98 protein-coding genes (2 of these 98 running past the window's edge) are annotated in these 115,343 nt (G+C 64.9%); 57 read left to right on the forward strand and 41 right to left on the reverse strand.

From position 1 onward, the window contains the following. From JQ573_RS06240 to JQ573_RS06295, 12 genes are all read right to left on the reverse strand, one after another. A protein-coding gene (locus JQ573_RS06240) for an ABC transporter permease (RefSeq protein ID WP_212311236.1) crosses the window boundary here: on the reverse strand, positions 1–185 show its 5' end (the start). 706 nt of this gene lie to the left of the window's left edge; 185 of the gene's 891 nt are visible here — the first part of the coding sequence; its start codon is at positions 183–185; its stop codon lies off the left edge, out of view. A gap of 4 nt (positions 186–189) precedes the next feature. After that, on the reverse strand, positions 190–1,131 hold the full coding sequence (locus tag JQ573_RS06245; RefSeq protein ID WP_212311235.1) for an ABC transporter permease: 942 nt from the start codon (positions 1,129–1,131) through the stop codon (positions 190–192). A gap of 31 nt (positions 1,132–1,162) precedes the next feature. Continuing rightward, positions 1,163–2,674, reverse strand: a complete 1,512-nt coding sequence (locus tag JQ573_RS06250) for an ABC transporter substrate-binding protein (protein WP_212311234.1) — start codon at positions 2,672–2,674, stop codon at positions 1,163–1,165. Between the two features lie 34 nt (positions 2,675–2,708). After that, positions 2,709–3,791: an ABC transporter ATP-binding protein gene (locus tag JQ573_RS06255; RefSeq protein ID WP_212311233.1), complete on the reverse strand. Its 1,083-nt coding sequence runs from the start codon at positions 3,789–3,791 to the stop codon at positions 2,709–2,711. After that, positions 3,788–4,777, reverse strand: a complete 990-nt coding sequence (locus JQ573_RS06260) for an ABC transporter ATP-binding protein (RefSeq protein ID WP_212311232.1) — start codon at positions 4,775–4,777, stop codon at positions 3,788–3,790. Before JQ573_RS06260 ends, JQ573_RS06255 begins: the two co-directional genes overlap by 4 nt. Continuing rightward, a complete protein-coding gene (locus JQ573_RS06265) occupies positions 4,774–5,484 on the reverse strand; it encodes a DUF1028 domain-containing protein (RefSeq protein ID WP_212311231.1) in 711 nt (236 codons plus the stop codon). The genes JQ573_RS06260 and JQ573_RS06265 overlap by 4 nt, the downstream gene beginning before the upstream one ends. Positions 5,485–5,493: 9 nt before the next feature. Then, a complete protein-coding gene (locus JQ573_RS06270; protein ID WP_212311230.1) occupies positions 5,494–7,299 on the reverse strand; it encodes a gamma-glutamyltransferase family protein in 1,806 nt (601 codons plus the stop codon). Positions 7,300–7,399: 100 nt separating this feature from the next. After that, positions 7,400–8,395 carry an ABC transporter ATP-binding protein gene (locus tag JQ573_RS06275; RefSeq protein ID WP_212311229.1) on the reverse strand — a complete coding sequence of 332 codons (996 nt, stop codon included), beginning with the start codon at positions 8,393–8,395 and terminating at the stop codon, positions 7,400–7,402. After that, on the reverse strand, positions 8,392–9,375 hold the full coding sequence (locus tag JQ573_RS06280) for an ABC transporter ATP-binding protein (protein ID WP_212311228.1): 984 nt from the start codon (positions 9,373–9,375) through the stop codon (positions 8,392–8,394). Before JQ573_RS06280 ends, JQ573_RS06275 begins: the two co-directional genes overlap by 4 nt. After that, a complete protein-coding gene (locus tag JQ573_RS06285; protein ID WP_212311227.1) occupies positions 9,372–10,334 on the reverse strand; it encodes an ABC transporter permease in 963 nt (320 codons plus the stop codon). The genes JQ573_RS06280 and JQ573_RS06285 overlap by 4 nt, the downstream gene beginning before the upstream one ends. Positions 10,335–10,345: 11 nt before the next feature. Then, positions 10,346–11,326: an ABC transporter permease gene (locus JQ573_RS06290; protein ID WP_212311226.1), complete on the reverse strand. Its 981-nt coding sequence runs from the start codon at positions 11,324–11,326 to the stop codon at positions 10,346–10,348. A 105-nt stretch (positions 11,327–11,431) separates the two neighbouring features. Continuing rightward, positions 11,432–13,030 (reverse strand): ABC transporter substrate-binding protein, encoded by a 1,599-nt coding sequence (locus JQ573_RS06295; protein ID WP_212311225.1) that lies wholly within the window; start codon positions 13,028–13,030, stop codon positions 11,432–11,434. Positions 13,031–13,451: 421 nt separating this feature from the next. Here JQ573_RS06295 and JQ573_RS06300 point away from each other — a divergent pair, with 421 nt between their 5' ends. The 15 genes from JQ573_RS06300 (at position 13,452) to JQ573_RS06370 (ending at position 31,247) form a co-directional block, all read left to right on the forward strand. Then, a complete protein-coding gene (locus JQ573_RS06300) occupies positions 13,452–13,706 on the forward strand; it encodes a DUF6489 family protein (protein ID WP_038383850.1) in 255 nt (84 codons plus the stop codon). A 65-nt stretch (positions 13,707–13,771) separates the two neighbouring features. After that, a complete protein-coding gene (locus tag JQ573_RS06305) occupies positions 13,772–14,506 on the forward strand; it encodes a triacylglycerol lipase (protein ID WP_249131381.1) in 735 nt (244 codons plus the stop codon). A 58-nt stretch (positions 14,507–14,564) separates the two neighbouring features. Continuing rightward, complete coding sequence (locus tag JQ573_RS06310; protein WP_212311223.1) at positions 14,565–16,115, forward strand: wax ester/triacylglycerol synthase family O-acyltransferase; 1,551 nt, start codon at positions 14,565–14,567, stop codon at positions 16,113–16,115. Between the two features lie 11 nt (positions 16,116–16,126). Continuing rightward, the gene (locus JQ573_RS06315; protein ID WP_212311222.1) at positions 16,127–17,122 is read left to right on the forward strand and encodes an alpha/beta fold hydrolase; all 996 of its coding nucleotides are present in this window, start codon (positions 16,127–16,129) and stop codon (positions 17,120–17,122) included. A gap of 128 nt (positions 17,123–17,250) precedes the next feature. Further along, positions 17,251–20,484, forward strand: a complete 3,234-nt coding sequence (locus JQ573_RS06320) for a bifunctional cytochrome P450/NADPH--P450 reductase (protein WP_212311221.1) — start codon at positions 17,251–17,253, stop codon at positions 20,482–20,484. A 133-nt stretch (positions 20,485–20,617) separates the two neighbouring features. After that, a complete protein-coding gene (locus JQ573_RS06325; RefSeq protein WP_212311220.1) occupies positions 20,618–21,292 on the forward strand; it encodes a spermidine synthase in 675 nt (224 codons plus the stop codon). 122 nt (positions 21,293–21,414) lie between these two features. Continuing rightward, complete coding sequence (locus JQ573_RS06330) at positions 21,415–22,302, forward strand: helix-turn-helix domain-containing protein (protein WP_212311219.1); 888 nt, start codon at positions 21,415–21,417, stop codon at positions 22,300–22,302. 184 nt (positions 22,303–22,486) lie between these two features. After that, positions 22,487–23,608, forward strand: coding sequence for a maleylacetate reductase (locus tag JQ573_RS06335; RefSeq protein ID WP_212311687.1), 1,122 nt, complete (start codon positions 22,487–22,489; stop codon positions 23,606–23,608). A 24-nt stretch (positions 23,609–23,632) separates the two neighbouring features. Next, the gene (locus JQ573_RS06340) at positions 23,633–24,535 is read left to right on the forward strand and encodes an intradiol ring-cleavage dioxygenase (protein WP_212311218.1); all 903 of its coding nucleotides are present in this window, start codon (positions 23,633–23,635) and stop codon (positions 24,533–24,535) included. Between the two features lie 35 nt (positions 24,536–24,570). Continuing rightward, complete coding sequence (locus JQ573_RS06345; RefSeq protein ID WP_212311217.1) at positions 24,571–26,361, forward strand: FAD-dependent monooxygenase; 1,791 nt, start codon at positions 24,571–24,573, stop codon at positions 26,359–26,361. An 83-nt stretch (positions 26,362–26,444) separates the two neighbouring features. After that, a complete protein-coding gene (locus JQ573_RS06350) occupies positions 26,445–27,770 on the forward strand; it encodes an ABC transporter substrate-binding protein (RefSeq protein ID WP_409334635.1) in 1,326 nt (441 codons plus the stop codon). A 43-nt stretch (positions 27,771–27,813) separates the two neighbouring features. Beyond that, a complete protein-coding gene (locus tag JQ573_RS06355; protein ID WP_249131237.1) occupies positions 27,814–28,581 on the forward strand; it encodes an ABC transporter ATP-binding protein in 768 nt (255 codons plus the stop codon). Beyond that, complete coding sequence (locus JQ573_RS06360; protein WP_212311216.1) at positions 28,578–29,282, forward strand: ABC transporter ATP-binding protein; 705 nt, start codon at positions 28,578–28,580, stop codon at positions 29,280–29,282. Before JQ573_RS06355 ends, JQ573_RS06360 begins: the two co-directional genes overlap by 4 nt. Before the next feature lie 7 nt (positions 29,283–29,289). Then, a complete protein-coding gene (locus JQ573_RS06365; RefSeq protein WP_212311215.1) occupies positions 29,290–30,156 on the forward strand; it encodes a branched-chain amino acid ABC transporter permease in 867 nt (288 codons plus the stop codon). Further along, positions 30,153–31,247: a branched-chain amino acid ABC transporter permease gene (locus JQ573_RS06370; protein ID WP_212311214.1), complete on the forward strand. Its 1,095-nt coding sequence runs from the start codon at positions 30,153–30,155 to the stop codon at positions 31,245–31,247. The genes JQ573_RS06365 and JQ573_RS06370 overlap by 4 nt, the downstream gene beginning before the upstream one ends. 215 nt (positions 31,248–31,462) lie before the next feature. On the opposite strand, the gene JQ573_RS06375 is transcribed toward JQ573_RS06370, so the two are convergent. Beyond that, the gene (locus tag JQ573_RS06375) at positions 31,463–31,858 is read right to left on the reverse strand and encodes a nuclear transport factor 2 family protein (RefSeq protein ID WP_409334645.1); all 396 of its coding nucleotides are present in this window, start codon (positions 31,856–31,858) and stop codon (positions 31,463–31,465) included. Positions 31,859–32,145: 287 nt separating this feature from the next. Continuing rightward, positions 32,146–33,066 (reverse strand): alpha/beta fold hydrolase, encoded by a 921-nt coding sequence (locus JQ573_RS06380; RefSeq protein ID WP_212311212.1) that lies wholly within the window; start codon positions 33,064–33,066, stop codon positions 32,146–32,148. A 181-nt stretch (positions 33,067–33,247) separates the two neighbouring features. On the opposite strand from JQ573_RS06380, the gene JQ573_RS06385 reads away from it, so the two are divergent. From JQ573_RS06385 to JQ573_RS06460, 16 genes are all read left to right on the forward strand, one after another. After that, positions 33,248–33,631, forward strand: a complete 384-nt coding sequence (locus JQ573_RS06385; RefSeq protein WP_212311211.1) for a hypothetical protein — start codon at positions 33,248–33,250, stop codon at positions 33,629–33,631. Then, a complete protein-coding gene (locus tag JQ573_RS06390; RefSeq protein ID WP_212311210.1) occupies positions 33,628–34,710 on the forward strand; it encodes an alpha/beta hydrolase in 1,083 nt (360 codons plus the stop codon). The genes JQ573_RS06385 and JQ573_RS06390 overlap by 4 nt, the downstream gene beginning before the upstream one ends. A gap of 26 nt (positions 34,711–34,736) precedes the next feature. After that, positions 34,737–35,333 carry a GNAT family N-acetyltransferase gene (locus JQ573_RS06395; protein WP_212311209.1) on the forward strand — a complete coding sequence of 199 codons (597 nt, stop codon included), beginning with the start codon at positions 34,737–34,739 and terminating at the stop codon, positions 35,331–35,333. 181 nt (positions 35,334–35,514) lie between these two features. After that, the gene (locus JQ573_RS06400; protein WP_176532682.1) at positions 35,515–35,991 is read left to right on the forward strand and encodes a phasin; all 477 of its coding nucleotides are present in this window, start codon (positions 35,515–35,517) and stop codon (positions 35,989–35,991) included. A gap of 274 nt (positions 35,992–36,265) precedes the next feature. Then, positions 36,266–37,549, forward strand: a complete 1,284-nt coding sequence (locus JQ573_RS06405) for a DUF445 domain-containing protein (RefSeq protein WP_212311208.1) — start codon at positions 36,266–36,268, stop codon at positions 37,547–37,549. Between the two features lie 204 nt (positions 37,550–37,753). Further along, positions 37,754–38,524, forward strand: coding sequence for a triacylglycerol lipase (locus JQ573_RS06410; RefSeq protein WP_212311207.1), 771 nt, complete (start codon positions 37,754–37,756; stop codon positions 38,522–38,524). A 142-nt stretch (positions 38,525–38,666) separates the two neighbouring features. After that, positions 38,667–39,536: a phenylacetic acid degradation operon negative regulatory protein PaaX gene (gene paaX / locus JQ573_RS06415; RefSeq protein ID WP_212311206.1), complete on the forward strand. Its 870-nt coding sequence runs from the start codon at positions 38,667–38,669 to the stop codon at positions 39,534–39,536. 76 nt (positions 39,537–39,612) lie between these two features. Beyond that, positions 39,613–40,605: a 1,2-phenylacetyl-CoA epoxidase subunit PaaA gene (gene paaA, locus JQ573_RS06420; RefSeq protein WP_212311205.1), complete on the forward strand. Its 993-nt coding sequence runs from the start codon at positions 39,613–39,615 to the stop codon at positions 40,603–40,605. A gap of 13 nt (positions 40,606–40,618) precedes the next feature. Continuing rightward, positions 40,619–40,906 carry a 1,2-phenylacetyl-CoA epoxidase subunit PaaB gene (paaB, locus tag JQ573_RS06425; RefSeq protein WP_024579339.1) on the forward strand — a complete coding sequence of 96 codons (288 nt, stop codon included), beginning with the start codon at positions 40,619–40,621 and terminating at the stop codon, positions 40,904–40,906. A 144-nt stretch (positions 40,907–41,050) separates the two neighbouring features. Further along, on the forward strand, positions 41,051–41,827 hold the full coding sequence (gene paaC / locus JQ573_RS06430) for a 1,2-phenylacetyl-CoA epoxidase subunit PaaC (RefSeq protein ID WP_212311204.1): 777 nt from the start codon (positions 41,051–41,053) through the stop codon (positions 41,825–41,827). Then, positions 41,821–42,324: a 1,2-phenylacetyl-CoA epoxidase subunit PaaD gene (gene paaD, locus JQ573_RS06435; protein ID WP_207836269.1), complete on the forward strand. Its 504-nt coding sequence runs from the start codon at positions 41,821–41,823 to the stop codon at positions 42,322–42,324. Before paaC ends, paaD begins: the two co-directional genes overlap by 7 nt. 2 nt (positions 42,325–42,326) lie before the next feature. Next, the gene (paaE, locus tag JQ573_RS06440) at positions 42,327–43,403 is read left to right on the forward strand and encodes a 1,2-phenylacetyl-CoA epoxidase subunit PaaE (protein ID WP_212311203.1); all 1,077 of its coding nucleotides are present in this window, start codon (positions 42,327–42,329) and stop codon (positions 43,401–43,403) included. Between the two features lie 90 nt (positions 43,404–43,493). Next, complete coding sequence (gene paaI, locus JQ573_RS06445; RefSeq protein WP_212311202.1) at positions 43,494–43,949, forward strand: hydroxyphenylacetyl-CoA thioesterase PaaI; 456 nt, start codon at positions 43,494–43,496, stop codon at positions 43,947–43,949. Between the two features lie 19 nt (positions 43,950–43,968). Further along, positions 43,969–45,300, forward strand: coding sequence for a phenylacetate--CoA ligase PaaK (gene paaK, locus JQ573_RS06450; protein ID WP_212311201.1), 1,332 nt, complete (start codon positions 43,969–43,971; stop codon positions 45,298–45,300). Positions 45,301–45,336: 36 nt separating this feature from the next. Beyond that, on the forward strand, positions 45,337–46,767 hold the full coding sequence (gene iaaH / locus JQ573_RS06455; RefSeq protein ID WP_212311200.1) for an indoleacetamide hydrolase: 1,431 nt from the start codon (positions 45,337–45,339) through the stop codon (positions 46,765–46,767). Positions 46,768–46,907: 140 nt separating this feature from the next. After that, on the forward strand, positions 46,908–47,963 hold the full coding sequence (locus JQ573_RS06460) for a YeeE/YedE family protein (RefSeq protein WP_212311199.1): 1,056 nt from the start codon (positions 46,908–46,910) through the stop codon (positions 47,961–47,963). Between the two features lie 88 nt (positions 47,964–48,051). On the opposite strand, the gene JQ573_RS06465 is transcribed toward JQ573_RS06460, so the two are convergent. Together JQ573_RS06465 and JQ573_RS06470 are read right to left on the reverse strand one after the other, a co-directional pair. Further along, positions 48,052–49,851 carry an adenylate/guanylate cyclase domain-containing protein gene (locus JQ573_RS06465; RefSeq protein WP_212311198.1) on the reverse strand — a complete coding sequence of 600 codons (1,800 nt, stop codon included), beginning with the start codon at positions 49,849–49,851 and terminating at the stop codon, positions 48,052–48,054. A gap of 160 nt (positions 49,852–50,011) precedes the next feature. After that, positions 50,012–50,920 carry a DMT family transporter gene (locus tag JQ573_RS06470; RefSeq protein ID WP_212408686.1) on the reverse strand — a complete coding sequence of 303 codons (909 nt, stop codon included), beginning with the start codon at positions 50,918–50,920 and terminating at the stop codon, positions 50,012–50,014. Between the two features lie 81 nt (positions 50,921–51,001). Here JQ573_RS06470 and JQ573_RS06475 point away from each other — a divergent pair, with 81 nt between their 5' ends. Then, on the forward strand, positions 51,002–52,459 hold the full coding sequence (locus JQ573_RS06475) for a PLP-dependent aminotransferase family protein (RefSeq protein WP_212311197.1): 1,458 nt from the start codon (positions 51,002–51,004) through the stop codon (positions 52,457–52,459). Between the two features lie 133 nt (positions 52,460–52,592). Here JQ573_RS06475 and JQ573_RS06480 read toward each other — a convergent pair whose 3' ends face one another. The 8 genes from JQ573_RS06480 to JQ573_RS06515 form a co-directional block, all read right to left on the reverse strand. Beyond that, positions 52,593–53,813 (reverse strand): bifunctional alpha/beta hydrolase/OsmC family protein, encoded by a 1,221-nt coding sequence (locus JQ573_RS06480; protein ID WP_212311196.1) that lies wholly within the window; start codon positions 53,811–53,813, stop codon positions 52,593–52,595. A 28-nt stretch (positions 53,814–53,841) separates the two neighbouring features. Continuing rightward, positions 53,842–54,504, reverse strand: a complete 663-nt coding sequence (locus tag JQ573_RS06485; RefSeq protein ID WP_212311195.1) for a sulfite oxidase-like oxidoreductase — start codon at positions 54,502–54,504, stop codon at positions 53,842–53,844. A 13-nt stretch (positions 54,505–54,517) separates the two neighbouring features. Further along, entirely contained in the window at positions 54,518–55,840 is a 1,323-nt protein-coding gene (locus tag JQ573_RS06490; protein WP_212311194.1) for an MFS transporter, read from the reverse strand. Positions 55,841–55,926: 86 nt separating this feature from the next. Further along, positions 55,927–57,153: a cytochrome P450 gene (locus JQ573_RS06495; protein WP_212311193.1), complete on the reverse strand. Its 1,227-nt coding sequence runs from the start codon at positions 57,151–57,153 to the stop codon at positions 55,927–55,929. A 74-nt stretch (positions 57,154–57,227) separates the two neighbouring features. Next, positions 57,228–57,434, reverse strand: coding sequence for a ferredoxin (locus tag JQ573_RS06500; RefSeq protein WP_038387982.1), 207 nt, complete (start codon positions 57,432–57,434; stop codon positions 57,228–57,230). A gap of 457 nt (positions 57,435–57,891) precedes the next feature. Beyond that, the gene (locus JQ573_RS06505) at positions 57,892–59,271 is read right to left on the reverse strand and encodes a caspase family protein (protein WP_212311192.1); all 1,380 of its coding nucleotides are present in this window, start codon (positions 59,269–59,271) and stop codon (positions 57,892–57,894) included. Between the two features lie 12 nt (positions 59,272–59,283). Further along, positions 59,284–62,103 (reverse strand): hypothetical protein, encoded by a 2,820-nt coding sequence (locus JQ573_RS06510; protein WP_212311191.1) that lies wholly within the window; start codon positions 62,101–62,103, stop codon positions 59,284–59,286. 147 nt (positions 62,104–62,250) lie between these two features. After that, positions 62,251–64,539, reverse strand: a complete 2,289-nt coding sequence (locus tag JQ573_RS06515) for a hypothetical protein (protein WP_212311190.1) — start codon at positions 64,537–64,539, stop codon at positions 62,251–62,253. A 736-nt stretch (positions 64,540–65,275) separates the two neighbouring features. Here JQ573_RS06515 and JQ573_RS06520 point away from each other — a divergent pair. After that, the gene (locus JQ573_RS06520; protein ID WP_212311189.1) at positions 65,276–65,908 is read left to right on the forward strand and encodes a TetR/AcrR family transcriptional regulator; all 633 of its coding nucleotides are present in this window, start codon (positions 65,276–65,278) and stop codon (positions 65,906–65,908) included. Positions 65,909–65,914: 6 nt separating this feature from the next. On the opposite strand, the gene JQ573_RS06525 is transcribed toward JQ573_RS06520, so the two are convergent. Next, positions 65,915–67,336, reverse strand: a complete 1,422-nt coding sequence (locus tag JQ573_RS06525) for an amidase (protein ID WP_212311188.1) — start codon at positions 67,334–67,336, stop codon at positions 65,915–65,917. Between the two features lie 88 nt (positions 67,337–67,424). Here JQ573_RS06525 and JQ573_RS06530 point away from each other — a divergent pair, with 88 nt between their 5' ends. Next, positions 67,425–68,276, forward strand: a complete 852-nt coding sequence (locus JQ573_RS06530; RefSeq protein WP_212311187.1) for an alpha/beta hydrolase — start codon at positions 67,425–67,427, stop codon at positions 68,274–68,276. 94 nt (positions 68,277–68,370) lie between these two features. Here JQ573_RS06530 and JQ573_RS06535 read toward each other — a convergent pair whose 3' ends face one another. Then, positions 68,371–69,147: an SDR family oxidoreductase gene (locus tag JQ573_RS06535; RefSeq protein WP_212311186.1), complete on the reverse strand. Its 777-nt coding sequence runs from the start codon at positions 69,145–69,147 to the stop codon at positions 68,371–68,373. 170 nt (positions 69,148–69,317) lie between these two features. Here JQ573_RS06535 and JQ573_RS06540 point away from each other — a divergent pair, with 170 nt between their 5' ends. Next, positions 69,318–70,397, forward strand: a complete 1,080-nt coding sequence (locus JQ573_RS06540) for a tartrate dehydrogenase (protein ID WP_212311185.1) — start codon at positions 69,318–69,320, stop codon at positions 70,395–70,397. A 167-nt stretch (positions 70,398–70,564) separates the two neighbouring features. Here JQ573_RS06540 and JQ573_RS06545 read toward each other — a convergent pair whose 3' ends face one another. The 3 genes from JQ573_RS06545 to JQ573_RS06555 form a co-directional block, all read right to left on the reverse strand. Continuing rightward, the gene (locus JQ573_RS06545; protein ID WP_212311184.1) at positions 70,565–71,476 is read right to left on the reverse strand and encodes an NAD(P)-dependent oxidoreductase; all 912 of its coding nucleotides are present in this window, start codon (positions 71,474–71,476) and stop codon (positions 70,565–70,567) included. A gap of 30 nt (positions 71,477–71,506) precedes the next feature. Next, a complete protein-coding gene (locus tag JQ573_RS06550) occupies positions 71,507–72,757 on the reverse strand; it encodes a Zn-dependent hydrolase (protein WP_212311183.1) in 1,251 nt (416 codons plus the stop codon). Between the two features lie 122 nt (positions 72,758–72,879). Then, a complete protein-coding gene (locus JQ573_RS06555; protein ID WP_212311182.1) occupies positions 72,880–73,797 on the reverse strand; it encodes a LysR family transcriptional regulator in 918 nt (305 codons plus the stop codon). Between the two features lie 120 nt (positions 73,798–73,917). Between JQ573_RS06555 and JQ573_RS06560 the strand changes: the two genes are divergently transcribed. The 6 genes from JQ573_RS06560 to JQ573_RS06585 all read left to right on the forward strand — a co-directional run bounded on the left by JQ573_RS06560 (position 73,918) and on the right by JQ573_RS06585 (position 79,569). Then, complete coding sequence (locus JQ573_RS06560) at positions 73,918–74,736, forward strand: putative hydro-lyase (RefSeq protein WP_212311181.1); 819 nt, start codon at positions 73,918–73,920, stop codon at positions 74,734–74,736. 87 nt (positions 74,737–74,823) lie between these two features. Beyond that, positions 74,824–76,071, forward strand: coding sequence for an ABC transporter substrate-binding protein (locus JQ573_RS06565; RefSeq protein ID WP_176532652.1), 1,248 nt, complete (start codon positions 74,824–74,826; stop codon positions 76,069–76,071). A 202-nt stretch (positions 76,072–76,273) separates the two neighbouring features. Next, positions 76,274–77,152, forward strand: a complete 879-nt coding sequence (locus JQ573_RS06570) for a branched-chain amino acid ABC transporter permease (RefSeq protein WP_212311180.1) — start codon at positions 76,274–76,276, stop codon at positions 77,150–77,152. Next, positions 77,152–78,138 (forward strand): branched-chain amino acid ABC transporter permease, encoded by a 987-nt coding sequence (locus JQ573_RS06575; protein ID WP_176532650.1) that lies wholly within the window; start codon positions 77,152–77,154, stop codon positions 78,136–78,138. Before JQ573_RS06570 ends, JQ573_RS06575 begins: the two co-directional genes overlap by 1 nt. Then, entirely contained in the window at positions 78,135–78,881 is a 747-nt protein-coding gene (locus JQ573_RS06580) for an ABC transporter ATP-binding protein (RefSeq protein ID WP_212311179.1), read from the forward strand. The genes JQ573_RS06575 and JQ573_RS06580 overlap by 4 nt, the downstream gene beginning before the upstream one ends. After that, complete coding sequence (locus JQ573_RS06585) at positions 78,865–79,569, forward strand: ABC transporter ATP-binding protein (RefSeq protein WP_212311178.1); 705 nt, start codon at positions 78,865–78,867, stop codon at positions 79,567–79,569. The genes JQ573_RS06580 and JQ573_RS06585 overlap by 17 nt, the downstream gene beginning before the upstream one ends. Before the next feature lie 182 nt (positions 79,570–79,751). Here the strand turns inward: JQ573_RS06585 and JQ573_RS06590 are convergent, their stop codons facing one another. Further along, positions 79,752–80,408: an aldolase gene (locus JQ573_RS06590; RefSeq protein WP_212311177.1), complete on the reverse strand. Its 657-nt coding sequence runs from the start codon at positions 80,406–80,408 to the stop codon at positions 79,752–79,754. Positions 80,409–80,584: 176 nt separating this feature from the next. Here JQ573_RS06590 and ltnD point away from each other — a divergent pair, with 176 nt between their 5' ends. From ltnD to JQ573_RS06625, 7 genes are all read left to right on the forward strand, one after another. Beyond that, on the forward strand, positions 80,585–81,496 hold the full coding sequence (gene ltnD / locus JQ573_RS06595; protein ID WP_212311176.1) for an L-threonate dehydrogenase: 912 nt from the start codon (positions 80,585–80,587) through the stop codon (positions 81,494–81,496). A 12-nt stretch (positions 81,497–81,508) separates the two neighbouring features. Then, positions 81,509–82,291, forward strand: a complete 783-nt coding sequence (otnI, locus tag JQ573_RS06600) for a 2-oxo-tetronate isomerase (RefSeq protein ID WP_212311175.1) — start codon at positions 81,509–81,511, stop codon at positions 82,289–82,291. Further along, positions 82,288–83,577: a 3-oxo-tetronate kinase gene (gene otnK, locus JQ573_RS06605; protein ID WP_212311174.1), complete on the forward strand. Its 1,290-nt coding sequence runs from the start codon at positions 82,288–82,290 to the stop codon at positions 83,575–83,577. The genes otnI and otnK overlap by 4 nt, the downstream gene beginning before the upstream one ends. Before the next feature lie 178 nt (positions 83,578–83,755). Further along, the gene (locus JQ573_RS06610; RefSeq protein ID WP_212311173.1) at positions 83,756–85,447 is read left to right on the forward strand and encodes a methyl-accepting chemotaxis protein; all 1,692 of its coding nucleotides are present in this window, start codon (positions 83,756–83,758) and stop codon (positions 85,445–85,447) included. 193 nt (positions 85,448–85,640) lie between these two features. Beyond that, complete coding sequence (locus JQ573_RS06615; protein ID WP_212311172.1) at positions 85,641–87,347, forward strand: methyl-accepting chemotaxis protein; 1,707 nt, start codon at positions 85,641–85,643, stop codon at positions 87,345–87,347. Positions 87,348–87,734: 387 nt separating this feature from the next. Beyond that, entirely contained in the window at positions 87,735–90,914 is a 3,180-nt protein-coding gene (locus JQ573_RS06620; RefSeq protein ID WP_212311171.1) for an efflux RND transporter permease subunit, read from the forward strand. Next, complete coding sequence (locus JQ573_RS06625) at positions 90,901–92,103, forward strand: efflux RND transporter periplasmic adaptor subunit (protein WP_212311170.1); 1,203 nt, start codon at positions 90,901–90,903, stop codon at positions 92,101–92,103. Before JQ573_RS06620 ends, JQ573_RS06625 begins: the two co-directional genes overlap by 14 nt. 96 nt (positions 92,104–92,199) lie before the next feature. Here the strand turns inward: JQ573_RS06625 and JQ573_RS06630 are convergent, their stop codons facing one another. Next, complete coding sequence (locus tag JQ573_RS06630; protein WP_212311169.1) at positions 92,200–93,711, reverse strand: acetyl-CoA acetyltransferase; 1,512 nt, start codon at positions 93,709–93,711, stop codon at positions 92,200–92,202. Between the two features lie 144 nt (positions 93,712–93,855). After that, positions 93,856–94,989, reverse strand: a complete 1,134-nt coding sequence (locus JQ573_RS06635; RefSeq protein WP_212311168.1) for a nitronate monooxygenase — start codon at positions 94,987–94,989, stop codon at positions 93,856–93,858. 282 nt (positions 94,990–95,271) lie between these two features. On the opposite strand from JQ573_RS06635, the gene yghU reads away from it, so the two are divergent. Further along, positions 95,272–96,150 carry a glutathione-dependent disulfide-bond oxidoreductase gene (gene yghU / locus JQ573_RS06640; protein WP_212311167.1) on the forward strand — a complete coding sequence of 293 codons (879 nt, stop codon included), beginning with the start codon at positions 95,272–95,274 and terminating at the stop codon, positions 96,148–96,150. Between the two features lie 100 nt (positions 96,151–96,250). Here yghU and JQ573_RS06645 read toward each other — a convergent pair whose 3' ends face one another. The 5 genes from JQ573_RS06645 to JQ573_RS06665 form a co-directional block, all read right to left on the reverse strand. Next, positions 96,251–96,526 (reverse strand): GNAT family N-acetyltransferase, encoded by a 276-nt coding sequence (locus JQ573_RS06645; RefSeq protein WP_212311166.1) that lies wholly within the window; start codon positions 96,524–96,526, stop codon positions 96,251–96,253. Between the two features lie 10 nt (positions 96,527–96,536). Next, positions 96,537–97,157 carry a flavin reductase family protein gene (locus tag JQ573_RS06650; RefSeq protein ID WP_212311165.1) on the reverse strand — a complete coding sequence of 207 codons (621 nt, stop codon included), beginning with the start codon at positions 97,155–97,157 and terminating at the stop codon, positions 96,537–96,539. Positions 97,158–97,304: 147 nt separating this feature from the next. Next, positions 97,305–98,579, reverse strand: coding sequence for an acyl-CoA dehydrogenase family protein (locus JQ573_RS06655; protein WP_212311164.1), 1,275 nt, complete (start codon positions 98,577–98,579; stop codon positions 97,305–97,307). 175 nt (positions 98,580–98,754) lie between these two features. Next, positions 98,755–99,132 (reverse strand): VOC family protein, encoded by a 378-nt coding sequence (locus tag JQ573_RS06660; RefSeq protein WP_212311163.1) that lies wholly within the window; start codon positions 99,130–99,132, stop codon positions 98,755–98,757. 394 nt (positions 99,133–99,526) lie between these two features. Next, on the reverse strand, positions 99,527–100,309 hold the full coding sequence (locus JQ573_RS06665; protein ID WP_212311162.1) for an SDR family NAD(P)-dependent oxidoreductase: 783 nt from the start codon (positions 100,307–100,309) through the stop codon (positions 99,527–99,529). A 151-nt stretch (positions 100,310–100,460) separates the two neighbouring features. Here JQ573_RS06665 and JQ573_RS06670 point away from each other — a divergent pair, with 151 nt between their 5' ends. Genes JQ573_RS06670 through JQ573_RS06680 form a run of 3 tightly spaced genes read left to right on the forward strand, consistent with a single transcriptional unit; the run spans position 100,461 to position 102,614 of the window. Beyond that, complete coding sequence (locus JQ573_RS06670; protein WP_212311161.1) at positions 100,461–101,255, forward strand: enoyl-CoA hydratase/isomerase; 795 nt, start codon at positions 100,461–100,463, stop codon at positions 101,253–101,255. Further along, positions 101,252–102,238: a phosphotransferase family protein gene (locus JQ573_RS06675; RefSeq protein ID WP_212311160.1), complete on the forward strand. Its 987-nt coding sequence runs from the start codon at positions 101,252–101,254 to the stop codon at positions 102,236–102,238. The genes JQ573_RS06670 and JQ573_RS06675 overlap by 4 nt, the downstream gene beginning before the upstream one ends. 1 nt (position 102,239) lies before the next feature. After that, positions 102,240–102,614 (forward strand): DUF6285 domain-containing protein, encoded by a 375-nt coding sequence (locus tag JQ573_RS06680; protein ID WP_212311159.1) that lies wholly within the window; start codon positions 102,240–102,242, stop codon positions 102,612–102,614. Positions 102,615–102,812: 198 nt separating this feature from the next. On the opposite strand, the gene JQ573_RS06685 is transcribed toward JQ573_RS06680, so the two are convergent. Continuing rightward, entirely contained in the window at positions 102,813–103,592 is a 780-nt protein-coding gene (locus JQ573_RS06685; RefSeq protein WP_097670526.1) for an enoyl-CoA hydratase-related protein, read from the reverse strand. A gap of 220 nt (positions 103,593–103,812) precedes the next feature. Between JQ573_RS06685 and JQ573_RS06690 the strand changes: the two genes are divergently transcribed. Together JQ573_RS06690 and JQ573_RS06695 are read left to right on the forward strand one after the other, a co-directional pair. Next, entirely contained in the window at positions 103,813–105,087 is a 1,275-nt protein-coding gene (locus tag JQ573_RS06690; RefSeq protein WP_212311158.1) for an acyl-CoA dehydrogenase family protein, read from the forward strand. A gap of 25 nt (positions 105,088–105,112) precedes the next feature. Further along, positions 105,113–105,586: a GFA family protein gene (locus JQ573_RS06695; protein WP_212311157.1), complete on the forward strand. Its 474-nt coding sequence runs from the start codon at positions 105,113–105,115 to the stop codon at positions 105,584–105,586. Between the two features lie 160 nt (positions 105,587–105,746). Here JQ573_RS06695 and JQ573_RS06700 read toward each other — a convergent pair whose 3' ends face one another. After that, positions 105,747–107,327, reverse strand: a complete 1,581-nt coding sequence (locus tag JQ573_RS06700; RefSeq protein WP_212311156.1) for a fatty acid--CoA ligase — start codon at positions 107,325–107,327, stop codon at positions 105,747–105,749. 243 nt (positions 107,328–107,570) lie between these two features. Then, a complete protein-coding gene (locus tag JQ573_RS06705; RefSeq protein WP_076863067.1) occupies positions 107,571–108,446 on the reverse strand; it encodes an SDR family oxidoreductase in 876 nt (291 codons plus the stop codon). Between the two features lie 100 nt (positions 108,447–108,546). Between JQ573_RS06705 and JQ573_RS06710 the strand changes: the two genes are divergently transcribed. The 3 genes from JQ573_RS06710 to ppc all read left to right on the forward strand — a co-directional run bounded on the left by JQ573_RS06710 (position 108,547) and on the right by ppc (position 114,108). Next, a complete protein-coding gene (locus JQ573_RS06710; protein ID WP_212311155.1) occupies positions 108,547–109,359 on the forward strand; it encodes a crotonase/enoyl-CoA hydratase family protein in 813 nt (270 codons plus the stop codon). A gap of 145 nt (positions 109,360–109,504) precedes the next feature. Continuing rightward, the gene (locus JQ573_RS06715) at positions 109,505–111,049 is read left to right on the forward strand and encodes an acyl-CoA synthetase (RefSeq protein ID WP_212311154.1); all 1,545 of its coding nucleotides are present in this window, start codon (positions 109,505–109,507) and stop codon (positions 111,047–111,049) included. A gap of 251 nt (positions 111,050–111,300) precedes the next feature. Then, positions 111,301–114,108 (forward strand): phosphoenolpyruvate carboxylase, encoded by a 2,808-nt coding sequence (ppc, locus tag JQ573_RS06720; protein WP_212311153.1) that lies wholly within the window; start codon positions 111,301–111,303, stop codon positions 114,106–114,108. 158 nt (positions 114,109–114,266) lie between these two features. Here the strand turns inward: ppc and JQ573_RS06725 are convergent, their stop codons facing one another. Next, on the reverse strand, positions 114,267–115,343 hold the 3' portion of the coding sequence (locus JQ573_RS06725; protein WP_212311152.1) for an SMP-30/gluconolactonase/LRE family protein. 36 nt of this gene lie beyond the right edge of the window; the window shows 1,077 of its 1,113 coding nt (coding positions 37–1,113); its start codon lies beyond the right edge, outside the window; its stop codon occupies positions 114,267–114,269.

Raw genomic sequence — 115,343 nt, forward strand, 5'->3', positions numbered from 1 at the left:
GCGATCGGATCATAGGGCACGATCAGCGGCGCGAAGACGGCGAGCAGAACAAAGAGCGCGATCACGGCGAGCCCGAGCACGGCACCCTTGCGCCGGATCAGCCGCCGCCCGGCGCGCCGTGCCGGGCTCTCCAGCGTCTCGGCGGCGGCAAGCGAAGCTGATGTCCTGAGCACGGCGTCCGTCATCTAGTCAGCCCCTCAGCCGCGGATTGACCAGGATGTAGGCGATGTCGGCGATCAGGTTGAGCGTGATGTAGATCGTCGCTGTCGTCAGCACCACGCCCTGCACGACCGCGTAGTCGCGGTTGAATACGGCATCGACGATCAGCTTGCCGAAGCCCGGGATCGAGAAGATCTGCTCGGTGAGGACTGCGCCCGACAGCAGCGTACCGAGCTCGAGCGCGCCGAGCGTGATGATCGGCGTCAGCGCGTTGCGCATCGCATGCTTGAGGATCACCGTGCGCTCGGACAGGCCCTTCGCCCGCGCGGTGCGGACATAGTCGCTCTCGAGTACCTGCAGCATGGCGCTTCGGGTGTGCCGCATCAGGATCGCGGCGATCGCATTGCCGAGCACGAAGGCCGGCATGACGGATGCGGCGAGGCTCGCGCGCCAGTTTTCGCTCAGCGGCACGTAGCCGGAGGCCGGCAGCCAGCCAAGTTCGACGGAGAACAGGAAGATCAGCATGATGCCGAGCCAGAAATTCGGCGTCGAGATACCCCACAGCGCGAACAGATTGGCGCCGTAATCCCAGGCGGTGCCTTTCTTCACCGCCGAGACGATGCCGGCGGGAATCCCGATCAGGAAGGCGACCACGATCGCCATGCCGGCGATTTGCATCGTAACCGGCAGCTTCTGCGCGATCAGGCTCGACACCGGCATCTTGTTGCGCAGGGACTCGCCGAAGTCGCCCATCAGCACGCCCTTGACCCAATAGGCGTATTGCACCGGGATCGCTCGATCCAGGTGGTACTGCTGGCGGATCTGTTCGATGACGGCCGGATCGCGCTCCTCGCCGGCCATCACGAGTGCCGGATCGCCGGGCAGCAGGTGTTGCAGCGAGAAGATCAGGAGCGAGACGAAGAACAGCGTCGGGATCAGCTGAACCAGCCGCTTGGCGAGGAAGTTCAGCATCGTCGGCCCCGCGTGCCCTGCGCTGTGTTGGTCATTTCAATTTCAGCCCGACCACGCGCACCAATCCATCCGGCATCTGCCGGTAACCCTCGACCTTGATGGTGTGCGCGATCAGGAGTGTGCGGTGATAGATGTAGATGATCGGCTCGTCGTTGAGCACGATCTTGGTCATCTTCTCGTAGATCGCCTTGCGTTGGGCTGGATCGTTGATCAGCCGCGCATCTTCCATCAGCTTGTCGGCTTCCGCGTTGGAATAGCCGCCGTCGTTCTGCGGCGCCTTGGTGTGCAGGAAGACATAGGAATTGCCGTCAGGATCGATCCGGCCGCTCCAGTTGATCTGAAACACCTGAAATTCGCCGGCTTGGGCCTGCTTGAAGGTCGTCGCAAATTCGACCACGCGGATCTTGATGTCGAAGCCGGCTTCGGCCGCCATCGACTGCACGACCTGGGCCACGGCCTCGTTCTCGGCCCCTTTGGGGACCATGTAGTCGATGGCGACGGGCAGCGTGACACCGGCCTCCTTCAGCAGCGCCTTGGCCTTGGCAATGTCGCGTCCCCGAACCGGAAACGCCTTCTGATAGTAAGGATGCACCGGGCTGACCCATTGATTGCCGGGCGTGAACTCGCCGTTGAAGACGACCTGGTTGAGCGCCTCGCGGTCAATCGACAGGTCGAGCGCCTGGCGCACCTTTTCCGACTGGCTGAGCGGCCCCTTGCTCTTGTCGTTGCCGATGTTGATGGTGAGGCCGAGATAGCCGAGTTCGGGGGCGGTCGACAGCACGAGCCGCTTGTCGGCGCGGACGTCCTTGATGTCGGTGGCGAGCACGCGCTCGATCAGATCGAGCCCGCCGGATTTCAGATTGGCGAGCCGCACCGTGGCATCGACGATGGGAAGGAACACGATGCGATCGATGAAGACGTTGTCCTTGTTCCAGTAATCCCCGAACTTCTCGAACACCATGCGGTCCTGCTGCACGCGTTCGACGAACTTGTAGGGTCCGGCGCAGACCGGATGCAGGCCGAATTTGTCGCCCGCTTCCTTCACCGCCTTCGGCGAGACCATCATGCCGGCGCGGTCGGTCAACTGGGCGATCAGCGGCGAGTAGGGCGTCTTGAGCACCAGCTTGATGGTCAGCGGATCGACGACGTCGACATGGTCGAGCGCGGCCAGTTCCGGTTTGCGAAACGAGGTCGGCAGCGTCAGATGGCGCTCCAGCGAGAATTTGGCGGCTTCGGCGTCGAACGGCTCACCGTCGTGGAACTTGACGCCCGGCCGGAGCTTGATCGTCATCTCCTTGCCGTCGGCCGAGTTCTCGTAGGACAGCGCGAGCTGCGGAACGATGTTCAGCTTCTCGTCGATGTCGAACAGCTTGTCGCAGAAGGCCGAAAAGACGATGCGGCCGACATAGGTGCGTCCGATTGAAGGATCGAGGATGTCGGGGTCCTCGGCCAGCCCGATGCGAAGCGTCGTCTCGGCACGCGCGCTCGTTCCGCACCAGGTCACGAGGGCTGCCATCAGGACCGCCAAGCGCCAAAATCTCATCGCCAACCCCTTAATCCCCCTGCGCATTTGTTCCTTACGAAATAACCCCGGGCCGCCCCGAGGCTTCCGCCGCATTGAACGCCGCCACCAGCTTTTCCAGTGTCGGCGAGAACCCGCCATCGGACGGCACGATCGCCTCCGCGCCGGGTAGCTCGCCCGTCCGGTGACAGGCCGTTGCATATCCGGTGCCATCTTCGCGCAACTGCGGCACTTCGTTGCGGCAGCGCGCGATCACATAGGGGCAGCGGGTGTGGAAGCGGCAGCCGGAGGGCGGATTGAGCGCGCTCGGCAGCTCGCCCTCCAGCACGATGCGGCTGCGCCTGGCGCGCGGCTTCGGCACCGGGATCGCCGACAGCAGCGCGCGGCTATAGGGATGGCGCGGGGCGGCGAACAGCGCTTGCGCCTCCGCCGTCTCGACGATGGTGCCGAGATTCATCACGGCGACGCGGTCGGCGATGTGCTTCACCACGGCGAGATCGTGCGAGACGAAGATGTAGGCGAGCTTCAGGCGATCCTGCAGGTCACGCAGCAAATTCAGGATCTGCGAGCGGATCGAGACGTCGAGCGCCGACACCGGCTCGTCGCAGATGATCAGCTTCGGCTCAACCGCAAGCGCGCGCGCAATCGCGATGCGCTGGCGTTGGCCGCCGGAGAATTCATGCGGATAGCGGCGCGCGAAGCGCGGCTCGAGCCCGACCAGACGCAGCAGTTCCTCGACCCGCTCGCGGCGGCCCGCCGCCGGGACAAGATTGTGCAGCGCCAGCGGCTCGGTCAGGATCTGGCTCACCGTCATGCGCGGGTTGAGCGAGGCGTAGGGGTCCTGGAAGATCAGCTGCGCGTCGCGGCGGAACGCGCGCAGCTGCTCGGCATTGAGCGCGCCGAGGTCGCGGCCTTCGAAGCTGACACGTCCGGCGTCCGGCTCGATCAGCCGCAGCACCAGGCGGCTGACGGTGGATTTGCCGCAGCCGGATTCGCCGACCAGCGCCAGCGTCTTGCCGGCCTCGACCGTGAAGCTGACGCCGTCGACCGCCTTCACATAAGCGGTTGGCCGGCCGAACACCGAGCGTTCGGCGACGAAATGCTTCACCAGCCCCTCGACCTCGAGCAGCGCAGTCATGATACCAGCTGCTCCAGGGGCGCGCGGATGCAGCGCGAAGCGTGGGTCGGGCTCAGCAGCGCGAGCGGCGGCGGCGACCGGGTGCAGGCATCTTCCACGAACGGACAGCGCGCGGCAAAGCGGCAGCCCGCCGGCGGGTTCATCATGTTCGGCACCATGCCCTCGATCGTGGCGAGATGGCTGGTGCGGCGGTCGAGCCGCGGGATCGAGCCGAGCAGGCCGACCGTGTAGGGATGCTGCGGATTGGCAAACAGCTCGTCGACCGGCGCGCGCTCGACGATCTCGCCGGCATACATCACCGCGACCTCGTCGCAGACTTCGGCGACCACGCCGAGATCGTGGGTGATCAAGATGATCGCAGCGCCGCTGGCGGCCTTCAGCTCGCGCATCAAATCGAGGATCTGGGCCTGCAACGTAACGTCGAGCGCGGTGGTCGGCTCGTCGGCGATCAAGAGCTGCGGATCGCAGGCCAGCGCCATCGCGATCATCACGCGCTGGCGCATGCCGCCGGAGAGCTTGTGCGGATATTCGTCGATGCGCTTCTCGGGCGAGGAGATATGCACGCGGCGCAGCAGCTCGATGGTGCGCTCGCGCGCCGCGCGCCGGGAACCGCCACGGTGGCGCAAAATGGTCTCGGCGATCTGGTCGCCGATGGTGAAGCTCGGGTTGAGCGAGGTCATCGGCTCCTGAAAGATCATCGCGAGACGATTGCCGCGCAGGTCGCGCAGCGTCGCGTCCGGCACGTCGAGCAGGTCGAAGCCGTCGAAGCGGATCGCGCCGGAGACTGCGGCGGACTGCTTCGGCAACAGCCCCATGATGGCGAGCGAGGTGACGCTCTTGCCGCAGCCGGACTCGCCGACCAGGCCGAGCGTGGCGCCGTTGGCGACGGAAAGGTCGACGCTGTCGACGGCATGCGTCATGCGGCCGTCGTCACCCTGGAAGGTGACGCGCAGGCCCTCGATCTCGATCAGCGGGCCGGCGGTCATTCGCGGCTCTTGGTTGCCGCTGCGGTGCCGGCCTCGATCCTGGCGCGGTCGCTGATTCCGGCCGGATTGTCGCGGGTCGGCATGAAACCCCGGAACGGCACCCAGTGTTCGCGGCTGACCGCTTCCAGCCGTTCCAGCTCGCGCAAGGGATCGGCGTGGTCGTCGACCCGCAGGTCGAGCAACGGCCATTGCTCGGTGCCGTGGATCAGAAGGGCCGCCGATTGCCTACCGCGCTTGTCGCCGCCGGCCGCCTCGCCGGCGAACATCGCCTTGATCAGCCGCTCCGCGAACGGCAGCTTCGCGTTCGCGGCATAGACGCGCGCGGTCTCGTCGAGCACGGCGGGCCCGGCCAGCATATTGCCGGCGATCGAGAAGCCGTCGCCGGCGATATGGCCGAACCAGTCGATGCAATCCTTGCCGGAGTGCGCGGCGATCCGGCCCTTGCTGTCCATGACATGCAGCTGCCGGCTCTCGCGGCCGCCGTCAGGCGTGAGCAGCGCGGCGATCGTCTCATGCGGGCTCTTGCCGCTGCGTAACAGCGCGAGGCCGTCGATGCCGTAATAGGGATTGACCAGCGCCTGCGTCGCAATGGCGCCGATGTCAGGTGCAATGTGCGGCACGAGGGCGCCGACCGCGAAGAACCGCGTCGCGACGGCGATGCCGAGCTGGCCGGTGGCGCTGTCGCGGGCGATGATCGACCAGGTCATCTCAAACCTCTAGCGGCCCGCAGCGTAACCCTGCATGCCGCGCGGGTTGGCGGCGGCGCGGCGGCGGGGGCCGACCTTCGAGGCCGCGGTGAGGCGGCCTTCCGACCAATCCGGGCCAATCTCCACCACATGGCCGCGACGTTTCAACTCGTCGATGGTCGATTTCGGCACGCGATTTTCCAGCACCAGCACACCGGGGCGCGAAGTGCGCGGCCAGAACGAGATCGGGAAATGCTCGGAGTGCCAGGCCGGCGCGTCGATCGCCTCCTGCAAATTGAGCCTGGCGTGGACATGGCGCAGGAAGAACTGCGTGATCCATTGATCCTGCTGGTCACCGCCCGGCGAGCCCCAGGAGAGATACGGTTCGCCGTCGCGCAGCGCCATGGTCGGTGACAGCGTGGTGCGCGGCCGCTTGCCCGGCGCCAGCGAGGCCGGGTGGTTTTCCTCCAGCCAGAACATCTGGGCGCGGCTGCCGAGGCAGAAGCCGATCTCGGGAATCACCGGCGAGGATTGCAGCCAGCCACCGGACGGCGTCGCCGAGATCATGTTGCCGGCCTTGTCGATGATGTCGAAATGTACGGTGTCGCCGCGCACCTCGCCGAACCGGCCGACCGTCGGTTCGCCCGCGCCCATGGCGCCGACCGCCTCGCGATGCCCTTCGGCGTGTCGCAGCTTCACGACGCCGCCGAAGCCTGTGACCGAGCCGGGGCGAAAATCGAGCGAAGCCTTGTCGCGTGAGATCAGCTTGCGCCGTTCGTTGTTATAGGCATCGGACAGCAGCGTTTCGATCGGGATCTCAGTGAACTTGGGATCGCCGTAGAACGTCTCGCGATCGGCATAGGCGAGCTTGGCGGCTTCGATCTGCAAATGGATGAAGTCGGGGCCCGCGGGATCGAGCCCGTCGAGCTCAAAGCCCTTCAGCAGCGCGAGCTGCTGCAGCATCACCGGACCCTGGCTCCAGACGCCGCACTTCTGCACCGTGTAGCGGCCGTAATCGTAGGTCAGCGGCGCCTCGATGGTCGGCTGCCAGCGCGCCATGTCGTCGGCCGACAGCACGCCGCGATGCGGCGAGCCGGAGACGTCCATCACCTCCTGGGTGCGGCAGAATCTGTCGATCGCTTCGGCGACGAAGCCCTTCGACCAGGCCTGCCGCGCGCGCTCGATCTGCGCCACGCGGTCGCCGCCTGCGCTCTCCGCCTCGGTCAGGATGCGTGCGTAGGTCTCGGCGAGCTTCTTGTTGGTGAACATGGTGCCGGGTTTCGGCACCTCGCCATCAGGCAGATAGACCTCGGCCGACGTGGGCCAGTATTTCCGGAACAGCTGCTCGACGGTCTTGATGGTGGCCGAGGCGCGCTCGACCAGCGGATGGCCGTCGCGGGCATAGGCGATCGCGGGCTCCAGCACGTCGCGCAGCTTCATCGTGCCGTAATCGCGCAGCAACAGCATCCAGGTTTCGAACGTGCCGGGCACGCAGGCGGCGAGCAGGCCGGTGCCGGGCACCATTTCGAGGCCTTCGCTGCGATAATGCGCGATCGTCGCCTTGGCCGGCGCTGGTCCCTGGCCGCAGATCACTTCGGTTTTGCCGCGCTTGACGTCGTGCACGATGAGCGGGACGTCGCCGCCGGGGCCGTTCAGATGCGGCTCGACCACCTGCAACGTGAACGCGGCCGCAACGCCGGCGTCGAAGGCGTTGCCGCCTTTCTCCAACGCCGCCATGCCGACGGCGGTCGCGATCCAGTGGGTCGAGGTGACGACGCCGAAGGTGCCTTCGATCTCGGGCCTTGTGGTGAACGGATCGGGATTGACGTTGCTCATGGGGCTGCGCTTCCGGCTAGGTCTTGTGGCGCGCGCACTTGATCACAGGCCGGCTGGTATGCCAACCGCTTGGTGGACATGGCCGCTCCCATCCGCGTGATCATGCCAGAACGGCGGCGGCAGGGCTGTTGACGGCGTGGCAGGCGACGCCGTCGATCAGTTCCGGCGCCTTCTCGCGGCAGAGATCGAAGGCGAGGGGACAGCGCGGATTGAACGCGCAGCCCCGCGGCGGATCGATCGGGTTTGGAATCTCCCCTTTGACCGGGATCCGTTGGCGGCCGGACATCGCAAGGTCCGGAACCGCGCCGAGCAGCATCTTGGTGTAGGGCATCCGCGGGTTCTCGAACAATTTTCGGCCCTCGGCGATCTCGACGATGCGGCCGAGATACATCACGCCGATTCTCGTCGCCATGTGGCGGACAACCGCGAGATTGTGGCTGATGAAGAGATAGGTCAGGCCGAACTTGTCCTGCAGGTCGCGCATCAGATTGAGGATCTGCGCTTGCACCGAGACGTCGAGCGCCGAGGTGGGCTCGTCGCAGACGATGAATTCGGCCTCGGACGCCAGTGCGCGGGCGATCGCGATGCGCTGGCGCTGGCCGCCGGAAAATTCGTGCGGGAATTTTTGGCCGTCGTCGGGGTGCAGGCCGACCAGCGAGAGCAAGTCGCCGACCCGGGCCTTGATGTCGCGTTCACCCTCGATCAGGTCGAAGGCGCGGATCGGCTCGGCGACGATGGCGGCGACCCGGTAGCGCGGATTGAGGCTGGCATAGGGGTCCTGGAAGACCATCTGGATGCGCCGACGCAGCCGGCGGCGCGCCTGCGCCTGCCGCGGATCGGTCATCGAGACGCCGTCGATGACGACTTCGCCCGAGCTCGGCGGCAGCAGGCCGACGACCATGCGCGCAACCGTGGTCTTGCCGGAGCCGGATTCGCCGACCAGCGCAAACGTCTCGCCGCGCTTGATGTCGAAGCTGACGCCGTCGACGGCTTTCAGGAATTCGAGATGGCCGCCCTCGATCACGCGGTTGAGCCACGGCTTGGAGACGTCGAAGACGCGGCGCAGGTTCTTGACCTCGATCAGCGTCCCGCTCATGCCGCCGTCTCCTTCGCCGGCTCGAACAGATGGCAGGCGACCGATTGGGTGCCCTGCCGGATCGGCTCGGGGCGTTCGACGCGGCACCGATCGAAGACAAACGCGCAGCGTGGATTGAACGGGCAGCCGGGCGGGATTGCCGACAGCCGCGGCATCGAGCCCGGGATCTGCACCAGGCGCTTGTCCTCGCCCGCGAGCGTTGGGATCGCGCCCATCAAGCCCCTGGCGTAGGGATGCAGCGGGTTGCGCACCACTTCCTGCACCGGGCCGATCTCGGCGATGCGGCCGGAATACATCACTGCGACGCGGTCGCAGGTCTCGGCGATCACGCCCATGTCGTGGGTGACCAGCATCACGGCAGTGCCGTGGTCGCGGCCGAGCCGTTTGATCAGCGTGATGATCTGCGCCTGCACCGAGACGTCGAGCGCGGTGGTCGGCTCGTCGGCGATGATCAGCTCGGGCTCGGCGCAGATCGCAAGTGCGATGACGACGCGCTGGCGCATCCCGCCGGAGAATTCGTGCGGGTAGCCGTCGATGCGCTTCTCCGGCGCGGGGATGCCGACCTCGGCCAGCAGATCGATGGCGCGCCGGCGCGCGGCGCTTTCGCTCAGATTGGTGTGGGTGCGAATGGTCTCGATGATCTGGTCGCCGATCCGGTAGAGCGGATTGAGGCTGGTCAGCGGATCCTGGAAGATCATGCCGATCCGCTTGCCCCTGATGCGCCGGATCTCCTCCGGCGGAAGATGGTCGATCCGGGTGCCCGACAGCTCGATCTGGCCGCCGGAGATACGGCCGGGCGGATCGATCAGCCCGATCACCGCAAGCCCGGTGACCGATTTGCCGGCGCCGGACTCGCCGACCACACCGAGCACCTCGCCCTTGGCGATGTCGAACGACACACCGTTGATGGCGCGCAGCGTCGCGCGGCGGGTGACGAATTCCACCTCGAGATTGCGCACGGAGAGAACAGGCTGGGTCATCGGAGCCTTGGGTTCAATGCGTCGCGCAGCCAGTCGCCGAGCAGATTGATGGAGAGGATCAGGCCTGCCAGTGCGATGCCCGGGAAGGCGACGATCCACCATTCGCCGGCAAACAGGTAGTTGTTGCCGATCCGGATCAGGGTGCCGAGCGAGGGCATGGTGTCGGGCATGCCGGCGCCGAGGAAAGACAGCGTCGCCTCGGTGATGATCGCGAGCGCGAGGTTGATGGTGGCGATGACCAGGATCGGGCCCATCGTGTTCGGCAGCACGTGCCGCAGCATGATCTTCGGCGCCGGCAGGCCGATCAGCTGCGCCGCCGCCACATAATCCTTGTTCTTCTCGACCATGACCGAGCCGCGCACGGTGCGGGCATATTGCACCCAGAAACTGAGGCCGATCGCGATGATCAGCACGCCGAACGTACTCATTTCGTCGAGCCGGTTGCCGAGCAGCGATTTGGCGACACCGTTGACCAGGAGCGCGATCAGGATCGCCGGGAAGGTGAGCTGCACGTCGGCGATCCGCATGATCACGCTGTCGACCACGCCGCCGAAATAACCGGCGACCAGCCCAAGGGCGATACCGAGCGCGCCGGCGAAGACCACGCCGGCAACGCCGACCGCAAGCGAGATGCGCAGGCCGTAGAGGATCGCTGAGAGCACGTCGCGGCCCTGCTCGTCGGTGCCGAGCAGGAACGGACTCTGGCCGTCGGCGGTCCACAACGGCGCGATCCGCGAGTTGATCAGCTGCAGCTGCGCCGGATCGAACGGGTTCTGCACCGCAAGCCATGACGCAAAGATTGCCAGCAGGAAGAACAACAGCGTGATCACGGCGGCGACCATCGTCAGCCTGGAACGGCGGAACGAATAGAGGATGTCGCTGTCGAGCGTGCGCCCGAACCAGCCGGCAGGTGCCTGTGGGTGATCTTCGGAGCGATGGGGGACGACGGCGTCGGACATCGGTTGCCCCCTCACGCCGCGCGGCCAATGGTCGAGCGCAATCGCGGATCGACCACGGTGTAGAGGATGTCGACCACGAGATTGATGGTGACGAAGATCAGCGAGACCATCAGGAGATACGCGGCCATGATCGGGATATCGACGTTTTGCACGGCCTGCACGAACAGAAGTCCCATGCCCGGCCATTGGAACACGGTTTCGGTGATGATCGAGAAAGCAATAACCGAGCCAAACTGCAGGCCGGCGACCGTGATCACCGGAACCAGGGTGTTCTTCAGCGCATGGCCGAAATGGATCGCGCGCGTGGTCAGCCCGCGGGCGCGGGCGAAGCGGATATAGTCGGTCCGCAGCACTTCCAGCATTTCGGCGCGCACCAGCCGCATGATCAGGGTCATCTGGAACAGTCCGAGCGTGATCGCCGGCATGATCAGCGCCTTCAGGCCGGAGACAGTGAGCAGCCCGGTGGTCCACCAGCCGAGCTTCACCACCTCGCCGCGGCCGAAGGAGGGCAGCCAGCCCAAGGTCACCGCGAACAGATAGATCAGGAGGATGCCGATCAGGAAGGTCGGCAGCGAAATGCCGATCAGCGATACCGCCTGGAATAATTTGGCGAGCACGGTGTCGCGGCGCAGCGCCGAGTAGACCCCCATCAGGATGCCGGCGACCATCGCGAACAGCGTGGCGCAGATCGCAAGCTCCAGCGTCGCCGGCAGGCGCTCGGCCAGCAGCGATGAGACCGGCAGGCGGAACTGGTAGGACACGCCAAACTTGAACTGCAGCGCATTGATGAAGTAGCGGCCGAACTGCACCAGCACCGAATCATCCAGGCCGAGCGAGCGCCGGATTTCAGCGCGTTGCGCGGCCGAGGTGTCGATCGAGACGATCTGGCTCACCGGATCGCCGGCGAAGCGGAACATCGCGAACGCAATGACGCCTACGGCGAGCATCACGCCGATCGCCTGCAGCACGCGGCGAAGAGTGAAAGCGAGCATCTCTACCTTTCACTGCTTTTGACATCCGGCGCGCGCGGCTTTGCGCGGCCGAAAACCGAGAGGTCCCGGAAGCCTGCGCTTCCGGGACCCAATTCGCTGCAACCACTATTCACCTTGCTTGGTCGCCCAGTACAGCAGCACCTGGTTGTCCGCGCGCTGGGTCAATTTGACCTTCTTTGACACGCCCCACACCAGCGGTTGCTGATGCAGCGGAATGTAGCCGTAATCCTTGATGACGATCTCGTAGGCTTGCTTGATCAACTGGTCGCGCTTGGCAGTGTCAGTCTCGACCAGAACCTTGTCGGCGAGCGCGTCGACTTCCTTGTTGCAGTAACCGCCGAGATTGGCTTCGCCTCGGGTGGAGTCCTTCGGGTCGTCGCGGCAGCCGAGGATGTCGTGCAGCACGTTGTGGGAATCCGATGTCGCAGGCGTCCAGCCCAGCATGAACAACGAGGTCTGGTAGCCGCCGGGCTTCAGCACCTTGGCGAAATACTGTGCCTTCGGCTGCGCCAGCAGGTTCACCTTGACGCCGATGCGGGCCAGCATGCCGACCACCGCCTGGCAGATCGCAGCGTCGTTGACGTAGCGGTCGTTCGGGCAATCCATCGTGACTTCGAAGCCGTTCGGATAGCCCGCCTCGGCCAACAGCTTCTTGGCGCCATCGGGATCGAGCTTCGGCCGGGTGAACTCCTTCGACAGCGGATAGAGTTCGGGCGCGATCATCAGCGTCGAGGGCGTCGACATGCCGCGCATGACGCGGGTCTTGATCAGCTCGACGTCGATCGTCTTGTAGAAGGCTTCGCGGACTTTGATGTCCTTGAACGGATTCTTGCCCTTGACGTTGGAGTACAGCAGCTCGTCGCGCGCCATGTCCATGCCGATGAAGATGGTGCGGATCTCCGGCGCGGTCATGACGGTGGCGACGCCGCTGGAATTGACGCGCTGGATGTCCTGCAGCGGAACCGGCTCGATGACATCGACCTCGCCCGAGAGCAGCGCGGCAACGCGGGTGGCGTCGGAGCCGATCGGGGTGAAGATGATCTCCTGGAGATTATGCTCGGGCTTGCGCCAATAGCCTGGAAACGCCTTGAACACGGTCTTCACGCCGGGCTGGTGGCTCTCGATCGTGAAGGGGCCGGTGCCGTTCTCGTGCAGCGCTGCGTAGCTCGGCGTGGTCGCGGAGGCCGGCGTCGGTGCGACGGCGTTGTTCTCCTCGCACCACTTCTTGTCCATGATGTACCAGCTATCCCACTGCGAGGTCAGGATGGGATTGGGCGAATCCAGCGTCACGTCGACCGTGTAGTCGTCGACCTTGGTGAACTTGGCGTCGGCCGGGACATTGCTGAGGAAATTGGAGCCCTTGGCGCGGACGCGGTCGGCGGAGAACAGCACGTCGTCGGCGGTGAAAGGATCACCATTGTGGAATTTCACGCCCTTGCGCAGATGGAAGCGCCATTTGGTCGGGCTCAGCGTCTCCCAGCTTTCCGCCAGTGCCGGAATGATCTTGAGGTCCTTGTCGCGCGCGGTGAGGCCCTCGTAGACGTGGGCGTGGTGCGCGATCGTCGTGGTTTCCTTCAGCGTGTAAGGATCCAGCGACTTCAGCTCGCCCTGATTGGCATATTTCAGTGTCTGGGCCGATGCCGGCAAGGCAAGGGCAACCAGCGCGACGGCAGTCGCCGCAAACAAACTCCAACGTACCGACATGTGATCCCGCGTCCCCGTTTTTGTCCGCCGGCTGCTTTGTCCGGCTGGTATTATTGATGCATGTTGCCAGAGTTTACCGGCCGCGCAAGCGCGATTTCCCAAAGGGTTAATCGGTTCGAGCGGGTGCAGCGCAATGAATGCGCAAGGAGAGTAGGCGGTTGGTGCGGACGCGTGACATTCGACTTTCGGAGTGCTGCTTGCCGATCGCTGGAATGATCGCCGGCGAGCCGGCTGATGCCGGTCCCGCCAAGCGATTTGGAGCGGTCGCTCCAAACGGTTTGGAGCCGTCGTTCCAAACGGTTTGGTTGACCATAACGGATGATTGAGGCCGACTATCCATGGGGGCAGGTACGGCTCGCTTGCGTGACCGGCCCCGTCCCGGCGATACTAAGGCGGGCCAGGCGCATTTGAGGAGGCGGATATGAAGGTCAACGTCGAGATAGATTGTACGCCCCTTGAAGCGCGGCAGTTCTTCGGCCTGCCGGACGTGGCACCGATGCAGAACGCGGTGATGGACAGGCTGCAGCAGCAGATGCTGTCGAACATCGAGAAGGTTTCGCCGGAAGCGTTGCTGCAAAGCTGGTTCACTTTCGATCCCAAGCTCGCCGAGCGCTTCCAGGACATGTTCGTGACGATGGCCGGCCTCGGCGGCATGGGCAAAAAGGACAAGAAATAGTGGCGGCCGCGAAAGGGAGCGTTGATGCGGCCGAACGCCGGTTGCGTCCACCCAGCCTGTTGCTGATGCTGGCGGAAGCGCGCGGCGTGCTCGAGCTGAATTCGAGCCTGCTGCTGTCGCCGCTGCTGATGCAGGCGCCGAAGGGCGACGGTCATCCGGTGCTGGCGCTGCCCGGCTTCCTCGCCAGCGACCTTTCGATGGCGCCGATGCGGCGCTATCTGAAGGAGCTCGGCTATGACGCCTACGCCTGGAACATGGGCCGCAATTTCGGCGGCATCTCCAGCAGGCGGACTGCGCTGCGCGACCTGCTGAAACGCGTCCATGAGGCGTCGGGGCGCAAGGTCTCGATCATCGGCTGGAGCCTCGGCGGCGTCTATGCGCGCGACCTGGCGTCGCAGATGCCTGAGCTGGTGCGCTCCATCATCACGCTGGGCAGCCCGTTCGCCGACGATATCCGCGCCACCAATGCGACCCGGCTGTACGAGCTGCTGTCCGGCGAGGGGGTGGACGATATTCCCGAGATTCGTGCGGCGATCGCCGGCGACATGCCGGTGCCGGCAACCTCGATCTATTCCCGCACCGACGGCATTGTGAACTGGCGGACCTCGCGGGTGCGGCCGTCGGCGACTGCCGAGAACGTCGAGGTGCACTTCGCCAGCCACCTCGGCCTCGGCGTCAACCCCGCGGCGCTGTGGGCGATCGCGGACCGGCTGGCGCAGCCGGAAGGCGAGTTCCGGCATTTTGGCCGCTCGGGCCCCTTTGCCATTGCCTATGGGCCGGCAGAACAGGCACTATCCTGACCGAACGACGAGAAGCGCCGCCAAGGCGCCCGCGTGAGTTGGCTCTCGGGAGGAGATCATGAGCGACGCCAAAAAGCTGTCCTCGCTGGACGCATCGTTTCTGTATCTGGAAACGCCGGAAATGCCGATGCATGTCGGCAGCATGGCGATCTTCCGGCTGCCCGACGGCTACAAGGGCGACTTCTTCGAGGAGTTCAAGGCGATGATCGCCTCGCGGCTGCACATTGCGCCGATCCTCAAGGCGCGTCTGCAGAAGGCGCCGCTCGACATCGATCATCCGTCCTGGGTCGAGGACGACCAGTTCGACATCGACCGCCACATCTTCCGCGCCAGCCTGCCCGCGCCGCACGACCGCGCGACGCTGGAGCGCATCGTCGGCTGGATGCACGCCAAGCTGTTGAACCGCGCCCGCCCGCTCTGGGAGTTCTACGTCTTCGAGGGCATGAAGGACAACGAGATCGGGCTTTATTCCAAGATGCACCACGCCTGCATCGACGGCGGCGCCGGCGCGGCGCTGACCAGCATGATCTACGACCTCACGCCGGTGCCCCGGCAGATCGAGCCGCCAAGCGCGAAAAAGGTCGCGCAGGAGCCGCGCGACATCGCGGCCAATTTGATCGACGCCTATCAGCAGCTCTGGACCCAGCCGTTCGAGGCGGCCGCCACCGCACAGAAGAGCCTGGAGCTGCCGCGCTCCGGCAAGAGCGACCTCGGCTCGATCCTGTTCGACAATGCCATGTTCCAGATCGAGAGCGCGGTGAAGTTCGCCGGCGCCATGCCGACCGTGCTCAAGAGCCTGTCCGACGTCGTCGCCAAGATCGCCGATCCGAGGTCGCGCGAGAGTCTGCAGGCGATGTCCTCGCCGCCGACCATCCTCAACAAGGCGATCTCGTCGGAGCGCAGCTTTGCCGGCACCTCGATCTCGCTGTCGCGCGCCAAGGCGCTGGCGAAGGCCTCGGGCGGCAAGCTCAACGACGTCGTGCTGGCGCTCGCCTCCGGCGTGGTGCGGCGCTATCTGATCAGCCAGGGCGCGCTGCCGAACAAGTCGCTGACGGCCGGCGTGCCGATCTCGCTGCGCGAGGAAGGCAACGCCGAATCCAACAACCAGGTGTTCGGCATGATCTGCTCGATCGCGACCGACGTCGAGGACCCGAAGAAGCGGCTCGAGACCATCATCGCGCAATCCACCAAGTCCAAGGAGATGTCGCATCCGCTGCGCGCCCTGGTGCCGCAGGTCTCCAACATCTCGCTGCTCGGCGCACCGATCCTGGTGCAGGTCATGGCGCTGCTCTACAGCCGCTCCGACCTGTCCAACGTGCTGCCGCCAGCCACCAACATCACGGTGTCCAACGTGCCGGGGCCGCGGCAGACGCTGTACGCGGCTGGCGCAGAGCTGCTGCACATCTTCCCGGTCTCGATCTCGACCCACGGGATCGCGCTCAACATCACCGTGCAGAGCTACCGCGATCAGCTCGATTTCGGCTTCATCGTCGGTGCCAACATCATTCCGCATGTACAGGTGATGTGCGACATGCTGCCGCTGGAATTCGATGCACTCGAGGCGGCGTTCGCGCCGCCGCCTGCCGACATCAAGGGCGCGGCCGAATAGGAATCCTGTCAATGATCGAAATGCCACCGCTGCAGTTCGCCGAGACCAACGGCATCCGCATGGGGTTTTACGAAGCTGGCCCCAAGACCGACACGCCGCCCGTGGTGTTGTGCCACGGCTGGCCAGAACTGGCGTTCTCCTGGCGCCACCAGATCAAGGCGCTGGGCGAGGCCGGCATCCGGGTGATTGCGCCCGATCAGCGCGGCTATGGCGCGACCGACCGGCCGGAACCGGTCGAAGCCTATGATATGGAGCACCTGACCGGCGATCTGGTCGGCCTGCTCGACCATCTCAAGATCGACAAGGCGATCTTCGTCGGCCACGACTGGGGCGGCTTTGTCGTCTGGCAGATGCCGCTCAGGCATCCGTCGCGGGTTGCCGGCGTCGTCGGCGTCAACACGCCGCATTTGAACCGCGCGCCGATGGATCCGATCGCGCTGTTCCGCCAGCGCTTCGGCGACCAGATGTACATCGTCCAGTTCCAGGATCCGGCGCGCGAGCCCGACCGCATCTTCGGCAGCCGCGTGGAGCAGACCTTCGACGCCTTCATGCGCAAGCCGGCGGCCCGCCCCGCAGGCACGCCGGAGGAACAGCCGATCGCCGGCGTCGGCGCCTCGGCGCGGCTGAACCTGGCGTTCCCGCAGATGATCGCGAACTACGACGCCAAGCACGATCCGCGGACGCCGATCTTGTCCGCGGATGAGAAGAAGGTGTTCGTCGACACCTTCACCAGGACCGGCTTCACCGGCGGCATCAACTGGTATCGCAACTTCACCCGCAACTGGGAACGTTCAGCGGAGCTGGACCACAATGTGCGGGTGCCATCGCTGATGATCATGGCCGAGAACGACGCGGTGCTGCCGCCCTCGGCCGCCGATGGCATGGAGAAGCTGGTGCCGGACCTCGAAAAATATCTGGTCCACGACAGCGGCCATTGGACACAGCAGGAAAAGCCGGACGAGGTCAGCGCCAAGCTGATCGAGTGGCGTAAGCGAAAATTCGGGTGAACGAAGAAGTCGTCATTCCGGGGCGATGCGCAGCATCGAACCCGGAATCTCGAGATTCCGGGTCTGGTCCTTCGGACCATCCCGGAATGACGATCGGGGTTCGAGGCTAGAGGGGGGGCACTTCCGAGATGGCGTCCGGCAACAGACTGAGTCCGATTCCGCATCCGCCGACGAAGCCGGTGGTCGGCAACATGCTGTCGCTGGATTCGAACGCGCCGGTGCAGCATCTGGTCAAGCTCTCCAAGGAGCTCGGACCGATCTTCTGGCTCGACATGATGGGCGCGCCGATCGTGATCGTCTCCGGTCACGATCTGGTCGACGAGCTCTCGGACGAGAAGCGCTTCGACAAGGCGGTACGCGGCTCGCTGCGCCGGGTGCGTGCGGTCGGCGGCGACGGGCTGTTCACCGCCGACACCAAGGAGCCGAACTGGAGCAAGGCGCACAACATCCTGATGCAGCCGTTCGGCAACCGCGCCATGCAGTCGTATCACCCGAGCATGGTCGATATCGCCGAGCAGCTCGTCAAGAAATGGGAGCGCCTCAATGCCGACGAGGAGATCGAGGTCGTCCACGACATGACGGCGCTGACCCTCGACACCATCGGGCTCTGCGGCTTCGACTACCGCTTCAATTCGTTCTACCGCCGCGACTACCACCCTTTCGTGGAATCGCTGGTGCGCTCGCTCGAAACCATCATGATGACCCGCGGCCTGCCGCTCGAGGGTCTGTGGATGCAGAAGCGGCGCAAGACACTCGCCGACGACGTCGCCTTCATGAACAAGATGGTCGACGAGATCATCGCCGAGCGGCGCGGCAACACCGACGTGACCAGCGACAAGAAGGACATGCTGGCGGCGATGATGACCGGCGTCGACCGCGCCACCGGCGAGCAGCTCGACGACGTCAACATCCGCTACCAGATCAACACCTTCCTGATCGCCGGCCACGAGACCACCAGCGGCCTGCTGTCGTGCACGATCTATGCGCTCTTGAAGCATCCCGAGGTGCTGAAGAAGGCCTATGAGGAGGTCGATCGCGTCCTCGGTCCCGATGTCGATGCGAGGCCGACCTATCAGCAGGTGACGCAGCTCACCTACATCACCCAATGCCTGAAGGAAGCGCTGCGGCTGTGGCCGCCGGCGCCGGCTTACGGCATTGCGCCGCTGAGCGACGAGACGATCGGCGGCAAGTACAAGCTGAAGAAGAACACCTTCATCACCATTCTGGTGATGGCGCTGCATCGCGATCCCAGCGTCTGGGGACCGAATCCCGACGTGTTCGATCCCGAGAATTTCAGCCGCGAGGCGGAGGCCAGGCGCCCGATCAATGCCTGGAAGCCGTTCGGCAACGGCCAGCGCGCCTGTATCGGCCGCGGCTTTGCCATGCACGAGGCCGCGCTCGCGATCGGGATGATCCTGCAGCGCTTCAGGCTACTCGACGTGCATCGCTACCAGATGCATCTGAAGGAGACGCTGACGGTCAAGCCCGACGGTTTCAGGATCAAGGTGCGGCCGCGCGACGACAGGGATCGCGGTGCGTTCGCCGGCAGCACGGGCGCCGTTGCGGCAGCGCCGAAGGCACCGCGCGCACCAACCACGCGCCCCGGCCACAACACGCCGATGTTGGTGCTGTACGGCTCCAACCTCGGTTCGGCCGAGGAGCTCGCGACCCGCATGGCCGATTTGTCGGAGATCAACGGTTTTGCGACCCGCCTTGGGCCGCTCGACGACTATGTCGGCAAGCTGCCGGAGGAGGGCGGCGTCCTGATCATCTGCGCCTCCTATAATGGCGCGGCGCCCGACAATGCGACGCAATTCGTCAAATGGCTTGCGACCGATCTGCCGAAGGACGCCTTCGCCAAGGTGCGCTATGCGGTGTTCGGCTGCGGCAACAGCGATTGGGCCGCGACCTACCAGTCGGTGCCGCGCTTCATCGACGAGCAATTGACCAAGCATGGCGCGCGCGCCGTCTATCCGCGCGGCGAGGGCGATGCGCGCAGCGATCTCGACGGCCAGTTCCAGAAATGGTTCCCGGAGGCCGCGAAGGTCGCGACCAAGGAATTCGGCATCGACTGGAATTTCACCCGCACCGCCGAGGACGAACCGCTCTATGCGATCGAGCCGGTGGCGCAGGGCGCGGTCAACACCATCGTGACGCAGGGCGGCGCGGTGCCGATGAAGGTGCTCGCCAACAACGAGCTCCAGAACAAGGAAGGTGCCCATCCGTCGGAACGCTCGACCCGGCATATCGAGGTCGAGCTGCCGGCCAGCCTGAAATACCGCGTCGGCGATCATCTCAGCGTGGTGCCGCGCAACGATCCGACCCTGGTCGATTCCGTTGCGCGCCGGTTCGGCTTCCTGCCGGCCGACCAGATCCGCCTGCAAGTCTCGGAAGGCCGCCGCGCGCAACTGCCGGTCGGCAACGCCGTGTCGGTCGGGCGGCTGCTCACCGAGTTCGTCGAGCTGCAGCAGGTCGCGACCCGCAAGCAGATCCAGATCATGGCCGAGCACACGCGCTGCCCGGTGACCAAGCCGAAGCTGATGGCCTATGTCGGCGACGACGAGGCTTCGGCCGGGCGCTATCGCTCCGAGGTGCTGGCCAGGCGCAAATCGGTGTTCGACCTGCTCGAGGAATATCCGGCCTGCGAGCTGCCGTTCCATCTCTACCTCGAAATGCTGTCGCTGCTGGCGCCGCGCTATTACTCGATCTCGTCGTCTCCGGCCGGCGAGGCGCAGCGCTGCAGCGCCACCGTCGGCGTCGTGGAAGCGCCTGCGAGCTCGGGACGCGGCATCTACAAGGGCGTCTGCTCGAACTATCTCGCGCGCCGCCGCGCCGGCGACACCGTCCACGCCACGATCAAGGAGACCAAGGCCGGCTTCCGCCTGCCTGACGACAACGCCGTGCCGATCATCATGATCGGGCCGGGCACCGGGCTCGCGCCGTTCCGCGGTTTCCTGCAGGAGCGCGCCGCGCGCAAGGCAAAGGGCGCGACGCTGGGCCCCGCAATGCTGTTCTTCGGCTGCCGTCATCCGGAGCAGGACTTCATCTATGCGGATGAGCTGAAGGCGTTCGCCGCCGATGGTGTCAGTGAACTCCATACCGCCTTTTCGCGCGCCGACGGGCCCAAGACCTATGTGCAGCACCTCGTCGCCGCGCAGAAGGATCGGGTCTGGGAGCTGATCGAGAAAGGCGCCATCGTCTATGTCTGCGGCGACGGCAGCAAGATGGAGCCCGACGTCAAGGCAACCCTGATGTCGATCTATCGCGAGCGCACCGGAGCCGACACCGATGCCGCCGCGCGCTGGATCGAAGAAATGGGCACCAGGAACCGCTACGTGCTCGACGTTTGGGCCGGCGGGTAGTTTTTCCGCCCTTGTAGCCCGGATGGAGCGAAGCGAAATCCGGGGCCAGTCAATCCGCGTGTGACACCGTCCCGGATTGCGCTGCGCTCCATCCGGGCTACGCAAAGGCGTGGGCCATGCTACAAGCCGCCGCATGATTCCCTGGGAAAAGATCGATACCGCGCGCATTCCCGGCACCGAAGGCGAATTGCGCCTGATGCGGCGCGGCCGCGAGTTCTCGATCATGCTCGGCACCAACGAGCTGATGAACAGCCGCCTGTCGGGCTCGGAAGCGGCACTGGCGACACTCGCGGCGAAGAAGATCGAGAAGGTCGCAAAGCCGCGTTTCCTGATCGGCGGCCTCGGCATGGGCTTTACGCTGCGGGCCGCGCTCGCCGTGCTTGCAGCCGAGGCGGAAATCACAGTGGCCGAGCTGGTGCCGGCTGTGGTCGCCTGGGCGAGAGGCCCGATGGCGGAGATCTTCGGCGACAGCCTGAACGATCCGCGCGTCAGCATCCAGGAGGTGGATGTCGCTGACGTGATCGAGCGCAATCCGCGCACCTACGATGCCATTCTCCTCGACGTCGATAACGGCCCCGAAGGCCTGACCCGCAAGGCCAATGACGCGCTGTATGACATCTCTGGACTGAAGATCGCCCACACGGCGCTGCGGCGCGGCGGCGTGCTCGCCGTCTGGTCGTCCGGTCCGAACGTCAAGTTCCCGAAATCGCTGTCCCGCGCCGGGTTCGCGGTCAATGAGGTCGCCGTCCGCGCCACCGGCCGCGGCCGCGGCGTGCGCCACGTGATCTGGATCGCGGTCAAGGAGTAGCAGGCGCCGCTATTGCGACGCAGCAAGACCTCCAGCAGCGCCATCGGTTCGATTGTGTTGAAAATCGAGGGCCGTTGGGTTTCACTCGATGGCACCGAAGCCTCGAGCCCTTGGTCTGTCGGATGCAGGCGACGTCGAATTTTGGCGTGCAGGAGACGCACGGGATCCTGGACCGTTTCCAGGCCGAATTCCGCGGCTCGAGCGAAGGGCTCGGCTGGTCGACGGCGTATGCCTCGGTCCAGCGCGAGCGGCCGTTTGACGGGCACTTCCACGCGCTATCCGACAATCTGATGGTGCTGCACCGGGGTGGCCCGGTCGACATCACCTATGTGATGGACGGCAAGTCGGTTGCCCGGCAGATCCCGCGCGGCGGGGTGTTCTTCCTGCCGGCTGGGCACGCCTGCAATGTGGTGCTGCGCGAGGCGCTGGAATCCACCCACATCTATCTGCGCTCCGACCTGTTCGCGGGCCGGGACGGGGCGGCGAGCCTGATCGGCGGGCTCGCGCCGATGCTCGGCGATCAGGATGCCGTGCTGGAGCATCTCGCCGCGGCGATCGGCGACACCATCACCAGCGGCCTGCCGGCTTCGTCGCTGTTCGTCGATCCGATCGCGCAGGCGATCGCCAACCGCTTCGTCGCGATCAATTTCCACAAGCCGAGCGTCGAGGCCGGCAAGCATCCGAACCTGCTGAGCGTCAGGCAGATGGCGCGGATCCGCGAGTTCGTCGACACCAATCTCGATAGCGATATCCGGCTCGACCAGCTGGCGGAGCTGTGCGGCCGCAGCACCGAATATTTCGTGCGCCTGTTCAAGGCGACCAGCGGCATCTCGCCCTACCAATACGTGCTCAATCTGCGCATCGAACGCGCCAGGGCGCTGCTCGCCGACGAGACGCAGAGCCTCGCCGACATCGCGCTGGCCTGCGGCTTCTCCCATCAGGAGCATTTTACGCGCATGTTCCGCCGCTTCACCGGCGTGACGCCGGGGCGATATCGGCGCAGCCACTAGCTCCCGATTATCGGCGGCCGGGACAGGCATGGGCGCCGGCCCGAGCCCACGGATGATTTTTCCGGTTTCGTGCAGATTTTCTCCGGTTTCGTGCAGGCCGGCCGGGGCCGCCCGCCGCTAGCTTTCTCCCAACAAGACGAGATTGCCGGTTCGCCGGCTTGGGAGAAATGCCATGAGTGTCGCGATGCCGGATGCCGGAGGCGCATCCATTGCGTCCGTTGCGGCGGCCGGTGATGCGGGCAGCGGCACATTTGCCTATTGCTCGCAGCAATATCGCGTGGTGTTCGGCACCGGCACCTCGGCGCGGCTTGGCGAGGAAAGCGAGCGCCTTGGCATCAAGCGGGCGCTGGTGCTGACCACGAGCGAGCAGCAGGACCTCGGGCGCCGGCTCGGCGCAGGCCTCGGCGACAGGCTCGCCGGGCTGTTTGCCGGCGCGCGCATGCATACGCCGGTCGAGGTCACCAACGAGGCGCTTCGCATCGTCGAGTCCCGCGACATCGACGGGCTGGTCGCAATCGGCGGCGGCTCGACGGTCGGGCTCGGCAAGGCGCTGTCGCTGCGCACCGGGCTGCCGCATATCGCGATGCCGACCACTTATGCCGGCTCGGAGATGACGCCGATCCTTGGCGAAACCAGCAACGGCATCAAGACCACGCAGCAGTCCCAGGATCTGGTGCCGGACACCGTCATCTACGACGTCGATCTCACCGTCAGCCTGCCGCCGCACATCTCCGCCGCCAGCGGCATGAATGCGATCGCCCACGCCGTCGAGGCGCTTTATGCGCCCGACGCCAATCCGCTGACCTCGCTGATGGCGGAGGAGGGCATCGCCGCGCTCGCCCGCGCATTGCCGCGCATCATGACGGCGCCGGCCGATCCCGGCGCTCGCCGCGACGCGCTCTATGGTGCCTGGCTGTGCGGCGTCTGCCTCGGCGCGGTCGGGATGTCGCTGCACCACAAGCTCTGCCACGTGCTGGGCGGCATGTTCAACCTGCCGCATGCCGAAACCCACGCGATCGTGCTGCCCCACGCGGCTGCCTACAACGCCGCCGCGGCGCCGGAGGCGATGATCCGGGTGGCGCGCGCACTGCGCAGCGCCAATGCACCGCAGGGCCTGTTTGACCTTGACCGGCAGCTCGGACTGCCGCGCGCGCTTTCCGGCATCGGAATGCCCGAGGACGGCATCGCGCGCGCTGCCGAGATGGCGGTGCGCAACCCCTACGCCAACCCCAGACCGATCGATCGCGCCCCGATCGAGCAGTTGATTGCGGCAGCCTGGCGCGGCGATGAGCCCGTGCAGCACTGACATCTCAAGATCAAGGACAACACGATGGCCAATTTCAACGAACATGACCTCACCGACGAGGTTCTTCGCAGCTTCGCCAACACGCCGAACAAGCGCCTGAAGTTCCTCATCGAGGAGACGGTCAAGTCGCTGCACGATCTGGTGCGCCGCACCGAGCTCACCTTCGAGGAATGGAATCAGGCGATCGAATTCCTGACCCGCACCGGCCAGACCTGCACGCCGCTGCGCCAGGAGTTCATCCTGCTGTCCGACGTGCTCGGCGTCTCGATGCTGGTCGACGCGGTCAATCACCGCGAGCGCGAGGGCGCGACCGAGACCACCGTGCTCGGCCCGTTCTATGTCGGCGAGCACCGCGTCACGCCGCACGGCGCCAACATCTCGGAGGGGATCGACGGCGAAGTGATGTTCGTGCAGAGCCGCGTCACCGACCTCGCCGGCAAGCCGCTCGCTGGCGCCGAGATCGACGTCTGGCACGCCGACGACGACGGCTTCTACGATTCGCAGAAGGCGGACTACGCGGTTCACGGCCCATCGTTGCGCGCACGCTTCGTCACCGATGCCGACGGCCGTTTCTCGTTCCGCACCATCCTGCCGTGCAGTTATCCGATCCCGACCGACGGCCCGGTCGGCGATCTCATCACCGCGACGAAACGTCATCCGATGCGGCCGGCGCATGTGCATTTCCTGGTCAAGGCCGAGGGCTATGAGCCGCTGATCACCCACGTCTTCCTCGATGGCGACGAATATCTGCGCAGCGACGTGGTGTTCGGCGTCAAGGACGAGCTCATTGCGCGCGTCGAGCCGCGCAACGAGCCGGCGCTGCCGAACGGCGAGCGGGTCTCCGGCCCGTGGCACCTGATGACTTACGATTTCCAGATGAAGCCCGGCGCGGGCCTGGTGCCGAAGCCAATGATGGCCGCGGAATGACGATCACAACCAACAAGACGACCAGGGAGAGGACCATGACCAGCAAATCGATTGAGACCGACGTCCTTGTCGTCGGCAGTGGCCCGGCCGGCGCGACGGCGGCGGCGCTGCTCGGCATGTATGGCGTCAAGCATATCCTGGTGACGAAATATGGCTGGTTGGCCGACACGCCACGCGCCCACATCACCAACCAGCGCGCGATGGAGGTGCTGCGCGATCTCGGCCTCGAGGAGAAGGCCGTGGCGCAGGCCGTGCCGCAGCACCTGATGGCCAACAACGTGTTCTGCGAGAGCCTCGCCGGCGAGGAGTTCGGCCGGCTGTATTCCTGGGGCAATCATCCCTCGCGCAAGGCGGATTACGATCTCGCCAGTCCGGCGCGCATCTGCGACCTGCCGCAGAATTTCCTCGAGCCGATCCTGATCGAAGCCGCCGGCCAGCGCGGCACCTCGCTGTGCTTCAACACCGAGTTCGTCGACCTGGCGCAGGACGCCGACGGCGTCACCGCGACGGTGAAGGATCGCCTGTCCGGCGAGACCTACCAGATCCGCGCCAAATACCTGATCGGCGCCGATGGCGGCCGCAGCCGGGTCGCCGAAGTGATCGGACTGCCGATGGAGGGCCAGATGGGCCGCGCCGGCAGCATGAACATCATCGTACAGGCGGACTTGAGCAAGTACGTCGCGCACCGGCCGAGCGTGCTGTACTGGGTGCTGCAGCCGGGCGCGGAGATCGGCGGCATCGGTGCCGGCCTGATCCGCATGGTGCGGCCGTGGAATGAGTGGCTGATCATCTGGGGCTACGACATCGAGCAGGGCGAGCGCAAGCTCTCTAATGACGAGGCGATCTCGATCGTGCGCAATCTCGTCGGCGACGAGACCCTCGAGGTCAAGGTGCGCTCCACCTCGACCTGGACCGTGAACGAGATGTATGCCGGCCACTATTCGTCGGGCCGCGTGTTCTGCGTCGGCGACGCCGTGCACCGCCATCCGCCGACCAACGGCCTCGGCTCCAATACCTCGATCCAGGATTCCTTCAATCTGTGCTGGAAGTTGAAGCTGGTGCTCGAGGGCCACGCGGCGCCGTCGCTGCTCGAGACCTATTCGGCCGAGCGCCAGCCGGTCGGCAAGCAGATCGTGACCCGCGCCAACAAGAGCATCGGCGACTTCCCGCCGATCTTCGAGGCGGTGGGCCTCGTCGCCTCGACCGATCCGGCTGAAGCGCGCAAGGCGATCGCCGCGCGCAAGGCGCCGACCGCCGAGGGCAAGGCGCGTCGCAAGAAACTCTATGAGGCCATCGCCAACAAGAGCTACGAGTTCAATTGCCACGGCGTCGAGATGAACCAGCGCTACGGGTCGACCGCCGTGGTGTCCGACGGCACGCCGATGCCGGCGTTCACCAGGGATCACGAGCTCTATTATCAGGCCACCACCTGGCCCGGTGCGCATTTGCCGCATGTCTGGGTCGAGCATCAGGGCGAGCGGAAGTCGACGCTCGATCTCACCGGCAAGGGCCGCTTCACGCTGCTCACCGGGATCGGCGGCGACGGCTGGAAGGCGGCTGCCGCCGCGGTCGAGAAGGCCTACGGCTTGCCGGTCGACGTCGTCACCATCGGGCCGCAAGGCTGCGATGCGCTCGACATCTATGCCGACTGGTATCGCCAGAGCGAGGTCGACGAGGACGGCTGCGTGCTGGTGCGCCCCGACATGTACGTCGCCTGGCGCGCCAGGGAGGCGGCGGCTGACGCCTCCGATGTGCTGCTCGACGTGTTCGGCCAGATCCTCGGCCGCAGCGCGAAGGCGCAGACGAAGTCCGTCGCCGCCGCGTGATGCGGCGCGACGCCGGCAATTCTTTTTCAGAATGGAATGAACGGCAGCCGGCCTGAAACCGGCTTGCCTCAAGGGAGGGGAAAATGACCAAAGACCATTTGAACGTCATGTCTTTCGATCGCCGCCGTGTGCTGCAAGGCATCGCCGGTGGTTTCGCTGCCGCAGGCACGACCACAATGTTCGCGCCGGCCGTGCGCGCCGCCAACAAGCCGATCAAGATCGGCTATGTCTCACCGAAGAGCGGACCGCTCGCTGCCTTCGCGGAAGCCGACGATTTTGTGCTCGGCGAATTCCGAAAGTTCATCAAGGATGGCGTCAAGGTTGGATCGCAGACCTATCCGGTCGAGGTGGTGACGAAAGACAGCCAGTCGAATCCGAACCGCGCCGCTGAAGTCGCCAAGGAACTGATCACCCGCGACAATGTCAGCCTGATCGTGGTCGGCGCCACGCCGGAGACCAACAATCCGGTGGCGACGCAGTGCGAGCTCGAGCAGGTGCCGTGCATCTCCACCGTCGCACCGTGGCAGACCAACTTCATCGGCCGGCAGGCCAATCCGGGCGATCCCAAGAGCTGGAAGCCGTTCGACTACACGTTCCACTATTTCTGGGGCCTCGAGGACGTGATCGGCGTCTTCACCAGCATGTGGAGCCAGGTCGCGACCAACAAATCGGTCGGCGCGCTGTTTCCGAACGATGCCGACGGCAACGCCTGGGGCGACACCACGATCGGCTTCCCACCTGTCATGGCCAAGCAGGGATTCAAGCTCACCGATCCCGGCCGCTTCCAGAATCTCACCGATGATTTCAGCTCGCAGATCGCCGCCTTCCGCGGCGCCGATGCCGAGATCATCACCGGCGTGATCATTCCGCCCGACTTCACCACGTTCTGGAACCAGGCGCGGCAGAAGGGGCTGAAGCCGAAGGTCGTATCGGTCGCCAAGGCGTTGCTGTTCCCGGCATCGGTGCAGGCGCTCGGCAAGGGTGGCAACAATATCTCCACCGAGGTGTGGTGGACGCCGACGCATCCCTACAAGTCGAGCCTCAGCGGCGTCAGCGCGGCCGATCTCGCCAAGGGATACGAGCAGGCCTCCGGCAAGCAATGGACCCAGCCGATCGGCTTCGTGCATTCGCTGTTCGAGGTCGCGATCGACGCGATCAGGCGCTCCGGCGATCCGGCCGATGGCGCGGCGCTGGCGAAAGCGATCGGCGCCACCAAGCTCGATACCATCGTGGGCCAGGTCGCGTTCGGCTCCGGCGCGGTGCCGCCGTTCGCGGCGAAGAACGTCGCCAAGACGCCGCTGGTCGGCGGCCAATGGCGGCTGAACGGCGACAAGTACGACATGGTGATCACGGACAACAAGCTGGCGCCGCAGATCCCGCTCGGCGGCGACATGCAGGCGTTGAGCTAGCGCAAGTCGGCGCTTCATCGCAGGCAACAATCGAAGACAGGAGATGCGTGGCATTGCCGCGCATCTTCTCTCTGCCGCAATCAGACAGTGGGCGACCATGCTCGAACTCCATGCCATCTCGAAAAGGTTCGGCGCCATCGTCGTTGCCGACGCGATCGATCTGACGCTTCCGTCTGGCGAGGCGCTGGGCGTGATCGGGCCGAACGGCGCCGGCAAATCGACGCTGTTCAACCTGATCACCGGGCTGCTGCGGCCGGATGCCGGCCGCATCGTCCTCGACGGCGTCGACATCACGGCTCTCTCTCCCGAAGCACGCTGTCGGGCGGGCGTCGGGCGTTCGTTCCAGATCCCGCAGCCGTTCGATCACCTCTCGGTGTTCGAGAACCTTGCGGTCGCGGCCTTGTTCGGCGGCGGGCTCTCGGAGGCGGACGCGGTCCAGCATTGCGGCCGCATGCTTGATCTGACGGGGCTCGAAGCCAAGGCCAATCGGCTCGCCGGCAGCCTGCCGCTGCTCGATCGCAAGCGGCTCGAGCTGGCGCGGGCGCTCGCCACCAAGCCACGCACGCTGCTGCTCGACGAGATCGCAGGCGGTCTCACCGATGCCGAATGTCATGAGCTGGTCGAGACCATCCGCACCATCCACGCCGAAGGTGTCGGCATCATCTGGATCGAGCATGTCGTGCACGCGCTGCTCGCGGTGGTGCAGCGCCTGGTGGTCCTGAACTTCGGCAAGGTGGTCGCGCAAGGCGTACCGGCGGAGGTGATGCGCTCGCGCGAGGTCGAGACCATCTACATGGGAGTGCCGGCATGACCGCGCTGCTCAATGTCACGGCGCTCGATGCGTTCTATGGCGACTTCCAGGCGCTGTTCGGCATCGACTTCGAACTGGCGGAGGGCGAGGCGGTCGCGGTGATCGGCGCCAACGGCGCCGGCAAGTCGACCATGCTGAAGTCGCTGGCCGGGCTCGTGAAGAACCGTTCCGATGCGATCCGCCTCGGCGGGCGGGCGATCGGCGATGCATCCGCCGCCAGCATCGTGCGGCTCGGGCTTGCGCTGGTCCCCGAGGGCCGCCAGCTGTTTCCTTCGCTCAGCGTCGAGGAGAACCTCTTGATCGGCGCCTATGGCGGCGAACGAGCAACTCCGTGGGATCTCGCGGCGGTCTACCGGATGTTTCCGGTGCTGAAGGAGCGGCGGCGCGGCGCGGTCACGGCGCTGTCGGGCGGCCAGCAGCAGATGGTGGCGATCGGCCGTGCGCTGATGTCGAACCCACAGGTCCTGCTGTGCGACGAGATCAGCCTCGGCCTCGCGCCGATCGTGGTGGAGGACATCTACCGCATGCTGCCGCAGATCCGCGCCGGCGGCACCGCGGTCGTGCTGGTCGAGCAGGACATCGCCCGCGCGCTGCGGGCCGCCGATCGGTTCTACTGCCTGCAGGAGGGGCGCGTGACGCTGAGCGGACGGCCCAAGGATGTGGATCAGGACACGATCCGCGCAGCCTATTTCGGAGCATGAGGGAGCCATGAGCGGGTTCGATACCATCATCGAGGGCGTGCTGCTCGGCGGCGTCTATGCGCTGTTCGCGCTCGGCCTGTCGCTGATCTTCGGCATCATGCGTCTGGTCAATCTGGCGCATGGCGATCTGATCCTGCTCGCGGCCTATCTGGTGCTCAGCGCGACCACGGCGCTCGGCCTGCCGCTTGCAGCTGCAGCCCTGCTGGTGGTCGTGACGATGTTCGTGCTCGGCTTCGTGTTGCAGCGGCTGGTGCTGGAGCGCGTGCTCGGCGACGACATCCTGCCGCCGCTGCTCGTCACCTTCGGCCTGTCGATCGTGATCCAGAACGGACTGCTGCTCGGCTATGGTGCCGACAGCCGGCGGCTGCAGGCCGGCGCCTTCGAATCCTCGTCGGTGACGCTGGCCCCCGGCCTGAGCGTTGGCCTCGCGCCGCTGACCGCGCTGGTGACGGCGATCGCCGCCGTCGCGCTGCTGCAACTCATTTTCTATCGCACCTCGCTCGGCCGCGCCTTCCGCGCCACCGCCGACAATCCCGCGATCGCGCAATTGATGGGTGTCAATGAGCGCAATGTCTATGCGATCGCGGTGGGTCTCTCGCTCGCGGTGTCGGTGATCGCCGCTGTCGTGTTCGGCATCCGCGCCAGCTTCGATCCGTCGATCGGCCCGGCGCGGTTGCTCTATGCGTTCGAGGCCGTGATCATCGGCGGCCTCGGCAGCCTGTGGGGGACGCTGGCGGGCGGCATCGTGCTCGGGCTCGCGCAGGCGATCGGAGGGCGGATCAATCCGGAGTGGCAGATCCTGGCCGGCCATCTCACCTTCCTTGCCGTGCTGATGGTGCGGCCGCGTGGGCTCTTCCCGGCGAGGCGGACATGAGCGTCGAAAGCATCCATGTCCCGGCAAGCCGAGGGGAACGCCCGGCAGATTTGCCGGTCTGGCAAATTCGGGTCGGCACACGCCTATCGCGCGGAGCTGCCGTCGTCGGCATCGCGCTGGTCGTGGTGCTCGCCGCGCTGCCGGCGATCGCTTCGCGCAATTTGATCCAGGATCTGATCTTCGTCCTCACCATGCTGACGCTGGCGCAGCTCTGGAACGTGTTGGCCGGCTGGGGCGGACTGGTGTCGGTCGGGCAGCAGGCCTTTGTCGGGCTCGGCGCCTATGCGCTGTTCGCCGGCATCGTGATGGCCGGGCTCGATCCCGTTGCGGCGATCCCGCTGGCCGGGCTGTTCGCGGCGCTGATCGCGGCGGTGCTCGGCCCGTTGCTGTTCCGGCTGGAGGGGCCGTATTTCGCGATCGGTAGCTGGGTTGCCGCCGAAGCGCTGCGGCTGATCTGCGCCCAGTTCAAGTCGCTCGGCGGCGGCACCGGGATGTCGATCTCGCCGGGCGAGCTGTCGCAGATGGTCGGGCTGAAGCCGGTGCAGGCGCTGCTCGGCCTGCGTCCGGCGGCCGCGCGCGACGTGCTGGTCTACTGGCTGGCGCTGCTGCTCGCCGTGCTGGTCACGCTCGGCATCTACGCCTTCATCCGCTCGCGCCATGGCCTCGCGCTCGCCGCAAGCCGGGACAATGCGGCGGCGGCGCGCAGCGTCGGCGTGCGCACCGCGCGGATTCGCCATCTGCTGTGGATCGCAGTCGCCTTCGCCACCGGCATGGTCGGCGCGGTGGTCTATCTGCAGAAGGCGCGCATCTCGCCGGACGCGGCCTTCAGCGTCACCGACTGGACTGCCTATGTGATCTTCATCGTCGTGATCGGCGGCGTGCGCACCATCGAAGGCCCGATGGTCGGCGTGCTCCTGTTGTGGGGGCTCGTCACTTATCTCGCCCAGTATGGCAGCCTCTATCTGGTCGTGCTCGGCACGCTCGCCATCCTGATCATGCTGTTCATGCCGAGGGGCGTATGGGGCGCGGCGGCGCGGCGCTGGCAGGTGCAGCTGTTTCCGACACAGCGCTGGCTCGGCCGCAGTCGGTAGGTCCGGCTGCGCGATCCCGCGTCCTCAACCCGTCACCCTGAGGAGCGCGCCCTTGCGCGCGTCTCGAAGGGTCGACGGCCACCAGCCGGGCCGTTGATCCTTCGAGACGCGCTTCGCGCTCCTCAGGATGACGGGACTAACAGCGGCGCGTCGTTTTTGATTTTGCCAGGGCGACGTCAGACTTTTGTCTCGCTATCGCCTGTGCTCTTGGAGCCTCAGAACATCGTGTTGTTGTTCGCCGGATTCTCCGGAACGGGCTGCACCACGTCCCAATGCTCGACGATCTTGCCATCCTCGAGCTTGAAGATGTCGACGATCGCATTGCCGCGGGTGCCGGGCTCGCGCACGGCGTGGACGTGCAGGATCACGTAGTCGCCGTCGACGAAGGAGCGCTTGATCTCGCTGTGCGAGTTCGGAAACTTCTCGCGCAGGAAGGCGATGAACTTGCGGAAGCCTTCCGCACCGTCGGCCGCGCCGGGATTGTGCTGCACATAGCGGTTGCCGACATAGGCGAGCGCCGCGTCGGCGTCCTTCTGGTTCAGCCCCTTCTCGTAGAAGGCCAGCACCGCCTTGCGGTTGGCTTCCTGCTGCGCGTCGCTGGTGGCGGCCATCGCGGTGGAAGACGCGAGCGCGAGGAGGAGCGCGGCGACGGCTGTTCGCGGCCGGAGAAGGGTCTTCATCTGATGACTCCCGGTGGCTGATGGCGCGCGATCTGCGCGGTGCATGGCGCTGTCTACAGCCTCCATGCCGTCCCCGGAAGAACGCACCCCCGGCTCACATGGTCACCGGAAGATACCAGAGCCCCGTTCCGATTGAACCGGAACGGGGCTCTGGATTCTTGTTTGACGCGTTTTCTTGACGCGAACCGGTATCCACTTCGCTCGAAAACGCTCTGGCCTCACGCCGCCTTCACCGCCGCCCCATGCGCGTGCTTGTCGATGGCGTCGATGATCCGCGGCCACATCGGGATCGGCAGCGCATGGCCCATGCCCTCGACCATCAGGAGCTTTGCGCCGGGGATCGAGACTGCGGTGTCCTTGCCGCCTTCGGGATGCACCAGCGGATCGACGGTGCCGTGGATCACCAGCGTCGGCGCCTTGACGCTGCGCAGCCGCTCCTTGCGGCTGCCCGAGGCGAGGATGGCGCGCAGCTGGCGGCCGACGCCCTCCGGATTGAGACCGCGCTCAAAGGTGCGCCGCGCGCGTTCGGGGTCAAGCGCCTCATCTTCAGGGAACGAGCCGTTGCGCAGCACCTTCCATGTCTGGCCGAAACGCACGAAGTACTCCTCCTTGCTCTTCGGCGGCGGCGCCATCAGCACTGCGGTCGCCTCGCGGGTCGGCCCCGGAATCTTCGGATTGCCTGTGGTCGACATGATCGAGGTCAGTGAGCGCACCCGCTCGGGGAAGGTGATCGCAACCTCCTGCGCGATCATGCCGCCCATCGAGGCGCCGACCAGGTGCGCGGTGCGGATGCCGAGCGCATCCATCAATCCGATCGTGTCCCGCGCCATGTCGGCCAGCCGGTAGGGCGCTGCGACCGGAATCTTCAGGAAGCGCAGCTTGAGCAGCTCGAGGGCGGTCAGCCGCTTGCCGCCGCTCATGCGGGAGGACTTGCCGATATCCCTGTTGTCGAACCGGATCACGCGAAAACCGCGCGCAGCAAGCTGGCGACAGAATTCGTCGTCCCAATGGATCATCTGGGCGCCGAGGCCCATGATCAGAAGCAGCGGCTCCGCATTCGCATCGCCAAAAATCTCGTAGCAGATGTCGATGCCGTTGGCGCGGGTTAGTTGCGGCAACTGATGGGCGAGCGTGGTCACGGGCGTCCTCTCCTGGATTCGCGGTCAGGAGCCTGCATGCTGCCACGGATTGACGCAGCGCAGAAGAGCGTCAACGTCGCCGGGCGCGCCGCACTGTTGACCGATCAGCGGCAACAGTGTCGTATGGCACAAACAAACTGAAGCGCGACAAGCGCTCGGAATTGACGTGGAGGAGGGCCGCATGGCCGACAAGGGCAACGACCCTGCCGTGATCTGGCAGGCGATGATTGGCGAGATGGAGAAGGGGTTCAACTCCTTCGGCAACCAGTTGATGAGCTCGCCTGAATTCTCCAAGGTGATGAATCAGGCCGGCAGCGCCGCGGCGGGCGCGCAGAAGCAGCTCGGCGAGATGATGGAGAAATATCTGCTGGCGATGAACCTGCCGAGCCGCGCCCAGCTCGTCGGCATGGCCGAGCGCCTGCAGTCGATGGAGACCCAGCTCAACGAGATCAAGACGCTGCTGCAGCAGGTGCACCACAATTCGCTGGCGCCGGACGACGGCTACGGCGCAACGCCACGGCCGCCGCGCACCAGGCGCCCGCCATCGGAGGGAGACAGCAAATGAATGCTCCCACCGGGTTTGATTTCGCCTCGATCTCCGAGCGAGTCCAGTCCGAGGTGCAGCGTGCGATCCAGCGCAGCATCAAGGGCGTCGAGTATTTCTCGAGCTCCGGCCCCGAGCTCGGCTCGACGCCGAAGGACGTGCTGTATTCGCGCGGCACCATGAACCTCTATCACTACCGGCCGCAGGCCGACGAAGTCTATCGCGTGCCGGTCCTGATCGTGATGGCGACCACCAACCGCGGCTACATCCTCGACCTGGTGCCGGGGCAGAGCTTCATCGAGTTCCTGCTCAAGCGCGGCTTCGACGTCTACATGCTGGACTGGACCGCGCCGAAGCCCGAGGAGAAATCGCTGCGCATGGAGGACTACGTCCTCGACTTCATTCCGGAATCGGTCCGCCGCGTGCAGCAGGATTCCGGCGAAAAGGAAGTCTCCGTGATCGGCTATTGTTTCGGCGGCGTATTGTCGCTGCTCTATGGCTCGATCTTCAACGACGGGCCGATGAAGAATTTGATCTGCTTCACCACGCCGATCGATTTCCGCGAGATGAAGCTGTTCTCGAATTTCGCCGACCGGCGCTATTTCGACGTCGACCGCCTGATCGACAGCACCGGCAACATGCCGCCCGAACTGATCCTGCAATCGTTCGACATGTTGCGGCCGGCCGCGCGCGTGGTCGGCCAGATTCAGCTCTGGGACAACATCTGGAACGACGAGTTCGTCAAGTCGTACCGGATGTTCGACCGCTGGGCGACCGACACGCTGCCGCTGGCGGGCGAATATTTCCGCGCCATCACCAAGGACCTGATGTGGGACAACAAGCTCTACAACGACACCATGACGGTCGGCGGCCGCGCGGCGAAACTCGCCGACATCAAGGTGCCGATCCTGCACGCGGTCGCCGAGCACGACCACATCGTGCCGTATGATGCGGCAAAGCACCTGATCCCCAAGATCGGCTCCGAGGACAAGGAGGAGGTGATGCTGAAAGGCGGTCACGTCTCGCTGGTCGCCGGCGCCAATGCAATCAAGCGGCTGTGGCCGAAACTGGACTCCTGGTTGAGCAAAAGATCGACCTAAGAAGGGTCGACTTGAGAGAGATCGACATGACCGAACAACGTTCCTATCCGCGCCACGTCAAGACCGAGGCCGGCGACATCGAGTTCCGGCTGATGAAGCGGGCCGACGAGGCCGCGGTGCTGGCCTTCGCGCAGAACCTGCCGACGCATGATCTGCTGTTCCTGCCGCGCAACATCAGCCAGCCGAAGGTGCTGTCGGCCTGGATCAACGAGATCGAGCGCGGCGACATCACGAGCCTGCTAGCGGTCAAGGACGGCAAGGTGGTCGGCTGCGGCACCCTGGTGCGCGATCCGCATTCCTGGTCGCCGCATGTCGGCGAGATCCGGATGGTGGTGTCGCTCGACGTGCGCGGGCAGGGCGTCGGCCGGGCACTGTCGCAGGAGACCTTCGCCATCGCGCTGGGCGCCGGGCTGGAGAAGTTCTCGGTGCAGATGACAGTCGACCAGCGGGCGGCAATCGCGCTGTTCGAAAGCCTCGGCTTCAAGGCGGAGGCCCTGCTGCGCGACCATGTCCGCGACGTCGAGGGCAAGACCCACGACATCGTCGTGCTCGGGCACAATGTGGCGCAGGTCCGGGCGCAGATGGAGGCATATGGGGTATCTGAAGCGGTTGGTGGTATTTAGAAACCTCAATCCGCCGGTTCCTTAGGCAATCTGCCGGTTATTCATCCTGTTCACACGTTCGTGATATCGCGGTGCAACATCGATGTTGCAACGCACCATGGATTGTGACACAACAGCCTTGCCCCGGGCCAATCCGGACGGGGTGAGCCCATAGCTCAAACCTGAGGATGGAGAGACCCCAATGACCACCGAAACCAATTCCGTGCTGAACAGCGTCAAGGAAGCCTTCGCGCCCGTCACCGAGGCGTTCACCAAGCTCCAGAACATGGAAGTTCCGGAAGCCGCCCGTGAGTTCGTGAAGAAGCAGGCCGAGGCCGCCAAGACCCGCGCCGCCGATGCGTATGCCGGCTCCGAGAAGGTGACCAACGTGATCGAGACCGCCGTTGCCGGTTCGGTGACCGAAGCCGCCAAGATCAGCCGCAACATCCAGCAGGCGCTCTACCAGGACGCCGAGGCGTTCTTCGCCGGCATCGACAAGCTCGCTTCCGCCAAGTCGCTGAGCGAAGCCGCCCAGATCCAGTCGGACATGGTCCGTGCGCGTGGCGAACTGTTCGTTTCGCGGGCGAAGGCCACCACCGAGTATCTCGGCAAGCTCGTCACCGACGGTGCGAAGACCGCGCAGGACAACTTCGCCAAGGTCTACAGCAAGACCGCCTGATCGCGCTTGCACTGACCACTGCCCTTTTCGGAGGCCCGCCATTTTGCGGGCCTTCTTTTTTGCTTGTTGTCGTCGCCCGGCTCGACCGGGCGACCCAGTACGCCGCGGCCTATCGGCTCAAGCACGACCGTCTCTGGAATACTGGATCACCCGCATGCGCGGGTGATGACACTGAGCACGCTGAGTAAGCTAATCCGTCACCCCTGCGCAAAGGCTTCGCCTTTGGCGCCGGAGGTGCGAGCGGAGGCAAACTAGCGTACATTCGGAAGCCCCCATGACCCTTCCCGCCGCCCTCATCGCAACGCCCGTCGACGCCGAACGCGCGGCCGAGCTGCGGCGCGTAAAGTGGCTGGCAACCGGCGTGCTGGCGGCCACCCTCGTCATCTTCATCGCCTCGAAGGCGCTGCTTGCGGTGCATCCCGCCTTCGGCTTCATCGCGGCCTTTGCCGAGGCCGCGACCATCGGCGGGCTGGCCGACTGGTATGCCGTCGTCGCCCTGTTCAAGCGGCCGCTGGGGCTGCCGATCCCGCACACCGCGATCATCCAGAGCAATCAGGAGCGCATCGCCGAGAAGCTCGGCGAATTCATCGAGAACAATTTCCTGGAATCCGGGCCCGTCGAGGCCAAGCTGCGCGAGATCGATTTCGGCAGCTTCATCGCCGACTGGCTGCGCGACCGCAAACGTTCGGAAGATCTCGCCCGCTTCGTGCTGCGGATGCTGCCCGAAGCGTTTGCGGCGACCGAGAGTTCGGGCCTCATGCAGTTCATCAGCCGCCGCGTCACGACCCAGGTGCTTTCGATCGACCTCGCGCCGCTTGCGGCCGGCGCGCTGCGCGGCTTCGTGCAGGAGGGCAAGCATGGCGGCCTGCTCGACGACATCCTGCGCGTGCTGCACCAGACGCTGACGCAGCAGGAGACCATGGCCGTGATCCGCGACAAGGTCCGCGCGGAGATGCCGACGCTCTTGAGGCTCTATCGTGCCGACAAGTTCGTGGTGAACCGGATCATCGCCTCGGCCACGAAATTCTTCGAGGAAGTGCGCAACGATCCGCAACATCCGTTCCGCGGCGAGTTCGACCGCATGCTGCTGTCGTTCGTCGATCGGCTCGGCAGCGACAAGGCATTCGCCGATCGCATCGACGGTCTCAAGCGCGATCTGATGGCGCGGCCGGAGCTCGCCAATCTCGGGCGCACCATCTGGGCCAACGTCAAGGATTTCATCGAGCGCAGCGCCTCGGGTGAATCGCAGGTGCTGCAGCATCAGCTGGCACGGATGTTCGTCGAGGCCGGCGACGCGCTCGACGGCGACGCCGAGCTGCGCGCCGAAATCAATCAGGGCCTGGTCGCGATCCTGCGCTCGGTCGTTGCCGAGCAGAAGAGCGGCGTCTCGACGTTCATCGCCGACCAGATGAAGAGCTGGGACATGGAGCAATTGATCTCGCTCATCGAGGTCAATGTCGGCAAGGACCTGCAATACATCCGCTTCAACGGCTCGTTGATCGGCGGGCTTGCTGGGTTGGCACTTTACACGCTGGAATATGTGCTGCGGCTGCTGTGACCGATTGGGCACGGAGATCACTTTAGTTGTGGCAAGTGTGACCTGGACCGCTTGCACCAAAGTGATCGGTTCCCTAGCTTTTCAAGGTTGATTGTTGCGTTGCGGAACGATTCCGCCGGGTTTGCGTCAATCCTGTTGACCCATTTCCGTTGATTCCATTGCCGGCCGCCGAGACGTCAGGGGTCGTGCCGAAGAGGAGTTGAAATGTCCGTTGCTGCGCAGACGCTACGCCCGCCGTCCAGGACACTGATGTTTCTGGAAGGCCGCGCCATTCACGAGCTCGGTGCCTTTCTTGGTGCATTGCCGCTGCTGAGCCTCGCGCCGCGCGGCGATGGGCATCCGGTGCTGGTGCTGCCCGGGCTGATTGCCTCCGACATGTCGACGCGCCCGCTGCGCGACTTCCTCAAGAGCAAGGGCTACGCCGTCAGCGGCTGGCGTCAGGGCCGCAACCTCGGGCTTCGCGCCGGCGTGCAGGACGGGATGGTCGATCTGCTGCAGGAGATGAATGAGACCAGCGGCCGCAAGGTCTCGGTGGTCGGCTGGAGCCTTGGCGGCCTCTATGCGCGCCAGCTCGCCAAGATGATGCCGGAGCGCGTGCGCCAGGTGATCACCCTCGGCAGCCCGTTCGCCGCGGGCCCGAAGGCGACCAACGCCTGGCGCGTCTACGAGATGGCCAGCGGTCGCCGTGCCGACGAAGAGGATGCGCGCTTCGGCGGCTCGCTCGCCAGCGCGCCGCCGGTGCCGACCACCGCGATCTTCAGCCGCACCGACGGCGTCTGCGCCTGGCAGGGTTGCCGCGAGCAGGCTTCGTCGATGACCGACAGCATCGAGGTCGAGAGCAGCCATTGCGGCATGGGCCATCATCCTGCCGTGGTCTACGCGGTGGCCGATCGTCTCGCGCAGAATGACGGCGAGTGGGCGCCGTTCGATCGCAGCGGCTGGCGCAGCTTCGTCTATCCGGATCCGAACCGCTGACTTACTTGCCTCGCCCCGTCTCCGCGAGTCGTCTCTCACCGTATTTGCGGAGACTCCCCCTCCCGACCTTCTCCCCGCACGCGGGGAGAAGGAGAAGACGCCCGCATTGTCGTGAATCGACAAAACGCGCTATGCGTTGGGCATGCCACAGCCGCTTGCCCGCATCGTCGATCAGCTGAAGCGCGAGCCGTCACGCACCGGCTCGATCATCATCACCGTGTTCGGCGATTCCATCGTGCCGCGCGGCGGCTCGGTGTGGCTCGGTACGCTGCTCGAATTCTTCAAGTCGCTCGACATCGACGGCAATGTGGTGCGTACCGCGATGTCGCGGCTCGCCGCCGACGGCTGGCTCGAGCGCAGCAAGGTCGGCCGCAACAGCTTTTATCGCTTGAATGCGAAGGGCCGGCAGACCTTCGACACCGCGACCCGGCACATCTACGATCCGCCGCCGTCGGACTGGACCGGCCGCTTCGAGCTGCTGTTGATCGGCAATGCCGAGGATCGCGACGCCGCGCGCGAGGCGTTGAAGAATGCCGGCTTCGGCAGCCCGCTACCCGGCGTATGGGTTGCGCCATCGGGCGCGCCGATCCCCGATGAAGCGTCGCGCGCGATCCGTCTCGAAGTGTCGGCGGAAGACGACAGCGGGCGCAGGCTGCTCAGCGAGAGCTGGCCGCTCGATCGCACCGCAGACGCCTATCTGAAGTTCATGAAGACGTTCGAGCCGCTGCACGGCTGGATCACCAGGGGCGAGAAGCTGACCGATGGCGACGCCTTCACCGCGCGCATCCTGCTGATCCATCATTATCGCCGGGTCGTGCTGCGCGATCCGCTGCTGCCGTATCAGCTATTGCCGAAGGACTGGCCGGGCAGGGCAGCCCGCAAGCTCTGCGGCGAGATCTATCGCGGGCTGCTTCCGCCGTCGGAACAATGGCTTGACGATCATGCAACCAATGAGGACGGGCAGCTGCCGAAGCCCAACGGGGCCGTGGCGCGCCGTTTCGAGGGCACCTGAACATATTACAGAAATATATTGCATTTGGAAATTTGTGTTATATATTCCTGCCTAACAACACACTGGGAGGTCGGCCATGTACACGCAGGCGCTCAACTCATCCGACGGCGACGATCGCGGCGTCGAGGATGTCGCCCGCGCCAGTCAGTTCCAGGCCCGCATCGATGCCGACGAGCGTATCGAGCCGAACGACTGGATGCCCGCGGCCTACCGCAAGACGCTGACCCGGCAGATTTCCCAGCACGCCCATTCCGAAATCGTCGGCATGCTGCCCGAAGGCAACTGGATCACCCGTGCGCCGTCGCTGCGCCGCAAGGCCGCACTGCTCGCCAAGGTGCAGGATGAATGCGGCCACGGGCTCTATCTCTACGCCGCAGCCGAGACGCTCGGCACCTCGCGCGAAGAACTGGTCGACGGCATGCTCTCGGGCAAGGCGAAATATTCCTCGATCTTCAATTACCCGACCCTGACCTGGGCCGATATCGGCACCATCGGCTGGCTGGTCGACGGCGCCGCGATCATGAACCAGATCCCGCTGTGCCGCTGCTCCTACGGCCCCTATGCGCGCGCAATGATCCGCGTCTGCAAGGAAGAGTCGTTCCACCAGCGCCAGGGCTTCGAGATCATGGTGACGCTGTGCCGCGGCACTGCGGAGCAGAAGGCGATGGCGCAGAACGCGCTCGATCGCTGGTGGTGGCCGGTGCTGATGATGTTCGGCCCGCCGGACCAGGTCAGCCAGCACAGCGACACCTCGACCAAGTGGAAGATCAAGCGCTTCTCCAACGACGAGCTGCGCCAGAAATTCATCGACGCCACCGTACCGCAGGCCGAATTCCTCGGGCTGACGATTCCCGATCCCGGCATGAAGCAGAACGAGAACGGCAATTGGGAACACAGCCCGATCGACTGGGACGAGTTCAAGCAGGTGCTGGCCGGCAACGGCCCCTGCAACCGCGATCGTCTCGCCGCGCGCCGCAAGGCGCATGACGAAGGCGCCTGGGTGCGCGAGGCCGCGATGGCCTATGCCGAGAAGCGCAAGAGCCGCCAGCTCGCGCAAGCCGCAGAATAAGGGAGCGCTCAAGATGGCCACGCCGAACGTTCCGCTCTGGGAAGTCTTCATCCGCAGCCGCAATGGGCTTGCGCACAAGCATGTCGGCTCGCTGCATGCGGCGGACTCGACGCTCGCCCTGCAGGCCGCGCGCGACATCTACACCCGCCGCGGCGAAGGGCTGTCGATCTGGGTGGTGCCCTCGAACGCGATCACCGCGTCCGATCCGTCCGAGAAGGGCATGATGTTCGAGCCGGCGGAGTCCAAGATCTACCGTCACCCGACCTTCTACGACGTGCCCGACGAAGTCGGGCATATGTGAATTTCACCTGTCACGGCGGGGAGGCGCGTAGCGCTCTCTCGGACCATGACGCCCCGATCGTAACCGCGGCCATCCTTCGAGACGCCTGCTGCGCAGGCTCCTCGGGATGACGTCGAGCAAGTGGATGCAGGTGGAATAGAGAACATGGCAACCGCCAACATCGAAGTCTCCGAAACGCCGCTGGTGCTCTATGCGCTGCGCCGCGCCGACGATGCGCTGATCCTCGGACATCGACTGTCCGAATGGTGTGGCCACGCGCCGGCAATGGAAGAGGACATGGCGCTCGCCAATATGGGTCTCGACCTGCTCGGCCAGGCCCGCGAGCTCTACAGCTACGCGGCCAAGGTCGAAGGCAAGGGCAACGACGAAGACAAGTTCGCCTACCTGCGCGACGTCAGGCAGTACCGCAATCTGCTGCTGGTCGAGCAGCCGAACGGCGACTTTGCCCGCACCATGGTGCGGCAGTTCTTCTACGCGGCGTTCGCCGATCTCTATTGGCGCGCGATGATGGCCTCGTCCGATCCGACGCTGGCCGCGATCGCTGCGAAGTCGGAGAAGGAGAGCGCCTATCATGTCAGGCATTCGTCGGAATGGATCGTCCGTCTCGGCGACGGCACCGAAGAGAGCCATCGCCGCGCGCAGTATGCGATCGACGATCTCTGGGCCTATACCGGCGAGATGTTCGTGGTCGACGACAGCGAGCGCGGCCTGATCGAGGCCGGCATCGCGATTGATCCGGCGGCGCTAAAGCCGCGCTGGCTGAAGACGGTCACCGGCATCGTCAACGAGGCGACGCTGTCGCTGCCATCGGGCAACTGGATGCAGCAGGGCGGCCGCACCGGCAGCCACAGCGAGCATCTCGGCCATCTCCTCAGCGAGCTGCAATCGATGCAGCGGACCTTTCCGGGGGCAACATGGTGACGGTCGCGCTCAGCGATGCCGATCTGCGCCGGCGCGCCTGGAGCGCGGCCGCGCAGGTGGTCGATCCCGAAATTCCGGTGCTGACCATCGCCGACCTCGGCGTGCTGCGCGATGTCGCGGTCCACGACGGCCATGTCGAGGTCGCGATCACGCCGACTTATTCGGGCTGTCCGGCGATGAACATGATCGCGCTCGAGATCGAGCTCGCGCTGGAACGCGAGGGGATACATCAGCCGAAGGTCCGCACCGTGCTGTCGCCGGCCTGGACCACCGACTGGATGAGCGAGGACGGCCGGCGCAAGCTCAAAGAGTACGGTATCGCGCCGCCGCTGCCGGGCTCTTCGCGCCGCGCGCTGTTCGGCGAGCAGGCGGTCGCATGCCCGCAATGCGGGTCAGGCGATACCGAACTGCTGTCCGAATTCGGCTCGACCTCCTGCAAGGCGCTGTGGCGTTGCAAGAGCTGCCGTGAACCCTTCGACTACTTCAAGTGTCATTGACCATGTCGACCCCACGATTCCACCGTCTGTCCGTCAGCGATCTGCGCCGCGAGGCGTCGGACGCCATCTCGATGACCTTCGCGATCCCTGATGATCTGCAAGGTGACTACCGCTTCACGCCTGGCCAGTATCTGACGCTGCGCACCACGATGGACGGCGAGGAAGTCCGCCGTTCCTACTCGATCTGCTCCGGTCCCGATGACGGCGAGCTGCGCATCGCCGTGAAGAAGGTCGACGGCGGCGCCTTCTCGAACTGGGCCGCCGAAGAGTTGAAGGCCGGCGACGAGCTCGACGTGATGACGCCGACCGGCCGTTTCGGCGTTGCGCATACGCCCGGCGAGGCGCGAACCTATGTCGGTTTCGCCGCCGGCAGCGGCATCACGCCGATCCTCTCGATCGTCAAGGGCGTGCTGGCGCGCGAGCCGGATAGCCGCTTCTTCCTGTTTTACGGCAACCGCTCCACCGAAGGCGTCATGTTCCGCGAGGAGCTGGAGGAGCTGAAGGACCGCTTCATGCAGCGGCTCTCGGTATTCCACGTCATCTCGGGCGAGGAGCAGGACATCCCGATCCTGCACGGCCGGCTCGACGGCGAGAAGGTGCGGGTGCTGCTGCGCTCGCTGGTGCCGGCTGCGACCGTCGATCACGTCTTCGTCTGCGGCCCGGCCGCCATGAGCGAGACGATCGAGGCGACTTGCCGCGAAATCGGCATCGCCGACGAGCGCATCCATGTCGAGCGCTTCGTGTCGGAATTCGGCGGCAAGCCGCGGGCGAAGGTCGTCGTTCCGGCCGGCGCGCCGCCGAAGGCGATCGCCGGACTGATCATCGACGGCAAGCGCCGCGAGGTGCCGGTGGCCGACGGCGAGTCGATCCTCGATGCCGCGCTGCGCGCCGGCATGGACCTGCCGTTCGCCTGCAAGGGCGGCATGTGCTCGACCTGCCGCGCCAAGCTGGTCGAAGGCGAGGCGCCGATGGATCTGAATTATTCGCTGGAGCCGTGGGAGCTGAAGGCGGGGTTCATCCTCACCTGCCAGGCCAAGCCATGTTCGGGCAAGGTCGTGGTCGATTACGACCACGTCTAATTCTTTCTGCGCGTTGACACCTCGCGCGTCGCGCCCAACACTGACACCAAGAGGCCCGCTGCAAACGGGCCCACGCACAGGGAGTTCGATGTGAACGTGAAGGCCACGCTATCGCCCGAGGATGTCGCACGCGCCTGCGCGGATGCGATGTGGAAGGAAGACGACGCCAGCAAGGGCCTCGGCATGGAGCTCGTCGAGATCAAGCCGGGGCAGGCGGTGATGGCGATGACGGTGCTGCCGCACATGGTCAACGGCCAGCGCATCTGCCATGGCGGCTACATCTTCACGCTCGCTGACTCAGCCTTCGCCTTTGCCTGCAACAGCCGCAACGATCGCGCGGTGGCGGCGCAGGGCAACGTCACATTCATCCGGCCCGGCAAGCTCGGCGACCGTCTGGTGGCGACGGCGCGCGAGATCTCGCGCAGCGGCCGTTCGGGAATCTACGACGTGCGCGTCACCGCCGGCGACGGCGTGATCGCTGAATTTCGCGGACATTCGCGCGTGATACAAGGCACCTGGCTGCCGGACACGGACATCAAGGCATAAGGCTTCAGGGGAAACGTCGATGGCAACGGCAAAGCTCAAGGTCAAGGACGGCGGTTATCACGCCGAGCTCGATGCGGCCGAACGCGCCTCGCGCGACGAGATCATGGCGCTGCAGACCAGGCGGCTCGCCTGGTCGCTCAAGCATGCCTATGACAATGTCGCGCACTACAAGAAGGCGTTCGACGCGGCGGGCGTGCACCCCACAGATTTCAAGCAGCTTGCAGATCTCGCAAAATTTCCCTTCACGGTGAAGACGGATCTGCGCGACAATTATCCCTTCAACATGTTCGCGGTGCCGCGCGAACAGCTGGTGCGGGTCCATGGCTCCTCGGGGACAACAGGCAAACCGATCGTGGTCGGCTACACCAAAGGAGACATCGACACCTGGGCCGACGTGATGGCGCGCTCGATCCGTGCCGCCGGCGGCCGCACCGGCATGCTGATGCACAATGCCTATGGCTATGGCCTGTTCACCGGCGGCCTCGGCGCGCATTACGGCGCCGAGCGGCTCGGCTGCACCGTGATCCCGGTCTCCGGCGGCATGACCGAGCGGCAGGTGCAGCTGATCAACGATTTCCGGCCCGACATCATCACGGTGACGCCGAGCTACATGCTGGCGATCCTCGATGAGTTCAAGCGGCAGGGGCTTGACCCGCGCAAATCGTCGCTGAAGTTCGGCATCTTCGGCGCCGAGCCGTGGACCAACGCGATGCGCGTCGAGATCGAGCAGGCCTTCGACATGGATGCGACAGATATCTACGGCCTCTCCGAGGTGATCGGCCCCGGCGTCGCGCAAGAATGCGTGGAGACCAAGGACGGCCTGCACATCTGGGAAGATCACTTCTATCCCGAGGTGATCGATCCCCTGACCGGCAAGGTGCTGCCCGACGGCGAGAAGGGCGAACTGGTGTTCACCTCGTTGACCAAGGAAGGCTTCCCGATCATCCGTTACCGCACCCGCGACCTGACGCGGCTGTTGCCCGGCACGGCGCGGCCCGGCATGCGCCGGATGGAGAAGGTGACCGGCCGCTCCGACGACATGATCATCCTGCGCGGCGTCAACGTGTTCCCGACCCAGATCGAGGAAGCGCTGCTGGCGACCGACTGGTGCGGCGGCCACTTTGTTATAGAACTGACCCGCGAGGGCCGCATGGACGAGATGACGGTGCTCGCCGAAGCCCGGCCCGAGAGCTGGGACGGTGAAGGGCTGACCGCGCACGCCGAGAAGGTCTCCGCCTTCATCAAGAACACGATCGGCATCTCCACCCGCGTCCGCGTCGTCGCCCCCGAGACGTTGGAGCGTTCGCTCGGCAAGGCGAAACGTGTTTACGACAAGCGGCCGAAAGAATAGCCTCTCGCCCGCAATGCAAGAGGGTGCGGGGTTTCCATGGCCGATAGCAACGAAGCAACCGCGGCGCAGATCGTGGCCGACATCCGCGGCCGGAAGGTGACGGCGGTCAGCGTCGTCGAGGCGGCGCTCGATCGTGCGGAGCGGCTCAAGCACCTCAACGCCTTCATCGTGCTGAACCGCGACGGCGCGCTGGCGGCGGCGCGCCAGGTCGATGCCGGCACGCGCGCCGGCGTGCTGGCCGGGCTTCCGATCGTCGTGAAGGACAACATCAACACATCAGATATGCCGACATCGGGCGGCACCCCGGCGCTGCAACACGCCCGGCCTGCGCGCAATGCGCCGTCGCTGAAAAAGCTGCTCGACGCGGGGGCTGTGGTCATCGGCAAGACCAATCTGCACGAGCTCGCCTTCGGCATCACCAGCACCAATCTCGCGCCATTCGCGGGACCGGTGCGGAATCCATATGACACGGCTCGGATCCCGGGCGGCTCGTCCGGCGGAACGTCGGCGGCGATCGCCGCACGGATCGCCACCTGCGGCCTCGGCTCGGACACCGGCGGCTCGACCCGCGTGCCCGCGGCGCTGACCGGGACCGTGGGCTTGCGGCCTTCGGTCGGCAATGGCGGCGCCGAGCGGCGCTACCACGACGACAACCAGGTGGTTCCGATCAGCCATACCCGCGACACCGTCGGCCCGATGGGACGCACGGTTGCCGATGTCGCGCTGCTCGATGCCGTCATCACCGGCACGTCACAGGCGTCAGCCGTTCCGCTATGCGGCGTGCGCCTCGGCATTCCCGCCTGTTTCTGGAGCGGTCTCGATCGCGATGTCGAGGCCGTTGCCCACTCAGCCTGCGCCCGGCTCACGGCTGCCGGCGCTGTGCTGGTCGATGTCGATATGCCCGATTTGTTCGAGCAGAACGACAAGGTCTCGTTCGTGCTGGCGCTGCATGAACCGATCGCCGATATCCCGGCCTGGCTCGCCGCCTCCGGAATCGAGGGGATCACGCTGTCCGACATCGCGGCCGGCATCGCAAGTCCCGACGTGGTCGGCGCATTCGGCGCCATCACCGCGGACGCCTTCGGCGCCGCCTATGATGATGCGATCAAGGTGCAGCGGCCGGCGCTGCAGGCGATCTATGCCGCCTATCTCAGGGACAACAAACTGGACGCCATCCTGTTTCCGACCACGATCGCGCCTGCACCTGTCATCGACGAGAAGACCGGCTCCGGCGAGATGTCGGTCAATGGCGGCGAACCGGTGCCGACCTTCGGCTCCATGATCCGCAACACCGATCCCGGCAGCAATGCCGGCCTTCCCGGGCTCTCGCTCTATGCCGGCATGACGCCGGATGGCCTGCCGGTTGGGCTCGAACTCGACGGTCCGGTCGGCAGCGATGCCAGTTTGCTCGGGCTCGGCCTGTCGATCGAGGCGATCCTGGGCACGGCCCCACCACCGAAGCTCTGACTCGCCGGCGGTAACAAGCCCCTTGAATTGATCGGTCAGTCGATTAGTCATGGTTTGGGCCGCCTGGCTGCCACGATCCACGCGCCTTGCGGCGCGCTTTTCGCTTCGCCCGCAATGACGAAGGCAATTGAAGGATTGTTATGGACCCCGCCACGATTGTCATCCTCGCCGCCCTGATCATCGGCCTGATCTATGGCTCGGTCGGGCTCGTCAGCGGCTTCTGTATGATGAGCGGCCTGCGCGGCTGGTGGGCGGACGGCGACGGTCGGCTGGTGCGCACCTATGCGCTGGCGATGGGGGTTGCGATCGCGGCCTCGCAGCTGCTGGCGGCGGCCGGTCTCGTCGATCTCGGCAAGTCGATCTATCTGCAGCCGTCGTTCTCGGCGCCGGTGATGTTCCTCGGCGGGCTGTTGTTCGGCTACGGCATGGTGCTGTCGAACGGCTGCGGCTCGCGGGCGCTGGTGCTGCTCGGGCGCGGCAACCTGCGTTCCTTCGTGGTCGTCATCGTGCTCGGCATCTTTGCCGAGATGACGCTGAAGGGCCTGATCGCGCCGCTGCGGATCGCGATGGTGCAGGCCTCGCAGGCCACGGTGTCAGCCAATTCGGTGCCGGCGCTGTTGGCAGGCAGCGGCCTTGGCGCGCTCCCGGCGCGAATGGTAGCCGCCTCGGTGCTCGCGGCGGTCCTGATCATCTTCGCCTTTGTTCATGCGCCGTTCCGCAAGTCGCCGGGCCAGATCGCGGCCGGCCTGATCGTCGGCCTGCTGGTGGCGGGCGGCTGGTACGCGACCGGCTATCTCGGCGCCGATGATTTCAACCCGGTGCCGGTGACGTCGCTCACCTTCATCGCGCCGATCGCCGATGCCCTGCAATACGTGATGCTGTCGACCGGCTCGACGCTCAATTTCGGTATCGTCACCGTGTTCGGCGTGTTTGCCGGCAGCCTGATCACTGCGATTGCCACCAGGCGCTTCCAGCTCGAAGGCTATCGCTCGCCGCAGCACATGCTGCGCTCGGCAAGCGGCGCCGCACTGATGGGCGCCGGCGGCGTGATGGCGTTCGGCTGCTCGGTCGGGCAGGGGCTGACCGGATTGTCGACGCTGTCGCTGTCGTCCTTCATCGCGATCGCCGGCATCATGCTCGGCACCGGCGCCGGGCTGCGCGGAAGCTTGCGGGTCAGGCCGCTCGCGATGGCCTAGGGCGTGTACTCATAACCGGCGGCTTCCAGTCATGAAGCGGAAGTTGCCAGTTCGGTAGTTATCGGCGGCTTATGGCCCATCTCCGACATCACCCCTCCGGCACCCCGGCTATGCGCATGCCCTGGCAGAGGCGCTCTTGTCCAGCGAGATAAATAGGATTGTCGCTTATTTTCGCGGCGCGCAAGCGGCGGATCGTAAAGCCTGGGTTGAGCGCAAATCCCGCTTTCGCAGCTGTTCGCGCCTCATCCAGCGCGCCGAGCAAGCCCAAGGCCGCGGCGAGCAAAAAATGCGCGGGAGCATGAGTGCGGTTGGCCTCAATGCTTCGTCGCAGCCAACTGACGGCTTCGGCATCCGCACCGACCTGTAGCTTTGCCGCGCCCACAAAACGCATCAACCGGTTGGCAACGAGATCGCGGGGGGACAGACGGAGAGCCTCGAGTACGTGGTCTTCAGTCTCGGTAGGGCGACCCATATAGAATTTGGCCAAACCAATAGCGCCATGAGCATAAGCCAAATTGCGATTAAGCGACAATGCCTGCTCGCATTCGGTAATCCCTTGTGCTGCGCGATTTGTACTAATGTACACGAGAGCCAATATCACGCGGGCCATTGCAAGGTTGGGGGATAGTGAAAGTGCTTTGATCGTGTTGGCTTCGGCCGCCGAAAGGAGCGCGGCCCGGTCATCCGTTAACAGGTCGGTTCCCACGGTTAGATCGACGTTTGCCATACCGATCAACGCCCAAATCGCTCCGCCCCCTTGGGGATCGATCGCAAAGGCACGCTCAAAAAAGTCGCGCGCCCGGGTCGCGTGCTCAAGGGTTGGCCCTTTGTAGAAGCAGGCAGTACCCTGAAAGAACAGGTCTAGTGCGTCGGGATGCAGCGACCGCTCCGCTGTTCGTGCCTCGGCCACAATGAGCTGGGCACCTAACGAGTTGGCGAGCCTCGATACGATTTCGTCCTGCATATCGAAAAGATCGGCGACAGGCTTTTCGAAGCGCTCTGCCCAAAGATGTTTGCGGCTTTCGGCATCGATGAGCTGCACGTTCACTCGAAGCCGCTTGCCACTGCGCTGCATGGAACCTTCAAGCACGTACCGGACGTTCAACTCGCGGCCGACTTGCCGTACGTCGATTGGCTTGCCCTTGTACGAGAACGCGCTGTTCCGGGCAATTACGAACAAGCCACCGATGCGCGACAGGTCCGTTGTTAAGTTCTCGGTTACACCATCGACAAAGTAGTCTTGCTCGGGATCGCCGCTGAGGTTGGCGAAAGGCAGCACAACGATGGAAAGACGAGGCGGTGAAAGGGCGCTCGATCCCGCGCGGTGAGACCGCATCGTTAGGCCGTGTTCATCCCAGATCACGGCATAGGTCCGGACTGGGCGGGCGATGTTTTTTAAGTTCTGGTCGCCCAAATCGGCGAACCGAACCCCCACCTTGCCCCTTACTTGATCGTAGGCAGAAGACGCGATGCAGATGCCGCCAGGCTCTGCGATACCCTCGAGCCGCGCCGCGATGTTAACGCCGTCTCCGAATATGTCATGGGCCTCGACGATTACGTCGCCGATGTTGACGCCCACGCGGAAGGAAACGCGCCTGTCTTCTTTCTCGTGGATTGAAAGTTCCTTGATGCGGGTCTGAAACCGTACGGCGGCTCGGACAGCCTCAACTGAGCTTGTAAACTCCGCCAGGAACCCATCGCCGGTGTTCTTCACGATACGCCCGCCGTGTTCAGCGATTGCTGGCACGACAGCGTCCGCCAAGAGCGCTGTCAATTTGGCATGTGTCGCCTCTTCGTCGTCGTGCATGAGCCGCGAATAGCCAGCCACATCGGCGGCCAATATCGCCGACAACCTGCGCTCGACAGGGAATGGCCGCTCCTGCACCATGGCTCTCAACCCAACCGACGAGATATTGTACGACGGATCGGGCGACCGTGCCACATTGCTAATGTCGCCTGATGCCCAACCGACATGCAGCGACGTCGGTTTCGAAGTCGGCTTCGGAGACCGAAGCGGACGTGATAAAATGTATGAGTACAGGCCCTTATTACGCCCGCGACGGCGCGTCCGCGAGCGCGCTCAGCGCGATGCCGCCGACGATCAGCGCCGCGGCGATCGCGAGCGACAGATCGATCGGCTCGCCGAGCAGAAATGCAGCAGTCACGATGCCGACGATCGGCGTCCCCGTCGTGCCGAGCGAGGTCGTCAGCGCTGGCAGGCTCTTGTTGACCATCGACATCGCCCAATAGGCCAGCGCGGTGCCGATGAAGCCGGAATAGAGAAACAGCAGCACGAGGTGCGGCGACCATGTCACCGTGGGCACGCCCTCGGTGACCAGCGCGGTCGTCGTCAGCACCAAGGTCGCGACCAGCACCTGCCACAGCAGGAGCTGCAGCGGCGTCGCGATCCAGCGGTGCGAGCGGATATAGATGATGTTCGCGGCCCAGCAGATCGCGGCGAGGATGATCATGCCGGCGCCGGCGATGACATGCAGATTGCTCCAGTCCAGCGACGCCGGGTTGAGGATCACGCAGAGCCCGGCGAGCCCGGAAGCGACACCGACAAGTTTCAGCGTGCCGAGCCGTTCAGTCCGCGCGGCGCCGGCGGCGAGCGCGACCCAGAGCGGCGTGGTGTAGCCGAGCACGATGCCCTTGCTCGCCGGCAGATAGCGCAGGCCGGCCGCGACCAGGGTCGAGAAGAACGTCATGTGCAGGAGCGCGACGCTGAGCACGACAGGGACATCGGCGATCCGCGGAATGATCAAATTGCCGCTGGCGCGCAGGATCACCAGCAGGGCGACCAGGGCGACCCAGCTGCGGATCGATGCGGTCCACAGCGGCGGCACCGCCTCGACCACCGATTTCGTCACCGACCAGTTGATGCCCCAGGCCAGCACCACGACGATGAACAAACCGGCGGCCTTGGCAGGGGAGAGCGATGGGTTCACGGGCGGCATCCTTGCAGGCGATACCGCTTCTGAATAGGATCGCACTGGCTCTCTCGAAAGAGCCAGATTTGACAGATCAAAGGAGCCAGATTGATCCTCGCCGAACTGCTCGCGCTGAAGCGTGCCGATGATGCCGGCCTGACCGCGCAGCTGACGCAGCAGCTGCGTACCCTGATGGCGGGCGGCCGGATCAGGAGCGGGGCCGTGCTGCCGTCGAGCCGCACGCTTGCGGCCGAGCTCGACGTGTCGCGCAACACGGTGACGCATGCCTATGAGCAGCTCGCGGCCGAAGGGTATCTGCGCGTCGCCGCGCGGCGGCGGCCGGTGGTGTCAGACGATATCGAGGCGCGCTTCGCCAGGGCGGTGCCGGCCCCGCGCCGCGATGCCGCCCGCAAGCCGTTGCTGTCGCCCTGGGCCTTGCAGCTCTCCGACACGGATTGGCCGCTGTCCTACCAGGCCGATTTCCGGCCGCTGCGTCCCGGGCTTGCGGATGCGCGCGAATTTCCGCACGAGATCTGGGCGCGCTGCCTGCGGCGCAGCGCATTGCTGCGTCGCTTCAACGACCAGACCGTGATCAACCGGCCGAGCCTGCGCGAGGCCTTGCGCGACTATCTCGAGATCAGCCGCGGCGTGCGCGCCGAGGCCGATCAGATCCTGATCCTGCCGACCGCGCAGGCGGCGCTGACGCTGATCGCCGCGATCATCATCGTGACCGGTGATGCGGTGTGGACCGAGGATCCCGGCTATCCCGGCGCCGCGGCGGCGTTTCGCGCGGCCGGCGCCGACGTCGTCGGTGTCAGGCTCGATCAATGGGGCATGATGCGGACGCGCGAGGCGCGGGCGCCGAAGCTGATCTTCACGACGCCGTCGCATCAGCACCCGACCGGGCGGGTGATGCCGGTTGCGCGCCGCACCGAGCTGTTGGCGGCGGCCGAGCCTGGCAAGACCTGGATCGTCGAGGATGATTACGACGGCGAGTTTCACTATGACAGCCGCCCGATGCCGGCTTTGCAAGGGCTCGATCGCGAGGGACGCGTGCTCTATCTCGGCACCTTCGCCAAGGCGACGACCGCCGATATCCGCATCGGTTATCTGGTGGTGCCGCCACAACTGGCGCGGACGATGGAGATCGCGCAGCGCCATCTCGGGCTGATGGCTTCCGTGCACGTCCAGGAGGCGCTGGCCGGCTTCATGGCCGACGGGCATTTCCTGGCGCATGTCAGGCGGATGCGGCGGATCTATCGCGCGCGCCGCGATCACCTCGCGGCGGCGCTGGCGCGGCACCTCGAGCCGGTGCTCACGGCCGAGGTCCCGCCGGGCGGCATGCAGCTGATCGCGCGTTTCAGGGATGGCGCCGCGGACCGGAGCGCCGTGGCGCGGCTGGTCGCCGCCGGCGTCGAGGTGCGCGCGCTGTCGAGCCTCGCACTGGAGCGGCCGCACGACCACGGCCTGCTGCTCGGTTTCGCCGCTTGGCGCGAGAACGAGATCGGCGCCGCGGTCCGCATCATGGCGAATTGCCTGACGGGGAAGCGTGCGGCGCGTGGCTGAGAGGCGTTCGCACGATTTCGGAATAATGGAAATGTATCCCTGAGTTGCCCGACGTGTCAAGTCGCCTTGTCGAGCGCCGGCGGCCGCCGGCTACTGTGCATGGGGTTGTTTTCGATTTTTCTCAGCGCGCCCCTCACTCCGCCGCCTTGGTGACGATCCGCACCTCCGACGTCAGCGTCTTGTGCACCGGGCACTTGTCGGCGATCTCCATCAGCCGCTTGCGCTGATCGGCATCGAGGTCGCCCTCGATCTTGATCACCCGGTCGATCTGGTCGAGCATGCCGTCGTGCGTCTCGCACTCCTCGCAATCTTTGGCATAAATCTTGTTGTGCTGGAGCGTTACGGTGATGCGATCGACCGGCAGCGACTTGCGGTCGGCATACATCCGCATCGTCATCGAGGTGCAGGCGCCGAGACCCGTGAGCAGGAAATCGTAAGGCCCGGGGCCGGAATCCTGGCCGCCGACGGCAACCGGCTCGTCGGCCAGCATGCGATGCGGACCCGTCGTGACGGTCTGCTGGAATTTGCTGGCGCGGGTCTCCTGCACCACGACGTTGCGCGGCGCGCTGCCGGTGTCAGCCACCGGCTGCGGTGCAAGATCGACGTAGCGCTCGGCCCATGCGCCGATCACGTCGGCGACATAGGCGGCGTCCTGCTTGCCGCTCAGGAGATGATCCGCGCCCGCAAGCGAGACGAAGCTCTTGGGATGCTTGGCCGCAATGAAGATATTGGTGGCGTTGTCGATGCCGACGGTGTCGTCGGTCGGCGAGTGCATGACCAGCAGCGCCTTGTGCAGCTGCTTTACCTGCGCCATCAGGTTTTGCTCGGCGACGTCGTCGAGGAATTCGCGCTTGATGCGGAAGGGGCGGCCGGCGAGCGACACTTCGCCTTCACCCTGCGCGCGGATGTCCTCGATCCGGTCCCTGAAAAAGTGCGTGACATGGACGGGATCGGACGGCGCGGCGATGGTGGCGACCGCCTTCGCCTCGGGAATCTGGCCGGCGGCCGCGAGGATCGCGGCGCCGCCGAGGCTGTGGCCGATCAGGATCGCGGGCGCCTTGCGCGTCTCGCGCAGATGGTCGGCGGCGCGGACGAGATCGTCGACGTTCGACGAGAATGTCGAATTGGCAAAGTCGCCTTCGCTGGAGCCGAGGCCGGTGAAGTCGAAACGCAACGTGGCGATGCCCTTGGCGGCGAGGGCAACCGCGATGCGCTTGGCCGCCAGCACGTCCTTGCCGCAGGTGAAGCAGTGTGCGAACAGCACATAGGCCTTGATCGGGCCGTCCGGCGTATCAAGCGCGGCGGCAAGCTGATGGCCGCCCACACCGGTGAATTGAAAGCGTTCATGCGGCACGGGCAGGCTCCATCATTGTGTTGATCCGTCAGTCGCTAGAATAGCGCTGTTCGGCCCAGGGATCACCGCGATTGTGATAGCCGCGCATCTCCCAGAAGCCCGGCGCATCTTCGGTTAAGAATTCGATGCGCTGCAGCCACTTCGCGCTCTTCCAGAAATAGAGATGCGGCACCACGAGCCGCACCGGGCCGCCATGCTCGTGCTCCAGCGGCTTGCCCGACCAGCTATGGGCGAGCAGCGCGTCCTCGGCTGCAAAATCCTCGAGCGACAGGTTTGTCGTATAACCGTCATAGCAATGCAGGGCGACGAAGCGTGCCTCCTCGCGCGGCTGGCAGGCGGCGAGCAGGTCGCGGGTCGAAAGCCCCTCCCACTGATTGTCGTAGCGTGACCAGGTGGTGACGCAGTGAATGTCGGAGACGAATTGGGTCTGCGGCTGCGCCGCGAATTGCGACCAGTTCCAGTAGATCGTCTGCTCGACCGCGCCGTAGACGTCGAGCCGCCAGCGCTCCCGCGTCACGTTCGGCATCAGCCCGAGATCGAGCACCGGCCAGTCCGCCGTCAGATGCTGGCCGGGCGGCAGGCGCTGCTCCTCCGGCCGGGTGATCTTGCCGGTGAGGAATTTGCCCTCGCGCGCCCAGCGCTGCTTGCTGCGCGTCAGCTTGCTCTCGGGTGGCTCGGCGTCGTCGGTCATGGGCGTTGCGCCATCATTCGTGGCGATGCATCGCGGAGTCGTGCTTGGTGTCGCGCATGGTCGAGTAGATCAGGAGCGACAGGAAGATCATGCCGCTGAGATAATAGTAGAACCAGTCCTCATGCCCGATGCTCTTGAAATAGAGCGCGACCGCAGGCGCAGTGCCGCCGAAGATCGACACCGTGATGGCGTAGGGCAAGCCGACGCCGAGCGCGCGGACATTGGTCGGGAACAGCTCGGCCTTCACGATCGCATTGATCGAGGTATAGCCGGCGACGAAGATCCAGGCGCCGCAGATCAAGAGGAAAGCGATGAAGGGCGACTTGGTCTCCTTCAGGGCGGTCAGGATCGGGATCGTCGCCAGCGTGCCGACGACGCCGAAAAAGATCAAAAGCGGCTTGCGGCCGATGCGGTCCGACAGCGCGCCATAGATCGGCTGCAGGAAGGTCGCGAAGATCAGCGAGCCGAAGATCACGAAGGTGGTCTGGTCCTCGGTGAGGCCGACCGACAGTTTCACGAAGGTCTGCATGTAGGTGGTGAAGGTATAGAACGCCGCGGTGCCGCCGGCGGTGAGGCCGACCACCAGCAGCAATTCGCGCGGATAGTTCAACAGGCCGACGATCGAGCCGGTCGGCTTGGAGACCTTCTTGGCCTCCTCGAACGCCTCGGTCTCGTGCAGGCCGCGCCGCATCACCGCCGCGAAGATCGCGAGCATGGCGCCGATCACGAACGGAATCCGCCAGCCCCAGGCCTTCAGCTCGTCCGGCGTCAGGAACACCTTTTGCAGCAACAGCAGCACGATGATCGCGGTGAGCTGGCCGCCGATCAGCGTGACGTACTGGAAGCTCGAATAGAAGCCGCGATGCTTGGCGTCGGCGACCTCGCTGAGATAGGTGGCGCTGGCGCCATACTCGCCGCCGAGGCTCAGGCCCTCGATGATGCGGGCGAGCGCCAGGATCGCCGGCGCGGCAATGCCGATCGTCGCATAGGTCGGCGTCACCGCGATGATCAGCGAGCCGAAGCACATGCAGACCACCGAGAGTGTCAGCGACAGCCGCCTGCCATAGCGGTCGGCGATGTAGCCGAACAGCCAGCCGCCGAGCGGGCGCATCAGGAAGGTCGCGGCAAACAGCACGGCCGCATTGAGCTGCTGCACCACCGGATCGCTGTGCGGGAAGAACGCCGGCGCGAAATAAAGCGCGAACGCGGTGTAGGCGTAGAAATCGTACCACTCGACCAGATTGCCGACCGAGCCGATGAAGATCGCCTTGACCCGCCGCTCGACGTCATGGATGTCGAGATGGTCGCTCGCGGATCGAGCGGTTTGTTCGGACATTGGCAGGCCTCCCCGGATTCTCTGGCGCGATTCCGGGGGCAACCTATCTCATTTGCGTGGTGCGATGTAACTGCTGTCCTGTTCCTTTAGGCGTTCTTGCCGAACAGAACGGGCAGTTGACGAGGGCCGCGCACCGTGCCTTCGGACCAGGTGACCTTGCCGGCCGGGTCGAGGCGGAAATCCGGAATCCGCTTCAGCCATTCCTCGATCGCCACCTGCATCTCCATCCGCGCCAGGTTGGAACCGACGCAGCGGTGGATGCCGAGGCCGAAGGCGGCGTGACGGTTCTCCTTGCGGTCGATCACGACCTTGTCCGCATCGGGGAACATGGCGGGGTCGCGGTTGGCCGCGGGGAAGGACAGCAGCACCATGTTGCCCGCTTTGACCGGGCAGCCGGAGATCGTGGTTTCCTTCATCACCTCGCGCGCCATCGTTACCGGCGAATAGGCGCGCAGGAATTCCTCGATCGCGGTCGGGATCAGCGCCGGCTCCGCGACCAGCCGCTCGCGATCGGCGGGCGTCTTGGCGAGGTGCCAGAGCGAGGAGCCGAGCGCGCTCCAGGTGGTGTCGATGCCGGCGATCAGGAGCAGCCGCAGCGAGCCGAGCACGTGCTCGTCGGTCAGCGGCTGGCCGCCGGGGCCCTTGGCCCGCAGCAGCTGCGAGATCAGATCGTCGCCCGGCTCAAGCTTGCGCTGCTCGAGATGGGCCATGAAGTAGCCGGTCATCTCGCGCACGCCGCTCATCATCTCGTTCTCGTCCTTGATGCCGAGCTCGAGGATCTGGTGGATCCACTTGATGAAAAGGTCGCCGTCCTTCTCCGGAATCCCCAGCATGTGCGCGATCGCGCGCACCGGGATGTGCTTGGTGTAGCGCGCCGCGGCGTCGCAATGGCCATCGGCGATGAATTCGTCGATCAGCTCGTTGCAGATCGCGCGCACCCGCGGCTCCAGCCGCTTCATCGCGTCCGGCGTGAAGGGCGGCAGCAGCACCTGCTTGGCGGGCTTGTGCTCCGGCGGATCGGAGGTGATCGGCGGCGCGCGGGCGGTGATCTCGGGGCGGACGTCGCGCACGATGACGCGGCGCGAGGAGAAGTGCTCGGTGTCGTAGGCGATCTCCTTCACCGCCTGATAGGTGGTCGGCATGTAGCAGCCGAGGAAGCGCTCGGTGTGCACGACCGGCGAGGCGGTGCGCAGCGTCTCCCAGATCGGGAACGGGTCGTCGGTCCACACCGGATCGGTATGGTCGAAATCATGGACCCAGTCGGTGACGGGGGGATGTTCGGGCAGATAGGTTGCGGACGGGGAATCGGACATCGGCTCGTTTCCTTCTCGTTCGATCAAAACGCTGGTCGGCTCAACGGGAGGCACCCGGCCATCCCTGCTGGCCGCTATTCCTCGGTGACTTCGATCGCGATTTCCGGGCAGTTGGTCTGCGCGAGCCAGGCCTTGTCCTCGAGCCCGGCCGGAACGGTCCCGTCGCCGACTTCATGGGCGTTGCCGTATTCGTCGAGCTCGAACAGTTCGGGGGCGAGCGATTTGCAGCGGGCGTGACCCTGGCACTTGTCCTGGTCGACGCGGATTTTGAGCTTGGACATGCAAGCACTCTCCCTCGGCTCTGGCGCACAGGTAGGGCGCGCCGGGTTCCTCATTTTAGTTTATGCAAGTTCCAGCTTGCTTGGGCGGCCTCTTACCGGCCGCCAAGTTATAGCATATTACATTACTGTCGCGGTTGTCCGTCAAGCGAAAATTCAGCGGGGGGCAGTCCCGCCACAGGTTACGAAAACCTTCGCAACTACTGATTTTTGGGTGCCCGGAGGCTGATGCCTGGGTCCCCGCCGGTCCCGGCGAGGGAAGCGGTGTCCGCGATCGGGCGTGTTGTCTTCTCAAGGTGAGACTGGTGGCGCGGCAGCCGACAAGACGCCATCGACGTCTGTGGCCATGACCTCGCGCCACGTTGCGCTGGGGATCTCTCGCGATCGACCGGCACAATGCTCGCACCCCCTGCCGCGCGGCGGCGCTCTGTCGCCGCGCGCGGCAGCAGGTCGTCGGCGGCTATGCCGGTACGAGTGGCGGTGATGCGATTGCGCCATTCAAGGCGATCGTCGGCGCGGATGCCGCGTCTGAATCAGCCGTCGAGACCGCGTAATTGTCCCATCGGCCCAGATCAAATGTGCTCGCGGTGAGAATTCGGAAGTAAAGCGCACTGTTATTGCGTAATGCCGCCCAAGCATAGGGTGGCAGGTTATATGTGGCGCCGGTGAAGCGCGACTTGACCTGCGGGTCGTTCCACGAGGCGTAGAAATTGTCGGCGGTTCGTTGTGCCGGATAGCCAAAACAGTTCGGGTCGCTCGTGATCTCAAATGCATAATACGCGTTGGCGCCGGGCGTTACGTTGAAGGCGGGGCCGTTGCTTTTCGAACGATCGTAAGTGTTGGGGCCGGTGACCACAGGACCCTGCTGGGTGGTGGGCGGCTTTGCCGGTTGGCCCGTCGCCGAGGTGCGTTGATCGACCACGATCGTCAGTGGCTTCGAGTTGGTGAAGACGTCATCGTTGACCCCGACCGTAAAGTAGTTCGGTGTCTGTTCGGGTGGCATCAGCGCCAGGATCGCTTGATGGAATTGCGGCAGCGAGCCGGTGAAATTGCCGCTGTTCCAGACTGACAGGAGTTTTTCGGTAAAGAGCCCGTTGCTCTGGCCGTCCTGCGATTCCTGATTGTCTTGACAGCCGGAGATCAGGATCACCGAAGCGGTAATCTCGCCACGCTTGCGGGTCCATTGCGCGGCTTCGTACATCGGCAGGTCGCGCTCGAAGACATCGAGTGCGACGGAGGGAGGAATCGACCGCTTTTGTGTCGCGGCAACGTCAGGGGCGGGGCCGCGCGCACGCGTATTTGCAGCAGGCGCGTAAACCGACTTGAGGTTCTGTAGTCCGCGGCCCTGCGGGAAGATTGGAATTGCTTTGTGTTTCGACTGCGGCCATCGGATGCCGCTCGGGATGAACAGCTCTCGAATGACGGTGCCGCTGTGGCAACTGTCCGAATAGACCTCGATGCGCACGTTGGCCGCAAACTGGCCCCACAGATTGTAGAGCTCGTGTCCGAGGACCATGCGGTCGTAAGCCACCCAGGTGTCGTCAAGACCATTGGGCGAGTCGCCGGTCGTGTCCGGGACCTGGCCGCCGTGACCGGAATAGGAGATGACGCAGGTATCTCCGGACTGCAAATTGTACGCAGCCTGGCCGATGGCTCCGAGAATGGCGTCGGCGGTCGCCTCACCATCAAGAAGCTTCTGCGTCGTGAAACCCTGCGACTGACAAATCGTCTCCATCGCATTGGCATCGTTGATGCAGCCGGCCAGCGTGCCCGCCCAGCCGTTGTACTTCGATGCATCGACGCCGTTCAAACCAACATGTAGCGAAAAGCCCTGACTCATAACATTCTCCTCCTACAGAAGATCAGCGGTAATTCCGATGACGCTGCCCTTGTTAAGGTCCCAATTGCGCCAGGCGGTCGTGAGCGTGCCGCTTGCGCGGGTCTCGACCAGCGCGAACTGCAGTGTCTGATGTGCCAGATAGTCGTTGATCGGCAGCGTAAACGAAGCGTCGGCCGTACTGGCTTCAGCCAGACTGATGGTCTCGATGTGGCTGTTTCCCTCGAGGCGTGCCTGGACGGCAAGTGCAGTCAACTGATGGTTGGAAAAGTTGAGCTGATTGATGAACGTCACGGTGCTGGTGACGTCTTCGACGAACACGTCAAGCTCCTCGATCGACGTCGCAGCGACTGCGGTGGCGTTGGCAAACGCTCGCGTGGTCGCCGGATCAACTTTCGCGGTGACGGTCGTCCCTGGCGCGAGCGTGGTGTTTACGGCCACAACCTGGCTTGTCCCGCTTGCCGTCGACGTGACCAGGTCCGTGACGTTCATGGCCTGCTGTGTGCGATTGGTGAGTGTCGCGGTGTCGCCTTGCAGTGCCACCGTCACCGGGCCGGATTCGGGAGGTCCAACCACATTGCTGTCGACGATCAGCGCGGCGTTGACGCTGCTGCCGTCCGGCAGCGTGAAGGTAACGCCGCCCTGAATGCCGGTGCGATCGAGCACGGCGGTAAGGAGCGCGGCATTGGCCAGCGGCAGGCTGAGAGTAATGGTGATGGCGTCGAGTACGGTGACTGCTTGCGGCGTGCCCAATTCGGCGGTTAACGCCCACGAATAGCCGACCGTGGCCGCGACGAACGGATCCGTCGGATAGACGATCGCCGGCGTGCTGCCCGACGGCGTCAGGGCGACAAGCTTCGCGCCGAGCTGCAGCAACGCCCCGGGAGAGACGTCCGGAATCAGTGTCGTGGTCAAGGCGTACCGATTGTTCGCCGGATCGACATCGAGCAGGCCATACAGCATGATCATCGGTCGGAAGGCCTTGCTGCCGCTTCCGTCGCCGAAACGCCCGACCCGGTACGCGGTCGGCGCGACCATGAAGCGTCCTGGCTGTTGCAGCGAGCGAAACACGCGGAACGCCGGATCACGCAACGTGGTGACTTCATCGAATGCTTTCAGCGCGGTTTCGCCGAGCTTCAGGGAATCCTGGCAGCCGATCGCTGTTGCAACCCCGGCGTCATTGCGCTGGAGATAGAAGTTCCCGTAGCTGCCGCACGGCAGCGAAGCGTCGGTGGTCTCCTCGCGTACCAACGAACGCGTCACCAGCGTCCGGTGCGGAGTGATTGTTGCCGGGATAAGATGCGGCTGAATGTCCGCAGGCGGTATTGGCGTGACCGTGAGGTGCGAGACGGCCGGTGTCGCCGGTGCCCGTCCGGCAATCGAAGGGCTCTCGCGGTCGAACTGCACCGAACCAGACGCACTGACGATCTTCAGGTCCTGCCTGACCAGCGTTGGTCCGCGCACCTGCGCCGGCAGATCGTTGACGGTGGCCACCTTGGCAATCTGGTGGACGAGGCCGCCTCCGATCACGTGGAACGTCTGGGGGCTGTAAAAGATGTACTGGTAGGAGGTGAAAGCGTAGGAGACGACGACGCGCGGCGGCTCACCGGTTCCGGGAAATGCCAGTGACGCATAGGTCAGCCGCACCCAGTCGTCGAGCAACGCAACGGTGATCGTGATCTGGTCGCCGGTCTGGGACACCGTCCCGGGAAATCGCTGGGATTGAATCTCGCTGGTGCCCGCACGGCGATACGGAATCTGCAGCGCGCATGACAGATTTTGCAACGGAACCGCTTGCAGCTTGCGATCCGGATTGGCGGCGGCGGCGGCCGTCTCTGGTGTCATCGCGGCCTTGACGGTGAGCCGCACGGTTGCTGTCAATCCGGTTCTTGCGGTGCCGTCCGAGCCAAGCACCGAGCCGGTTTTTGCCAGCACAAAGGAGAACGCCGCGTTCGCGGCATTGTCGCTGGCCGCCGGCTTCACCAATGTGAAGGTCGGTGCATACCAGCCGGCCTTCGGGTCGAGCGCATCGGGCCACCAATGCGCGGCGACATCGGACACCACCGGGTAGTTCTGGGTGGGAGACTGGGTATCATCGAGGTGCAGCGGCAGCACGTACATATCGTTGCCGATGAACGTATGTGCGTGCGCATTGAGAGCGATGCCCTGGCTCGTGGCGCCGCCCGAGATCAGCGCGGCCGCCGAAGGCTGCACGATGTGGCTTGCTGTCATCGCGAACGGCAGGGAGGTGAGCCGGTTGTTCATTGCAACAAGCGGCACCGCCGCCGGCGCCGCCCGCAATGCCGTTTCACCGCCCGACAGGTTCTTCCGCAACGGCGGCACACGGTTCGCGGTGCCGTCGGCATTCACGACCAGCAGAGACAAATAAAGGTTGCGATCCAGGCCATCGAGAATCCCGCCAAGCACGAGGTCGAGCGACAAATCGTCAATTGGTGGACCGTCGACGATCTCGGTCACAAGTCGAAGCCGCGATGCCCGTCGGTCGAACGCGTAGAGCACGTCGAGCGCGGCTTCCGGCGGCAGGGACGTGGCGATGGTGCCCTCGACCCGCGTTCCGAACAGGTCGGTGCCGGCATAGAATGCGCGACTGTCACGCAGCGAGCACCGGCCGGCACGGACGAACAGCTTCCGGCATGGTGCGTCCAGCCGCGAGGCGAGGGCCGCGATGTCCTGTTCGGGGGTCTCGAACGCAATCACCAGCGACAGCGAACCGCATGTCACCAGCGGTGCGATGGAGGCGTCGTCGAGCGTCGGCATGCGCGACAGCACCAGTGTCAACGCCACCCGCGGGCGGCCGGCGATGTCGCGCGCCACCCGCGGCTTGCCCGAGAGATGGTCGTAACCATCTCTCGTACGCCGCACCTGGACCGATGCTGGACCCGGCAGATCAAGCCTGCTCCAGCCGGATGTCGTGCTCGGCGCGATGTGTGGTCCAAGGGCAGACATGGCTGCTCCGCCCGACTAGGCTGGTTCGAAGCTCGAAAACACAACCTCGTCCTTTGGAGCCGGTGCACCCTTCGATGCGCCGCCATCTCCGGGGGACGCCGCCCAGCCGCCGACTTCGCCATAGCCGCCGGAACCGGGCGCGCCCTTGCCGGTCGGCGGAGGCGCCGTTGGTTTCAACGTACTGGGCGGAGGTACGACGTGACCGGTCGAGGGCGGCGGCGTTGCCGGCGCACCTTGTCCAGTTGTCGTTGAGGCGATCGCAGACAACGGGACATCCTTCTTCGTGACGTTGGGATCATCCGGCGTCGGTACCGTCACCATCAGCCCGCCGCTGCCGCCCGTCGAGATCGGAGTGGTCGTCGACCATTCCTGTCCGTGGGTGAACAGCGTGCCTTTGACCACGACGCGAACCGAATATTGAAACTTCGGCACGAAATTCTTCTGCCCGGTGTAAACCAGCCAGTAGCGCGGCGTGTTTTGATCCGCGAACTTGAAGGTGAACTTGACCGGATCCCGGTCATTGCCGTCGTCGCGCTTGCCCAGCGCCTGCATCGTCACCTCGACGTATTGGGTGTCGTCGGTCAGATTGGCGCCAAGCAGGATCGGCCCGACCGAGAGCGTGCCGGCTTCCTCGACGCGGACTTCAACCGCGATTGTGTTGTCGGGCGTTCCGAGCGGGCTTGGGTCGAGATCGACGATGTCCTTCTCGACCTGCACGCGTGCATATGGATTCTCGAATTCGCTCGGCGGCTCGGTAAAGTGAATCTGCCGCTTCAGGAACATCTTGTCCGGCTCCCAGCCCGCCGGCGGATGGGCAACGTCGCTCTTCTGCTTCATGAACGTCGCGGTATCGAAATGGGCGTCCGGTCCATCGGACGGACTGAATACGTGTCCATCCCATTGCAGGGCGCCGTCGGCGTTGGGATAGCCAACCTGACAGGACAGGAATGCCACGGGTTCACCGACCCACTTCTGCGTCGGATCCGGCCAGTTCACCACCGGCTTGAAGACGCGCGCGACCTTGCGGTCCCAGTCGCCGATATCGACCGTAAGGAAGTAGACCTTGTCCTTGGCGGGATTGGCCCGGATTTCATCCGCCACGCCGTCGAGCGTGCCGCCGACCTGATAGTTCTGCAGGTAGGCGATTTCCTTGGTCTCGTGATACTCCAGATCGAGGTTGGTGCGCTGCTCGCGCAGTTTGAACGCGGCGCCGCCACCGAAGCCGAGGAAGCCGCCACTGGCCTGTGCCGGTTGCTCGTTGAATGGTGCCGGGTCGAAGATCACCTGCTTCGCCAGGTCCATGAACTTCTGGAAGATCAAGTCGCTCCGCTTGTCCATATATTCTTGCAGCTTGTCTGCCCCAGGCAGCGACTGGTCGACGAATGTATGGACCTCGATGTCGCCGGATTCGCGGAGGCTGTCGTATTGGGCTTGAATGTCGGCACTCCAGAACAGACCGCCGGCGTGTCCGGCACCTGAGAAGTGATCCTGGATTCTCGACCAATGACCGGTGATATCGATCGTCATCAGGGGACTGACCACCCGGACCATCATGTTCTGCGTCACGTTCATCACGCCGGTGCCGAGATTATGAAAGCCGTTATAGGCAACCGCCGCCGGGATGCTGCCGAGCAGCGCGCTGTAAGCCTTCTCCGCGCCTGGATCGATGGTGCCGGGGCCTTGCCCTGACAGCTTCACGAACATCGGGTCGATGTTGGTGCCGCGATAGCTCTGCGGCACCGTGCGGGGCATGACTCCCGCCGGCAGATAGGAGCGGTTGAGCCCGATCGTCGGTGGCGCTCCTGCGATTGGGCTCTTGCTCGACATCACGGCCGGAATGCCACGGCTGTCGCCCGGCAGGGTGTTGGAGAGCACGCACTGATTGCTGACGATGGGAATGAAAGTGAACCAGGGCTTCTGATTCGAGGTGTATCGCCACAGCGGATTGTCATGGCTGCGAACCTGATCGATCAGCGCCGCATGGGCATCGGCCAGCACGTTGTCCGGCGGCGCCGCAGTCGTCGCGAAATTGATCAGCCCGCCTGCCACTTCGTTGTCGGAACTGGTTTCGCCGACAGTGGTGCCGCTCGATCGCACGCCGGCGAAGTGGATCATGCTGAACTTGTAGTCGCCGTTGGGCTTCCGCGCGAGATTGACCTGCTCGGGCAGCCAGTAATACACCGGCGCTTGCCCGGCTGCCTGCAGTTGCTGGTTGTGCGCATCGACCCAGTAGCTGATACGCCACCCAGATTTCGTCACGACCTGATTGCCGACTGCGAAAAGCGGTCCAACTGGCGTCACCATAATGATACTCCGCTTGGGTTGCGGCGATCGACGGCGCTCAGAGAATTTGTGAAGCCGCCTCGCCGATGAAAGTTGCGCGGGATCTCTCCAGATGGAGGGATACCGAAAAATCGAGTTCAGCCATTGGTGGCTGCTCATCCGTCAATTCGCGGTCACGCGATACTTCCATTCGAAGGCGCGGGTCGCACGATGAGCAAGTTTGGGAAGTTCCCAGGATTGATAATTGCGGTCGCAGTTTGCGCCGGCATCAAGATGCATTGGAAAAACTAGAAATATTGATCGAACCGTTTGTCTTGCATGCCTTCCTCCTTGCCCAATACTGGCTTCGGAACGGATGCGACCTGTGCAGTGGTATTCTCGATCCTTGCAACCAGCATGCTAGACCCGTTGCGGTCGTTCGTTAGTGAGATCGTTCACAGGCTCAGAGGTGATTTGCGGGAGTGGTAAACATTTTGCGGCCCTATTCGGTTTACTTCGCTAAGTATGCAGCCAACAGTTGAGCTTCATCTTGCGCAAACCGAACTCGGTTCGGCTTCTTGCCGCCGCAGGCGCGGCAAGAAGAAGTGAAGCGCCCGGGCGAACGAGGCAAGCTTCGCGGATATGGCCGGAGGATCCGGCAGGTCGCCGCCACCGGCATTGCGGATATCGCATCCCCCATTCGAAGGGGTGACGTAAGCCTTTGATTTCGCTATCCTGTCCTCTCGATGGGCATCACACTCGAGCAATCATTGCCGCAATGGGACAAATCGTTCGTAAGCCGTTGAAAACCTACCACCATGGCGACCTCCGCGAAGCCCTGATTCAGGCGGCGTTACGCGAGGTCGAGCTCGGTGGCCCCGAAGCGATCAGCATCAAGGCGCTGGCCAGGCAGCTCGGCGTCTCGCAGCCGGCGCCGTACCGGCATTTCGCCGACCGCGAGGCGTTGCTGGAGGCGGTGACCGCGGAAGCGTTCCGGCAGTTCAACGTGATCATGCGCGAGGCGATCGAGCGGCCCGGCAAGGGCTCGAAACTGTCGCGCTTTGCCCAGGCTGCGCTGGCCTTCGGGCTCGAGCGCCACGGCATCTACCGGTTGATGTTCGCGTCCAGAACCATGGCCTGCGCGCCCGTGGGCAGCGAGCTGCACGTCGCAGCGATGGAAACGCTGGCGCTGCTGATCGAGTCGTTCGAGGCACCGGCCGTCGGGCTGTTGCGCGAACGGCAGGCGCTGAAGATCTGGGCCGGGCTCCACGGCATCGTGATGCTCGCCGAGCAGGGCCTGCTCACCGGCGAGGTCGGCCAGATCAGCCGCGAGGAACTGATGGACGAGATCGTCGAGCAGACCAAGCTCGCACTCACTGTCGCGCTGCATGCGACGGAGGAAAAGGCGTAGAACGCCTTATCTCGGAGGCCGCGGATCGATCGGGGTGGTGCCACGCACGCCCAGAATGTCCTCCAGCACTTTCGCGCCGGCGAGAAGCTGCGCCTCGGCGCGCGGCTTGGCGATCATCTGCAGGCCGACCGGCAGGCCAGACACAGTGAAGCCGCAGGGCAGCGACAGCGCCGGGCAGCAGGCCAGCGTGATCGCATAGACGATGCCGAGCCATTCGACGTAATTGTCGAACTTCTTGCCGTCGCATTCGGCGACATAGCGGTTCTCGACCGGGAATGGCGGCACGATGGTCGCGGGCGCCAGCAGCAAATCGTATCTCTCGAAGAATTCGAGCGCACGCGCGGTCATCGCCACACGCTGCGCCTCGGCGCGCTCGAGCTTTTCGACGGTGAGCTTCAGCCCTTCCTCGATGTTCCAGATCACTTCGGGCTTGAGCAGGTCGCGCTTGGTGCGCAGCAATTCGGCCTTGCTGATCGCGAAATCGAACGCGCGCAGCACGTGGAAGCATTCATGGGCCTCGTGGAAGTCGGGATGCGCCTCCTCGACGATCGCACCGGCTTCCGCGAACCGCTCCGCGGCCTTGCGGGTCACGGCCTTGACCTCGGGATCGACGGGCGTGATGCCGAGATCGGGTGAGTAGGCGATGCGCTTCGGCTTGCTGCCGGAACGTGCCGCAGACAGGAACGACGTCGGAAGCACCGGCAGCGACAGCGGATCGGCGGCATGCTCGCCGCTCATCGCATCGAGCAGCAGCGCGAGGTCCTCGACATTGCGCGCCATCGGTCCCTGCACGCCGAGCGTGCGGTCGACCCCGAATTTCGGCGTGTGGGCGACCCGGCCGATCGACGGCCGGAGGCCTACGACGCCGCAGAAGCTCGCCGGGTTGCGCAAGCTGCCGCCCATGTCGGAGCCGTGGGCGAGCCACGCGGTGCCGCTGGCCAGCGCCGCTGCGGCACCGCCGGAGGAGCCGGCGGCCGAGCGCGATGTGTCCCAGGGATTGCGTGTCGGACCGAACACCTCGTTGAAGGTGTTGGCGCCGGCGCCGAATTCCGGCGTGTTCGACTTGGCGTAGATCACGCCGCCGTTCTGTTCGAGGCGCTCGACCAGGATGTCCGACTTCGCGGGGATGTTGTCCTTGAAGATCGGCGAGCCCAGCGTGGTGAGCACGCCGGAGACGGCGGTGAGGTCCTTGATCGGGACCGGAAGACCCGCGAGCAGGCCGCGCTCGCTGGCCGGCTTCTGCATCAGGGCCTTGGCATGGGTGCGGGCGCGGTCGAAGCAGAGCGTCGGCAGCGCGTTGACCTTGCCGTCGACCTCGGCGATGCGCTTTTCCAGCACGTCGAGCAGGTCGAGCGGCGTGACGTCGCCGGCTTTCAGTTTCGCGACGACGGCACACGCCGTTTCCTTCACCAAGCCCTGATCAGCCATGCGCCGTTGCTCCTATGTCTTCCGTTTGCTTGTGCTGTAGAACATTTCCTGCCGTCGTGGCAATGCGACGAGAACCGAAGAGGCAGGGATGGCAGCGTTGTTTTCCGCGCTGGACTGGCGCGCGATGAGCCAGCAGGAGCGGGACCTCGGCTTGAACAATGGCGTTGCGGTCAAGGGCAGCGCCGAAATCGTCGCCGGCTGGGAGCAGCGCTCCGCGGCGCTGCGGCAGAAACATCCCGAGCATCTCGACCTCCGATACGGCCCGCGTGAGCGCAACCGGATCGATTTCCTCAAAGCCCGCGATGGCGCGCCGACGTTGCTGTTCATCCACGGCGGTTATTGGCAGACCCGCGCCAAGGAGGTGTTCACGATTTTCGCGGAGGGGCCGATGGCGCACGGCATCAATGTGGCCCTGATCGGCTACACGCTGGCGCCGGATGCGACGCTCGATGACATCGTCGCCGAGATTCACGCAGGCATCGATTTTCTGGCCGGGCAGTTGCCCGCGCTCGGTGCCGCTGCCGAAGGCATCGTCGTGTCGGGCTGGTCGGCCGGCGGCCATCTGACATCGATGGCGTTGTCGAACGCCCATGTCCGGGCCGGCATGGCGATCTCCGGCATCTATGATCTCGAGCCGATCAGGCAGTCCTACCTCAACGAGAAGCTCAAGCTCGACGAAGCCACGTCGCGGCGCAATTCGCCGATGATGCAGCAAGGTGGCACGGCAAAACCGCTGTCGCTGGTGGTCGGCAGTGCCGAACTGCCGCTGCTGCGCAAGCAGACCGCCGATCTCGCCGGCCATCGCGCCCGCTACGGCTTGCCGGTGACCTATGAGGAGATCGCCGGCGCCGACCACTTCTCGATCATGAACCAGATGCTGGCACCACAAGGCCGCATCACCACGCTGATCCGGCAATTGTGCGAGCGGACAGCCGACTAGGCCGTCATTGCGAGGAGCGAAGCGACGAAGCAATCCATGTTCCCGCTGCGGGACTATGGATTGCTTCGTTTCGCTCGCAATGACGCGGAGAGGGTCAGCCCCACCCCGACGTCAGCCCGCCATCCACCGTGTAGATCACGCCCGACGTATAGCCTGCGCGATCGGAGGCGAGGAACGCCATCAGATCGCCGATCTCGCGCGCATGCGCGGGGCGGCCGAGCGGCAGGCCCTTCTGGAATTCCTTGTAGCGGTTCTCGTCGCCGAACTGGTTCTTGGCGCGGGTCTTGAGCAGCGTGACGTGGCGGTCGGTGCCGACAGGGCCGGGGTTGATGCCGACGACCCGGATGTTGTCGGCGAGGCTCTTGCCGCCGAGCGCACGGGTGAACGACATCAGCGCCGCATTGCCGGCGCTGCCGCAGATGTAGTTGGCGTCGAACTTCTCGCCGGCCGCGCCGATGTCGTTGACGATCACACCGCCGCCGCGTGCCTTCATCTGAGCATAGATCGTGCGCGTCAAATTGACGTAGCCGAACACCTTGAGCTCCCAGGCGTGCCGCCAGGTCGCCTCGTCGATCTTGTCGATTGAGCCGCCCGGGATGTCGCCGGCATTGTTGACGAGGATGTCGATATCGGCCGCTTCCTTGGCCAGCCGCGCGAGATCCTCGGGCTTGCGCAGGTCGACGACGCTGATCGCCGCATCGATTTGATGCGCCGAGCGCAGCCGATCGGCCAGCGCCTTCAATTGCTCGCCGTTGCGAGCGGCGAGCAGCAGATTGGCGCCTTCCTCGGCAAAGGCTTCGGCGGCGGCCGCGCCAATGCCCTTGGAGGCGCCGGTGATCAGGACACGCTTGCCGCGCAGATGCAGATCCATGGGATGTCTCGCTTTGGTATGAGGAGTGGGATGTCCGCGAAATTGGTGGGTCAGGGTCGCGCCGCGGTCAACACTGCACTGCAGCGTTGCGCTCGCGCGAAGTTTGGTCCATTGCAGGACCATCAGGATAGGCGGCATTGCCGGCCGGGCAAATCACAAGGGTGTTCTCGATGAGCAGCGCAAAAAAGCAGTATTGGATTGCGGTCATTCCCGGTGACGGCATCGGCAAGGAAGTGATGCCGGAGGGCCTGCGCGTCATCGAGGCGGCGGCGAAGAAGCACGGCGTCGACGTCAAGTTCGACCATTTCGACTTCGCCTCCTACGACTATTACGAGAAGCACGGCGAGATGATGCCGGCCGACTGGAAGGACCAGATCGGCAAGCACGACGCGATCTATTTCGGCGCGGTCGGCTGGCCGGCCAAGATCCCGGATCATATTTCGCTGTGGGGTTCGCTCATAAAATTCCGCCGCGAGTTCGACCAGTACGTCAATTTGCGCCCGGTGCGGCTGATGCCCGGCGTGCCGTCGCCGCTGGCGGGCCGCAAGCCCGGCGACATCGATTTCTGGGTGGTGCGCGAGAACACCGAGGGTGAATATTCCTCGGTCGGCGGCCGCATGTTCCCGGATACCGACCGCGAATTCGTCACGCAGCAGACCGTGATGACCCGTATTGGCGTCGACCGTATCCTGAAATTCGCATTCGACCTGGCGCAGTCGCGGCCGAAGAAGCATCTGACTTCGGCGACCAAGTCGAACGGCATCTCCATCACCATGCCCTATTGGGACGAGCGCGTGGAGGCGATGGCCAAGAAGTATCCCGGCGTGAAGTGGGACAAGTACCACATCGATATTCTCACCGCGAACTTCGTGCTGCATCCGGACTGGTTCGACGTCGTGGTCGGTTCCAATCTGTTCGGGGACATTCTGTCCGACCTCGGTCCGGCCTGCACCGGCACGATCGGCATCGCGCCGTCGGGCAACATCAATCCGGAAGGCAATTTCCCGTCAGTGTTCGAGCCGGTGCACGGCTCGGCGCCTGATATCGCGGGGCAGGGCATTGCCAACCCGATCGGCATGATCTGGTCGGGCGCGATGATGCTGGAGCACCTCGGCGAGAAGCAGGCAGCTAGCGCCATCGTCGGCGCGATCGAGCGCACGCTCGGCGAACGCACGCTGCGCACCCGCGACCTCGGCGGCAATGCCGACACCACGGCCTGCGGCAAGGCGGTGGCGGAGATGGTGGATTAGGCTGCGCTGTCAACGACGGGGTCGTCCTGGCGAAAGCCAGGACCCATTACCCCGAGTGCTTATTGGCTTGATAGGTCTGACCACCGCCCTGCGCGATGACACAGGCCGGTGGTAATGGGTCCTGGATCGCGCTCGCTACGCTCGCTTGTCCAGGACGACGTCGATGATTATTGCTTCACGATCCGTCGGCAATGCTCCCATGCCGCGTGGATCAGGTTCTCGCTCGCTTCGGGCGTGCGGAACGCCGAATGCGCCGACAGCGTCACGTTCGGGATCTTCGTCAGCGGATGATCCTTCGGCAGCGGCTCGATGTTGTAGACGTCGAGGCCGGCGTGGCGGATGTGGCCGGAGTTGAGCGCATCGATCATCGCCTGCTCATCGACGATCGCGCCGCGGGCGGTGTTGATCAGCACCACGCCCTTCTTCATCTTGGCGATCTTGTCGCGCGTGATCATCCCGCGGGTCTCGTCGTTCAATAGCAGATGGATCGAGACCACGTCGCTGTTCGCCAGCACGGTGTCGAGCTCGGTGAATTCGACGCCCGGATGGCTCTTCGGCGACCGGTTCCAGGCGATCACCTTCATGCCGCTGCCGAGCGCGATGCGGGCGACCTCGGCGGCGATGCCGCCGAAGCCGACCAGGCCGAGCGTCTTGCCGGTGAGCTGCATGCCGTCCTCGCGCAGCCAGTTGCCGGCGCGCATCTCGCGGTCCATCTGCGCAATCACCCGCGCCGACGACCACATCAGCGCGATCGCGGATTCCGCAACCGCGGTGTCGCCATAGCCCTTGATCAGATGCACGGAGATGCCGAGCTCGGCCAGCTCTTCCGGATTCATGTAGCTCCGCGCGCCGGTGCCGAGGAACACGACATGCTTCAGGCCGGCGCATTTTTTCGCGACGTCGGTCGGAAGCGCGGTGTGATCGACGACCGCGATCTCGGCGCCGTCGAGCACCGCAGGATAATCCTCCGGCTTGATGTCCGGGTTGCGGTTGATCCGCATCTGGGGATCGCCTGACTTCTCCAACCGCTCCGTGATGACAGCGAGCGATTCATTGGCGTCGACAAACACTGCGCGCACGAAAGCCTCCATCGAAGGAAGAAGGGATGATCAGGATGCGACGCCGGCGAGCGCCAGCACCGTATGCATCAGGACGTTGGCGCCGGCGGCGCAGTCGGTCTGCGTGGCGTCTTCCAGCTCGTTGTGGCTGATGCCATCCTTGCAGGGCACGAACACCATCGCCGCCGGCATCACCGTGTTGAGGTTGCAGGCGTCGTGGCCGGCGCCGGAGGTGATGCGGCGGTGCGAATAGCCGAGCTGCTGGGCCGCGTTCTCCACCGCGTCGACCAGCTTCGGATCGAAATGCGTCGGCGCCTTGCGCCAGACCAGGTCGAGCTGGACCTCGACCTTGCGCTTTGCTGCGATCTCGGTGACGGCGGCACGGAGGTCGCGATCCAGCGCGTCCATGATCGCGGCGTCGGCGCTGCGGCAATCCACCGTGAAGGCGATCTCGCCGGGGATGACGTTGCGCGAGGGCGCTGCGATCACGGCCTCGCCGATGGTGCCGACCGCCTTCGGCCCGTGCTTCTTGGCGATGCTTTCCATCGCCAGCACGATCTCCGACAGTGTCGCCAGCGCATCGCGGCGCAGCGGCATCGGGGTCGAGCCGGCGTGGCTCTCGAAGCCCGTGATCTTGCCGTCGTACCACAACACGCCCTGGCCGGAATCGACCACGCCGATGGTCTTGCCCTCGGCCTCCAGGATCGGGCCCTGTTCGATATGCAGCTCGACGAAGCTGGTGAACTTCTGGCGGCCGACCGGGGCATCGCCGCGATAACCAATCGAATCCAGCGCCTGCGCCACCGTGACGCCCTCGGCGTCCTTGCGCGACAGAATGTCGTCGGTGGTGAAATCGCCGACGTAAGCGGCCGAGGCCATCATCGCCGGCGCAAAGCGCGAGCCTTCCTCGTTGGTCCAGTTGCAGATGCAGATCGGCAGCTCGGTCTCGATGCCGGCATCGTTGAGCGTGCGCACCATCTCGAGCGCGGCCAGCGTGCCGAGGATGCCGTCATATTTGCCGCCGGTCGGCTGGGTGTCGAGATGCGAGCCGACGCCGATCGGCGGCTTCGACATATCCCGTCCTTTCCGCAACCCGAACATCGAGCCGAGCGCATCGACCTGCACCTCGAGGCCGGCGCTCTCGCACGCCTTGCGGAACCAGTCGCGTACTTGCTTGTCCTCGGCGCTGAGGGTCAGCCGCCGCACGCCGCCCTTTGGCGTTGCACCGAACTGCGCGGTTTCGTGGATAGTGCCCCAGAGGCGGGCGGAATCGATCTGCAGGTTGGTGGCGGCTCGGCTCATGTCGTCAGTCCATTTCAGCTGTCTTTCCGGGGCGATGCGTCAGCATCGAACCCGGAATCTCGAGATCCCGGGTCCGGTCCTTCGGACCATCCCGGAATGACGTTTGATTATCCGGCACTCGTTCAATGGCGCGCCGCTTCCATCGCGTCAACCGCCACGCTCGCCTGCGCGATCTGCCTGGCGAGATGGGCGACACGTTCGATGGCGACCGCATCGGGGGAGGCGAGCCAGCTCGCGGTGAAGGTGAGGGGAGGCAGCTTGAGGTCGGTATCGAGCAATTGCAAGCGGCCGTCTGCGAGTTCGTTCTCGACGATCGCCGACGGAATCACCGCAATGCCAAGGCCTTCATTGGCCATGTGGATCACGGTCGCGAGCGAGGTCGAGGCGTGCAGCCGGATCGGCGGCAGATCGGGGGCATTGAACAGCGCGCGCACGGTCTCATAGGGCTGAGTCTTGCGCGGAAACGTGATGATCGGAAACCGCGCCAGATCCCGCCGCGCCACCGGGCCGGGGCCGAGGCCGAGCGACGGGCTCGCCAGGAAGCCGATCGGGTAATCGCACAGTACATGATTGTGCGCGCCGGACGCCGAGACCGGTCCGAGCACGAAGGCGAGCTCGATCTCCTGCGCCAGCAGTCGCGGGGTCAGGTTCGGCGTGATGTCGACCTCGATCTCCAGCGACAGGTTCGGGTAGATCTCGTTGACGCTCTTGACCAGCCGCGGCAGCCAGGTGTGCACGATGGTCTCCGCGACACCGAGCCGCAGCGCGCCGCGCATCGCCGAACGGTCGCCGACCTCCGCCATCATCTCCGAACGCAGGCCGATCAGCTTCTCGGCGTAGGTCATCATCAGCCGCCCGCTCGGCGTCGGCGAGGCCACCCGGTGATCGCGGTTCAACAGCTTGACCCCCATCTCGCGCTCGAGCTGGGCGATGCGCTGGGAGATCGCCGGCTGGGTGGTGTTGAGCCGCTGGGCGGCGCCGCGGAAGCTGCCGAGCTTGACGACCCAGAGGAAGGTTTCGATCGAGCGGAAGTCCGTCATTGGAAGCATATCCCCGATCGATAAATTCTATTTATCGATTTTGATTAGAAAGGACGATTAGACATTATATCACGCTTGGTGTTGGTTTGTCCTTGTCGAGATTATGGGCAGGAGAATCCCATGACTGTTTTTGCGGCAGTGCAGCGATCTCAGGGGGAGCCGGTGCTGGCGAGCGTCGAAGCGCGGCGCGCCAGCCGCAACGGCATGGCCTCGGCCACCACGGCCGGGCTCGCCAACGGTTTCGTCCAGGGCAATCTGGCGATCCTGCCGGAGAAACTCGCCGGCGCCTTCCACCGCTTCTGCCAGCTCAATCCAAAACCGTGCCCGATCATCGGCATGTCCGACGTTGGCGATCCCAGAATCCCCGCGCTCGGCCTCGACCTCGACATCCGCACCGACGTGCCGCGCTACCGGGTCTGGCGCGACGGCGAGGTGGCGGACGAGCCGACTGACATCACCAAATACTGGCGCGACGATCTCGTCACCTTCGTGCTCGGCTGCTCCTATTCGTTCGAGGAAGCGCTGCTGGAGGACGGGCTGCCGATCCGTCACATCGAACGCAACCTGCGTGTGCCAATGTACCGGACCAACATCGCCTGCCAGCCGTCGGGGCCGTTCGCGGGACCGATGGTGGTGTCGATGCGCCCGTTCAAGCCGGCGGATGCGATCCGCGCGGTGCAGATCACCTCGCGCTTCCCGTCGGTGCATGGCGCACCGGTCCATCTCGGCCACCCGCATGCGATCGGCATCAAGGATATCGCCAAGCCCGACTATGGTGATGCGGTGCCGGTCGCCGATGACGAGATCCCGGTGTTCTGGGCCTGTGGCGTCACGCCGCAATCGGTGATCGCAAATGCGAAGCTGCCGTTCGCAATCACGCATTCGCCGGGCCTGATGCTGGTGACCGATCTCAGGAACAGGCAGCTCGCTGTGCTCTGAATAGGCAATTCGTGCAATTCATTGAGGCTTTACTGCGCGCTACAAGCATCACATCGATAATAACAAGCTGACCTAAGGGGAATTTCGATGACGATCTCTCGCCGTAACGTGTTGCTGGGTGCCACTGCCGCCGCTGCGCTCGGTCCGATGGCCGCGCGCGCGCAGACAAGCGAAGTTGCAATCGGCGTGATCTATCCGCTGTCCGGCTCCAGCGCCGCGATCGGCGTCGACGCGCAGCACGCCTTCAATACCGCGGCCGAGATCATCAACAAGAACTATGATTTCGCGCTGCCGCTCGCCAAGGGCGAGGGCTTGTCCGGCCTCGGCGGCGCCAAGGTCCGCCTCGTGTTCGCCGACCACCAGGCCGATCCGCAGAAGGGCCGCGCCGAGACCGAGCGCCTGATCACCCAGGAGAAGGTCTGTGCCGTCGTCGGCACTTATCAGAGCGCGGTTGCCGTCACCGTCAGCCAGACCTGCGAGCGCTACGGCGTTCCGTTCATCTCGGCCGACAATTCCTCGCCGAGCCTGCATCGCCGCGGCCTGAAGTATTACTTCCGCGCCTCGCCGCATGACGAGATGTTCTCGGCCGCGATGTTCGACTTCTTCGATGCGATGAAGAAGAAGGGCCAGAAGATCGAAACCCTGGCGCTGTTCCACGAGGACACCATCTTCGGCACCGATTCGGCGAACGCCCAGACCAAGCTCGCCGGCGAGCGCGGCTACAAGATCGTGGCCGACATCAAGTACCGCGCCAACTCGCCATCGCTGACCGCTGAGGTGCAGCAGCTCAAGGCGGCGAATGCCGACGTTCTGATGCCGTCGAGCTACACCACCGACTCGATCCTGCTGGTCAAGACCATGGCGGAGCTCGGCTACAAGCCGAAGAACATCATGGCGCAGGATGCCGGCTTCTCGGAGAAGGCGACGTATGACGCGGTCGGCGACAAGCTCGAGGGCGTGATCTCGCGCGGCAGCTTCTCGCTCGACCTGGCGCAGAAGCGGCCGATGGTCGGACTCATCAACGAGATGTACCGCGCCAAGTCCGGCAAGGACTTCAACGACTACTCGTCGCGCCAGTTCATGGGTCTGATCGTGATGGCCGACGCCATCAACCGCGCCAAGTCGACCGACGGCGAGAAGATACGCGAGGCGCTGGTCGCCACCGACATGCCGGGCGACGTGACCATCATGCCGTGGCGGCGCGTCAAGTTCGACGAGATGGGGCAGAACAACTTCGCCGATCCGGTGCTGCTGCAATATACCGCGAAGAACTTCGTGACGATCTTCCCCGAGCAGGCCGCCGTCTCCGAGGCGATCTGGCCGATGAACAGCTGATCGGGCGGACGCGTCCCTACGTCGTCCCGGGCAAGCGAAGCGCGACCCGGGACGCCCCGCGCGAGTGCGTGCACTCATCGCGTAACACAGGCAGGCGTTTTGCGATGATTGGTTGTTGGTCCTTCTACCGATGCATTTGTGGTTATGGGTCCTGGCCTTCGCCAGGACGACGCGGGAGAAACATGTTGACTGGGGCGCAGCGGTGACAGCCGAGACCATTATCCAGAGTTTGGCGAGCGGCCTCTTGATGGGGCTGCTCTACGGACTGATCGCCGCCGGCCTCGCATTGATCTTCGGATTGATGGACGTCGTGAATTTCGCGCACGGCGAATTCCTGATGATCGCGATGTACGTGACCTTCTTTCTGTTCGCGTTCTTCGCGATCGATCCCTTGCTTGCGGCGCCGTTGGTCGCCGCGGCATTGTTCGTGTTCGGCGCGGTGGTCTACCTGCTGGTGGTCCGCTTTGCGATGCGCGCCAAGGCCAATGCCGGCATGGTGCAGATCTTCTCCACCTTCGGTCTTGCGATCGTGATGCGGGGCCTCGCCCAGTTCTTCTTCACGCCCGACTACCGCAGCGTCACCAACTCCTGGGTCGGCGGCAAGACGATCTCGATTGGCGGCATCTATCTGCCGGAGCCGCAGCTGATCGGCGCGATGCTGTCGATCGCGGCTTTCGTCGCGCTCTACTTCTTCATCAATCGCACCGATTTCGGCCGTGCGCTCGAGGCGACGCGCGAAGACGCCGGCGCGGTGGCGCTGGTCGGCATCGACAAGAACCGGGTGTTCGCGCTCGGCTGGGGCCTTGGTGCGGCGCTGGTCGGCCTGGCCGGCGCCATCATGGCGATCTTCTTCTATGTCTATCCCGACGTCGGCGCGTCGTTTGCGCTGATCGCCTACGTCACCGTGGCGCTCGGCGGCTTCGGCAGCGTGTTCGGCGCCTTTGCCGGCGGCATCATCGTCGGCCTGGTCGAGGCGACCACCGCGATGATCCTGCCGCCGTCGCTGAAATCGGTCGGCATCTACGCCGTCTATCTCCTGGTCGTCTTCATCCGCCCGCGTGGCCTGTTCGGATCGATGTGATGGACACCCACTTCGCCCAACGCCGCAGGCGTGACCTGATCGTGGCGGCCTGCCTTGCGGTGATCGCAGCGTTAGTGCCGCTGTTCGTCAAGGACGTCTACATCCAGAACATCATGGTCTTGACCCTGATGTATGCCGCGCTGTCGCAGAGCTGGAACATCCTGTCCGGCTATTGCGGACAGATCTCGCTCGGCCATGCGCTGTATTTCGGGCTCGGCGCCTACACCACCGCACTCTTGTTCACCAAGTTCGGCGTGCTGCCGTGGTTCGGCATGCTGGCGGGCGGGGCGATCTCCGCGGTGATCGCGATGGCGCTCGGCTATCCCTGCTTCCGCCTGCGCGGGCATTATTTCGTGATCGCGACCATCGTGATCGCCGAGATCGCGCTGCTCCTGATCCAGAACTGGGATTGGGCGGGCGCAGCCCTCGGCATCGATATCCCGGTGCGCGGCGACAGCTGGCTGAAATTCCAGTTCACCCGCTCCAAGCTGCCGTACTTCTATTTCGCGCTGGCGCTGGCCTGCGTCGCTTGGCTCGTCACCTGGTGGCTGGAAGATTCCAAATGGGGCTATTGGTGGCGCGCGGTGAAGGATAATCCCGATGCGGCCGAAAGCCTTGGCGTCGTCGTATTCAATTCCAAGATGGGCGCGGCGGCGGTCTCGGCCTTCCTCGTCGCCGTCGGCGGCAGCTTCTACGCCCAGTTCGTCTCCTATATCGACCCCGAAAGCGTGATGGGCTTCCAGTTCTCGCTGCTGATGGCGCTGCCCGCCGTGTTAGGGGGCATCGGCACGCTGTGGGGGCCGGTGCTCGGCGCCGTGATCCTGATCCCGCTGACCGAACTGACGCGGTCCTTTGTCGGCGGTTCCGGCCGCGGCGTCGACCTGATCGTCTATGGCGCGCTGATCGTCGCGATCTCGCTCGCACTGCCGAAGGGGCTCGTCAGCGTGTTCAGCATGCTCTCCGGGCGCAAGGAGGCCGCGCGATGACGGCGCTCTTGGAAACCCCGCTCTTGGAAACCCGCGGCGTCTGGCAGCGCTTCGGCGGCCTCGTCGCCAACAGCGACGTCTCGATCTCGGTCGGCCGCGGCGAGATCGTCGGCCTGATCGGCCCGAACGGCGCCGGCAAATCGACGCTGTTCAATTTGATCGCGGGCGTGCTGCCGCCCACCCAAGGCTCGATCATGTTCGACGGCGAGAACGTGACAAAGCTGCCGGCGGCGGAGCGCTGCCAGCGCGGCGTCGGGCGCACCTTTCAGGTGGTCAAGAGTTTCGAGACCATGACGGTGATCGACAACGTCATCGTCGGCGCGCTGATCCGCAACACCAAGATGCGCATCGCGCGACAGAAGGCCTATGAGGTCCTTGAGTTCTGCGGACTTGCGGCGCGCGCCGACAAGCTTGCCGCCGATCTCGTCCCGTCTGAGAAGCGCCGACTCGAAGTCGCCCGTGCGCTCGCCACCGAGCCGAAGCTGCTACTGCTCGACGAAGTGCTGACCGGACTGACGCCGGTCGAGGCGCAGACCGGCGTCGAGCTGGTGCGCAAGGTGCGCGCCACCGGCGTCACCGTGCTGATGGTCGAGCATGTGATGGAAATCGTGATGCCGCTGGTCGACCGCGCCATCGTGCTCAATCTCGGCAAGGTGCTGGTCGAGGGCAAGCCGACCGAGGTCGTCCGCAATCCAGAAGTCATTTCTGCCTATCTCGGGGATCGTCATGCTGTCGGTGCGTGAAGTCACCACCGCCTATCAGGGCCTGGTTGCGATCTCCTCGGTGTCGATCGACGTCACCAAGGGCGAGATCGTCTGCGTCGCCGGCGCTAACGGCGCGGGCAAGTCGACGCTTTTGAAATCGATCGCCGGCGCCGAGCGGCCGCGCGCAGGCACCGTCACCTTCGACGGCAAGCGCATCGATGGCCAGCCGCAGCACGTCATCACCGCTGATGGCATCGCCTTCGTGCCGGAGAACCGCCGGCTGTTTCCGCGGCTCTCGGTGCGCGACAATCTGCGGCTCGGCAGCTATCTCTATCGCAGCCAATCCGACCGCGATGCGCCGCTCGATCTGGTGTTCAATCTGTTCCCGCGGCTCGGCGAGCGGCTGGAGCAGCGCGCGGAGACGTTGTCCGGCGGCGAGCAGCAGATGCTCGCGATCGGCCGCGCGCTGATGACGCGGCCGCGGCTCCTGATGCTCGACGAGCCGTCGCAGGGCATCATGCCGAAACTCGTCGACGAGATATTCCAGGCCGTGAAGCGCATCCGCGACGCCGGCATGACGGTCCTGATCGTCGAGCAGCGCATGGCCGAGTGCCTGGAGATCGCCGACCGCGCCTACATCCTGCAAACCGGCCGCGTGCTGATGCAGGGCACCGCCGCCGAGATCACCGGCAATCCCGACGTGCGCAAGGCGTATCTGGGGCTGTAGCCTGCAGGATCTCTCCACGCGCGCCCACGTCATCCTGAGGTGCGCGCCCTTGCGCGCCTCGAAGGATGGCCGCATGCACTGCCGTAACCCCATCCTTCGAGGCTCGCCGAAGGCGGCGAGCACCTCCAGCGACAAAGGCTTCGCCTTTGCGCGGGGATGACGCCGGAATATGTGGCTACGAGTTAATGCCCGTGCTCCGGCAGCGTCAGCCCGAACACTTTCGTCAAATCTGCCACCTGTTCGGGCGAGAGATAGCGCGGGTTCAGCCCGCGCAGCAACAGATAGAGCTTTGCGGTTTCCTCCAGCTCCTCGGTCGCGAACACGGCGGCTTCCAGCGTGTCGCCGGAGACGACGGGACCGTGATTGGCGAGCAGCACCGATGAATATTTCCCGGCCAGCCCCCTGATCGCGTCGGCAACGGCGGGGTCGCCGGGGCGATAATAGGGCACCAGCGCGGTCTGGCCGCACTTCATGACGTAATAGGCCGTCATCGGCGGCAGCACGGCCCGCGGGTCGATGTCGGGCAGCATCGAAAGCGCGACCGAATGGGTCGAGTGCAGATGCACCACCGCGCCGGCGCTGGCGCGGGTCTGGTAGAGCGCGGTGTGCAGCGGCACTTCCTTGGTCGGGGCATCGCCGGAGATCAGGCGGCCGTCGGCGTCGAGCCGCGACATTTTCGCCGGATCGAGGAAACCGAGCGAGGCGTTGGTCGGCGTCACCAGCCAGCCGCCGTCGTCGAGCCGGACGCTGATATTGCCCGAGGAGCCCGGCGTCAGCCCACGCTCGAACAGCGAGCGGCCGAAGCGGCAGATATCCTCACGAAGCTTTGTTTCGCTCATCCGCTTTTGCCCACCCGGTTTCGTCCGCCCGCTTTTGTCTTGGCGCTATCCGTTTTCCGCTTTGTCTCATGCTTTGGCAGCACGGCCAAGGCGTGATAGGCAAGCAGCAACGCGCGTGATCCGGAAGAGTGGAAACCGTTTCATGTGCAATCAAGTAAAAATTTGAGGATCGCCGCATGTCCAGTTCCGCAACACCGCACGTCGCTGTCATCGGGCTGGGCTCGATGGGATACGGCATGGCGACCTCGCTCAAGCGCGCCGGCCTAGTGGTGACCGGCTGCGACGTCTCGGCCGATGCCGTCGCGCGCTTCGTCGCCGATGGCGGCAAGGGTGCAAAAACGCCGGCCGAAGCGGCCAGGGATGCCGACATCGTCGTCAGCGTCGTCGTCAATGCGGCGCAGACCGAAGCCATCCTGTTCGGCAAGGACGGCGCCGCCGAGACCCTGGCCAAGGACGCGGTCTTCATCTCCTCGGCGACCATGGATCCCGACATCGCGCGGCGGCTCGCCAAGCAGCTCGAGGCGACCGGGCGGCACTATCTCGATGCCCCGATCTCCGGCGGCGCGCAGCGCGCGGCGCAGGGTGAACTGACGATTCTGGCGTCCGGCAGCGCGGCGGCGTTCGCGAAGGCGCGGCCGGCGCTGGATGCGATGGCGGCAAAGCTCTACGAGCTCGGCGATGCCGCAGGGCAGGGCGCCGCGTTCAAGATGATCAACCAGCTGCTGGCCGGTGTGCATATTGCCGCCGCCTCGGAGGCGATCGCCTTTGCCGCCAAGCAGGGCCTCGATATCCGCAAGGTCTACGAGGTGATCACGGCCTCCGCCGGCAATTCCTGGATGTTCGAGAACCGCATCCCGCATGTGCTCGACGGCGACTATGCGCCGCGCAGCGCGGTCGAGATCTTCGTCAAGGACCTCGGCATCATCCAGGACATGGCGCGCAATGCGCGCTTCCCGGTGCCGGTGTCGGCCGCGGCGCTGCAGATGTTCCTGATGACATCAGCCGCCGGGATGGGCCGCGACGACGATGCGTCGGTGGCGCGGATGTATGCGCAGGTCACCGGCACCAAGCTTCCCGGCGCGAAATAACAGGATCCTGCGATGCCCCACTTTGCCGCCAACCTCACCATGATGTTCAACGAGATCCCGTTCCTCGACCGCTTCGAGGCGGCAGCGAAAGCGGGCTTCACCGCGGTCGAGTTCCTGTTTCCGTACGACCATCCGGCCGAGGAGGTCGGCAAGCGGCTGAAGGCCGCCGGGCTGACGCAGGCGCTGTTCAACCTGCCGCCGGGCGACTGGAACGCCGGCGAGAAGGGGTTTGCCGCGCTGCCCGATCGTTTCGCCGATTTGCAAGCGAGCCTGAAGACCGCGCTGCCTTATGCGCAGGCGACCGGCGTCAAGCGCGTGCATCTGATGGCCGGGATCGCCGACCGCAGCGATGCCAAAGCGGTTGCGGCGTTTCGCAAATCGGTCGCGTATGCCGCGGAGTTCTTCGCGCCGCACGGCCTCGACGTCGTGATCGAGCCGATCAATTCGCGTAATGTGCCCGGCTATTTCCTCAACGACTTCATCTTCGCGCGCGACCTTATCAACGAGCTTGATATCGCAAACCTCAAGCTGCAGTTCGACATCTATCACTGCCAGATCATCCATGGCGACGTCACCATGCGGCTGCGCGAGATGATGCCGATCATTGGCCACGTCCAGATCGCCTCGATCCCCTCGCGCAACGAGCCCGACGGCGAGGAGCTGAACTATCCGTTCCTGTTCGGTGAGCTCGACCGGCTCGGCTATGGCGGCTTCGTCGGCTGCGAATACAATCCGCGCGGCAAGACCACCGACGGTCTCGCCTGGTTCAAGCCCTATGCCGGAGTGAAGCCGTGACGCGAGCCGGAAACCTGTCTCTCGGTTGCATCGCCGACGACTATACCGGCGCCTCCGACCTCGCCAACACGCTGACCCGCGCCGGCCTGCGCACGGTGCAGACCATCGGCGTGCCCGCCGACGATCTCGTGCTGCCGGAGGTCGACGCCGTCGTGGTGTCGCTGAAGAGCCGCTCGATCGAGGCCGGCCTCGCCGTGACGCGTTCGCGCGCCGCGGAGAGCTGGCTGCGCGACCGCGGCGCCGGGCATATCCTGTTCAAGATCTGCTCGACCTTCGATTCCACCGATGCCGGCAATATCGGACCGGTGATGGACGCGCTGCGCGCCGACTCCAAAGACAATATCGTGCTGGTGACGCCGGCTTTCCCGGAAACCGGCCGCACCGTCTACCAGGGCAATCTGTTCGTCGGCTCGGTGCCGCTGAACGAGAGCCCGTTGAAGGACCATCCGCTCAACCCGATGCATGATTCCAATCTGGTCCGCGTGCTCGCGCGCCAGAGCACGACCAAGATCGGCCTGGTCGATCTGGCGACGCTGAGCCGCGGCACCGAGGCCGTTCGGGCAAAGCTCGCCGAGCTTGCGCGCAGCGGCATCGGCGCTGCGATTGTCGACGCGGTGTTCGACCGCGACCTCGAAACCATCGGGCAGGTGGCGCTGGATCACGGTCTCTCGGTCGGCGCCTCCGGCATCGGGCTTGGATTGGCGCGGGCGCTGGTCGCCGAAGGCAAGGCCAAATCGGCTGAAGTGAATGCCGTGACCAGCGCTGCGATCGGCGGGCCGGCCGCCTGCCTCGCCGGCAGTTGCTCGCAGGCGACCCTGCGCCAGATCGCCAGCGCCGAGAAGGTGATGCCGGTCCTGCACCTCGACCCCGAGCGGGTGATCGCCGGCAGGGACGAGGCCGAGCGCGCGCTCGCCTGGGCCAAAGAGCGGCTCGGCATGGGGCCAATCCTGATTGCCAGCAGTTCGACTCCGGAGGAGGTGGCTGCTCTGCAATCCCGTCATGGCCGCGATGCAGCCGGACATGCGATCGAGCAGGCGATGGCCGACCTCGCGGAGGGGCTGGTGCGGTCGGGCGTGCACAGGTTGGTGGTCGCCGGTGGTGAAACTTCGGGCGCTGTGGTCGATCGCCTGGGTATCCCGGGATTCCTGGTCGGGGCGGAAATCGCTGCGGGCGTGCCGGTTCTGCGCGCGGTCGGTGCTGGAAAAAGCGAGATGGTGCTTGCCCTGAAATCAGGCAATTTCGGCGGGCCGGAGTTCTTCTCGGACGCGCTGGCATTGATGCCATGATGCGCCTGTCGCGCATCATGTCGGGCTGATGACTGATATCTCCGTAGTTCAACGGTGAAGCAAATTAACCCTACTTAAGGAGGGGGGCTGGCTTTGATATCTGCGGCGCACCGCCGCGCCAACAGTCTTCTTTCCGCACGAACGGGCCTCGCGAGCCCGGCACCCATGAGACCCCACGATGTTCGCCAAATTCTCGATCCGCGCCAAGATCATTGCCGCGGTTGCGTTCCTGCTCGTCGCACTGACGGGCATGGGCCTGCTTGCAGTCTGGAATATGCGGGCGATCAACGCCAGCACCGTCGACATCACGACCAACTGGTTGCCGAGCGTGCGCGTGCTCGGCGAGCTGCGCGCCGGGGTCATCACCTATCGCAACGTGATCCGCGAGCACATGCTCTCGGAAACGCTCGAGGAGAAGCAAGCGGCCGAAAAGACACTCGCCAGCGTCGTCGAGATGACCGCCAAGACGCGGGTCAAGTACGAGCCGATGATCACTTCACCCGAAGAGCGGGCGCTCTACCGGCAGTGGTCCGACACCTGGGACAAGTACCGCAAGGGCACCGAGGAGGTGATGAGCCTGTCGCGCAAGGAAGCCGGCAAGCTTCCGCATGAGGCGCACGAGCTCAACACCAAGGTCGTGAACAAGATCGGTCTCGAGGCGGACGAGATCCTGAACAAGGACATCGATTTCAACAACACCGGTGCCGACAAGGCCGCGCAGGACGCTGCGAACAATTACAGCTCGGCCCTGATCATGGTGGCGGCGATCCTCGGCTTTGCCATCCTGATCGCGGTCGGCGTCAGCCTCTACACGGTCCGCGACATCTCGTCGGGCATCGCCTCGATCGTGAGCCCGATGCAGGCGCTCGGCCGCGGCGACCTGACCGCCGAAGTGCCGCATCGGGGCGAGAAGACCGAAATCGGTGCCATGGCCGACACATTGCAGGTGTTCAAGGAGGCCCTGGTCGCCAAGAAGGCTGCCGATGAGGCCGCCGCCGCCGACGCCGAAGCCAAGATCGAGCGCGGGCGCCGGGTCGATACCATCACCCGCAATTTCGAGCAGATGATCGGTGAGATCGTGCAGACCGTGTCGTCGGCCTCGACCCAGCTCGAAGCCTCGGCCAGCACGCTGTCGTCGACCGCAAGGCGTTCGCAGGAATTGACCACCTCGGTTGCCGCTGCGTCCGAGGAAGCCTCGACCAACGTGCAATCGGTGGCGTCGGCGACCGAAGAGCTGTCGTCGTCGGTGACCGAGATCAGCCGCCAGGTCCAGGAGTCGGCGCGGATGGCGGGCGATGCCGTCGGCCAGGCGCGCACCACCAACGATCGCGTCAGCGAGCTGTCGAAGGCCGCCGCGCGCATCGGCGACGTCGTCGAACTGATCAACACGATTGCCGGCCAGACCAATCTGCTGGCGCTGAACGCCACCATCGAGGCGGCGCGCGCCGGTGAAGCCGGTCGCGGCTTCGCGGTCGTGGCGTCCGAGGTGAAGGCGCTGGCCGAGCAGACCGCGAAGGCGACCGGCGAGATCGGCCAGCAGATCGCCGGCATCCAGACCGCGACCCAGGAGTCGGTCGGCGCGATCAAGGAGATCTCGTCGACCATCGAGCGGCTGTCGGAGATCTCCTCCACCATCGCCGCTGCAGTCGAAGAGCAGGGTGCGGCGACGCAGGAGATTTCCCGCAACGTGCAGCAGGCGGCGCAGGGCACCCAGCAGGTCTCGGCCAACATCACCGACGTGCAGCATGGCGCCAACGAAACCGGCTCGGCTTCGACCCAGGTGCTGTCGGCGGCACAGTCGCTTTCGGGTGACAGCAACCGCCTCAAGCTCGAGGTCGGCAAATTCCTCGACGCCGTCCGCGCGGCCTGACGCCGGCCGCATCTCTCACCATCGAACAATGCCCGGTCGAAAGGCCGGGCATTTTTCTTTGCCTGGATGCGGTGCTCAGTAGTTCCACTGAATGTGTGATTAACGAACCGTAGTTCCGCGCGCGGTAACCTGCTGTGGCGCGACGCGACCACCCGCACAGAATCGCGAAATCCAAATCCAAACGAGGCACCGGATGATGTTCCTGGCGAGATTCCGCATTCTCACGAAGATACTGGCGATTGTGGGCGGTCTCTCGATCATCGCCGGGATGCTCGCCTATCTCGGGATCTCCTCGTTGAAATCGCTCAGCGAACGCGGCGTCGTCACCGCGCGCGCTGCGGAACGCGCGTTGCTGTCGGCTGAGGCCAACCAGAACGTGCTCGCGATCAATCGCGCCGAATTCCGCAGCGCGCTTGATCCGCGCGACGAGAACCGGCTTGCGGCACGATCGCTGATCGATGAGCAGTTCAAATCGCTCGAGGAGCGCCTCGCCACGATCAGCAAGACGCAGGACCCGCAAACCATCGCGCTGCTGCCCGGCGTGCGATCGGCGCTGTCGGCCTATCGGGCCCAGCTGAAGCAGACGCTTGACACGGTCGAGAGCGCGAAGGCGGTCGACCTGACCCAGTCCGCCGAGAAACTGCGCGATGTCGCGATGAAGAGCCGCGCGGCCGCGGAAGAGCTTCAGGCCAGGGTTCGGGCCGTCGCCGACCGCCAGGACGAGCGGGTCAGGGACAACGTCAAGGCCAGTGAGCAGGAGTACGTATCGACCTCGGAGCTGTTGATCCTGCTTGCCGCTTCGGGGGTCCTGCTCGGGTTGCTGTTCGGCTTCGTCGTCGGACAATACGGTGTCGCCAAGCCGATCCGTGCTGTCGTCGCGATGCTGCAGCAGATTGCCAATGGCCAATATGACATCCCGGTGCACGGCACCGATCGCCGCGATGAGGTCGGCGACGTCGCCAAGACCGCGCTTGTGTTCAAGGACAACGGCCTTGCCAAGGTCCGGATGGAGCGCGAGCAGAAGGAGATCGAAGCGCGCGCCGCCGCGCAGCGCCGCACCGACATGCTGCAGCTTGCCGATGGCTTTGAGCGCGCGGTCGGCGAGATCGTCGAGACCGTCGCATCCGCCTCGACCGAGCTCGAAGCGTCGGCGACCACGCTGACCTCGACCGCCGAGCGTTCGCAAAACCTTGCCACCACCGTCGCTGCTGCCTCGGAGGAGGCCACCACCAACGTCCAGTCGGTGGCGTCCGCAACCGAGGAACTGTCATCTTCGGTCAACGAGATCAGCCGGCAGGTGCAGGAGTCTGCCCGGATGGCGGGCGATGCCGTCAACCAGGCCCGTGCGACCAACGACCGGGTCGGGGAGCTGTCGAAGGCTGCCGCCCGGATCGGCGACGTGGTCGAGCTAATCAACACCATCGCCGGTCAGACCAATCTGCTGGCGCTGAACGCCACCATCGAGGCGGCGCGCGCCGGCGAGGCCGGACGTGGTTTCGCTGTCGTGGCATCGGAGGTGAAGGCACTCGCGGAGCAGACCGCAAAGGCGACGGGAGAGATCGGCCAGCAGGTTTCCGGCATCCAGGCTGCGACCGAGGACTCCGTGACCGCGATCCGCGCCATTGGTTCGACCATCGAGCGGCTGTCGGAGATCTCGTCCGCCATTGCCGCCGCGATCGAGGAGCAGGGCGCGGCGACGCAAGAAATATCCAGAAACGTGCAGCAGGCGGCGCAGGGCACCCAGCAGGTCTCGGCCAACATTACCGACGTGCAGCACGGCGCCAATGAGACCGGCTCGGCGTCGACCCAGGTGCTGTCGGCGGCGCAGTCGCTCTCGGGCGACAGCAGCCGCCTCAAGCTCGAAGTCGGCAAGTTCCTCAACGCCGTCCGTGCCGCCTGATCGGGCGCCGCCGGTTCGGCCGTACAGACATCGTTGTCGGGGCAACCGATCCCGGTGTGGTGAGCCGGCGGGCTCACCACGCTCTACATTTTCGCAGAGCAGCGATGCGCTAGCCTCGTGACGGCCGAAACGGCGTGCTCGGCCAGCGCATATTCACAGCAGAGCCGTCTCTTTCTTGACGATGATACGCGCGCGATCGGCGGCACTGCGTCCGGCGTACCCGATCGGAGCGCACGGCTTCACGTACTATGCCAAGGAAGTGAAGGCCGCCGCGGCTCCGCCGGTTGGCGTTTTGCCCGTCATCGGGTAAATCGGCCGCTGCGGAACGGCTTTTGCAATGTCGATTCCTCTGCCCGGGGCGGGCTTCATTTCGGGAATGCTGCTTTTATGATCGCACTGGTCCGTATCGCGCTGAGCCGGCCATATACTTTCGTCGTGCTCGCGATCCTGCTCTTGATCATCGGACCGCTGGCGGCGCTGCGCACGCCGACCGACATCTTTCCCGACATCCGTATCCCCGTGATCGGCGTGGTCTGGCAGTACACCGGTCTGCCGCCCGACCAGATGGCCGGCCGCATTACTTCGCCGTTCCAGCGCGCACTGACCACGACGGTAAATGACATCGAGCACATCACCGCCAACTCGTATAACGGGTTCGGCATCATCAAGATCTTCTTCCAGCCCAATGTCGACATCCGCACCGCCAATGCGCAGGTCACCGCGATTTCGCAGACCCTGCTCAAGCAGATGCCGCCGGGCGCGACGCCGCCGCTGATCCTGAACTACAGCGCCTCGACGGTTCCGATCATCCAGGTCGCACTGTCGGGCGAAGGCCTGACCGAGCAGAACCTCGCCGACATCGGCATCAACCAGCTGCGCACGCCGCTGGTCACGGTGCCTGGCGCCGCGATCCCGTATCCGTTCGGCGGCAAGCAGCGCCAGGTCCAGATCGATCTCAATTCGACCGCGCTGCAGGCGCGTGGCCTGTCCGGCCAGGACGTCGCCAACACGCTCGCGGCACAAAACCTGATCACGCCGGTCGGCACGCAGAAGATCGGCAATTTCGAATACACCGTAAACCTGAACAACTCGCCGCTCCGGATGGAGGAGCTCGGCGACCTGCCGATCAAGCAGGTCAACGGCGCAATGGTCTATGTGCGTGACGTCGCCACCGTCCGCGACGGCAACCCGCCGCAGACCAACATCGTCCATGTCGATGGCAACCGTTCGGTGCTGATGATGGTGCTGAAGGCCGGCGCCACCTCGACGCTCGATATCATCTCCGGCATCAAGCAGAAGGTGATCGACGTCAAGGACCAGATGCCGGACGCGCTCAAGATCGGCTTCATCGGCGACCAGTCGGTGTTCGTCCGCGGCGCGATCACCGGCGTCGCCTTCGAGGGCGTGATCGCGGCGCTGCTCACCAGCGTGATGATCCTGTTGTTCCTCGGCAGCTGGCGCTCAACCGTCATCATCGCGGTGTCGATCCCGCTGTCGGTGCTCGGGGCCATCATCATGCTGTCCCTGATCGGCGAGACGCTGAACATCATGACGCTGGGCGGCCTTGCGCTCGCGGTCGGCATCCTGGTCGACGACGCCACGGTGACGATCGAGAACATCAACTACCATCTCGAGCAGGGCAAGCCGGTCGAGCAATCGATCCTCGACGGTGCCAACCAGATCGTGACGCCGGCCTTCGTCTCGCTGCTCTGCATCTGCATCGTGTTCGTGCCGATGTTCTTCCTGACCGGCGTGGCGCGATTCCTGTTCGTGCCGATGGCCGAAGCTGTCATGTTCGCGATGATCTGGTCGTTCATCCTGTCGCGCACGTTGGTGCCGACCATGGCGAACTATTTGCTGCAGGCGCATGTCCATCACGACGGCGCGCCGCCGAAGTCGCGCAATCCGCTGGTCTGGTTCCAGCGCGGGTTCGAGGCGCGGTTCGAGCGCATCCGCGGCGGTTATCGCGGCCTGCTCGCGATGGCGCTCGGTCATCGCACGGTGTTCGTGACCGGCTTCCTCGCGGTCGTCGCCGCGTCGTTCGTGCTGGTGCCGTTCCTGGGGCGCAACTTCTTTCCGTCGGTCGACGCCGGCAACATCCTGATGCATGTCCGTACCCAGGTCGGCACCCGCGTCGAGGAGACCGCCAATCAGCTCGCCGACATCCAGAAGGCGATCCGCAAGCTGGTCCCCGGCGAGATCGAGACCATGACCGACAACATCGGCATGCCGATCTCCGGCATCAACATGACCTACAACAACACCGGCGTGATCGGTCCGCAGGACGGCGACATCCAGATCCGCCTGAAGGAAGGCCACAAGCCGACCGAGCAGCATGTCCGCACGCTGCGTGAGCAGTTGCCGCGGCTGTTCCCGGGCACCAGCTTCGCGTTCCTGCCGGCCGACATCGTCAGCCAGATCCTGAACTTCGGCGCGCCGGCGCCGATCGATTTGCAGATCCGCGGCGCCAATCTCGACGCCAACTTCGCCTACGCCAACAAGCTGCTAGCCAAGATCAAGCGCATCCCCGGCATCGCCGACGCGCGGATCCAGCAGTCGCCGAACAATCCGACTTTCAACATCGATGTCGACCGCACCCGTGCGCAATATGTCGGCCTGACCGAACGCGACGTCACCAACTCGCTGGTCGTCAACCTCGCCGGCTCCTCGCAGGTCGCGCCGACCTACTATCTCAATCCCGATAACGGCGTGTCCTACTCGATCGTGATGCAGACGCCGCAATATCAGATCGACTCGCTGAGCGCGCTGCAGACGCTGCCGATCACCGCGACCGGCAACACCCAGGCGCCGATCCTCGGCGGCATCGCCGACATCAAGCGCGCGACCTCGAGCGCGGTGGTGTCGCAATACGACATCCAGTCGCTGGTGCAGATCTACGCCACGACGCAAGGCCGCGATCTCGGCGGCGTCGCAACCGACGTGCGCCAGCTGATCGCCGACACCGCCAAGGAAGTGCCGAAGGGCTCCTCGGTCGTGCTGCTCGGTCAGGTGCAGACCATGAACTCGGCCTTCACCGGCCTGCTGTTCGGCCTGCTCGGCGCGGTCGTCTTGATCTACTTCCTGATCGTGGTGAACTTCCAGTCCTGGTCGGATCCGTTCGTGATCATCACGGCGCTGCCCGCAGCACTTGCTGGCATCGTCTGGATGCTGTTCACGACCCAGACCACGCTGTCGGTTCCGGCGCTCACGGGCGCCATCATGTGCATGGGCGTCGCGACCGCCAACAGCGTGCTCGTGATCAGCTTTGCCCGCGAGCGCTATGAGGAACTCGGGGATCCCGTCGCGGCCGCCCTGGAAGCCGGATTTGTCCGCTTCCGCCCGGTGCTGATGACGGCGCTCGCCATGATCATCGGCATGGCGCCGATGGCGCTGGGGCTCGGCGAGGGCGGCGAGCAGAACGCGCCGCTCGGCCGCGCCGTGATCGGCGGCCTGATCTTTGCAACCTTCGCGACGCTGATGTTTGTTCCCGTGGTATTCAGTATGGTACACAAGAAGCAAGGCGCCAAAGCCGCTGCCTCATCGGAGATTCCGCATGCAGCCCACTGAACAGCGCCCACCGGTGTCTCGCCGGAAATTGGGCATATTCGGCGTGGTTGCACTGGTTGGCGCCGGGCTGATCGTCGGCACCGGCATCCGCGCCCGTGAGGAGCAGGACACAAGGCTGAAGGAATGGACCGACGACCAGGCCATTCCGACCGTCGCCGTGGCGCTGCCGAACGCCAAGGCGCTGAGCCCCACGATCGACCTGCCGGGTCGGCTCGAGGCCTATTCCCGTGCGCCGATCTTCGCCCGGGTGTCCGGCTATCTCAAGAACTGGGACGCCGACATCGGCGCCCGCGTCAAGGCCGGCCAGGTGATCGCCGAGATCGAGGCGCCCGACCTTGATCAGCAATTGCTGCAGGCGCGCGCCGATCTCGCCAGCGCCCAGGCCTCAGCCAAGCTCTCCGAGGCGACGCTGACCCGGCGCAAGACACTGGTGGCCTCGAACTTCGTCTCCGCCCAGGAGATCGACGAGCGCACCGCCGACCTCTCCAACAAGAACGGTGCGGTCAGGTCCGGCCAGGCCAATGTCGAGCGGCTGGAAGCGCTCGCCGGTTACAAGAAGATCACGGCGCCGTTCGACGGCGTGGTGACCTCGCGCGACACCGACGTCGGCGCGCTGATCAACGCCGGCGGCAACTCGGGTCCCGCGATGTTCACGATCTCGGACATCACCAAGTTGCGCGTCTACGTCAACGTGCCGCAGAACTACGTTCCGGCGATCAAGATCGGCGCCAAGGCCTCCTTAGTGATGCCGGATTACCCGAACCGCACGTTCCAGGCGACGGTGGAAGCCTCCTCGCAGGCGGTCGATGTCGCCTCCGGCACCACGCGGATGCAGCTCGGGCTCGACAATTCCTCCGGCGAACTGATGCCGGGCAGCTATGCCAGCGTGAAGCTCAATTTGCAGCGCGAGGCCGCGCCGCTCAGCATTCCCGCCAGCGCGCTGATCTTCAACAGCAGCGGCCTGCGCGTCGCAACCGTCAGCCCCGATGACAAGGTGCTGTTCAAGACCGTCAAGATCGGCCGCGACCTCGGCAAGGAGATCGAGATCGCCTCGGGCCTCGCCCCCGACGACCGCATCATCACCGCTCCGCCGGACGGCCTCGCTGACGGCGACCATGTCCGCGTGACCGGTGCCGGTGCCAAGAGCAAGCCGACGACCGCGTCGGAAAAGCAGGATGTGAAGGGGTAAGGCGGACAGGTAGGCTCGCTCCGCTCGCACCTCCAGCGACAAAGGCGAAGCCTTTGCGCAGGGATGACGGCGGAGTTTGTGGCGCGGCAGGAAGTGCTACCCCACCCGCCATTCCTGCACGCCATCACCGGCGGTGACAATGTTGCCCGTGGTGCCGACCGGCGTGCGGTCCATATCCTGCAGATGCGTCAGCGTCGCGGTGTCGCTTGCCGGGATGCGGCCGAGGGTGCGGCGGCCGTCCTCGGTGCGCAGCATGGTGACGCCGTGCTCGACCTCGCCATTGGCGCGATAGATCACGGTGAAGGCCTCGACCTTGCCTTTCCCTGTCGCCTCCGCAGTGAAGTCGGGCACGTTGCGGCGGTTGCGGTCGGCCTCCGCCTGCACGCTCGTGTCCTGCTCGAGCGCGGCTGTCGGCGCCGCGCGCGACAGCACGAGGCCATGATGCTTGGTGACGAAGCCGCCCTGGCCGTAGAGCAGGCCGAGCGTGCCGCAGCCGCGCAGCTTGCGCACCATCGCGCAGGCCGAATGCGTCATGTAGGTGTTGAGCGGCGCGCCGAAGAACGTCAGACCACCGGTCACGGTCGGCTGCACGTCGGCGCCCAAGCCGAGCGTCCGCCGCGCCATCTTCGGCACGCAGGGGAAGCAGCTATAGAGCTCGATCGCGTCGAACTTCCTGCCGTCTCCGCCGACGAGGTCCATCACCGCCTTCAGCACCGCATTCTGTGCGTGGCTCTCGACGAACTGATCGCGGATCAGATAGTCGCGCGGCTCTTCGGCCGAGGCGCCGCCGAGCGGATAGATCAGCTTGTCTTCCGGCACGCCCGCCGCGCGCGCTTTCGCCAGGCTGGTCAGGATCAGCGCGCCGCCCATGTTCACCATCGGATTCGCCACCATCAGCTTGGTGTAGGGCCAGGCGATCATCCGGTTGTCCGGCGTCGCCGTGGTGATCTCGTCGCCGCTGAAGCGCTTCTTGAGCCAGGAGTTCGGATTGTCGGCGGCGACCCGCGCATAGGTCGACCACAACTCGCCGGACTCCTTCAGCGCCTCGCGCGGCGTCTGGCCCCAATGCGCTGAGGTCGCGGACTCATAGAGCGGATAGACCGTGATCGGCCGGAACACGCCGAGCGCAACGGCAAGCGGTTTCTGGAATGCGGCGCCGCGCTTCGGCTCCTCCACGTCGTGCGCGAACGGCGTCCACGGCAATTCGACGCCGGCGCGCTGCGCCTTGGTCGCGGTCGACTGCGCCTCCGCGCCGCAGACCGCGGCAACGCTGCATTCGCCGCGCGCGATGCGCTGCGCCGCCTCGTGCAGATAACGGATCGGGCTCTCGCCGCCGACCGGGCCGTAATAGAGATGCGCCGGCGCAATGCCGAGTCGTTGCGCCAGCTGCTTCTCGGGATCGCGGTAGCGCCAGCTCAGGAAGTTGACGACGTCGAGCGATTGCACATCGGCGAGCAGTTTTGCGCCGCTGTCCGCCTCGGCGCGCTTCAGCGCCTCTTCGAGCAAAGTGAGCGGCTCGAGGCCGGCGGCGATGTCCTTGGGACGATCGACGACCTCACCGACGCCGACGATGACGGGAATGCGGTCTTCGGGGATGCTGTTCGACATTCTTGTTGCTTCACTCTGGGATATTGGACTCGATGGTTGTTCTAGGCGTCATTGCGAGCGAAGCGAAGCAATCCATATCTCGACCCGGGGAGAGGCGGATTGCTTCGTCGCTTCGCTCCTCGCAATGACGGTTGTGCTGTTGTGCTACTCCGCCACCAGCGCATTCATGTGCTCGACGGCTTCGACGAAATCTTCCTTGAACTCCTGCACCACGGCGCCGGCCGACTTCACGCTGTCGACCAGGCCGACACCCTGGCCGACGAAATAGCTGACGAGATCCCGCGCCTTCTCGTTGCCGGCGGCAGCGGCGCGGTCGATGGCGTTGAAGGCGTCGCGGCTGATGATGCTTTGCAGCGGCATCGGCAGCGCGCCGGGGCTGTCCGGCGCACGGTCCCAGGCGTCGGTCCACACCGAGCGGAGCTGCCGCGCCGGCTTGCCGGTGCGGCCCTTGGAGCGGATGGCGTCGCGCGAGGACGCCGCGATCATCTTCTCGCGGAAGATCTCCGAGGTTTCCGACTCTACCGTGGCAAGCCAGACCGAGCCGGTCCAGGCGCCGGCCGCGCCCATCGCCATGCAGGCCGCCATCTGGCTGCCGGTCATGATGCCGCCGGCGGCAAGCACCGGCACGTCGCGGATATTCCTGACCGCCTTGATCACCTCGGGGACCAGCACCATGGTCGAGACCTCGCCGCAATGGCCGCCGGCCTCGGTGCCCTGCGCGACCAGAATGTCGACGCCGGCCGCGACCTGGCGCAGCGCATGCTCCTTGGAGCCGATCAGCGCTGCTACCGGCACACCGTGCTTGCGGCCCATCTCGATCATCGCCTTCGGCGGCACGCCGAGCGCGTTGGCTATCAGCCGGATCGGATGGCGGAACGAGACCTCGAGCAATTGCAGCGCAGTCTCGGCGTCGAACGGTTGCGGCTGGTTGTCGGCGACGTTTCGGCTGGTCAGCTCGATGTCGTACTTCTTCAGCAGATTGCGGGTGAAGTCGCGATGCTCCTGCGAGACACGCGCCTCGAGGCTCTTCCAGGTGACGTTCTTCTCGCCCGCAGTCGAGATGTTTTCCGGGATCAGCACATCGATGCCATAGGGCTTGCCGTCGACATGCGCGTCGATCCACTTCAGCTCCTGCTCCAGCGTCTCCGGCGAATGCGCGGTTGCGCCAAGCACGCCGAAGCCGCCGGCACGGCTGACCGCCGCGACCACGTCGCGGCAATGGCTGAAGGCGAGCAGGGGGAATTCGATTCCCAGCATGTCGCAGATCGGTGATTTCATGGGTTGGTTTTCTCCCGGCAGCCGTCTTTTGTGCTTGTTGGCATCAGGCTTCCGCGACGCTAGCGCATCATGGATGGTCAAGCCAAGCTGGTTTCCACTACGGCAATCTTGCGCGCAGGCGCTGCTCTGGCTGCATCCCTCGCGATGCATTCCGCAAGGTAGAAAATGCGAGAGCACGGGCTGGGCAAAGCCGAGCGCGCCCACCATCTAGTGCGAGCATGCGGATGGGCACGACGGTCGCCGGCCCAGCCTTTGGAAAAACATAAATCGGGAGCCAACGACGTGACTGACACCTCTGCCTACGAGCCGCCGAAAGTCTGGACCTGGAACAAGGAGAGCGGCGGGCGCTTCGCCAGCATCAACCGCCCGGTCGCCGGTCCGACCCATGACAAGGAATTGCCGGTCGGCCGTCATCCGCTGCAACTCTATTCGCTGGCGACGCCGAACGGCGTCAAGGTCACCGTGATGCTGGAAGAGCTGCTGGCGGCCGGTCACAAGGGCGCGGAGTACGACGCCTGGCTGATCAAGATCGACGGCAACCAGTTCGGCAGCGGCTTCGTTGCGGTCAATCCGAACTCGAAGATCCCGGCACTGATGGACCGCAGCGGGCCTGAGCCGATCAGGGTGTTCGAGTCGGGCTCGATCCTGGTCTACCTTGCGGAAAAATTCGGCGCGTTCCTGCCCACTGATGTCAAGACCCGCGCGGAAACCTTCTCCTGGCTGTTCTGGCAGATGGGCTCCGCGCCCTATCTCGGCGGCGGCTTCGGGCATTTCTATGCCTATGCGCCGACCAAGATCGAATACGCCATCGATCGCTTCGCGATGGAGGTGAAGCGCCAGCTCGACGTGCTCGACCGCAGGCTCGCCGACAACGAGTATCTCGCGGGCGATGTCTACACCATCGCCGACATGGCGGTGTGGCCGTGGTACGGCAGCCTCGCCAAGGGCCTGCTCTATGGTGGCGGCGAATTCCTCTCGGTGCAGGACTACAAGAACGTGCAGCGCTGGACCGACGCGATCGCGGCGCGGCCCGCGGTGAAGCGCGGCCGCATGGTCAACCGCACCTGGGGCGAGCCGTCGAGCCAGCTGCATGAGCGCCATGACGCCGGCGATTTCGAGACCAGGACGCAAGACAAGATCGGCGATCAGGCGGCGTCGTAGCTTCACAACCTTGTAGGGCGGATTAGCGTAGCGTAATCCGCCATTCTCTCGGCCGGAGCGGCGGGTTACGCTGCGCTAACCCGCCCTACGCATCGGCGCGTCACCCCGGCAGATCGTCGTACTCCGGATGCTTCTTCATGAAGCCCTGGATGAACTCGCATTTCACGACGAGCTTGATGTGCTGCGCGCGGACGGCATCGAGCGTCGCACGGGCGAGCTTGGAGCCGATGCCGCGGCCGCCGAGCTCCGCCGGCACCTCGGTATGCACCAGCGTGATCGTATCCGGCGTCTTGCGGTAGACCACGAAGGCGGTGGTGCCATCGACGGCGAGTTCGAACCGGCTCTGGGCCTCGTTGTCGCGGAATGCTTCGCTCATTGTCTTGTCCTCATGATTTCTTCGCCGCACCCGCGGCCGCGGGAAACACCACGCGGTCGTCGGTGCGGCAGTAGCGGTCGGCGAACATGCGGCCGATCGGGTGGTAGCGCTCCATGTGGACGCGCATGGCGTCACGGTCCCACAATTCGTCACGGATGTGGAAGTGGATGCCTTCGCCCATGATCAGCTGGCGGTCGCCATTGACGTCGATCAGCTTCCAGGTCTTGCACTCCATCGCGAACGGCGCGTCGGCAAGCCGGGGTACCGCGATCTTGCTTGAGGGTGCGAGCTTGAGGCCGAGATAATCCGGCTCGCCGATCTCGGGCGGGAAGTCGCCCGAGCTCTCGTGCATCGCGCGCGCCAGCGGCTCGTCGGTCAGGTTGACCACGAACTCGCCGAGGCGCTGGATGTTGACCATCGTGTCCTTCTCGCGGCCGTCGGGCCTGCGGTTGACCGCGAACATGCAGAGCGGCGGGTCTTCGCAGAACACGTTGAAGAACGAGAACGGCGCCGCATTGACCACGCCATCCGCGTTGTGACTCGTTACCCATGCGATCGGTCGCGGCAGCACGAAGGAGGTCAGCACCTTGTAGCGTTCGCGCTGGGTGAGGTCGCTTGCGGCGTATTCCATGGGATGATCCGAACAACGTAGGGCGGGTTAGCGAAGCGTAACCCGCCGCTGCCGGACCGCAAAGTAAAAGGCGGGTTACGCTTGCGCTAACCCGCCTTACGATTTCCGCTTGTTCGTCTCCCCGCACGCGGGGAGGAGACGACAAGCCTACGTCATGCTTAGCTCGTGGCGGCCGACCACCATCCAGTGCACCTCGTCCGGACCGTCGGCGAAGCGCAGATGGCGGACGTCCTGGTACATTTCGCCGAGCGGCGACCATTGCGAGATGCCTGTGGCGCCGTGCATCTGGATCGCCTGGTCGATCACCTTGCAGGCGCGCTCGGGCACCATGGCCTTGACCATCGAAACCCAGACGCGGGCTTCCTTGTTGCCGAGCACGTCCATCGCCTTGGCCGCCTTCAACACCATCAGCCGCATCGCCTCGATCTCGCAGCGCGCCTGGGCGATGATCTGCATGTTGCCGCCGAGATGGGCGATCTTTTTGCCGAACGCTTCGCGGGTGAGGCCGCGCTGCACCATCATGTCGAGCGCCTTCTCGGCCTTGCCGATGGTGCGCATGCAGTGATGGATGCGGCCCGGGCCGAGCCGGACCTGCGAGATCTCGAAGCCGCGGCCTTCGCCGAGCAGCATGTTCTCCTTCGGCACCTTCACATTGTTGAAGCGCAGATGCATGTGGCCGCGCGGCGCATGGTCATGGCCGAACACGTGCATCGGGCCCAGGATCTCGACGCCGGGGGTGTCGATCGGCACCAGGATCTGCGACTGCTGCTTGCTCGGCGCCGCGTCGGGATTGGTCTTCACCATCACGATCATGATCTTGCAGCGCGGATCGCCGGCGCCGGAGATGTAGTACTTCTCGCCGTTGATCACCCACTCGTCGCCGACCAGCTTTGCGGTGGTCGAGATGTTCTTGGCGTCGGAGGAGGCGACGTTCGGCTCGGTCATCGCATAGGCCGAGCGGATCTCGCCGTTAAGCAGCGGCTTCAGCCACTTCTCCTTCTGCGCCTTGGTGCCGACGCGCTCCAGCACTTCCATGTTGCCGGTGTCGGGGGCCGAGCAGTTCATCGTCTCGGAGGCCAGCGGGCTCTTGCCGAGCTCGGCGGCGATATAGGCGTAGTCGAGGTTGTTGAGGCCGTCGCCGGTTTCGGCGTCGGGCAGGAAGAAGTTCCAGAGACCGACCTCCTTCGCCTTGTCCTTGGCCTTCTGCAGGATCGCGAGCTGTTGGTCCGTGAAGCTCCAGCGGTCGGTCTTCTTCTCGCCGGCGCGATAGAACTCGACCGACATCGGATCGACCGTGTCGCGGATGAACTGCTTCACATGGTCGTAGAGCGGGCGGACCTTGTCCGACATGCGGAGGTCGTTGAGCTCGTCGCCCGGATTGAGCGTGTAGTTCGTGGTGCGCGGCACATAGGCATGCTTCATTGTCGTTTCTCCCGTCGCGAAGGCGCGTTTCGCGGCGGACAATAAACGCGCGCGGCGCGAAGCGCGAGTACCGATTTTCCTGATGTCTCTACCGCATCGCGGAATTTCGCGACGGCGTTTCAAACGTTGTTTGAACGCCGCCGCGGACAGCGTGAAAAAGTCCGGCGGATGCCGGTTAGGTCATCCGGTGCATCGCGCAGATCTTGTTGCCGTCGAGGTCACGCAGATAGGCGAGGTAGAGCTTGATGCCGTTGCCTTCTCGGACGCCCGGCGGGTCCTCGCAGGTCTTGCCACCATGGGCGATGCCGGCCGCGTGCCAGGCATGGACCTGCTCCGGCGAAGAGCAGGCAAAGCCGATCGTGCCGCCATTGGCGTGCGTCGCCGGTTCGCCGTTGATCGGCCTGGAAACCATGAAAATGCCGGCCTTGGTGAGGTACATGATGCGGTGACCGTCGACCCGGGCCGGCCGGACATCGAGCGTGCCGAGCAGCGCATCATAAAACGCCTTGGCCTTGTCCAGATCGTTGGTGCCAACCATCACATGTGAAAACATCTGAAATATCCTCCCTGTTGTTGACCAAAGCCGCTTTGTCGCGTGCTTGCCGCTCGAACGCTTAGCAGCAGTTTTGCCGCGACGGAAGCGACGCTGCGTCGCGCCGCGCACTCTCCCTTCGGAGCAAGTCAACGCAAGACCCGGACGCAGCAGCCCCGCGAGGATGCGGATGTATGACCCACAGACCGCGCAACATATTCGATGTCGTCCCGGGCAAGCCAACGGGTCGGCGCGAAGCGCCGCCCGATGACATGCTCCGCGCGACCCGGGACCCATAACCACCAATGATTGTTATGCGCGACGCTGGGGCCGCAGCTCACTCCTACAACACGACCCTGTGGTTATGGGTCCCTGCTTTCGCAGGGACGACATCCGTGTTGCGTCAAGAGCCAATTCAGAAAGCCGTGTACCCGCCGTCGATCACAAAGCAATCAGCCGTATGATAAGACGACGCCTTGCTCATGAGGTAGACGGCGATGCCGCCGAAATCGCTCGGCTCACCGAAGCGGCGTACCGGGATGCGCGGCATCACATTGGCGACGAACTTGTCGTTGGCCATGATGCCGGCGGTCATGTCGCTCTTGATCCAGCCGGGCAGGATCGCATTCGCGGTGACGCCGTGGCGGGCGAGCTCGACGCCGAGCGCGCGGCACAGCGCGTTCAGCGCGGCCTTGGTGCCGGCATAGTGCTCGTTGCGCGCGGTGCCGAACAGCGAGGCGAGGCTCGAGGTCGCGACCAGCCGGCCGAACTTGTCGCCGGCCTCGGCGCGCTCGGTCATGTGGCGTGCCGCAGCCTGGAATACGTGGAAGACGCCGTCGAGATTGGTCGCGAACATCTTGCGCCATTCCTCCTCGGTGCGGTCGATGAAGGAGCGGCGTCCGCCGCCGCCGATGCCGGCATTGGCGAAGCAGCCGTCGACGCGGCCGAAGGTGTCGAGCGTCGCCTTCATCGCGGTCTTGACCGAGCCGGGATCGGTGACGTCGCAGAATTGGGTTGCGACCTTGCCGGGTCCGGCCTTCATCGAGGCCGCGGCGTTGGCGTTTTTTTCCGCGTTGCGGCCCCAGATCGCGACGTTGCAGCCGGCGGCGTTCAACGCCTGCGCGATGCCGAGGCCGATGCCGCCATTGCCGCCGGTGATGACAGCAACGCGGCCGGTGAGATCGAAGATGCCACTCATTGGGGTTTCCATTTGGTTTGGTGCGCGCTAATCACGCGTTCACGGATGGGCTTGCTGCCGACCATGGACAAGCCCGGCACAAAAATCAAATATGGGTCGAAGCATCGACCTACCGCGGTACCCACCGCCGAAGCAACGTAAAGAGGAAACCATGCAGTTCAAGCACGTCACGCTCGACTTCGACGGATCGGTCGCGATCCTCAAACTCGACCATCAGGAAGTCATGAACGCGGTCTCGATCGACATGCTGGGCGGCCTTGCCGAGGCGCTCGATGCGATCGACGACAAGCGCGACGAGGTGCGCTGCCTGGTGATCACCGGCGCGGGCCGCGCCTTCTGCACCGGCGCCAATCTGCAGGGCCGCAACCAGCAGCAGAAGCCCGGCAAGAGCAACGCCGGCGCCGCGCTGGAGACCGCGTTCCATCCGTTCCTGCGCCGATTGCGTAAGCTGCACTGTCCGATCGTGACGGCGGTGAACGGTCCGGCCGCCGGCGCCGGCATGAGCTTCGCACTGATGGGCGACCTCATCCTGTGCGCGCGCTCGTCCTATTTCCTGCAGGCGTTCCGCCGCATCGGCCTGGTGCCGGATTGCGGCTCGACCTGGCTGCTGCCGCGGCTGATCGGCAAGGCGCGCTCGGTCGAGCTGTCGCTGCTCGGTGAGCGGCTGCCGGCCGAGAAGGCGCTGGAATGGGGGCTCGTCAACCGCGTCTATGACGACGGCGCGCTGATGGAGGAGACCATGAAGCTCGCGCACGATCTCGCCAACGGGCCGACGGTCGCGCTGTCGCTGATCAGAAAACTCTATTGGGACAGCCCGGAAAACACCCTTGAGGATCAGCTCAATCTGGAATTCGAGTCGCAGCGGATCGCGGGCCGCGCCGAGGATTTCAAGGAAGGCGTCACCGCGTTCCTCGAGAAGCGGCCGGCGAAGTTCACGGGCAAATGATCGAGACCGAACTCACCCGCTGCGTCGCCTCGTTTCATCCTGGCGCGACCGGCGTCACCGGCGCCGCAAAACTATCTGGCGGCGCCAGCCAGGAGACCTGGACGTTCGACATCGTGCACCCGAACGGCACGATCGGCGCGATCCTGCGCCGTGCGCCGCCGGGTTATGGTGCGGCGCCCGGCCGCGCCGCCGGCCTCGAGGCCGAGGCGACGCTGATGCAGCTCGCGCACGACGCGGGCCTGCCGTCGCCGAAGGTGATGCATGTCTTGACGCCGGAGGACGGCCTTGGCCGCGGCTTCATCATGGCGAGGGTCGAAGGCGAGACCATCGCGCGGAAAATTTTGCGCGACGAGGAATTTGCCAAGGCGCGGCCGCTGCTGGCGCGCCAGCTCGGCCGTGTCATCGCCGGCATTCATGGCCTGCCGCGAGCAAAATTGCCGCAGCTGCGCGGCCTGACGGCAACCAAAGAGATCGAGGATCTCGCCCGCGAGTATCACAGCTTCAACTGGCCGCGGCCGGTGTTCGAATTGGCGCTGCGCTGGCTGCGCGATCACGATCCCGGTCCGTCGTCCGAGGTGACGCTGGTGCATGGCGATTTCCGCCACGGCAATCTGATCATCGGCCCCGACGGGGTGCGCGCGGTGCTCGACTGGGAGCTCGCGCACACCGGCGATCCGATGGAGGATCTCGGTTGGATCTGCGTCAATTCGTGGCGCTTCGGCGAGATCGACAAGCCGGTCGGCGGCTTCGGCTCCCGCGAGGACCTGTTCGCGGGTTATGCGGAGGCCGGCCGCAAGGTCGATCCTGATCGCGTGATGTTCTGGGAAGTGATGGGCACGCTGCGCTGGGGCGTGATGTGCTGCGGCATGATGCAGCGCTTCCGCCTGGGCCCCGATCATTCGATGGAGCGCGCGATGATCGGGCGGCGGGCGTCGGAGACCGAGATCGATCTGCTGCGGTTGCTAACTCCGCGAGGAAAGTAAGATGCAGGACGAACCGACACCCACCGAACTGATCAAGGCCGTCGCCGATTTCCTGCGCAACGAGATCGCACCCGCGATCAAGGGGCACAATAGCTTCAAGCTGCGCGTCGGCATCAACGCGCTCGATCTGGTGACGCGGCAGCTCGCGCTTGCCGAGGCCAGCGATGCGACCGAGGCCGCGCGGCTGAAGGCGCTGCTCGACACGGACGGCACGCTGATGGAGCTGAACCGCGCGCTGTCGGAGAAGATCGCAAGCGGCGGGCTCGACCTGACAACGCCGGGGTTGTCGGAGCATCTCTGGCAGACCACGATGGACAAGCTCGCCGTCGATCAGCCGAACTACGCGTCCTACAAGAGGGAGTTGGGGAATACGTAGGATGGGTAGGGCGAAGCGAAACCCATCACAAACGGCGCAAGCGTCGATGGGTTTCGCTTCGCTCTATCCATCCTACAAGCCGTCATTCCGGGGCGCCGCAAAGCGGCGAGCCCGGAATCCATACTCACGATCGTGGTTATGGATTCCGGGCTCGATGCTACGCATCGCCCCGGAATGACGGGTGGAGGAAGGTTGTTGCTACCGTCCCAGCCATTTCGGCGGGCGCTTCTCCGAGAACGCCTTCGGGCCCTCGATGTAATCCTGCGAGGCGGCCATCGCCTTCACCGCCGGATACTCGCGCTGCTCGGCCAGCGCCTGCTCCAGCGAGACTTCGAGGCCCTTCTGGATCGCCTGCTTGGAGGCACGGATCGACATCGGCGAGTTCTTGGCGATGGTCTCGGCCCAGCGCTCGGCGGCGGCCAGTGCTTCGCCCTGCGGCACCACCTCATTGACGAAGCCGAGCTCGAGGCCTTCCTTGGCACTGACATGGCGCGCGGTCAGGATCATGCCCATGGCGCGCTTCAGACCGATCTGGCGCGGCAAGCGGTGGACTCCGCCAGCGAGTGCCGCAAGGCCGACCCGCGGCTCGGGCAAAGCGAAGGTCGCGTTCTCCGAGGCAATGATCAGGTCGCAGGCCAGCGCGATCTCGAACCCGCCACCCATTGCGACGCCATTGACGGCGGCGATGATCGGCTTGTCGCAGTCGAAGCGGCTGGTCAGCCCGGCGAAGCCGCCCTTGTCCCAGCCGCGCTTGCCGCCGGCGGCCTGCCATTTCAGGTCGTTGCCGGCGCAGAACGCCTTGTCGCCGGCACCGGTGACGATCGCGACCCACTGCTCGGGATCGGCGGAGAAGTCGTCGAACACCTTGTTGAGCTCGAAATGCGCGTCGATATGCAGCGCGTTGTAAACCTCGGGCCGCGACAGCGTCACGATGGTGATGGGACCCTTGCGCGTCACCTTGGAGAATTTCAGATCCATGTTTGCTCCCGTCGATTTTCTGCGGCGAAGAATATGGCCACTATCCTACCGCCTGCACCTCGTTCCGCGCCATCCAATTACGCAATGCGACCGCGCGCGCAAGCCTCATCGGCCTGCTTGACTTGGCCGCGTGCTTCTCACCTTAATCGATCCGAACGCGGCTGCGCGATAGCGCCTAAACGCAAAACCAGAATCAACAATATCTTCGGGAGTGACCGCCTTGGATTTCAATCTGCCGGCTGACCTGACAGCCTATCTCGCCGAGCTCGATCGCTTCATCGAACGCGAGATCAAGCCGCTGGAAGCGGCTGACGACAACATCCGCTTCTTCGATCATCGCCGCGAATGGGCGCGCACCGATTTCGACAAGGGCGGCCTGCCGCGCCGTGAATGGGAGCTCTTGCTGCGCAAGGTCAAGAACTTGGCCGACGCCGCGGGTCATCTGCGCTTCGCGATCCCGAAGCGCTATGGCGGCAAGGACGGCTCCAATCTCTGGATGGCTGTGATCCGCGAGCATTTTGCCTCGAAGGGGCTCGGCCTGCACAACGATCTGCAGAACGAGCATTCGATCGTCGGTAATCTTCCGCTGGTCACCATGCTCGATCGCTATGGAACCGACGAGCAGAAGGCGATGATCGACGGCTCGATCACCGGCAAGTACCGCATCACGTTCGGCCTGACCGAGCCCGAGCACGGCTCCGACGCCACGCATATGGAGACCAGGGCGGTGCAGGCGACCCGCGACAACGTCAAGGGCTGGATCATCAACGGCGAGAAGATGTGGACCACAGGCATGCATGTGGCGACGCATTGCGCGCTGTTTGCCCGCACCTCCGGCAATGACGGCGACGCTCGCGGCATCAGCTGCTTCCTGGTGCCGGCGAAATCGCCGGGCGTGAAGGTCGAGGAGTACATGTGGACCTTCAACATGCCGACCGATCACCCGCGGGTCAGCTTCACCGACGTGTTCGTGCCTGAGGATGCGCAGTTCGGCGAGGTCGGCCGTGGCCTGTCGCTGGCGCAATGCTTCGTGCACGAGAACCGGATCCGCCAGGCGGCAAGCTCGCTCGGCGCCGCCGTCTATTGCATCAATGAGAGCGTCAAGTATGCCCGCGAGCGCAAGCCGTTCGGCAAGGCGCTGGCGGAGAACCAGGCGATCCAGTGGCCGCTGGTCGAGCTTGCGACCCAGGCCGAGATGCTGCGGCTGTTGATCCGCAAGACCGCGTGGGAGATGGATCAGCTGACCCAGGCGCAGGTCGAGCACACGCTGTCGGACCGGGTCTCGATGTGCAACTTCTGGGCAAACCGGCTGTGCTGCGAGGCCGCCGACCGCGCGATGCAGGTGCATGGCGGCATGGGTTATTCGCGCCACAAGCCGTTCGAGCACATCTACCGCCACCACCGCCGCTACCGCATCACCGAGGGCAGCGAGGAAATCCAGAAGCGCAAGGTTGCAGGCTTCCTGTTCGGCTACATGGGCGCCGGCAAGCACTGAGGCCTCAACCGAGGAGGGGCACGACATGGAAGGCGGATGCACCTGCAGGAACGTCCGCTACCGCCTGACCGGCAGGCCGATGATCGTGCACGCCTGCCACTGCACCTGGTGCCAGCGCGAGACCGGCACCGTGCATGCGCTCAACGCGATGTACGAGGCCGAGCGGGTCGAGCACATCGCGGCCGAGCCCGAAATCGTCGACACGCCATCGGCGAGCGGCAAGGGGCAGAAGATCGCCCGCTGCCCGCGCTGCAAGGTCGCGGTGTGGAGCAACTATCCGGGCGCGGGACCGGCGGTGCGCTTCGTTCGCGTCGGCACGATGGATGATCCGAGCCAGTGCCCGCCTGATGTCCACATCTTCACGTCGTCGAAGCAGCCTTGGGTGACGTTCCCGCCCGGCGCCAAGGTGTTCGCGGAGTATTACGATCGGCGAGAGGTCTGGCCGAAAGAGGCGCAGGAGCGCTGGCGGATCTTGCGGGAGAGGATGAAGAAGACTTGATGGACGCTTCTCTCACCATCGTCGTCCCTGCGAAAGCAGGGACCCATAACCACAGTCGGCTATTGGTTGAACGAGATGTGGCCCCAGCGTCGCTAGACAATGAGCAACGGTGGTTATTGGTCCCGGCTCGCGCTTCGCTGGGCCGGGACGACAGGGGAGGTTAGTTCACCTGCCGGTCCTTCCCCACCCAGTACGGATCGCGCAAATTCCGCCGCAAAATCTTGCCCGACGGGTTGCGCGGCAGCGCCGGGATGAAGTCGACAGATTTCGGCGTCTTGTAGCCCGCGATCCGCTCGCGGGTGAAGTTGATGATGTCGGTCGCCGTCGCGCTCTTGCCCGGCTTCATCACCACCACGGCCTTCACCGCCTCGCCCCATTTGTCGTCGGGGATGCCGATCACGGCGGCTTCCGCCACGTCGGGGTGGTCGCACAGCGCGCTCTCGACTTCGGCCGGATAGATGTTCTCGCCGCCGGAGATGATCATGTCCTTGATGCGGTCGTGGATGTAGAGATAGCCGTCGCTGTCCATGTAGCCGGCATCGCCGGTGCGCAGCCAGCCGTCGCTATCGATGGTGCGCGCGGTGGCCTCGGGCAGATTCCAGTAGCCGGCCATGTTGGAGCCGGAGCGGGTGGCGATCTCGCCGACCTCGCCCGGCGGCAGCGGCTTGCCGTCCGGATCGAGGATCGCAAGCTCGATGCCGGGCAGCGCCTTGCCGGCGGAACGCATCCGGTCGAGCCCCTCGATGTGATCCTCCGGCGGCAGCGCGACGATGGTGCCGGTGGTCTCGGTCATGCCGTACATCTGCACGAAGCCGCATTTGAAGACCTCGATGCACTCCTTCAGCAGCGCCGCCGGGATCGGGGAGGCGCCGTACAGCATGTATTTCAGGCGCGAGAAGTCGACCTGCCGCGCGCGCGGCTGCCGCACCACGAACTGCATCGCCGCCGGGACCATGAACAGCTTGGTGATGCCGGACTGCTCGAAGAAGTCGAGCACCTTGGTCGGATCGAACTCGCGGGCAATGACGCCGCGGGCGCCGTGATAGAGCCCCATGACGCCCCAACCCGAGCCGCCGATGTGGAAGATCGGCATCGCGACCAGCGAGACGTCGTCGGTGGTCCACCGGTTCCATTCCGGCTTCTCGGCTTCGTTGCCGCTCTGCACCAGATTGAGGAAGTTGGCGTGCGACAGCATCGCGCCCTTCGGCTTGCCCGTGGTGCCCGAGGTGTAGAGCTGGATCGCGATGTCCTTCGGCTCGATCGCAACCCGCGGGTCGTCGCCGCTCTGCGCGTCGCGCCAGGCGAGATAGTCGGGCCATTCGGGTGCCCCGCCCTCGGTCGTGATGACGGTGCGGACGCTCGGCAGCTTGTCCCTGATGTTGCGCGCCTGCGTGATGAATTCGGGGCCGACGAACAGCACTGGCGCCCTGCAGTCGTCGACGATGAAGGCGACCTCGGGGCCTGCGAGGCGCCAGTTCACCGGCGCCATCACCACGCCGGCCTTCATCGCGCCCATCAGCAATTCAAAATAGAAGTCGCTGTTCTTGCCGAGATAGGCGATCCGCTCGCCCTTCTTGATGCCCATCGCGATCAGCGCATTGGCGACGCGGTTGGTTTTGACGTCGAATTCGGCGAAGCTGGTTTGCCGGCCCTCGAACTCATAGGCCAGCGCATCGCCGCGGCTGTTGGCGCGGTCGCGCACCATGTCGGCGAGGTTGCTCAGTTTCGGCGCGTCGGACATGTTTCCCCCGTGACGTCTTGTTTTGGTTGCGCGGAGTGTGGCGGCATCCGGCAGCAAAGACAATACGGGGGAAGTGGCCGCGATGTTTCAACATCGTCGTCCCGGCGGAGGCCGGGACCCATTGCCACAAATGTTGGTTTGGCGCGACGCTGGGGCCACAGCGTGCGCCGCCGCAGAGAGCGGTGGTTATGGGTCCAGGCCTTCGCCGGGACGACAGTGGTGGTTGAGGCGCAAGCGCGGGCTTCAACCCCGCGCTGCACGATCCTTCTCGTTCTGCGCCTTGATCGAGTCGCGCGCCTTGGTCCAGTCGTCGTCGCTCCAGTCGCGCAGCTGATAGAAATTGCCGCCCATCGCGAGCGCCTGCGCGCCGTCCATGGCGATGGTCTCGCCATTGATCCAGTCGCAGCCGCCGGAGATCAGGAATACCGCGAGGTTCTGCAACTCCTCCATGGTGCCGACCCGGCCCATCGGGTTCATCGCCTTGGTCCGCGCGCCGGCCTCGTCGCCGGGCTTGATGCGCTTGCTCATGCCCTCGGTCGGAATCTCGCCCGGGGCGATGGTGTTGAGGCGGATGCCGTGGCGGCCCCATTCGATCGCGAGCGACATCGTCATGGCGTGGATCGCCGACTTGCTCATCGCCGACGGCACCACATAGGGCGAGCCGTTGCGCACCCAGGTCACGGTGATCGACACCACGTTGCCGCGATGGCCGCCGGCGATCCAGCGCCGGCCCACCGCATGCGTCACATAGAAGGTGCCGTGCATCACGATGTTGGCCACTGCATCGAACCCGCGCGCGGAGAGCTCTTCCGAGCGCGAGATGAAATTGCCGGCGGCGTTGTTGATGAGATCGGTGAGGGGACCGCTGGTGGTCCAGATCGCCTCGATCATCTCGTCGACCGCCATCGCATTGCGGATATCGACGCCGTGGCTGACCACGCGTCCGCCATGCTCGGCCATCAATTCGGTGGCGGTCTCGTCGCAGACGCTCTTGCGGCGGCCGCAGATATGCACCTCGGCTCCGAGCTGCAGGAACCGCGTGGCCATGGCCTTGCCAAGGCCGGTGCCACCACCGGTTACCAGTATGCGCCGCCCGGCAAGAAGCTGGTCAGAGAACATCGTTTCCTCCACGGGGGTTGTCAGTTAATTGGTCGATTGACTAAAAGCGGACAACGGCCTTTGTGTAAAGCGCCAACTCAAGGACAAAGCGGAGGGAATGATGGAAGATCGCGTTTCGATATCGATTTCAGACGGTATCGCCGATGTCCGCCTGGTGCGGCCGGACAAGATGAACGCGCTCGATGCCGCGATGTTCGAGGCATTGGTCGCCGCAACCGACCGGCTTTCCAAGGAAAAGGGCGTCCGGGTGGTCGTGCTGTCCGGCGAGGGCCGGGCCTTCTGCGCCGGTCTCGACATGGGCCGGTTCGCCGCCATGAAGGATGGCGGTAACGGGGTGCCGGGCGGCGAGAACCGCGACCTCACCATTCGCACCCACGGCAAGGCCAATTTCGCGCAGCAGGCGGTCTGGGGCTGGCGCCAGCTTCCGGTGCCCGTGATCGCCGCGGTCCATGGCGTCGCGTTCGGCGGCGGCTTCCAGCTCGCGCTCGGCGCCGACATGCGCTTCCTCTCTCAGGACGCGCGGATGTCGATCATGGAGATCAAATGGGGCCTCGTCCCCGACATGGCGGGCACGCCGATCCTCGCGAGCCTCGTGCGCGACGATATCCTGCGCGAGCTCACCTATACCGGCCGGATCTTCTCGGCGCAGGAAGCCCAGGCTTACGGCCTCGCCACCCGCGTCTGTGACGACCCGCGTGCCGCCGCGCTCGAAGTCGCGCGCGAGATCGCCGGCAAGAGCCCGAATGCGATCCGTGCCGCCAAGCGGATGCTGAACAATCTGTCGGTCGATCCGGCCGCCGCGCTGCTTGCGGAGTCCGTCGAGCAGCAGAAGTTGCTCGGCAGCCCGAACCAGACCGAATCCGTGCGCGCCAATCTGGAGAAGCGGGCGCCAAGGTTTGCGGATGTTCGGTAGCGACCGCCGCGTCATTCCGGGGCGATGCGTAGCATCGAACCATGGTGCGCAATTGCGCACCAGGGAATCTCGAGATTCCGGGTCTGGTCCTTCGGACCATCCCGGAATGACCACGTAACCCGACGAGAGATCGGATCAAGACAAAATGGAAACGTCCCAACCCTTCCTCGGCATTATCAGCGGCGGTCGCCGGCGCGATCACGCTGCGGTCGCCGAGCGCACCGAGCGCATTGCCAGCGGCCTGAACAAGCTCGGCGTCAAGCCGGGCGACAGCGTCTGCATGCTGATGCGCAACGACATCGCCTTCATCGAGGCGGCCTATGCGGCGATGCGGCTCGGCGCCTATGGCGTTCCGGTCAACTGGCATTTCAAGCCGGAGGAGATCAACTACGTGCTGACGGATTCCGGCACGCGCGTCCTGATTGGCCATGCCGACATGTTGCACCCGCTGCGCGGCGCGATCCCTGCCGATGTCACCGTGCTCAGCGTGCCGACGCCGCCGGAAATCCTCGCCAACTACAAGATCAATCCCGATCATCTCGCGACGCCCGACTTCGCGATCGATTTCGAATCGTGGCTCGCGCAATTCCCGCGCTATGACGGCCCTGTGGTGCCGCAGCCGCAGAACATGATCTACACCTCGGGCACGACGGGCCATCCGAAGGGTGTGCGCCGCTTCGCGCCGACGCCGGAGCAGACCGCCAATGCGGAAGCGATGCGCGGGATGATCTATGGCCTGAGGCCGGGGGCGCGCGCGATCCTGCCGGGACCGCTCTACCATTCGGCGCCGAATTCGTTCGGGCTGCGTTCCGGCAAGCTGGGCGGCGCGCTGGTGCTGATGCCGCGTTTCGATGCGGAGGAATTTCTGCACCTGATCGAGCGCGAGAAGATCGACACCATCTTCATGGTGCCGACGATGTTCATCCGCCTGATGAAGCTGCCGGAGGAGGTGCGCCGGAAGTACGACATGTCGTCGCTGCGCCACATCATCCATGCCGCCGCGCCCTGTCCGCCCGACGTCAAGCGCGCCATGATCGAATGGTGGGGGCCGGTGATCTACGAATTCTACGGATCGACCGAGTCAGGCGCCGTGACGTTCGCCACTTCCGAGGACGCGCTGAAGAAGCCCGGCACGGTCGGAAAGATCTCGCCCGGCGCCGAACTGCGCTTCATCGGCGACGACGGCAAGGAGGTGCCGCAGGGCCAGATCGGCGAGATCTACTCGCGGATCGCGGGCAATCCCGATTTCACCTATCACAACAAGTCGGAGAAGCGCGCCGAGATCGACCGGCAGGGATTCATCACCTCGGGCGACGTCGGCTATATCGACGCGGACGGCTACGTCTTCATCTGCGACCGCAAGCGCGACATGGTGATCTCGGGCGGCGTCAACATCTACCCGGCCGAGATCGAGGCCGTGTTGCATGCGGTGCCCGGCGTGCACGACTGCGCGGTGTTCGGCATTCCCGACGCCGAGTTTGGCGAGGCGCTGATGGCGGTGGTCGAGCCGCAGCCCGGCGTCACGCTCGACATCGCCTCCGTCCGCGCCCAGCTCAAGACCGCGCTGGCCGACTACAAGGTGCCCAAGTACATCGAGATCCAGACCAATTTGCCGCGGGAGGATTCCGGAAAGATATTCAAGCGCCAGCTCCGCGATCCGTATTGGGAGCGGGCCGGGCGGAGGATCTAGGATCTAGGGCCGCAAACTCGCCATCGTCCCGGCCTAGCGCGCGATTGCGCGCGGGGCCAGGACCCAAGCCACGAGTGGCAATGTTGCGCAACGCTGTGGCCCCAGCCGGCCAACCACAGCCGACTGTGGTTTTGGGTCCCTGCTTTCGCAGGGACGACGGCCGTGTGTGCAGCGCTTCCAAGTTCATCTTGCGCTGCGGCAAAAAAAGCGCACACTCCGGAGGAACCCGGCAGCCTCTGGAGTAGCCCGCCATGTCACCCCAGACCATGCCTTCCGACACCGACCTCGGTGCCAGGAGTGCCGCAGAAGCCAGTCTCCTTGAGAAGGCGGCACAAGAGGAGGATGCACGGCTCCGGAACGACATCCGGCTCCTGGGGCGCGTGCTGGGCGACACCGTGCGCGACCAGGAAGGGGCCGACGTGTTCGACCTGGTCGAGCGCATCCGCCAGACCTCGGTCCGGTTCCATCGCGACGAGGACAAGCTGGCGCGGCGGGAGCTGGAAGGCATCCTCGACGGCATGTCGATCGCCGAGACGCTGCAGATCGTCCGCGCCTTCAGCTACTTCTCCCACCTCGCCAACATCGCCGAGGACCAGAACAACATCCGCCAGATGCGCAGCCGCGGCCCCAGCGGGGCGCCGCGGCCGAGCACGCTGGAGCAGACGCTGATCCATGCCCGCCAGGCTGGCATCAGCCCGGCCGACCTGCGCAGCTTTTTCAAAGGCGCGCTGGTCAGCCCGGTCCTGACGGCGCATCCGACCGAGGTCCGCCGCAAGAGCACGATGGACCGCGAGATGGAGATCGCGGAGCTGCTCGACCGCCGCGAGCGGCTGCAGATGACGCCGGAGGAGAGCGAGGCCAGCGACGAGCAGCTGCGCCGCGCGGTCGTGACGCTGTGGCAGACCAACCTGCTGCGCCGGACCAAGCTCACCGTGCTCGACGAGGTCGCCAACGGCCTGTCGTTCTACGATTACACCTTCCTGCAGGAAGTCCCGCGCGTGCATTGCGCGCTGGAGGACCGCCTGAACAACGAGGGCGGCGAGGCGGGCGAACTCGCCTCGTTCCTCCGGATGGGAAGCTGGATCGGCGGCGACCGCGACGGCAATCCGTTCGTCACCGCCGAGGTGATGCGCGGCACGCTGCGGCTGCAGTCGAGCCGGGTGCTCAGCTTCTATCTCGAACAGCTGCATACGCTCGGCGCCGAGCTGTCGCTCGCGGCACATCTCGCCGATATCTCGGACGAATTGCGGATCCTTGCCGAGCGTTCGCCGGACACCTCGCCGCATCGGAGCGGCGAGCCGTATCGTCTGGCGGTATCCGGTATTTATGCGCGGCTCGCAGCCACCGCCATGCGGCTCGAGGTCGAGACCACGCGGCCGCCGGTTGGCAAGGCCGAACCCTATGCGAGCGTGAATGAGTTCCAGGCCGATCTCGACGTGCTCAATCGATCGCTGATCGCCAACAATTCCGGCGTGATCGCGCGCGGCCGGCTGCGGCAGTTGCGGCGGGCGGTGGATTGCTTCGGCTTCCATCTGGCGCGGCTCGACATCCGCCAGAACTCTGCAGTGCACGAACGCACCATCGCCGAGCTGCTCGATACCGCAAATCCCGGCATGTCCTACTTTGCGCTCGGCGAGGATGCACGCGTCAACCTGCTGCTCGGCGAATTGCGCAACGCGCGGCCGCTGGCGTCGCCCTTCGTCAAATATTCCGAGGAGACCCGGGGCGAGCTCGCCGTGTTCCGCGCCGCGGCCGAGGCCCACGCCAGGTTCGGTCCCGAAGTGATCCCCCAGTGCATCATCTCGATGTGCAAGGGCATGTCGGACATGCTTGAGGTCGCGGTGCTGCTGAAGGAGGTTGGGCTGGTCAATCCGTCCGGCCGCAGCGCCATCAACATCGTGCCGCTGTTCGAGACCATCGAGGACCTGCAGGCCTCGAGCGGTATCATGGACCGCATGCTGGTGCTGCACGACTATCGCAAGCTGGTCGATAGTCTGGGCAGCGTGCAGGAGGTGATGCTCGGCTATTCCGACAGCAACAAGGATGGCGGCTTCGTCACCTCGGGCTGGGAGCTCTACAAGGCCGAGATCGGCCTCGTCGAGGTGTTCGAACGCCACGGCGTGCGGCTGCGCCTGTTCCATGGCCGCGGCGGCTCGGTCGGCCGCGGCGGCGGTCCGAGCTATGATGCGATCATCGCGCAGCCCGGCGGCGCGGTGAACGGCCAGATCCGCATCACCGAGCAGGGCGAGATCATCTCCTCGAAATATTCCAATGCCGAGGTAGGCCGCAGCAACCTGGAGATCCTGGCCGCAGCGACGCTGGAAACCAGCCTGCTGCAGCCGCGGCAGAGCGCGCCACGCCCCGAATATCTCAAGGCGATGGAGGAGATTTCCGCGCTCGCGTTCAAGGCCTATCGGGGTCTCGTCTACGAGACCGAAGGCTTCGCCGACTATTTCTGGGGCTCGACCGTCATCAACGAGATCGCGACCTTGAACATCGGCAGCCGTCCGGCTTCGCGCAAGAAGACCCGCGAGATCGAGGACCTGCGGGCGATTCCCTGGGTGTTCTCCTGGGCGCAATGCCGGCTGATGCTGCCGGGCTGGTACGGCTTCGGCAGCGCGGTCGAGACATGGATTGCCGAGCACCCGGAGCAGGGCATGCCGTTCCTGCAGGAGCTCTACAGGGAATGGCCGTTCTTCCGCACGCTGCTCTCCAACATGGACATGGTGCTGGCGAAGAGCTCGATTGCGATCGCCTCGCGCTATGCGGAACTTGTGCCCGACGTCGCGCTGCGCGAGAAGATCTTTGGCCAGATCCGCCGCGAGTGGCATCTTTCAATCGAGACGCTGCTCGACATCATGGGCCACGACCGGCTGTTGCAGGGCAACCCGCTGCTGGAGCGCGGCATCCGCAACCGCTTCCCCTATCTCGACCCGCTCAACCACGTGCAGGTGGAGCTGCTCAAGGAACACCGCGCGCAGAATCCAGACGAGCAGGTGCTGCGCGGGATTCAGATCACGATCAACGGGATCTCGGCTGGCTTGCGGAACAGCGGCTAGCCCCAGCGTCGTCCCGGCCTAGTGCGCGATTGCGCACGGGGGCCGGGACCCATAACCACGACTGGTCGTGTGACGAGAAGCTGGAGCCCCAGCTTTTCAAACAATCGGCGCTGGTGGTTATGGGTCCCTGCTTTCGCTGGGACGACAGCGCATTTGCGTCAGCAGTTATGCGCGCCTCTTGTCTCCACATACACCGCATACAATGACTGGCTTGCGGTCATGAACAGGCGGTTGCGCTTCTTGCCGCCGAAGGTGAGGTTGGCGCAGGTCTCCGGCAGCAGAATCTGGCCGATCCGCTGGCCGTCGGGTGCGAACACCTGCACGCCGTCATAGCCCGGTCCGACCCAGCCGGCGCCGACCCAGATGTTGCCATCGATGTCGACACGCATGCCGTCCGGGAAGCCTGACTTTCCGTCCAGCGTCATGTCGATCAGCGTGCGCGGGTTGGACAGCTTGTCGCCGTTGAGGTCGTACTGCCAGACGATGTTCTTGGCGTTCGGATAATGCGTGATGCCGGTGTCGCAGACATAGACCTTCTTGTAGTCGTGGCTGAAGGCGATGCCGTTCGGCTTGAACGGTTCGTCGGCAACCTTGGTGATCTGCCCGGTTACAGCATCGATGCGGTAGACGGCCTCTTTCTGGTAGGGCTGGTTCGAGCCGGTGTTGGCGCGCTGGCCCTCGTAGATCGAGATCGCGCCGTAGCCGGGATCGGTGAACCAGATCGACTTGTCGTTGGGATGCACGACCATGTCGTTCGGGCCGTTGAGCTGCTTGCCATTGGCCTGCTCGGCCAACGACGTGACGGTTCCATCGTGCTCGTAGCGCACCAGCCGCGTGCGCTCGGCCGTGATCTGGCGGCCCTCGAAATCGAAGGTCGAGCCGTTGGCCTCGTTCGACGGCTTGTGGAACTGCTCGGAGATATGGCCGTCATCGTCCAGATAGCGCAACTGCCGGTTGGCCGGGATATCGCTCCACACCAGGTACTGGCCCTGCGCGTTCCAGGCCGGGCCTTCCGCCCAGAGGCAGCCGGTGTACAGCCGCTTGATCGCGGTGTTGCCGACCTTGGCCTTGAAGCGCTTGTCGTCGATCACTACGATGTCAGGGTCGGGATAACGCTGCGGCTCCGCATTGCGGCCGAAGTCGCGCGCTGCAGCATCGGATGCAGCCATCGCAGTTGCAGCAAGCGCCGTTGCGCCGCGCAAGATGGTTCGACGGTCGAACGCCTTCGCGCCGTC

The organism is Bradyrhizobium sp. AUGA SZCCT0105 (genome assembly GCF_018129565.1).
Classification (GTDB): Bacteria; Pseudomonadota; Alphaproteobacteria; order Rhizobiales; family Xanthobacteraceae; genus Bradyrhizobium.

Bases quoted from the DNA above. Each gene is read 5' to 3' on its own strand.
- JQ573_RS06520 (WP_212311189.1), top strand. From the start codon at position 65,276: ATGGGACAAATCGTTCGTAAGCCGTTGAAAACCTACCACCATGGCGAC.
- JQ573_RS06660 (WP_212311163.1), bottom strand. From the start codon at position 99,132: ATGTTTTCACATGTGATGGTTGGCACCAACGATCTGGACAAGGCCAAG.
- JQ573_RS06460 (WP_212311199.1), top strand. From the start codon at position 46,908: ATGGACCCCGCCACGATTGTCATCCTCGCCGCCCTGATCATCGGCCTG.
- JQ573_RS06330 (WP_212311219.1), top strand. From the start codon at position 21,415: ATGCAGGCGACGTCGAATTTTGGCGTGCAGGAGACGCACGGGATCCTG.
- JQ573_RS06400 (WP_176532682.1), top strand. From the start codon at position 35,515: ATGACCACCGAAACCAATTCCGTGCTGAACAGCGTCAAGGAAGCCTTC.
- JQ573_RS06405 (WP_212311208.1), top strand. From the start codon at position 36,266: ATGACCCTTCCCGCCGCCCTCATCGCAACGCCCGTCGACGCCGAACGC.
- JQ573_RS06245 (WP_212311235.1), bottom strand. From the start codon at position 1,131: ATGCTGAACTTCCTCGCCAAGCGGCTGGTTCAGCTGATCCCGACGCTG.
- JQ573_RS06280 (WP_212311228.1), bottom strand. From the start codon at position 9,375: ATGACCCAGCCTGTTCTCTCCGTGCGCAATCTCGAGGTGGAATTCGTC.
- JQ573_RS06365 (WP_212311215.1), top strand. From the start codon at position 29,290: ATGAGCGGGTTCGATACCATCATCGAGGGCGTGCTGCTCGGCGGCGTC.
- JQ573_RS06350 (WP_409334635.1), top strand. From the start codon at position 26,445: ATGACCAAAGACCATTTGAACGTCATGTCTTTCGATCGCCGCCGTGTG.
- JQ573_RS06255 (WP_212311233.1), bottom strand. From the start codon at position 3,791: ATGACTGCGCTGCTCGAGGTCGAGGGGCTGGTGAAGCATTTCGTCGCC.
- otnI (WP_212311175.1), top strand. From the start codon at position 81,509: ATGCCCCACTTTGCCGCCAACCTCACCATGATGTTCAACGAGATCCCG.
- JQ573_RS06470 (WP_212408686.1), bottom strand. From the start codon at position 50,920: ATGCCGCCCGTGAACCCATCGCTCTCCCCTGCCAAGGCCGCCGGTTTG.
- JQ573_RS06630 (WP_212311169.1), bottom strand. From the start codon at position 93,711: ATGTCGAACAGCATCCCCGAAGACCGCATTCCCGTCATCGTCGGCGTC.
- JQ573_RS06575 (WP_176532650.1), top strand. From the start codon at position 77,152: ATGGACACCCACTTCGCCCAACGCCGCAGGCGTGACCTGATCGTGGCG.
- paaC (WP_212311204.1), top strand. From the start codon at position 41,051: ATGGCAACCGCCAACATCGAAGTCTCCGAAACGCCGCTGGTGCTCTAT.
- JQ573_RS06615 (WP_212311172.1), top strand. From the start codon at position 85,641: ATGATGTTCCTGGCGAGATTCCGCATTCTCACGAAGATACTGGCGATT.
- JQ573_RS06715 (WP_212311154.1), top strand. From the start codon at position 109,505: ATGGAAACGTCCCAACCCTTCCTCGGCATTATCAGCGGCGGTCGCCGG.
- JQ573_RS06705 (WP_076863067.1), bottom strand. From the start codon at position 108,446: ATGTTCTCTGACCAGCTTCTTGCCGGGCGGCGCATACTGGTAACCGGT.
- JQ573_RS06295 (WP_212311225.1), bottom strand. From the start codon at position 13,030: ATGTCGGTACGTTGGAGTTTGTTTGCGGCGACTGCCGTCGCGCTGGTT.
- JQ573_RS06300 (WP_038383850.1), top strand. From the start codon at position 13,452: ATGAAGGTCAACGTCGAGATAGATTGTACGCCCCTTGAAGCGCGGCAG.
- JQ573_RS06355 (WP_249131237.1), top strand. From the start codon at position 27,814: ATGCGTGGCATTGCCGCGCATCTTCTCTCTGCCGCAATCAGACAGTGG.
- paaA (WP_212311205.1), top strand. From the start codon at position 39,613: ATGTACACGCAGGCGCTCAACTCATCCGACGGCGACGATCGCGGCGTC.
- paaK (WP_212311201.1), top strand. From the start codon at position 43,969: ATGGCAACGGCAAAGCTCAAGGTCAAGGACGGCGGTTATCACGCCGAG.
- JQ573_RS06710 (WP_212311155.1), top strand. From the start codon at position 108,547: ATGGAAGATCGCGTTTCGATATCGATTTCAGACGGTATCGCCGATGTC.
- JQ573_RS06325 (WP_212311220.1), top strand. From the start codon at position 20,618: ATGATTCCCTGGGAAAAGATCGATACCGCGCGCATTCCCGGCACCGAA.
- JQ573_RS06620 (WP_212311171.1), top strand. From the start codon at position 87,735: ATGATCGCACTGGTCCGTATCGCGCTGAGCCGGCCATATACTTTCGTC.
- JQ573_RS06485 (WP_212311195.1), bottom strand. From the start codon at position 54,504: ATGACCGACGACGCCGAGCCACCCGAGAGCAAGCTGACGCGCAGCAAG.
- JQ573_RS06375 (WP_409334645.1), bottom strand. From the start codon at position 31,858: ATGGCCGCCACCAGCGACGCGCAGCAGGAAGCCAACCGCAAGGCGGTG.
- JQ573_RS06695 (WP_212311157.1), top strand. From the start codon at position 105,113: ATGGAAGGCGGATGCACCTGCAGGAACGTCCGCTACCGCCTGACCGGC.
- JQ573_RS06495 (WP_212311193.1), bottom strand. From the start codon at position 57,153: ATGTCCGATTCCCCGTCCGCAACCTATCTGCCCGAACATCCCCCCGTC.
- JQ573_RS06315 (WP_212311222.1), top strand. From the start codon at position 16,127: ATGATCGAAATGCCACCGCTGCAGTTCGCCGAGACCAACGGCATCCGC.
- JQ573_RS06540 (WP_212311185.1), top strand. From the start codon at position 69,318: ATGAGCAGCGCAAAAAAGCAGTATTGGATTGCGGTCATTCCCGGTGAC.
- JQ573_RS06320 (WP_212311221.1), top strand. From the start codon at position 17,251: ATGGCGTCCGGCAACAGACTGAGTCCGATTCCGCATCCGCCGACGAAG.
- ppc (WP_212311153.1), top strand. From the start codon at position 111,301: ATGTCACCCCAGACCATGCCTTCCGACACCGACCTCGGTGCCAGGAGT.
- paaE (WP_212311203.1), top strand. From the start codon at position 42,327: ATGTCGACCCCACGATTCCACCGTCTGTCCGTCAGCGATCTGCGCCGC.
- JQ573_RS06560 (WP_212311181.1), top strand. From the start codon at position 73,918: ATGACTGTTTTTGCGGCAGTGCAGCGATCTCAGGGGGAGCCGGTGCTG.
- JQ573_RS06550 (WP_212311183.1), bottom strand. From the start codon at position 72,757: ATGAGCCGAGCCGCCACCAACCTGCAGATCGATTCCGCCCGCCTCTGG.
- JQ573_RS06290 (WP_212311226.1), bottom strand. From the start codon at position 11,326: ATGCTCGCTTTCACTCTTCGCCGCGTGCTGCAGGCGATCGGCGTGATG.
- JQ573_RS06590 (WP_212311177.1), bottom strand. From the start codon at position 80,408: ATGAGCGAAACAAAGCTTCGTGAGGATATCTGCCGCTTCGGCCGCTCG.
- JQ573_RS06625 (WP_212311170.1), top strand. From the start codon at position 90,901: ATGCAGCCCACTGAACAGCGCCCACCGGTGTCTCGCCGGAAATTGGGC.
- JQ573_RS06490 (WP_212311194.1), bottom strand. From the start codon at position 55,840: ATGTCCGAACAAACCGCTCGATCCGCGAGCGACCATCTCGACATCCAT.
- JQ573_RS06645 (WP_212311166.1), bottom strand. From the start codon at position 96,526: ATGAGCGAAGCATTCCGCGACAACGAGGCCCAGAGCCGGTTCGAACTC.
- JQ573_RS06555 (WP_212311182.1), bottom strand. From the start codon at position 73,797: ATGACGGACTTCCGCTCGATCGAAACCTTCCTCTGGGTCGTCAAGCTC.
- JQ573_RS06275 (WP_212311229.1), bottom strand. From the start codon at position 8,395: ATGAGCGGGACGCTGATCGAGGTCAAGAACCTGCGCCGCGTCTTCGAC.
- JQ573_RS06700 (WP_212311156.1), bottom strand. From the start codon at position 107,327: ATGTCCGACGCGCCGAAACTGAGCAACCTCGCCGACATGGTGCGCGAC.
- JQ573_RS06345 (WP_212311217.1), top strand. From the start codon at position 24,571: ATGACCAGCAAATCGATTGAGACCGACGTCCTTGTCGTCGGCAGTGGC.
- JQ573_RS06250 (WP_212311234.1), bottom strand. From the start codon at position 2,674: ATGAGATTTTGGCGCTTGGCGGTCCTGATGGCAGCCCTCGTGACCTGG.
- JQ573_RS06670 (WP_212311161.1), top strand. From the start codon at position 100,461: ATGCAGTTCAAGCACGTCACGCTCGACTTCGACGGATCGGTCGCGATC.
- JQ573_RS06610 (WP_212311173.1), top strand. From the start codon at position 83,756: ATGTTCGCCAAATTCTCGATCCGCGCCAAGATCATTGCCGCGGTTGCG.
- JQ573_RS06525 (WP_212311188.1), bottom strand. From the start codon at position 67,336: ATGGCTGATCAGGGCTTGGTGAAGGAAACGGCGTGTGCCGTCGTCGCG.
- JQ573_RS06340 (WP_212311218.1), top strand. From the start codon at position 23,633: ATGGCCAATTTCAACGAACATGACCTCACCGACGAGGTTCTTCGCAGC.
- JQ573_RS06675 (WP_212311160.1), top strand. From the start codon at position 101,252: ATGATCGAGACCGAACTCACCCGCTGCGTCGCCTCGTTTCATCCTGGC.
- JQ573_RS06395 (WP_212311209.1), top strand. From the start codon at position 34,737: ATGACCGAACAACGTTCCTATCCGCGCCACGTCAAGACCGAGGCCGGC.
- paaB (WP_024579339.1), top strand. From the start codon at position 40,619: ATGGCCACGCCGAACGTTCCGCTCTGGGAAGTCTTCATCCGCAGCCGC.
- JQ573_RS06465 (WP_212311198.1), bottom strand. From the start codon at position 49,851: ATGGTGCAGGAGCGGCCATTCCCTGTCGAGCGCAGGTTGTCGGCGATA.
- JQ573_RS06335 (WP_212311687.1), top strand. From the start codon at position 22,487: ATGCCGGATGCCGGAGGCGCATCCATTGCGTCCGTTGCGGCGGCCGGT.
- JQ573_RS06665 (WP_212311162.1), bottom strand. From the start codon at position 100,309: ATGAGTGGCATCTTCGATCTCACCGGCCGCGTTGCTGTCATCACCGGC.
- JQ573_RS06535 (WP_212311186.1), bottom strand. From the start codon at position 69,147: ATGGATCTGCATCTGCGCGGCAAGCGTGTCCTGATCACCGGCGCCTCC.
- JQ573_RS06505 (WP_212311192.1), bottom strand. From the start codon at position 59,271: ATGAGTCAGGGCTTTTCGCTACATGTTGGTTTGAACGGCGTCGATGCA.
- paaX (WP_212311206.1), top strand. From the start codon at position 38,667: ATGCCACAGCCGCTTGCCCGCATCGTCGATCAGCTGAAGCGCGAGCCG.
- JQ573_RS06685 (WP_097670526.1), bottom strand. From the start codon at position 103,592: ATGGATCTGAAATTCTCCAAGGTGACGCGCAAGGGTCCCATCACCATC.
- JQ573_RS06565 (WP_176532652.1), top strand. From the start codon at position 74,824: ATGACGATCTCTCGCCGTAACGTGTTGCTGGGTGCCACTGCCGCCGCT.
- JQ573_RS06370 (WP_212311214.1), top strand. From the start codon at position 30,153: ATGAGCGTCGAAAGCATCCATGTCCCGGCAAGCCGAGGGGAACGCCCG.
- JQ573_RS06310 (WP_212311223.1), top strand. From the start codon at position 14,565: ATGAGCGACGCCAAAAAGCTGTCCTCGCTGGACGCATCGTTTCTGTAT.
- JQ573_RS06500 (WP_038387982.1), bottom strand. From the start codon at position 57,434: ATGTCCAAGCTCAAAATCCGCGTCGACCAGGACAAGTGCCAGGGTCAC.
- JQ573_RS06585 (WP_212311178.1), top strand. From the start codon at position 78,865: ATGCTGTCGGTGCGTGAAGTCACCACCGCCTATCAGGGCCTGGTTGCG.
- JQ573_RS06655 (WP_212311164.1), bottom strand. From the start codon at position 98,579: ATGAAGCATGCCTATGTGCCGCGCACCACGAACTACACGCTCAATCCG.
- JQ573_RS06265 (WP_212311231.1), bottom strand. From the start codon at position 5,484: ATGACCTGGTCGATCATCGCCCGCGACAGCGCCACCGGCCAGCTCGGC.
- JQ573_RS06680 (WP_212311159.1), top strand. From the start codon at position 102,240: ATGCAGGACGAACCGACACCCACCGAACTGATCAAGGCCGTCGCCGAT.
- JQ573_RS06360 (WP_212311216.1), top strand. From the start codon at position 28,578: ATGACCGCGCTGCTCAATGTCACGGCGCTCGATGCGTTCTATGGCGAC.
- JQ573_RS06650 (WP_212311165.1), bottom strand. From the start codon at position 97,157: ATGGAATACGCCGCAAGCGACCTCACCCAGCGCGAACGCTACAAGGTG.
- JQ573_RS06260 (WP_212311232.1), bottom strand. From the start codon at position 4,777: ATGACCGCCGGCCCGCTGATCGAGATCGAGGGCCTGCGCGTCACCTTC.
- iaaH (WP_212311200.1), top strand. From the start codon at position 45,337: ATGGCCGATAGCAACGAAGCAACCGCGGCGCAGATCGTGGCCGACATC.
- JQ573_RS06580 (WP_212311179.1), top strand. From the start codon at position 78,135: ATGACGGCGCTCTTGGAAACCCCGCTCTTGGAAACCCGCGGCGTCTGG.
- JQ573_RS06385 (WP_212311211.1), top strand. From the start codon at position 33,248: ATGGCCGACAAGGGCAACGACCCTGCCGTGATCTGGCAGGCGATGATT.
- JQ573_RS06390 (WP_212311210.1), top strand. From the start codon at position 33,628: ATGAATGCTCCCACCGGGTTTGATTTCGCCTCGATCTCCGAGCGAGTC.
- JQ573_RS06285 (WP_212311227.1), bottom strand. From the start codon at position 10,334: ATGTCCGACGCCGTCGTCCCCCATCGCTCCGAAGATCACCCACAGGCA.
- JQ573_RS06410 (WP_212311207.1), top strand. From the start codon at position 37,754: ATGTCCGTTGCTGCGCAGACGCTACGCCCGCCGTCCAGGACACTGATG.
- paaD (WP_207836269.1), top strand. From the start codon at position 41,821: ATGGTGACGGTCGCGCTCAGCGATGCCGATCTGCGCCGGCGCGCCTGG.
- JQ573_RS06515 (WP_212311190.1), bottom strand. From the start codon at position 64,539: ATGGTGACGCCAGTTGGACCGCTTTTCGCAGTCGGCAATCAGGTCGTG.
- JQ573_RS06305 (WP_249131381.1), top strand. From the start codon at position 13,772: ATGCTGGCGGAAGCGCGCGGCGTGCTCGAGCTGAATTCGAGCCTGCTG.
- JQ573_RS06635 (WP_212311168.1), bottom strand. From the start codon at position 94,989: ATGAAATCACCGATCTGCGACATGCTGGGAATCGAATTCCCCCTGCTC.
- ltnD (WP_212311176.1), top strand. From the start codon at position 80,585: ATGTCCAGTTCCGCAACACCGCACGTCGCTGTCATCGGGCTGGGCTCG.
- JQ573_RS06530 (WP_212311187.1), top strand. From the start codon at position 67,425: ATGGCAGCGTTGTTTTCCGCGCTGGACTGGCGCGCGATGAGCCAGCAG.
- JQ573_RS06270 (WP_212311230.1), bottom strand. From the start codon at position 7,299: ATGAGCAACGTCAATCCCGATCCGTTCACCACAAGGCCCGAGATCGAA.